The organism is Frigoribacterium sp. CFBP 8751, from assembly GCF_014841545.1.
Taxonomy (GTDB): Bacteria; Actinomycetota; Actinomycetes; order Actinomycetales; family Microbacteriaceae; genus Frigoribacterium.
In genome coordinates this window covers 280221-393718 of sequence record NZ_JACYUB010000001.1, presented here as the reverse complement: position 1 = coordinate 393718, position 113498 = coordinate 280221, and the positions used below count along the sequence as shown (strand labels likewise).

Here is a 113498-nt window from a genome sequence, read left to right as displayed (position 1 = left end):
CTGACGGCGTCGAGGCCGAGCTCGTCGGTGCGGAAGGCGTTGCCGGCGATGGACGCCGTGACGTCGGTGTAGAACAGCACGCCGTGGCGGGCGCAGACCTCGCCGAGCCCCTCGAGCGGCTGGGCGACGGTCGTCGAGGTGTCGCCGTGCACGACCGCGAGCAGTTTCGGCTGGACGCGCTCGATGGCCTCGACGACGGTCTCGAGGGCGAACACCTGCCCCCAGGGCACCTCGATGACGTGGACCTCGGCCCCGCAGCGCTCGGCGATCTCGCGCAGCAGGTGCCCGAAGCGGCCGAAGACGGGCACGAGCACCTTGTCACCCGGCTCGATCAGCGAGACGAGCGAGGCCTCGATGCCGGCGCGCGAGGTGCCGTCGACGAGCAGGGTCTGCTCGTTCGAGGTCTGGAACACCTCGCGGTAGAGCGCCTGGGTCTCGTCCATGTAGGCGGTCATGGCCGGGTCGTACTGCCCCACGAGCTGCGCCGACATCGCGCGGAGCACCCGGGGATCGGCGTTGATCGGGCCGGGGCCCATCAAGAGGCGGGCGGGCGGGTCGATCGGCTGGAAGACGCGTTTCACCCGACCCACCCTACGCAACCCGTGTTTCAGCCAGGTGAACTCGTCGGTCACCGACCGAGGCGGGCATCAGGTCGCCCAGGTCGCCGCGAGATCGAGCAAGAACAGGTCCGCCCCGCGGGGGCCCACGAGGCACAGCCCGACGGGCGCGCTCCGCCCGGAGGCGAGGGGCACCTCGAGGACCGGTGCCGACACCGCCGGTGCGCCCAGCACGCCGGCGACGCAGGTCAACCCGAGCGTCGCCGAGCGCACCGCGTCCACCTCGGCGGGGGTCGCGCCCAGCGGGGGCGCGGCCGAGGATGCACTCGGCAGGAGCAGCACCCGCCCGTCGAGGAGGGACTCGAGGCGGCGACGTTCGTGACCGAGGGCGACCCGCGCCTCCTCGGCCCGTCGGGGGGAGATCGTCGCGCCGAACGCGAACCGGGATGCCACGTCGGGTGCGAGTTCGCCGGGATGCGAGGTGATCCAGCCGCCGTCGGACTGCCAGGCCTCGAAGGCCTGCAGCACGCGGAACAGCTCGAACAGCCGTGCGACGTCGCCCAGCACGACCTGCTCGGGGCGCCGCATGCGCCCCGCCGCGGTCGCCTCGTCGACGGCCCGCCCGAACTCGGCCCGCACCTCGGGCGTGACCGGCGAGAGCAGGGCCGGATCGACGACGTACGACGACTCGACCGACACCTGGTCGGCCGGGGGCAACGACGCCTCGGCCGCGCGTCGCAGGGTGTCGACGTCTCGGGTCAACCAGCCGACCGTGTCGAAGCTCGGCGCGAGAGGGAGCAGCCCGGCGCGGTCGACGGCCCCGTGCGTCGTGCGGAGGCCCCAGAGCCCCTGGTACGACGCGGGCACCCGGAGCGATCCGCCCGTGTCGGTGCCGAGGCCGATGCTCGCCTGCCCGAGGGCCACGGCCGCCGCCGGGCCGCTGGTCGAACCACCCGAGATCGCCCCCGGCACGGCGGGGTTCGGCGGGGTGCCGTAGGCGGAGTTGCGTCCGGCGATGCTGTACGCGAACTCGTCGGTCTGGGCGATGCCCCGCAGGTCGGCTCCGGCGTCGAGCAGGTGCTGCACCGCGGCCGCGTGCCGGCTCTCGGGCGTCGCACCGGCGAGCCGCGCGGGCACCCCGGCGCCGATCGCGTGACCTGCGACCGCGAACACGTCCTTCACGGCGACCGTCTCGCCCGAGAGGGCAGGAGGCGCAGTGCCGGTCGCGTCGCCCGCTCGGCTTCCCGGGACCAACGGCTCGCCCACGACCCGCCAGACCCGGCGGTCGATCGCCGGGGGCGGGGCCTGCACCTGCGCCGACGCGATCCGCCACGGTCGTGCACCCCGCGACCCCGCACCCGACTCGCGGCGCCAGAGCTGCGTGACGACACCGCGCCCGCCGGAGGCCGCGGCGTTGACCGACACGACCAGGGCGGTGTCGGCGTCGAGGACCCGCACGTGGCACTCGACCACACGCCGGACCGGGCCCGACCCGCGCCTCCCCCGGAAGGCCGTGATGGCGTCGTGCCCCACCAGCAGGCCTCCAGCGTCGGCGCGCATCACGGTGGCGGTCGATTCGAAGGCGGCGGCGAGCGCGGCCTGGTCGTCGGCGGCGAGTGCGCGCTCGTAGGCGTCGAACGCCTCGAGCAGGCCGTCGGGCAGGTCACCCTCGACGGTCGTGGGGACGGTGCCCGAGCCGACCCGCCCCTCCTCGGGGACGAGCCGTGCGGCGGGCGTCGCGTCAGCCACCGAAGTCCGCCTTGCGGATGCGGGCGTGGACGCCCTTGACCAGGTCGACGACCTGCGAGATGTCGAAGTCCGTCGCAGCCGAGAGGTAGGCGTAGGCGAGGCTGCGGTCCATGCCGTGGCGAGCCTCGAGCAGGTCGATCGCCGCCCGGACGCAGGCGCGGACCGCCTCGTCGAGGTCTTCGTCGAGGCCGGTCGGCACGAGCAGTTCGGCGGTCTCGGCCAGCGGCCCGGCGATCTCGCCGAACAGCGCCACGGCCTCGGCACGCGGCACGAGGTCGAAGCGGACCGTGACGCGCAGGCTGGCCTCCATCGCGGTGAGCGCGACCTCGCCGTCGCCCTGGGCGAAGTGGGGGTCGCCGACGTACGCGAGGGCCCCGGGCACCTGGACGGGCAGGTGCAGGGAGGCGCCCTCGGTCAGCAGGGCGATGTCGACGTTGCCCCCGTGTGTGCCCGGTGGCACCGAGTGCGGTCGCTCGTCGCCCGCGACGGCGACCCCCATGATGCCCAGGAACGGGTGCAGGGGGAACCGCACGGTGTGCTCGGCGCCGGGCACGAGCGGCAGGGTGCCGACGAGTGAGCCGTCGGGCTCGTGGTCGACGGCCGCGAAGACGCTGACCGGGCCGGCCCCGAGCGGGAACTCGCCGGCCAGGGCGCCGCGACCGTGACGATTCGAGATGACGCCGTAGGGCACCCGTGGTGTCGCGTCGAGCAGGGTCATCGTGACGACGTCGCCGGGCTGGGCGCCGCGGATCGCGATGGGGCCCGTCACGACGTGCGGGCCGTCGGCACCCGGATCGCGACCGTGCTGGTCGTCGCTCGCGGCGGCCAGGGCGACCGCGTCGTCGAGCACGTGCTCGGGGGGCACCCCGTGGCGGGCGAAGAAGGCCCGAGGATCACGGCCCTGGTCGTCGAGCACGCCCTCGTGGCTGAGGGTGTCGATGAGGACGGCCGTACCCGGGTCGATCGTGAGCACGGGCTCGTCGGAGGCGCAGGGCAAGCGCCCCCACAGGGTCGTGGCGAGTGTCGCGGGCACGTAGGGGACGACCCCGTCACGGTCGCCCGACGACAGCGGTTGCAGGATCGGAGTCGCGGGAACGGGGCCCGACGGGGGTGCTGGGGTCGCCTCGGAGTTCGCCATGCCCAGCACAGTAGCGAGTGGACGCCTCGTCCCGATGAGCCCCCTGAAACGAGTTGTTCACAAATCGTCGATCGTGAAACAAGTCGTTCACACGGTTGTGTGATCATCGCCGCATGGCGATCATCCTCGGCGACAACCAGTACGGCAAGGCGGAGTCGCGACTCGTGCGCTTCTACCGCGACGGACCCCGACACGAGATCCGCGACGTCAACGTCACGACCGCGCTGCGCGGCCCCTTCGACGCGGCGTACCTCCGCGGCGACCAGAGCGCGGTCCTGCCGACCGACACCCAGAAGAACACCGCGTTCGCCTTCGCGAAGTCGAAAGGCGTCGAGGCCGTCGAGCGCTTCGGGCTCGAGCTCGCCCGCCACTTCGTCCACGACGTCGAGCCCGTGACGGGTGCCCGCATCGAGATCGAGCAGTACGACTGGCAGCGGGCCGTGGTCGACGGCACCGAGCACGACCACACCTGGCTGCGCTCGGGGCAAGAGGTCCGGACCGCCGCCGTCACGGTCGACGACACCGGCGAGTACGTCGTGGGCGGCCTGAAGGACCTGGTCCTGCTCAAGTCCACCGGCTCCGAGTTCGCCGGGTTCCTGACCGACGAGTTCACGACCCTGCCCGAGACGCACGACCGCGTCATGGCGACGGCCCTCGACGCGAAGTGGCGCTTCGGCACGACCGACGTCGACTGGGAGGCCACGTACGCCGAGGTCAAGCGCTTGATGGTCCGCGAGTTCGCCACCCTCCAGTCGCTCGCCCTCCAGCAGACCCTGTGGCACATGGGCACCGCCGTCCTCGAGGCGATCCCGTCGATCGTCGAGGTGCGACTCAAGGCGCCGAACAAGCACCACTTCGCCTACGACCTGTCGCCCTTCGGGCTCGAGAACCCGGGCGAGGTCTTCTGGGCCGCCGATCGCCCGTACGGTCTCATCGAGGCCACCGTGCTGCGTGACGACGCGCCGCCGGCCCACGACGCGTGGCGCGCCTCCGCGGGTCTCGCGTGAGCCTCGTCGAGTCCATCGAACCCCCACCCGCTGCATCAGCCGTCCCAGCCCCACCCCGAGGAGACACCGTGACCGACGCCGACGACGCCCGCTGGCTGGCCCGCACCATCGAACTGGCCGTCGAGAACGTCGCGAACGGGGGCGGGCCGTTCGGGGCCGTCATCGTCCGGGGCGACGAGCTCGTGGCCGAGGGGCGGAACCGGGTGACGGCCGACCTCGACCCCACCGCGCACGCCGAGGTGACCGCGATCCGCGCGGCCTGCCGGGTGGTCGGCGACTTCTCCCTCGTCGGCACGACCCTCTACACCTCGTGCGAACCGTGCCCGCTGTGCCTCTCGGCGTCGCTCTGGGCGAGGGTCGACCGGGTCGTGTACGCCGCCGACCGGCACGACGCCGCACGCGGCGGTTTCGACGACCTCGAGTTCTACGAACTGTTCGCGCGCGACCGGTCCACCTGGGACCTCCCCGTCGACGAGGTGCGCCCGACGAACGCGCCGGCACCGTTCGAGGCGTGGCTGACCCACGACCACCGCACCGACTACTGAGCCGTCGTGCGAGGGGGGTCAGCTGCCGCGATAGGTCGAGTAGGCGAACGGGCTGAGCAGCACGGGCACGTGGTAGTGGCTCGACTCGTCGGCGAGGGTGAAGTCGATCGTCACACGCGGGTAGAACGTGTCACGCCCGGTCGCCGCGAAGTAGGCGGCGGTCTCGAAGACGAGTCGGTAGTCGGCGGCGGGCAGGGCGTCCGGGCCGAGCTCGGGCACGCGCCCGTCGGCGTTCGTGACGCCGGTGGCGAGTTCGGTGCCCCGTGCGTCGTGGAGCGCGACGGGGACGTCGGCGGCCGGGCGGCCCAGTGCGGCGTCGAGGACGTGCGTCGTGACGTGGCTCATGCTCGGGCCTCGTCGTGGCCGGTGGACGATGGCGCGGCGGGCGCCGGCTCGGCGGGCGCGGGCTCGGCGAAGGTCGACTGCAACCGCAGCAGGGCGATGTCGCGCAGCTCCGCCCCGACGATCCGCCGTTCGGTGTCGTCGTCGAGCCCGAGTCGCCGGTGCAGCTCGCCCACGATCTCGGCACGGCTCCGACCGGCGGCACGGATCAGGAACACCCGGTCGAAGCGCTGCTCGTACGCCGCGTTGCCCTCGACCAGCAGCTGCGCGAGGGTCTCGTCGTCGGCGTCGGCCGCCGAACCCTGCTCGCGTCGGCTGAACTCCTGGGCGGCCCCGTCGCCGACCGGCTTCTCGCCGATCCGCGGGTGGTGTGCCATCGCCTCGTCGATCTCGGCGGCGCTGAGCGGCGTCGCCGCGGCGGCCGCGACCGTGATCAGGGCGTCGACGTCGGCGAACGGCGACTGCGCGGCGACGTCGTCGGCCCACCGCTCGACGTTCAGGGCGGCCAGCAGGTGCGAACGCAGGGTGGCGTCGTCGAGCTCGATCATGACGCACACCCTAGCGACGGTGCCCCGACGCGACGGACGTGGCTGGCCGACCCGCGCCTCCCGGACGTCGGGCCACCGGCAGCGCGCGGGCACGGGTCCTTCGACGCCGAGCGAGCCGACACATGCTCGAAACCCCGGTCGTGCAGAGTGGGGTCTCCCATGGACCTGACCACCGTTCGCGAGATCCGCACCCCCTCACGCCGCGACGAGATCGTCTTCGCGCCCGGCGAACGTCCCCTCGGCGGCGGCACGTGGCTGTTCTCCGAGCGGCAGCCCGGGCTGACCGGCCTGGTCGACCTGACATCGCTCGGGTGGACGCCGGTCGAGCGCGGCATCGCCGCCGACGGCCGCGACGTCGTCAGCGTCGCCGCCACCTGCACCATCGCCGAGCTGCTGCGGCTGCCCGCCGACGCCGACTGGGTCGCCCACCCGCTGATCGACCGGTGCGCGAACTCGCTGCTCGCCTCGTTCAAGATCTGGAACGTCGCGACGGTCGGCGGCAACGTCGCCCTCGGGCTGCCCGCCGGGGCCATGACGTCGCTCATGGCCACGCTCGACGCCACGGCCCTCGTCTGGACCACCGACGGCGGCGAACGCCGCCAGCCCGTCTCCACCTTCGTCACCGGGGTGGTGCAGAACGCCCTCGAGCCGGGCGAGGTGTTGCGCGCCCTCGAGGTGCCGGTCGACTCGTTGCGCTCGCGCACCGGGTTCCGCCGCATCTCGCTCAGCCCCCTGGGCCGCTCGGGCACGCTCGTCACGGCCCGGCTCGGCCTCGACGGCGAGTTCGTCGTCACCGTCACGGCGGGGACGACGCGTCCGGTCCAGCTGCGCTTCGACGAGGTGCCCGGCGAGCGGGCCCTGGCGGACGCCCTCGCCCGGGTCGACTGCTGGTACTCCGACCCCCACGGCGACCCCGACTGGCGCCGCGCGATGAGCATCCGCTTCGCCGACGAGCTGCGCGTCGAGCTCGGACGGCCCGCCACCGGCGCACCGGGGCGACCCGTGCGCGAGACGACCCACGACCCGCGCAGCGCGGCCGCCCGCGCGAGGCGGACGCCACCCACCACCACGACCCCCGGAGGCGCGCGATGACCCCGAGACACGTCACGTTCGAGGTCGACGGCCTGCCCCTCGACGCCGACGTCGCTCCCGGCCAGGTGCTGCGGACGGTGCTGCGCGAGAACGGCGTCCACTCGGTCAAGAAGGGGTGTGACGCGGGCGACTGCGGCGCCTGCTCGGTGCTGGTCGACGGCGAGCCCGTGCACTCGTGCATCTATCCCGCGCACCGGCTCGAGGGACGGGCCGTGACGACGGCGGCCGGCCTCGGCACCCCCGAGCACCCCCACCCCGTACAGCAGGCGTTCGCGGACGCGGCCGGGTTCCAGTGCGGCTTCTGCACGGCCGGCATGGTGGTGACGGCCTCGACGTTCACCGAGGCCGACGCGGACGACCTGCCGCGCCTCCTGAAGGGAAACCTCTGCCGATGCACGGGGTACCGGGCGATCGGCGACGCGATCTGCGGCGTCTCGAACACGGTGTCCCCGGCCGACGGCGAGGCGGCCGGACGATCGGTGAGGGCTCCGGCGGCGATGCGCGTGGTGTCGGGCGGCGAGCCGTACACGCTCGACTTCCGCAGCACGACGAAGCTGCTGCACCTCGCCGTGCTCGGCAGCCCGCACGCCCACGCCCGCATCACGTCGATCGACACGAGCGCCGCCGAGGCGCTGCCCGGGGTGCACCTGGTGTTGACGCACCGCGACTCCCCCGCGACCCTGTTCTCGACCGGTCGCCACGAGGACCGCGAGGACGACCCCGACGACGGGCTCGTCCTCGACCCCGTGCTGCGGTTCCGCGGGCAGCGCGTGGCCGCGGTCGTCGCCGACGACGTGCGCACGGCGACGAACGCCCTGGCCGCGATCGTGGTCGAGTACGAGCCCCTGCCCGCCGTGTTCGACCCCGAGACGGCGCGCGCGCCCGGGGCCCCGCTGCTGCACGGCGAGAAGACCAGCGAGGTGTCGCGCATCGCGTTCCCCGAGCGCAACACCGTGGCCGCGATGCACGACGAGACCGGCGACGTCGAGGCCGGCCTGGCCGCGGCGGACGCGGTGGTCGAGGGCACCTGGCGCACGCAGCGCGTCTCGCACGGAGCCCTCGAGACGCATGCCTCGCGCGGCTGGCTCGACGACGACGGACGCCTCGTGATCCGCACGGCGAGCCAGGTGCCGTTCCTCGTGCGGGACGAGCTGGCTCACGTCTTCGGGCTGCCGCAGGAGCAGGTCAGGGTCTTCGCCGCCCGCGTGGGCGGCGGTTTCGGGGGCAAGCAAGAGCTGATCACCGAAGACCTGGTCGCCCTCGCCGTGCTGCGCACCGGTCAGCCCGTGCAGTACGAGTTCACCCGCGAGGACGAGTTCACGATCGCCCCGACCCGGCACCCGATGCGGGTCCGCGTGCGGGTCGGTGCGACGAGCGACGGGGTGCTGACCGCGCTGCACGTCGACCAGCTGATGGACACGGGCGCCTACGGCAACCACGGCGTCGGCGTCATGTACCACTCCGTGCACGAGTCGACCAGCGTCTATCGCTGCCCGAACAAGCGCGTCGACGCCGAGTCGGTCTACACGAACAACCTGCCCTCGGGGGCGTTCCGCGGGTACGGGCTCGGGCAGGTCGTCTTCGCCGTCGAGTCCGCGATGGACGAACTGGCCCGCGAGCTCGGCATCGATCCGTTCGAGCTGCGCCGCCGCAACGTGATCGTCCCCGGCGACCCGATGGTGGTCACCGACCCCGACGAAGAGAGCGACCTGCTGATCGGCAGTTACGGACTCGACCAGTGCCTCGACCTGGTCGAGCAGGCGCTGGAGTCTCCTGCTCCCGAGGGCGCGCCTCCTGCCCCCGTCGGCCCGACCTGGTCGACCGGACGTGGCATGGCCCTCGCCATGATCGCGACGATCCCGCCGCGCGGTCACTTCGCCGACACCTCGATCGAGTTGCTGCCCGACGGCCGCTACGACATCGGCGTCGGCACGGCCGAGTTCGGCAACGGCACGACGACCGTGCACACCCAGCTCGTCGCCTCGGCGCTCGGCACCACGCCCGACCGGGTCGTCGTCCGGCAGTCCGACACCGACGTGGCCCGCTACGACACCGGGGCCTACGGTTCGGCCGGCGTCGTGGTCGCGGGCAAGGCCCTGCTCGCCGCGGCCCACAAGCTGCGTGCGGCCATGGTCGACCGCGCCCTGGCGATCGCAGGAGGCGCGGGTCACGCCGTCGACACCGGCACGGCCCCCGAGGTGGTCGCGGGCGGCGTCGTGGTGCGGGTCGGCCCCGGTGCCGATGCGACCGTCCTCGTGTCCGGCGAGCGGCTGCTGGCCGACGGTCCGCTCACCGCCGACGGTTCCCATGACGGCACCCCACGCTCGGTGGCGTTCAACGTGCACGGCTTCGAGGTCGCCGTCGACCGGGCGAGTGGCGAGGTGCGCCTGCTGCGCTCGGTGCAGGCGGCGGACGCCGGGGTCGTGCTGAACCCCGAGCAGCTGCGCGGCCAGGTCGAGGGCGGCACGGCGCAGGCGATCGGCACCGCGCTCTACGAAGAGATGATGCTCGACGACGAGGGGCGCGTGCTGACGACGGCGTTCCGCAACTACCGGATGCCGAAATACGGCGACGTGCCCGAGACCGAGGTGCACTTCGCGACCACGCACGACGACCTCGGCCCGCTCGGCGCCAAGTCGATGAGCGAGGCGCCGTACAACCCGGTGGCCCCGGCCCTGGCGAACGCGATCCGCGATGCCCTCGGGGTGCGGCCGTACGAGCTGCCGATGTCGCGCGACCGACTCTGGCGCCTCGCCGGCGGTCGCTGAGCCGAGCCAGGCCAGGTCGGGCCGAGTCGAGCCGGGCCAGGTCGGGCCAGGCCGGGCCAGGTCGGGCCGATCCGTTCTCCCTCCGAGCCTGATCCGGTCCGTACCGGATCACGAGTCGCACCACGAACCGAACGTCGCACCGCCGAGGTGCGCGGTGCGACGTTCGGTCGACGGTGCGACGCGGGAGCGGACGGACCCGGGCCCGGGCCCCGGCTCAGACCTCGCGCTCGGTCACCCCGGCCGGTGCCGCGGGCCCGCGCACGGCGTCGTGCGCCGACACGTCGCGGTCCGCGCCCTCGTCGCGCGCCTGCACCCGCGGCGAGTTGAGCAGCAGGTTGAGCAGCACGGCGACGATCGCCCCGGCGCTGATGCCCGAGTCGAACACGATCGTGAACCAGGTCGGGAACTGCGCGTAGATCTCGGGGCTGACCGTGGGCAGCAGGCTGATGCCCAGGGCGACCGCCACGATCAGGATGTTGCTGTTGGTGAACCGCACCTTCGACAGCGTCCGGATGCCGCTCGCCGCGACCATGCCGAACAGCGCGACGCCCGCCCCTCCGAGCACCGCCACCGGCACGCCCTCGACGACGGCCCCGAGCGCGGGCACCAAGCCGAGCACCACGAGGATGCCCCCCGCCAGCGTCGCCACGTACCTCGACTTCACGCCGGTGATGCTGACCAGGCCGACGTTCTGCGCGAACGCGGTGTACGGGAACGTGTTGAAGACTCCGCCGATGACGGTCGACAGGCCGTCGGCCCGCAGCCCGTCGGCCAGGCGTCGCGGCGTCACCGGCCGGTCGACGATCTCGCCCACCGCGATGATGTCCCCGGTGGTCTCGGTCATGATCACCAGGCCGACGATGCACATCGACACGATCGCGCTCACCGGGAAGGTCGGCAGTCCGAAGTGGAACGGCAGGGCGAGGCCGAACCAGGCGCTCTCGCCCACTCCGCTCCAGTCGGTCAGCCCGAACGGCCAGGCGACGAGGGTGCCGACGACGAGCCCCAGCAGGATCGACAGACGGCGGAGCGCAGGAGGCGCGAACCGCTCGATCAGGATGATCAGCAGCAGGGTGCCCGCGGCGAAGGCGATGTCGAGGGGACGTCCGAAGTCGTCGGAACCCGCGCCTCCTCCGACCCAGCCGGCGGCGACGTCCATCAGCGAGACGCCGATGATCAGGATCACCGTGCCGGTGACGATCGGCGGGAAGAACCGGACCAGCTTCGAGAAGAACGGGGCGAGCAGCATCATGAAGACACCGCTCGCGATGACCGAGCCGTAGATCGCCGTGATGCCGTACTCGCCGCCGATCACGATCATCGGGCCGACGGCGGCGAAGGTGCAGCCCTGCATCAGCGGCAGCCGCACCCCGAAGCGCCAGAACCCCACGGACTGCACGATCGTCGCGATGCCGGCCACGAACAGGTCGGCGCTGATCAGGTACGCGATGTCGCCGGGCTCGAGCTGGCCCATGCCGACCAGCGCTCCGCCGACGATCAGCGGGACGGCGACCGCCCCGGCGTACATCGCGAGCACGTGCTGCAGGCCGAGCGGGAAGAGCCTCCGCAGCGGCGGGACGCGGTCGACGGGGTGCTTCTCGACGGTGTCGACGGACGCGCCGCCGGCGGCAGCCGGTACGGACGAGGGCTGGGACATCGGGACTCCTGATCGTGGGGAAGCCGGGTGGTCGTCGTCAGCGTACGAAACGCGGGTTTCGTCGCGACGGCACGCGTGTTTCAGGCTCGTGACGTCGGCCCAGCAGGTGCCGATGCACCCGGTTCCGAACGATGCACCCGGTTCCGAACGATGCACCCACGAGGAATCGGGTGCATCGTTCGATGCCGGGTGCATCGAGGGGAGGCGCGGGCCGGCTGTCGAGGACGGCACGCGGCATCACCGCCAGGCGGCGCGAGGCGGCGCGCGGCGCTGCGCGACGCGGCGCGCGGCTCGGCGCGCTGCGCGGCCAGCCGCTCAGCGCGCGGTGATCGCCCGGATGAGGTGCATCGTGACGTCCGCCGAGCGCCCCGCCGTCAGGGCGAGGTTCTCGTCGTGCACGTCGTGGGCGTCCGGACCGGCGAGGTCGCTGATGCCGCGCACCGAGACGAACGGCACGTGGTGGACGTGACAGGTCTGGGCGATCGCCATCGACTCCATGTCGACGGCGTCCACGTCGACGACGTCGGCGAAGGCACTCCGCACGCCGATCACACGCTCGGCGGTCATGAACGCGTCACTCGAGGCGATCAACCCGGGCCGTACGGCCCAGCGGCCTCCCGCGGCGCTCGATGCGCTCGACGTGTTCGACGCGACACCGTCGCCCGAGGCGTCACCCGCGTCCGCCGGGTCGTCCCCGGACGGTGCACCGGACGAGACCGACGTGTCGTAGGCGACCGCCGCCTCCATCAGGGCCTCGTCGGCGTGGAAGCTGGCCGGCATGCCGGGCACCTGGCCGAGCCGGTAGCCGAAGACGCGCGCGTCGGCGTCGAGGTTGACGTACTCCGAGCCCGCCACGACGTCGCCGATCTCGATGCCCACCCCCATGCCCGCGGCGGTGCCGGCGCTGATCACGGTCGGCACGACGCCCTCGAGCGAGCCCGTCCGCACGATGGCCGAGGTGGCCGCACCGGCCGCGTTGACGAACCCGATGCCGCTCTGCACGAGCAGCAGCTCGACCCCGTCGATCTCGACGACGCGCTGCAGCGACCCGCCGACGGCGATCGGCTCGTCGACGCGCGACGCCCGGGACACGAACGGCTCGGCCTCGTCGGCCATCGCCACGATCACGATGATCGGCGGTGCGGCGAGCGCCGCGACCCCGTCGGCAGGAGGCGCGGCGTGCGTCCCGGTCATCGGGTGACGGTCGACCACTCGTCGCGGGCAGCGAGGAAGTCGCGGGCGACGCCTTGCGCACCCTCGAGCGTGTGGTTGGCGCCCCAACCGCACTGGACCTCGTTGGCCGCGGGGACCTCGGTGGCGGTGGTGATGTCGGTGAGGGTGCCCTCGATGAGCGACAGGACGTCGTCCATCGCGGGGTCGCCCTGCAGGATCAGGTAGAACCCGGTCTGGCAGCCCATCGGCGAGAAGTCGATGACGTCGCCCGAGCGGTTGCGGGAGTGCTCGGCGAACAGGTGCTCGAGCGAGTGGACCGAGGCCATGTCGAGGTGTGCCTCGTTCGGCTGCGTGAACCGGACGTCGAACTTCGTGATGACGTCGCCGTGCGGCAGCGTCTTCTGGTCCGCGACGCGCACGTAGGGCGCGGCGACGGTGCGGTGGTCGAGGTTGAACGACTCGACGTTCATCTTGGGCTGGGTCACGATGGTCCCTTCGGGGTGCGGGCGGGGCGTGGGAGGCGCCTCGGCCTCTGCACCGATCTGTGCGTCCCAACGCCCTGTCGACCCTAGGACATTCCCTCCGCGCCGGTCGGTGTGTGACCCCGCACCCGGCCCGCCACCCGGCCGCTCGGCCCGCTCGGCCCGCCAGGCCCGCTCGGCCCGCCATCCCGCCGTCCCGCCATCCCGCCAGCCCGCCAGCCCGCCAGCCCGCCATCCCGCCATCCCGCCATCCCGCCACGGAGTGAACAATCCGCCACGCAAAAAGATGGCGGCGTGTTCATTTCGTGGCGGCGAGCGGCGAGCGGCAAGCGGGGAGCGGCGAGCGGGGGAGGGACGGGGGGCGGACCGACGGGCGCCGCACTGCGCCGCGCAGTGCCGCACGGGGCCGCGCCACGCAGCCCGGCTCGCCATCCCGCCGCGCGGGGCCGCGCCACGCAGCCCGGCTCGCCATCCCGCCACGAGGTGGTCAACCCGCCACGAAAAAGGATGGCGGGGTGACCACTTCGTGGCCGTGTGTCCAGTTCGCGGTGCAGCGCAGTCCAGCGCCGCGCCGCACTGCGCAGCGCCGCACTGCGCCGCACTGCGCAGCGCCGCGCAGCGCCGCTCGCTACGGCAGCGTGTGGCCGGCCGCCGTGAAGAGGCGGTACCACTCGGGCCGGGTCAGCGGCACGTCCGACCCCGCGGCGCTGTCGCGGAGGTGCGCGACGCTCGTCGTGCCGAGCACGACCTGCATCTCGGCCGGGTGCCGGGTGATCCAGGCGACCGGGATCGCCGACGTCGGCACGTCGTACTTCGCGGCGAGCTCGTCGATGACGTCGTTGAGCTCGGGGTAGCCGTCGCGGTCGCCGAGGAACACTCCGTCGAAGAAGCCCTTCTGGAACGGCGACCAGGCCTGCAGGGTCATGTCGTTGAGGCGGCTGTAGTCGAGGATGCCGTTGTCGCGGTCGACGGACTGGTCGAGCCCCGCCATGTTGGCCGCGACGCCCGCGGCGATCAGTGGAGCGTGGGTGATGCTGAGCTGCACCTGGTTGACGATCAGCGGCTGCGTCACGCTGCGCTTCAGCAGCTCGACCTGGCCGGGCGTGTGGTTCGAGACGCCGAAGTGGCGCACCTTGCCGGAGGCGTGCAGCCGGTCGAAGGCGGCGGCCACCTCGTCGGGCTCGACGAGGGCGTCGGGCCGGTGCAGCAGCAGCACGTCGAGGCGGTCGGTGTGCAGGGCGGCGAGCGAGGCGTCGACCGACTCGAGGATGTGCTCGGTCGAGAAGTCCCAGAAGCCGTCACGGATGCCGACCTTGCTCTGCAGCTGGATCGCGTCGCGCTCGGACGAGGTCATGGTGACGGCGTCGCCGAAGCGCTGCTCGCAGTGGTGGGGGTGGTCGCCGTACACGTCGGCGTGGTCGAAGAAGTCGATGCCGAGGTCTCGGGCCTCGGCCACGAGTTCACGGATTGCGTCGTCGGTCATGCCCGAGATGCGCATGAGCCCGAGGACGATGGTCGAGGCGGGGCGGTCGGTGGTGGGTAACGTCGTCGTCTTCACGCGGCCAGTCTGCTCTCGTCCGGCGTCCCCGGGAGCCGACCCGCGCCTCCTCGGGGGACGGTCGGGAGGCGCGGGGCGCCTGGGGAGGACCCGTCCTGTCGATCGCGCCCTCCGTTCCGAATGCCCGGCATGACCGTCATCGCGAGCGCGAGCACCGCGCGCGTCGCCGCCGCTCCGCTCGACCGGGCGTGGAGCATCGCGACGCCGCTGACCCCCGTCGGGTTCTATCCGCGGGCGGGGGTGATCCCGGCCGTCGTGGCCGTCCACGACCAGTCCGGCCCGTGGGACGGTGCCGGACAGACGCGCCGACTCGAGCTGTCGGACGGCAGCAGCGTGGTCGAGAGCCTGGTACGCGTGGAGCCCGACGGGGTCTTCGTCTACGAGCTGAGCGAGTTCACCGGGCTGCTCGGGCGACTGGTGACCGGCGGCCGTGCCGACTGGAGCTACCGCGCGACCCCGAACGGGCGCACGCGGGTCGACTGGACCTACTCGTTCTTCGCCCGACCGGGGCGTGGGGCGATCGTCCGCGGCATCGTGCGCTTCGCCTGGGCGCCGTACATGCGGCGCGTGCTCGTCGGCATCACCCGCGAGATCGAGCGCACCGCCTAGTCGGCCCCGCCCACACCCCAGGAACGCACCCACACCCCAGGAACCCGCCGACACCCCCGTGCGCGCCGAAGGGTCTCGGCGACTTCGTGGGGTCTCGTGCATCCGACGCCCCGGCGGGGCACGAGGCACCGCTACCCTCGGGGCATGAAGGACGCCACGATCTACGACGTGGCGAAGCGCGCGGGCGTCTCGCACCAGACCGTCAGCAGGTTCCTGCGCGGCTTCGAGGGCATCCGTCCCGCCACCCGCGAGAAGGTCGAGCAGGCACTCGCCGAGCTCGAGTACCGCCCCAACTCGGCGGCCCGCTACCTGCGCCTGCAGCGGACGAACCGCATCGGGCTGCTCGCCGACAACATGCAGCAGTCGGGCCCCGCCCGCACCATCGCCGGGGCCACCGAGGCCGCACGTTCGCTCGGCTACGTCACCGACATCGTGTCGATGGACGGCGTCGACGAACGCTCGGTCGACGACGCCCTCGACCTGATGCTCGGGCAGCAGATCGCCGGCATCGTCGTCACGGCGCAGACGGCCGTCGCCCGGTCGGCACTCGAACGCCGCGCGATCTCCGTGCCCGTGGCGCGCGACTTCGGGCTGATGGTCGAGGGCACCACCGAGTCGATCAACGAGCACGCGGGCCGGGTCGCGGCCGAGCACCTCGCGAGCCTCGGCCACCGCCGCGTGGCCTACGTCGCCGGGCCGGACCAGTGGCTGGCCGCCCGCGAGCGCGCCGACGGGTTCCACCAGGCCACGACCGCGTCCGGAGGCGCGGTGACGGTCACCGACGTCGGCGACTGGTCCGCGGCGGCCGGTTACGACATCGGACTGCGGCTCGCCGCCCGCACCGACGACTTCACCGGCGTCGCCGTCGCCAACGACGCCATGGCGATGGGACTGCTCGCCGCCCTCGCCGCCGAGGGGGTCTCGGTGCCGCACGAGGTCAGCGTGGTCGGCAACGACGACACTCCCGAGGCGCGGTTCATGGTGCCGTCGCTGTCCACCGTGGCTCTCGACTTCGGCTTCGAGGGGGCGCACGTGATGACGTCGCTGATCGCCCGCATCGAGGGGCGGAGCCCCGACACGGCCAGCCGCCTGCCGGTGCCGTCCCTCGTGGCGCGCGCCTCGACCGCACCCGCGCGCGGCTGACGCCCCGGGGCGCGGGCCGGCCCGCGCCTCCTCGCCGCCCGGCCGCCTGGCCCGCCGCCGCGCGCTCGACCCGACCCGCGCCTCCTCGCCGCCTGGCCGCCTGGCCGCCGCCGCGCGCTCGACCCGGCCCGCGCCTCCTCGTCGCCCGTCCGCCGCCGCAGGCGTCCCGACGTGCCGAACCCGACCGGCGGTGACCGGCCGGGCGAGCACATCCCGACAACTCGAGCCCGACACGCCGCTCGTGTGCGCGCAGAGGCCTGATCGAGGGCGCAGTTGTCGCGATTTGCACACCGACGGTGGCGCGGGGCGGGGCAGGAGGCACGGCGCGGCCGGCGCGCGGAGCAGGTCGGAAGTGGGGTCTTGCGCAGGCGGCGCGGCGTGGGTTACGTTCTCCGCAGACGCCGATGTTATCGACAACATCCACTCGACGTCCCGAGCACACGCGGGACGACGTCGGCGGTCGCCACCGCAGCCGACACACACGAACGGGTCAACGATGACTTCTGCTCCACGCCACTCCGGGGTTCTCTTCGGAGCCGCCTACTACGCCGAGTACCAGCAGGCGGGCACCCTCGACCGCGACCTCGACCTGATGGTCGAGGCGGGCTTCACGGTGATCCGGGTGGGCGAGTCGGTCTGGTCGACGTGGGAGCCACGTGAGGGCGAGTTCGACCTCGACTGGCTGCAGCCCGTGCTCGACGGCGCCCACGCCCGCGGCATCGCGGTGGTGCTCGGCACCCCCACCTACGCGGTGCCGCCGTGGCTGCAGGTGCGCCACCCCGAGATCGCCGCCGAGCGGACGACCGGCGTCCGCGCCGGCTGGGGCGCCCGGCAGGAGATGGACCAGAGCCACCCCGCCTACCGCTTCTACGCCGAGCGCGTCGTGCGCAAGGTCGTCGAGCGCTACGCGCAGCACCCCGCCGTGATCGGTTGGCAGGTCGACAACGAGCCCGGCAACGAGCGCCCCCGCAACGACCAGGTCTTCGACCGCTTCGTGGCCTGGCTGCAGCGCAGGTACGGCACGGTCGAGCGCCTCAACGAGGAGTGGGGCCTGGTCTACTGGTCGCACCGGCTGACCGAGTGGTCGCAGCTCTGGCGTCCCGACGGCAACGTGCAGCCGCAGTACGACCTCGAGTGGCGGCGCTTCCAGGGCGAGCTGGCCGACGAGCTGATCGCCTGGCAGGCCGACGTCGTCCGCGAGTACGCCCGCGACGACCAGTTCGTCACCACCTGCATCTCGTACTCGCGCCCTCAGGTCGCCGACGAGCGACTCGTCGAGAGCCTCGACGTCACCGCCGGCAACCCGTACTACAAGATGCAGGACGGCCTGACGCTCGGCGTCGAGGTGCCCCGCGAGGCCGGCTGGTGGCACACCGGCGTCTGGGCCCTGCAGCAGTGGGGCGACCGGGCGTTCTCGTCGGCGCAGGCCTCCTTCCTCGTCACCGAGACCAACGCGCAGTCGATCGGCGGCCCCTGGCAGAACCACCCGCCGTTCGACGGGCAGATCAAGCAGGCCGCGCTCGCGCTCGTCTCGCGCGGCGCCCGCATGGTCGAGTACTGGCACTGGCACACGCTGCACTTCGGCGTCGAGACCTACTGGGGCGGCGTGCTGCCGCACAGCCAGCGTCCCGGTCGCATCCACCGCGAGGTCGCGGCCCTGGGCGCCACGCTCAAGGCGGTCGGCGGCGCGGTCGACGGCCTCGAACCCGACGCCGACGTGCTGATGCTCTGGTCGACCGAGACCAAGTGGTCGTTCGAGACCTACCCGCCGCTCGCCCTGCCCGACGGCGGCCCCGACCCCGAGTCGTACCTCCACCTGTTCGACGCGCACTACCGCGGGCTCGCCGAGGCGGGCGTGCAGGTGCGCATCCAGCACGTCGCGCAGTTCCTCGCCGCCGACCCGGCCGAGTCGGCCGCGACGCACCCCGTGCTCGTCGTGCCGGCGCTCTACGTGGTCGACGACGCGACCCTCGCCGCGCTCACCGCCTACGCCGAGGCCGGCGGCCACCTCGTGATCGGCATCCGCACGGCCTACGGCGACGAGCTCGCCCGGGCACGCCGCGACCCGGCGCCCGCCCGCCTCTCGGGCCCCGCGGGCGTCTGGTACGAGGAGTACACGAACCTCGACGCCCCCCTCGCCGTCCACGTCGCGGACGCCGGCGCCGCCGAGCGCACCGACGACACGACCGCCGGAGGCGCGGGCGCGGTCCCCGACGCCGCCACCGACCCGGCCGACGCACCCTTCGTCCTCGAGCCGGGCTCGGCCGGCACCCGCTGGGCCGACGTCCTGCACGTCGAGGACGCCACCGTCGTGCTGCGGGCCGCGCCGACCGAGATCGGGGCCGACGCGATGCTGACGACCCGCGCCTCCGGAGCCGGACGCGTCAGCTACGTCGCGACCGTGCCCAACCCCGAGCTCTCGCGCTCGATCGCCCGGTGGCTCGTGCCGGCCACGGCGGCGAGCGCGTGGGCGGCGACCGAGACGGTCACCGTCACCACCGGTTCACGGGCCGGAGCCCCCGGGCTCGCCTTCGTGTCGAACTGGTCGGCCCACGAGGGAACGGTCACCACGCCCTCCGCGGTGCGCGACCTCGAGACCCGGGAGGTCGTCGCCGCCGGCACCACCCTGACCCTCGCCCCGCGCGCGGCCCACGTCTACGAGCTCGTCGACGCCGACGCCTCGTAGGCGCCCCGACCCGTCCGACCCGACCCGCACGACGTCCCCCGCCGCACCCGACCCACCCCACCGACCCGCACCACGTCCCCCGCACCACCCGATCCCCCGCACCACTCCCCCACCCCCTCGAGGAAGAACCACCATGAAGAGAAAGACCACAGCAAAGGCGCTCGTGTCACTCGCCGTCGTGTCGGCGTTCGTGCTGACCGGCTGCGCCCCGTCCGGCGGAGGCGCGGGTGGCGGTGGCGACACCGCGCCCGTCTCGCAGGCCGACATCGACAAGGCCATGGACACCGACACGACCCTCACCTTCTGGACCTGGGTGCCCGACGTCCAGAAGGAGGTCGACCTGTTCGAGGCGAAGTACCCGAAGATCAAGGTCGACGTCGTCAACGTGGGCACCGGCACCGCGCAGTACCCGAAGCTGCGGACGGCCCTCAAGGCCGGCAAGGGCGCACCCGACGTCGCCCAGATCGAGTACCAGTACATCCCGTCGTTCCGCCAGACCGGCAGCCTCGTCGACCTGACCCCCTACGGAGGCGCGGACCTCGAGTCGAAGTACGTCCCGTGGGTCTGGAACCAGGTCGCGGACGACACCGGCGTCTGGTCGGTGCCGCAGGACTCGGGCCCGCTCGGCAACCTCTACCGCTCGGACATCTACGAGCAGGCGGGGCTGACGAAGGCCCCCGAGACCTGGGCCGACTTCGCGACCGACGCCCAGACCATCAAGGACAAGACCGACTCGTACATCTCGAACCTGCCCGGCAACGACCCCGGCCAGATCGTCGGGCTGTTCTGGCAGGCCGGCGCCAAGCCGTTCTCGTACGACGGTGACAAGACCGTCGGCATCGACCTCGACTCGACCGAGACGCAGAAGGTCGTCACGTTCTGGCAGGACCTGATCGACAAGGACCTCGTCTCGACCGACGCCGACTTCAACGACGCCTGGTACCAGGGCTTCTCGTCGGGCAAGTACGCCAGCTGGCAGACCGCCGCCTGGGGACCCGTCTTCCTGCAGGGCACGGCCGCGAACACGAGCGGCAAGTGGACCGCCGCGAAGATCCCGCAGTGGAAGGCCGGCGAGGACGTCTCGGGCAACTGGGGCGGATCGAGCGACGCCGTCATCACGGGCACGCAGAACCCGATCGCCGCGGCCGAGTTCAGCAAGTTCCTGAACAGCGACCCCGAGTCGACCCTCGCCTTCGCCAACGAACAGTTCCTGTTCCCGACGACGACCGACACCCTGTCGAGCAGCGACTTCACCGACACCGCCTCGGACTTCTACGGCGGCCAGAAGGTCAACGAGCTCTTCGCCGGCGTCTCGGACACGGTCAGCACCGACTTCCAGTGGCTGCCGTTCATGGACTACGTCTACTCGAGCTTCAACGACACGCTCGGCAAGGCGATCGCCGACCACTCCGACCTCTCCGCCGCCCTCACGGCGTGGCAGGACGACGTCACCGCCTACGCGAAGCAGCAGGGCTTCACCGTCAAGTAGCGCTCACGGGGTGCCGCCCGCCCTCGGGCGGCACCCCCTCGGCCCGGCAAGGAGCCCCATGTCCACCTCCGTCACCCCTCGTCGAGACGCGACCCGCGCCTCCTCGTCCCGTCAGCCCGCCACCCCGCGGCGCACGAGCTCGCTGCACCGGCCGCAGCTCGTCGCGGCCTGGGCCCTGGCGATCCCGTTCCTGGTCGTCTTCGCGGCGATGTTCCTCGTGCCGCTCGGCTACGCGGGCTACCTGAGCACCTTCACCTCGCAGCTCGTCGGCGGGCAGGTCTTCTCGGGCCTCGCCAACTACAGCCGCGCGCTGAACGACCCGAGCTTCTGGGCCGGCCTCGGCCGGGTCGCCCTGTTCCTCTTCGTGCAGGTGCCGATCATGCTCGTGATCGCCCTGTTCGTCGCGCTCGCGCTCGACACCGGCCGGGTGGCCGGCAGCAAGTTCGTCCGCCTCGCGATCTTCGTGCCCTACGCCGTGCCCGGCGTCGTGGCGACGCTGATGTGGGGCTACCTCTACGGGCGCGAGTCCGGCCTGATCGCCCAGGTGATCAGCGGTGTCGGCCTCACCCCGCCCGATCTGCTGTCGCCGCAGAACGTGCTCGGCAGCACGATGAACATCGTCAGCTGGGAGTTCATCGGCTACAACATGATCGTGCTGTACGCCGCGCTGCGCAGCGTGCCGACCGAGATGTACGAGGCCGCCGAGATCGACGGCGCCGGGCCGTGGCGGGTGGCGTGGAGCATCAAGATCCCGGCGATCCGCTCGGCGATCCTGCTGACCGTGATCTTCTCGGTGATCGGGTCGTTCCAGCTCTTCAACGAGCCCAACCTGCTCTACAGCATCGCGCCCAACGCCATCGGCTCGGACTTCACCCCGAACCTCTACGCGTACAACGTCGCGTTCAAGAACCAGGACGTCAACTACGCCGCGGCCATCGCGTTCCTGCTCGGGTTCCTCATCATGATCATCAGCTACGTGGTGCAGCTCGCCACCTCACGCAAGGAGCGACTGTCGTGACGATCGCACCCGCACCCGTCGACACCGCCGGGGCCACGTCGGTCGACCGCCCCGTCCGCCGCCTCGAGAGCTCAGGAGGCGCGGGTCGGCGCCGCCCGCGACGTCGCGTCGAGCGCTCGAAGCGCAAGACGCCGATCCTCACCGTGATCCTCTGGATCACGCTGGCGTACTTCCTGCTGCCGCTCATCTGGCTGGCGATCCAGGCGACCAAGACCAACGGCGACATCTTCTCGACGTTCGGCCTGGCCTTCGGCCGCACCTTCGCCCTGGGCGACAACCTGGCGCAGCTGTTCACGTTCCAGGACGGCATCTTCGTGCAGTGGATGGGCAACACGGTGCTCTACGCCGTGGTCAGCTCGGTCGGTGCCGCGGTGCTCGCCACGATGTGCGGCTACTCGCTGGCCAAGTACGTCTTCAAGGGCAAGTCGTTCGTCTTCGGCCTGATCCTCGGGGCGGTGATGGTGCCGCTGACGGCGCTGGCGATCCCGACCTACCTGCTGTTCAGCGCGGCCAACCTCGTCGACACCCCGTGGGCGATCATCCTGCCGTCGCTGGTCAGCCCGTTCGGCGTCTACCTGATGCGCGTCTACGCGAGCGAGGCGGTCGACGACAGCCTGCTCGAGGCGGCCCGCATCGACGGGGCCGGCGAGCTGCGGATCTTCCTGACGATCGCGTCGCGGCTGCTCGCGCCGGGCATCGTCACGGTGCTGCTGTTCGCCCTGGTCTCGACCTGGAACAACTACTTCCTGCCGCTGATCATGCTGAACGACCCGTCGCTCTTCCCGGCGACGGTCGGCCTGGCGCAGTGGCAGCAGGCGGCCACCGGCGGCGGCGGCGCCCAGGTGCTGTTCTCGACCGTGCTGACCGGGTCGTTCGTGTCGATCCTGCCGCTGGTCGTGGCGTTCCTGTTCCTCCAGCGCTTCTGGCAGTCCGGCCTGAGCGCGGGCGGCGTCAAGGGGTAGGCGGTCGACTCCCGCCCCGACCCCCGGTTCACGGTGGGGGTCGGCGCGGGTGGGCCGTGGCCGTGGCAGCGGCGGCCCGGGAGGCGGTGGTGACGTTGAGAGGTCACCCCCCCCTCCGTTCGTGCGTGAGACCCCGGGAAGTCGCCGAGACCCCTCGGCGCGCGCCGGGGTCTCGGCGACTTCGTGGGGTCTCGGCGTCAGAGGCGCGCGTGCAGGTCGGCGACGCGGGCCCGGATGTCGTCGCGGACGAGGCGCATGCGCTCCATGCCCTCGATGCCGCGCTCGGACGGTTCGTCGGTGACCCAGGTCTCGAACCGGGTGCCGGGGACCTCGTCGACCCGCGCCTCCTGCCCGAGGACGACGACCACGTCGGCGTCGCGCACCATCTGCTCGGTGAGGGCCTTGGGGTGCTCGTCGCCGAGGTCGATGCCGAGCTCGGCGAGCGACTCGACCGACTGCGCGTTCAGGTCGGTGCCGGGCGTCGTGCCGGCCGACACGACCGTCACCTCGTCGCCGGCGAGGTCGCGCATCAGCCCCGCGGCCATCTGCGACTTGCCCCCGTTCTTCTGGCAGACGAACAGGACGGAGGCGCGGGTCGGGGTCATGCGCACACCGTACCGGCCCCGGGTGGCCGGGCCCCGTGCCGTCGAGACGGGGCGCCCGCCGATCCGTCGGAGGTCCCGTGTCAGGTTCGCCGGTTCCGCGACACTCCTCTAGTGAAGGGGGTGGACGTGGATCACGACACGGAAGGCGACGACGAACTCGTCAGACGCACGGTCGGGGGTGACCAACGGGCGCTGTCGGCCTTGTTCGACCGGCACGCCACGACGGTGACCCGCTACGCGTGGGCGCTGGCCGGCACCCGGATGGACGTCGAGGAGATCGTGCAGGACACGTTCGTCACCCTCTGGAAGAAGGTCGACCAGATCGACCTGCCCGAGGACTCGCTGCTGCCCTGGCTGTTGGTCGTCTGCCGCAACCACGCTGCGAACCTGCGCCGCAAGCAGGCCCGCGCCGCCACCGACGAGCTGCCCGACGACCTCGTCGCCCCGGACCACGGCGAGGAGGCGCGTGACCGGCTGCGGTGGGTCCGCGACGAGATCGACGCCCTCGGCCCGGTCGACCGGCAGATCGTCGAGCTCTGCCTGATCGAGGGGCGCCCCTACGGCGAGGCCGCCGCCCAGGTCGGCCTGAGCATCGGCGCCGTCACCCAACGCGTGTCGCGCACCCGATCGCGACTGAAGAAGAAGGCGGTGATGAACGATGAACTCTGAGCCCCCCACCGGAGACGAGCTGAACAGCATGCTCGTCACGATGAAGCAGAACGTCCTCGAACGCACCACGGCGTCCCCGCGCCGCAAGCGCAACCGCACCCTCGGCCTCGGCCTGGGGCTGGCCGCCCTGCTGGCGATCGGCGGTGGCTCGGGAGCCCTGGCGCTCGGCATGCTGCCCTCGCCGTTCCAGGCCGCGGCACCGGCCACCCCGACGAGCACGCCCACTCCGACGCCGACCGTCACGCGGACGGCGACGCCGCGGCCGACGCCGACGGTGGCGCCGGTGGTCGCGCCGGTGCCGTCGGCGCCGATCGACTGCGCGACGCTGGCGAGCGGCGTGCGGATGGAGTTGTTCATCCCGTCGCCGCTCCAGGGCCGGGTCGACCTGCTGATGCCGACGGACGCGAGCCTGTCCGAGTACGGCGTGCTGGGCTGCGAGTGGGGATCGACCGAGCAGCCGTACTCCCGCGTGGACCTCTCGGTGGCGAGTGGACGCGAGGCCGGACTCACCGCCGTCGACGGCCTCGTGGCCGGTGGTGCCCAGCGGACCGGAGCCGGTGACGCCTCGGCCATGACCTGCACCGAGCAGGGTTGCCAGGCGACCGTCGTGTCGGGCACCTGGTGGGTCGAGTTCAGGACGTCGGACGTCGACGCGACGTCCGGGACCGTGTCGGTCGAGACGCGTGCCGCGAACACCACCGCCGCTCTGACGAGCCTGGTGTCGCGCCTCGACGGTCTCTCGCCGGCCCCCTCGTGGACCCGACCGGACTCGTCGTGGGCGCAGGTCGACGACTGTGCGGCGCTGACACCGGCCGTACCCCTGGGCGAGATCGTGGGCGCCCCTCGACTCGAGGGCCCGCGAGAGCTGCAGAACGAGTACCCGAGCGGCATCGTCCTCGCCGCCGACCGCACGCTGCAGTGCTACTGGGCCTCGCCCTCCGTCGAGGGCGCGTCGATCTCGGAGATCGGCGACGTCACCGCGACGCTCTCGGCCGGCAGCGGTTGGGCCGTCGACGCGGTGGACTCGATGTCGCAGCTCGAGCGGTCGCCGGTCACCGTGGCGGGTGCCGAGAAGGCGGAGTACGTCTGCATCCACGACGAAGGCAGCAGCTGCTTCGTCAACGTGCTGACCGACGGCTCGTGGCTGCAGGTCAGGGCGGGCAACACCTACGAGGCCGACCTGCAGGGCAAGCTCGTCGCGGCCGCGGAGGCGATCGTCGCGACGCGTCCCGCGAGCTGACCCGCGCCTCCTGCGCTGCCGTGACCGAGGCACGCGACCGCAGGAGGCGCGGGTCGGCCGACGCAGGACCCGCCGAGACCCCGGGAAGTCGCCGAGACACCGGCGCGCGCCCGGGGGTCTCGGCGGGTCCCTGGGGTCGCGGCGGGGGCCGACCCGTCAGGCGTCGACGCGGTCGCGGGCCCGGCCGCGCACGGCGAGGATCGTGCCGCCGATCAGGGCCGAGACGAGCGAGCCGACGAGGACGCCGACCTTGACCACGTCGTCCTGCTCGCTGCCGGTGCCGTAGGCGAGCTCGCCGACGAGCAGCGACACGGTGAACCCGATGCCGGCCACGAACGACAGCCCGAGCACGTCGCCCCAGCGCAGGCTCGGGTCGAGCCGGATGCCCGGCAGGCGGGTCACGAGCAGCGACGCCCCGGTGATGCCGATCGACTTGCCGAGGACGAGTGCCACGACGATGCCGATCGCGACGCTGTCGCTCAGCGACTCGACCAGCCCGCCGAACCCGCCGACGGTGACACCGGCCGAGAAGAAGGCGAAGATCGGCACGGCGACGCCCGACGAGACCGGGCTCCAGCGCTCGGCGAAGTGGTGGGTCAGGGGGTGGCGCACCTCGTGGCCGTCCGGACCGACGTGCGTGACGCCGGCCCGGGCCGTCGCCACCGCGGGCACGAGCAGGCCGAGCAGCACCCCGGCGATCGTGGCGTGCACCCCCGACGCGTGCACCAGCGCCCAGGCGACGACGCCCAGCGGGATCAGCAGCCACCACGCCCGCACGCCACGCCGGACGAGCACGGCGAACGCGGCGAGCGGCAGCAGCGCCAGCAGCAGGGGGACGAAGGCGATGCCCGCCGTGTAGAACACCGCGATGATCGTGATCGCGATCAGGTCGTCGACCACGGCGAGGGTCAACAGGAAGGTGCGCAGGGCCGGGGGCAGCCGCTTGCCGACGACGGCGATCACGGCGACGGCGAACGCGATGTCGGTCGCGGCGGGGATCGCCCAGCCCTGGAGCGCGTCGGGCCCGGCGCCGAGGTTGACCAGCGTGAAGAGCAGCGCCGGCAGCGCGACCCCGCCGACCGCCGCGGCGATGGGCAGCACGGCCACGCGGGGGTCGCGCAACGAGCCGGCGACGAACTCCTGCTTGAGCTCGAGCCCGACCACGAAGAAGAAGATCGCGAGCAGGCCGTCCGCCGCCCAGGTGCCGACGCTCAGGTGCAGGTGCAGGGCCTCGGGACCGAACGACACGTCGCGCACGGCCGAGTAGAACGAGCCGGCCGGGCTGTTCGCCAGGACGAGCGCGAGCACGGTCGCGGCGAGCAGCAGCAGGCCGCCGGTCGTGTCGCGGCTGAGGAAGCGCGAGAGGCGTGCGGCCCGGCCGTCGGCGTGGGGCGCGTGGGCGGGGGCGGGCGGAGCGGCCGTCGGGTCGGTGGCGGGAGCGGAGGCGGCCGGAGTGGGGGCGGCCGGAGTGGGATCGGCGGGCGTGCGGTCGGTCAAGGTCGTCGTCCTTCGGGAGCGTCGGTGAGCAGGGCGGGGCGTCCGCTCGACCCGTCGACGACGAGGAGCGGTGCTAGGCCACGGGCGGCGGACACCCGGCGATCTCGCCGTGGGCGTTGCTGCCCCACAGGCTCATCCAGCCGTTCGTGCCGCAGGTGCGCTTCGTCAGCACGAGCCGCTTCGGGAACGCCTGCTGCGCCATGCGCGCCCGGCGCGGGGCGCGGGGCAGGCAGGCGGGTGACGACATGCCCACCAGGGTACCGCCGGGGTCCGTGAGCGGGCCGACCCGCGCCTCCTGCGCTCCGGCGGTCCGGCCGTCCGGCCGTCGCCACGTCCGCCGAGTGGAGGTCGCACCACGCCGGCGTCGTCGAACCACGCACGAGGGTGGTTCGACGACGCCACGATGGTGCGTCCCGGTTCTCGCCGGGTCAGGAGGCGCGGCGACGGTCAGGAGGCGCGGCGCACGTTCTCGACGAAGCCCGCGGCCCGCACGCGCAGGCTCACGATGCGCTCGAGCCGGGCCGCCTCGACGTCGAACCCGAGGTAGGCCTCGGGCGGTGCGACGTGCACGTTGTCCGAGCACTCGAACCCACCGCAGACGAGCGTGCCCACGCTGTCGCCGTTGCGGCCGGCCGCGCCGGCACGCTTGGCGGCGTAGAACAGCACGTCGGCCGGCAGCCTGACGTCCTGGCACCACGTGCACTGGGCGCGGTGACGGGGCGACGCCTCGGCCTGGCGCAGCACGACGCCGGCGACCGCGGGGCCCGGCTCTCCGTCCGCGTCGAGGGTCGGCACGACGACGTAGGCCCGGCGGGCGAGCTTGGGGTCACGCCAGCCGAGGTACTCGAGGTCGGTCCAGTCGAGGTCGGCGAAGCCCGAGGGCAGGGTGAGGTCGGTGGCTTCCTTGCGGCTCGCGTTGACGAACGAGGCGCGGACGGTCTTCTCGGTCAGGGGGATCATGTGGTTCTCCGGTCGTCGGGCCCGGGGCGGCGGCAGCGTCGGCGGGCACGAGCGGTCGGCGACCGCCCGGCTGCCCGCCGTCGACGCGTCGGCCGACCCGGGTGTTCTCGTGGGACCGTGCCGGGGCTCCAGCCCACGCGGCACGGCGGTGCACGGACCGACCCGGACGGACGATCCGCTGCGGAGACGCGACTACCTGCAGCCGGCGCACGCGGCGCCGACGACCCCCTCACGCCCGGTGGGCGTCGCAGGTGCGGACGGGATGATCACCGGGCCACCCTACGACGGTGAGCCGTCCTCAGCAACGGGGCCGCGCCTCCTGCGATCGGGGTCGAACCACCGGTGCGCCGTCGAACCATGCACATGCGCGGTTCGACGGCGCACCGGTGGTTCGACCCGAAGCGCTTCGCCGGTTCCGGAGGCGCGGGTCGCGTCCTCGAGGCCGGCGCCGGCCCCGAGGCACCACGAACTGGACGTCGCACCGCCGAAATCGGCGGTGCGACGTCCAGTCGGCGGTGCGACGTACGGGGTCAGCCCGCGTGACGCCCGTGGTGGTCGGGGTCGCTGCCGTCGGGGACGGCGTCCACGGGGGCGGTCGGGTCGACGTGCGAGACGTGCCCGTCACCCGAGCCGGTGCCCGAGCCCGAGCCCGAGCCCGCGGCGTCGTCGGCCGAGGCGTGCGGCCGCGACCGCTCGAGGGAGGCGCCCTCGACGTCGACGTCGGGCAGGATGCGGTCGAGCCACTTCGGCAGCCACCACGCGGCGTCGCCGAGCAGGTGCATCACGGCCGGGATCAGCAGCAGGCGCACGACGAACGCGTCGACGAGCACGCCCAGGGCGAGGCCCAGGCCGATCGACTGGATCATCACCGAGTTCGAGAACACGAAGCCCGAGAAGACCGCCGTCATGATCAGCGCCGCGGCCGTGACCACCGTGCGACCGGCGTGGACGCCGCGCTGCACCGCCAGGCGGGCCGACGAGCCGTGGGCGTAGGCCTCACGCATGCCGCTGACCAGGAACAGCTGGTAGTCCATCGCGAGCCCGAACAGCACGCCGACCATCAGGATCGGCAGGAAGCTCAGGATCGGCCCCGGGTCGTGCACCCCGAAGACCGGGCCGAGCCAGCCCCACTGGAACACCGCGGTGACGCCGCCGAACGCGGCGAACAGCGACAGCACGAACCCGATGGTGGCGGTGATCGGCACGAGGATCGACCGGAACACGAAGATCAGGATGATCAACGACAGCCCGACGACGACGAGCAGGTAGAGCGGCAGGGCTCCGGCCAGCTTCTCGCTGACGTCGATGTTGCCCGAGGCGTTGCCGGCCACGCCGAGCGACGACACGTCGTCGATGTCGAGGCCGCGCAGGTCGCGCACGAGCTGCTCGGTCGACTCGGCGGTCGGACCGCCCTTCGGCACGACCTGGAACGCCAGCAGGGTGTCGTCGTCCGAGGCGCCGATGGGGGCGACCGCGGCGACGTCGTCCTGGTCCTTGAGGATCGTGCCGATGCGCACCTGCTCGGAGACCAGGTCGTCGTCCGAGATCGCGGTCGGCAGGTCGGCGACGACGACCAGGGGGCCGTTGACGCCGGCGCCGAACTTCTCGTCGATCAGCTTGTACGCCTTGTAGGCGCTCGAGTCGACCGGCTCGGACGATCCGGCGGGCAGACCGAGGCGCATCGAGAGCGCGGGGATCGCGACGATCAGCAGCACGGCGACGCCGGCCACGAGGGTCAGCACGGCACGCGTGGTGCTCATCGGCTTGGTCGGCACCCGGACGGCCCCGGTGTTGCCGACGGCCTTCCGAGCCTTCTTGGTGAGGATGCGCAGGCCGACGAGGCGGAGCAGCGCCGGGGTGAGGGTGATGGCGATCAGGATCGCCACGAACACGCAGACCGCGCCGACGGTGCCCATCAGGCCGAGGAACGGGATGCCGGTCAGGTTGAGCGCGAGCAGGGCGATCAGCACGGTCGAGCCGGCGAAGACGACCGCGTTGCCCGAGGTGCCGTTGGCCAGGCCGATCGACTCGTGCAGCGGCACCCCTTCTTTCAGCTGGGTGCGGTGCCGGTTGAGGATGAACAGCGAGTAGTCGATGCCGACCGCGAGGCCGAGCATCACACCCAGCACGGGCGTGACCGACAGCATCTCGACGGCGCCCGAGAGCGACAGCGAGGCGAGCACGCCGACGCCGACGCCGATCAGGGCGTTGATCAGGGGCAGGCCGGCACCGATCAGGGTGCCGAGCATGACGAACAGCACGATGGCGGCGATGACGACGCCGGCCACCTCGCCCGGGCCGAGGATCTCGGGGATGCTGGCCGCGATGTCGTTCGACACCTCGACCTCGACGCCGTCGATGTCGGCGTCGTTCATCGCCTCGACGACGGCCTCTTTGTTCTCGCTGGTGACGAGGTTGAGGGCCTTGTCGAACTGGATGCTGGCCACGGCCGTGGTGCCGTCGGTCGACACCTGGCGGATGCCGTCGGTCAGTTCGAGCAGCGAGGCACCCTGCTCGAGGGTCGCGCTCTGGGTCTCGAGCTCGGTCTTGCTCGCGTCGAGGGTGGACTGCTGCGTGGCGATCTGCTGCGTGCCCGCGTCGAGCTGGGCCTGCTGGGCCTCGAGCTGCGGCGTGGCGGCGGCGAGGGCGGCCCCACCGGCGGCCTGCGCCTGCGCCTTGGCGGCGTCGAGCTGCTGCTGACCGGCGGTGATCTGGGCCTTCGCGGCGTCGATCTGGGCCTGACCCGAGGTGATCTGGGCCTCGCCCGCGGTGATCTGCGAGCGGCCGTCCGTGATCTTCTGGGCCTGGTCGTCGATCTGCTGCTGCGTCGCGAAGGGGTCGGTGGTGCCCTTGACGTCGTCCAGGTCCTTCGCGTCGGTCAGCAGGGCCGCGATGTCGGACTTCTGCTGGTCGGTGAAGGCCGAGTCGTCGGTGGTCGTGAAGACCACCGTGCCGGTGCCGCCGCTCGCCTGGGGGAACTTCTCGGCGAGTTCGTCGCTGACCTTCTGGGTCGCCGTGCCGGGGATGCTGACGGCGGTGGTCAGCGTGCCGCCGAACAGCGCGAAGGCGCCGCCGGCGAGGCCGAGCACGACCAGCCAGGCCACGATGACGAGCCAGGCCCGCCGGGCCGAGAACCGGCCGAGTCGATAGAGCAGGGATGCCATGGGTGTCTGTTCCTCCAGGGATGGTGCGGGGTGATGCGGGTTGCGGGGGGTGGGCCTCACGTCGCGTCGTCGAGAAGGAGGTGCGGGTCGGCCGGGGACGCCGGCCGACGGGTCAGGGTGTGGTCGCGTCGGGCGCCGTCGAGGCGGCGGCGGCAGGGGTGGCCACCGGCGGCGGCCCGTAGCCGGTGCGGACGCTCGTCGTCATCCGGTCGAGCAGGTCGGCCCAGACGTCGCGGCTGTCGGCGTCGACGACCGCACCGGTCCGCGTGATCCAGTGCCGGGCGACGACGGCGATGCCGTTCATCAGCGAACTGACCAGCACCTCGGCCTCGAGCGGGTCGGTCGCGGGGCTGCGCTCGGCCATCTCGATCGAGAGCTGCTCGGTGACGCGGGTGAAGACGTCCTGGATCAGGCTGTGCGACCGCGGGTCGCTGCCGTCGTCGCCGAGGACGCCCCAGAGGTACGAGACGACGGCCGGCAGGTCGATGCCCTGCATGGCTTGGATGATCTCGGCGAACAAGGAGGCACGACTGCCGTCACCGACGGGCGTCGCGGCGGTCGCGGCCCGGAATTCGTCGACGGCGCCGGTGAGCACTCGGGCGCAGGCCGTCATGACGACGTCGTCGAGCGACGAGAAGTGGTTGAAGACCGTGCGACGCGAGACGTCGGCGCGCTCGGCGAGCTCGTCGACGCTGAACCGCGGCGCCCCGCGCTCGGCGATGAGCGCGTCGGCGGCGTCGACGATGGCCTGACGGTGCTTCGCCTTGAGGGCGGCACGGCGATCGGGCACCAGGGTCTTGACGGTCACATGCCTACACTAAGTGCAGCGACGCACTCGGTGCACCCTGAGCGTCTGGGGAGTCGCTGGGACTTGCGCGGCCGGGACGCGGCCTCCGTACCCCTCCGCGCCGTGCCTCCTCGTCCTGCCGGCCGAACGCGGAGGGGGCGCCCCGGCGCGCAGCCGCGGGACGCCCCCGAACCCGGACGCCTAGCCCGCGGCGATCTCGCGGAGGGTGGCGAGGTGCTCGGCCCAGGCCTCGCGCCCGGCCGGGGTCAGCTTCAGGCTCGTCCGGGGGCGCTTGCCGACGAACCCCTTCGTCACGGCGACGTAGCCCGCGGCCTCGAGGGCGCTGATCTGCTTGCTCAACGTCGAGTCGGTCACCTGCACGGCATCGCGCAGGTCGCGGAAGTCGAGCCCCTCGGCCGCGGCGAGCGCCGCCATCATCGAGAAGCGGACGGGCTGGTGCAGCAACTCGGACAGCCGGAGGCGCGGGTGCGGTCGCGCGGTCATCGTCGCGCCTCGCGCACCTCGACGGCCGCGCAGGCGACCGACACCGCGAGGAGGACCGCCGCCATGACGGCACTGCCGACGACGTCCTGGCCCTGGGAGAAGCCGACGACGAGCATGGCTCCGACGTAGCAGGCGAAGAACGCGGCCAGGTAGGCCGTCCAGCGCCGGCCGAAGCCGACGCGGGCCGACCTCCTCAGCAGGACGAACGCCACGACCAGGACGGCGATCCAGACGAGCAGGCCGCCCATCGCGACGAAGTAGGCGGTGCCCGTCGTGAGCCCCATGGCGAGGGTGCCCATCGACGCGGCGGCACCGAGGCCGAGCAGGAAGGCGACGGCGGGCCAGCTCGCCGCCGACGTCGCGCTGCGCCCCACGGCGTCCGCCCGGTCGAGCAGGCGCCGAGCTTCGGCGGAGTCCGGGGTGCCGGTGATGTCAGTGGTCATGGTGGTCGTCCTCTCGTAGACTCCCACTCTAGAAAGTACTTTCTCGTTGCGCAAGTACTTTCTCACCGAACTCGATCGAGTGGGCAGAAGGTGCCCGCCCCAGGGGGCGGAAGGACGTCTTCTGCCCACTCGACGGTCCGCCGAGGCCGGGCGCCCAGGCCAGGCCAGGCCCGGCCAGGCCGGGCCCAGGAACCGGGCCGGGTCAGATCGTCTCGTCGAGGTCGAGCAGGCGGGCGCTCTCCTCCCAGAGGCGGCGGGCGAGGTCGGCATCGGCCGCCTGACGGGCCACGCGGCCGGGTGCCTTCAGGCGGTCGAAGTAGTTGCCGCTCGGTGCCGGCACGGTCGTGGCACCCGCGAGGCGGATCAGCGGCTCGGCGCCGTCCTCCGTCGAGACCGCGAGGCGCTTGGCCGCGGTCATGAAGGCGCCGTCGCCGCCGAAGCCCGACGCGACGAACCCGGGGTGGAACGCGAACGCGTCGACCCCGCCGCCGGCGCGGGGCAGGCGGCGGGCGAGCTCACGGGTGAACAGCACGTTGAGCAGCTTCGAGGTGCCGTAGGCGCGGAAGCCGCCGGCCCACGCACCCCGTGCGTTGTCGAGGTCGTCCAGGTCGACCTTGCCGAAGAGGTTGCCGGCACTCGAGGTCTGGACGATGCGGACCGACCCGGCCGGCGCCTCCTTCGCCGTCTCGAGGAGGCGCGGCGTCAGCAACGCGGTCAACAGGAAGGGGGCGAGGTGGTTGCCCTGGAACGTGGTCTCGTGTCCGTCGACCGTGAGCGCGCGCTCGGGGATCGTGGCGCCGGCGTTGTTGGCGAGCACGTGGATGCGGGGGTTCTCGGCGAGCAGCTGGTCGGCCAGCTCGCGGACGGTCGACAGGTCGGAGAAGTCGGCGAGGTAGGCGGTGCCGCCGATCTCGTGGGCGACCGTGCGGGTGCGGTCGGGGTTGCGACCGACCACGGCGACGGTGGCACCACGGCGGGCGAGCTCGCGGGCGGCGGCGCGGCCGATGCCCGAGCTGGCTCCGGTGACGACCACGGTCCGGTCGTCGAGGCGGGCGGCGGGAGGCAGGGTGACGGTCATGCATCGGACGCTAGGCGGGATGCGGCGGGGGTGGGTCGGCGGTCGGCGTTCTCTCGGCAGGCGCTCAGCCACGCGGGCCTCCGCCCGCGGTACCGTCGCAATGCGAGACAATCTGTTTCGAATCAGGGTGCCGCTCCCGCGCCCGACCCGACCCGCCCCTCCTCAGAGAAGAGACGACATGTCCGACGCCACCGTTCCCCTGACCGGCTCCAGCACCATCGGCACCTGGCTCGACCACCCCGAGGGCGGGCCCGCGATCCATGCCGCTCTCGGGCAGGGAGGCGCGTTCGACGAGAGCGCGCTCGCCCCGGTCCGCGGTCTGCCGCTGCAGCAGCTGGTCGCGATGAGCCAGGGACAGGTGCCACAGGAGCTGGTCGACGCTCTCGTGCTGCAGGTGAACGACGGCGTCGTGCCCGACGAGACGGCCGACGCCGACGGCCCGTGGCGCGAGACGGTGACCCCCGGCCGCTTCGCCGGCAAGACGGTGATCGTCACGGGTGCGGCGTCCGGCATCGGCCGCGCGACCGCGTCCCGCGTGGCCCGCGAGGGCGGCCGCGTCGTCGCCGTCGACCTCTTCGCCGACAAGCTGGAGGCGCTGGTCGCCTCGCTGCCCGACGCCGACGTGGTCACCGTGGCCGGCGACATCACGAAGCAGGACGACATCGATGCGATCGTCGCGGCCGCCGGCGACCGCATCGACGCCCTGGCGAACATCGCGGGCATCAACGACGACTTCTCGCCCCTCCACGAGACGAGCGACGCGATGTGGGACCGGGTCATCGGCATCAACCTGACCGGCGGGTTCAAGCTGTCGCGCGCCGTGATCCCCGTGATGCTCGGGGCCGGGCGCGGCTCGGTCGTCAACGTGGCCTCGGAGGCAGGCCTGCGCGGCAACGCGTCGGGCAACGCCTACACGGTGTCGAAGCACGGCGTCGTCGGCCTCACCAAGTCGGCGGCCTTCATGTACGCGAAGCAGGGCATCCGGGTGAACGCGGTGGCGCCGGGCGGCGTCGCGACGGGCATCCCCTTCCCCGCGAACGTGTCCGAGGCGGGATCGGCGCGGCTGCGTCCGTTCCAGGCGGCGATCCCGACGATCGCGACGGCCGAGGAGCTCGCGGCGTCGATCACCTTCCTGCTGAGCGACGACGCGGTGAACGTGAACGGCGCGATCCTGGCGAGCGACGGCGGCTGGTCGGTCCAGTAGGGCCGGAGCCACGAGCGCCCGGCGAGACGGGCGAGGGAGGGCGGGACGTGCACGAGGATGGACCGGTGACCACCGCACGCACCGCCCGCCCCGGCCGCGCCCGCAGCGAGGCGGCCCGCCTAGCGATCCTCGACGCGACCCGCGACGAGCTGGCCGAGCGCGGCTACGACAAGCTCTCGCTCGACCGCATCGCGGCGGCGGCGGGGGTCGGCAAGGCGACGATCTACCGCTGGTACCCGGCGAAGGCGGCGCTGGTGGCCGATGGCATGCTCACGGGACATCTGCTGCCCCACCTCGAGGTGGCCGACACGGGCGACGTGCGTCGGGACGTGCTCGACTGGCTCCGCGCCTCCTTCTCGACCTTCGCCTCGCCCGCGGCGGGTGGGCTGATCCGCGCGTCGATCGCGGCGACGGCCGAGGACGCCGCCGTCGCCGAGCACTACGAGGAGCGCGTCACCTCGGTCACGCGGGCGGCGCTGCTCGCCCGCCTCGAGTCCGGGAGGCGCGCGCGGCAGATCCGGGACGGCGCCCCTCTCGAGGCCCTCGTCGAGTCGCTGATCGGCACCGTGCTGCTGCACGTCGTGACGCGCCGCGACCCCGGGCCGGCCGCGCTCGAGGCCACCGTCGAGCTGCTGTTCGACGGCGTCGCGGTGCGCCCGGCCTGACACGTCGCCGACCGCCCGTCGCCTCCTCCACGGACACGCACCGAGCGGGCCGCGGAGCGGCGGCCTGTGGAGAGACGGCTCCGCCGCGTCGAGTCGCGAAAGCGTCGTCGCATGATCGATGCGACTGGCACCGAAAGCCGGAGACATATAAACTCGGAGGCTCGAGCATATGGAGGTCACCATGGCGATGACGAGCGTGGACGTGGACACCGAGCTGTTGGCAGCCGCGAAGGGCATCCTCGGCGTGAGGACGACGAAGGACGCAATCAACCAGGCACTCGGCGACATCGTGAAGCGGCAGGTGCAGCTCGAGGCCTTGGCCGCGTTGAGCGGGATCGAGGTCGACGTCGATCCGCAGCCAGCAGGCCCGGGGACGATCGACGCGTGAGCACCGGCCGTCCGGGGCTCCACCTCGCCGAGCCCGACGAGCACGAGGTGGAGGTGCGGCGGCCCCGCGTCATCATCGACAACTCGGCGTGGCAGCGGGTCGCCACCGAGCCGGCGGTTCGTGCAGCGATCGAGGCGATCATCTGGACGACCGCGCCGGACGACATCCTCATCTGCCCGCCTGTCGCGGCCGAATACGGCTTCAGCGCCCGAAGCCTCGAGGACCACTCCGCGATCGTCCTGACGCTGGCTGGTGCCTTCTCGGACTGCCGGGTGCATCCGGAGGTGCGAGACGTGGCGGCCATCCGATCCGCTCTCTTCGCCGCTCACATGGGCCGGGCAGCGGGTGCCGTCGACGTCCTCATCGCCGCCTACGCAGTCGTGAACCAGGCCACCGTCGTGCACTACGACCGGGATTTCACCCACATCGCCCGCGCCTACCCCGGTCTCCGGCAGCAGTGGGTGGTGGCCCAGGGCAGCCTCTGAGCAGTTCACGCGTACCTGTTGAGCTGGAGCAGACTGACCGCATGGAGAACATGCCAGCGGGGTGGCTGCCTGATCATCGCGACGAATGGGTAGAGCGGTACTGGGACGGCCAGAAGTGGACGGGCCAGACCCGCGTCACCCCGTTTGCAAAGCCTGAGGCGCAGCGCGCAAAAGCGGCGCCCCACGCACCGGCGCCGGCCGTGAGGCGGGCACCCAGGGAGAAAAGTCTGTTCCGGGGCTTCATCCCGGTCTTCGTGGGGACGGCAGTGATACTCCTGGGCACCTCCCTGGGCCTGGCCTATCTCGATGGTCGCGACAATGTGCCGTCTGAGACCAGCGCAGTAGCCGCGCCGGGGTCGGCGTGCGTGTCAGCGTTCGAGGCCGCCGCGGCCGTTCCGCTTGACGAGGTCAATGACATCGAATTCGACCGCACCGTCCGCGACTGCGTGGGCGTCGACGAGTGGGCATCAGGCCTCAAGCGCTACCCCGACGCGCTCAGGCAGTACACCGTGACCGACTCCGACGTACCATCGGCTATTCGAACCGTTTGCTTCGACGACGAAAGCACGCCCGTATGCCTAGACGCGACCGCGCAGGGCATGCTGCCCTGAAGAGAGCAGCACTGTCCGCGACCGGCCTGACCTAGGCCTCCTCGATCGCGCAAGATGATCGGACGAGTTGTGCCCCGAGGAAGGGTCGAGCGCACTCACCTCGTTCTCTGACGTGGTGCCCGGATCGGCTCCCTCGTCGCGGGGGTCGGCGATGCGACTGTCCTGGACCCATCCGGGCGTCGATCACGTTCTGCGAAGCGGCGCCAGGTTAAGCGCAAAACCCTGGGCCTCGCCGTGCGAGATCTCCCAGGGTTCACTTTCGCAGCTACCGCGATAGCCCGACGGCTCGAGTTTGACACACGCACTCGATCGCGCACCAGTGAGAGCACGGGCCGACCGCGGCCCGTCGCAGTCCGCCCGGCGCGGCCTCGTCGACTTCATCCGTCGCGGCGCGCCAGGGCCTCCTCGATCGCGGTCGAGAGACTGTCGAGCGAGGTCAGCTCGACCAGCTCGCCGTCGACGAAGAACGTGGGCGTGCCGGCGGTCAGGACAGCCAGGCGAGATGAGCCCCCGAGGAAGAGTCGAGCGCACTGACCACGTTCTCCGACGTGGTGCCCGGATCGACTCCCTCGTCGCGGGCGGGCGGCGAGCGTCAGCAGCAGTCGCAGGCCTCGACGTCGCGCTCGCCCGTGAGCGCCGAGACGGGCACGGCGCAGGCGTCGCCGCGCCAGGCCTCGAGTCCCTCGCGCACGGCGAACACGACGATCACGAGCCCGGCGACCGGGTCGGCCCAGGCCCAGCCGAAGGCGAGGTTGAGGACGAGACCGAGCAGCACGGCGGCCGACAGGTAGCTGCAGATCAACGTCTGCTTCGAGTCGGCGACGGCCGAGGCCGAACCGAGTTCTCGGCCCGTGCGGCGTTCGAGCAGGCTGAGGAGCGGCATGATCGCGAGGCTCACGGCGGCCAACACGATGCCGACGCCGCTGTGCTCGGGCTCGCGCAGGCCGGTCAGGGCGAGCACGGCGTCGACCCCGACGTAGGCGGCGAGCGCGAAGAAGGCGACGGCGATGACGCGCAGGGCCGTGCGCTCCCGCTTCTCGGGGTCGGGGGCCGAGAACTGCCAGGCGACCGCGACGGCCGAGAGCACCTCGACGATCGAGTCGAGGCCGAACCCGATCAGGGCCGTCGACGACGCGACGGTGCCCGCGGCGAGCGCGACGACCGCCTCGACGACGTTGTAGGCGATGGTGGCGGCGACGATCCAGCGGATGCGTCGTTGCAGGACGAGGCGGCGGGCGGCGGTGAGGGCGGACGCTCCGGGGACGCGCCCCGCGACGACGTCGGGCCCGATCGGCAGGCTCATGCGCCGGGCCCGCAGCAGAGCGGCACGTCGCAGGCCTCGTCGGTGCAGCCGACCCCGTCGTCGACGGCGAGCACGACGTCGACCAGGGCGCGCAGGGCCGCCGTCAGGTGCGGGTCGGCGATCTCGTACCGCGTGCGACGGCCCTCGGAGGTGGCGACGACGATGCCGCAGCCGCGCAGGCAGGCGAGGTGGTTCGACACGTTCGACCGGGTCAGGTCGAGCGTCTCGGCCAACCGGGCCGGGTACCCCGGCGCGTCGAGCAGTTCGAGCAGGAGGCGCGAGCGGGTCGGGTCGCTCAACGCGCGCCCCAGCCGGCTCATCGCGTCGAGGCGCGGGGCGATGGTCAGCATGCGCTGAACTGTACAGCGCATGCTGACCTGTCGTCGAGGCCTACGGTCGGCGCGCGGCCCGACGTCGACGGAGGACGACCAGGCCGACGCCCGCGGCGAGCAACCCCAGTGCCGCGGCGACGATGCCGACCACGTGGTCGGAGCCGGTGTAGGCCAGGTCGGCGCGAGCAGCCGCGTCACGGGCGGCGGCGTCACGGGTCGCCGCGTCGGCCGCGGTGATCGTGCCGGGCGCGTGCTGCTGCACCGCGCCTCCGGCGACGGGCTGTGCCGGCACGACGGGCACCGTCGCGCCCGGGCCGGAGGGTGCCGGGTCGACGGGTGCGGGGTCGACCGGTGCGGGGTCGACCGGTGCGGCGGCGAGCGACACCGTGCCGTCCGCCGCGACGGTGATCGGCACCGACATGGCGGCTGCGAGGTCGAGGCGCTGCCAGCTGCCGGCGGTGCCCTCGTCGAGCGGACGGCCCGAGTCGATGGCGGTGAGGGCGAGGACCTGGCGACGCTGGTCGTCGGTCAGGGTCGGGCGGCTCGAGATCAGCAACGACTCGGCGCCGGCGGGGACGGTCATGGCCTGCCCGGCCGTGCCGACGAGGGGGAAGTCGTAACTCATGCGGTCCTGGTAGACGGCCAGCGCCTCCTGGTCCGAGAGGTAGGGGGTGTCGGCGGCGATGCAGACGTCCAAGGAGCCGCCGCATCCGGTCTCGAGGACGTAGCGCAGCTCGGCGCCCGCCTCCTCGAACAGCACGCGGAACTCGGGGTCGGCCCAGCGGCGCTCGACGATCTCCTGGCCCATCATGCGACCACTCATGACGTCGAGCGGATAGTGCGCGGCCATGACGACGCGGTTGTCGCCGGCCTCGGAGGTGCGGGCCAGGATCTGCGGGGCGAGCTCGGGCAGCATCGTGGCGAGCGAGGCGCCCTGCCAGTAGGCCTGCGAGGTGTGGCCGCTCGGGTACGCGCCCGAGGTCGAGGCCCAGGCGTCGCCACCCGGCTTGTCGCGGTAGGTGAGTCGCTCGGGGAACCGGATGTACGGGCGGTCGTAGTCGAAGTGCTCCTTGGCGGGGTTCGACGACGAGTAGTAGCCGACCAGCCCGCCGTCCTTCGCGAGCAGTGCGGAGGTCTTCGGCAGTTCGCCGGCGGCGCGGGCGGTGCGGTAGATCTCGCCGAGCCGGGTGCCGAGGCCGTCCGACATCGAGACGGACATGTCGGCGTACTGGTCGACGATCGCCCGGTCGACCCGGGCAGGGGTGGCGCCCTGGTTGATCGCGACGGTCTTCTCGTCGTTCAGCGCGATGATGTCGGGGCGCTCGGCCCGCAGCGTCGTGAACTGGTCGATGATCGGCACGTAGTCGTAGGTCGCGTTCGACGTGTACGGGTAGCTCAGCCGGTCGGGCTCGAAGGGGGTCGCCGCCGAGGCCGAGAGGGCTCCGAAGCCCGAGAGCAGCACGCCCAGGCCCGTGCTCGCGGCGAGCACCGAAGCGCGGCGGACGGGTCGGCGGTCGGCCGAGCGTCGGGGGCGGCGGGGGGTCGTGGTCGTGATGATCGTGCCTCTCGTGGGTGCGTGCACCGACCTGCGTCGGCGGCCCGGTGGGGCCACGCCGAACGGTAGGGAAGCGGAGTGGCACACGTCTGGACGACAGGTGACGCGCAGGTGACCTGGGCCGTCGTCGGCGTCGTACACCGGTGACGCGCCGCCCGGACCCATCGTTGGTCACCCGACCAACGTCGACGGCGAACGCGTGCATCGCGCCGCCGTCGGCCACAGGATCGTTCTCGCAAGGCAGTTCCACTCGACAACACGAAGCACCGCAACTCGAACTCCTACGACAACGAAAGAGGACGAACCATGAGCAAGCTGAAGTCGAAGACCGCCACGATCATCGCCGCCGTCGCCGTGAGCGGCGTCGCCGTCACGGGGCTGAGCGGATTCGCCGCCGCCCCGGCACAGGCGACGACCACCGCCCCCGCCTCGCCGGAGTCCAGCACCGGCAGCCCGATCACGGGCAGCGTCACCCTCGACCCGCTGGCGATCGTCAGCGCGATCAGCGCCGCCGTCAACGACCAGGGCGACCGGTCGGGCGCCGTGCTGGCCGCCCTGGACGTCGGCTACTACAACGCCGGCAACCCCGACCGGCTCACGGTCGCGGTCGTGAACAAGAACCAGGACATCGCCGTCGAGGGCTCGATCGTCGACGCCCAGCCGATCGACATCAAGGGCGGCAGCTACGTCATCTACTGGTTCGACGGCCCCGGCAAGGTCACCAACAACGGTGACGGCGGCTACCTGAACTGGGGCGTGCTCGGCAACAACGTCAAGACCGACAACGTCATCAGCATCAACGGCGGCTGACCCCGCCGCGGCACCACGGAACCGCCCCGACGTCCTCACCGGACGCCGGGGCGGTTCCGCGTGCGCCGTCAGGCCGGCGGCAGGGCAGGAGGCGCGGGTCGGTTCGGCGCCTCGACCGCCGCCTGGCCGTCCCGACGGCGCCCCCGCCGCACGATGCGCGACCGGATGACGCCCTTGACGAACGCGACCGAGACGAGCGCCGTCCGGTTCGGGGCACTCCACGTCCGCATGAGACGGGCCAGGTGCCAGGCCACGGCCTGGCGGCTGTAGGCCGTCTCGCGGGCGATCTCGGCGTTCGAGAGGCCGTAGGCGGTGAGCGTGAGCATCTGCCGCTCGACGTCGTCGAGGTCGGGGGCGTCGGCCACGAGGTCGAGCACGACGTCGGGCCCCGGGGCCGCGAGGGGTGGCCGGGTGTCGCCCGCGCCTCCTGGTCCCGCGCCGGGCGGGGCGGCGACGAGACGGGGTCGGTGCCGCGCCCACTCCTCGGCCCAGCAGGTGCCGAGTTCGTGGGCGACCTGCGAGGCGCGCGCCATCGCGAGGACGAGCGCCCCGGCCTGCCCGCCCGACGCCGAGTGCATGACGAGCGAGAAGATGCGCAGCGCGGGCAGGGCGCCCCGCAGGACGACGGCCAGGTCGACGTCGGGGCAGGCCGCGCTGCGGCGGGCGACGGCACGCAGCTCGTCGAGGCACGAGGCCGACACCGGACGACCGTGCTCGACCGCGGCGAGGGCCGGACCGAGCACGATCGGCACGATCTCGGCGTACCGGTCGCGCAACCACGACCGGCCGGTCGCGCCGACGTCCTCGAGCGAGCAGTCGAGCAGCAGGTCGCTGAACTCGTCGTGCCGGGCGTCGAGCCTCAGCCCGAGGGGCTGACCCGGACGCATGATCGTCGTCGGGCGCTCCGTCGTCGTCGGGCGCTCCGTCGGCGTCGGGCGGTCCGCGGGGACGCCACCCTGCTCGATCAACGTCTCACCCCCGGTCGTGGAGCCGGCCTCCCGGGCCGGTCGGCCCGGCCTGACGGGCCCACCACCGAGCCTAGGAGCGCCCGATCCGCCGCACAGTCGGCTGGCTGGCCGACCCCGGTGTCCCCCGGAGGTGCCGAGCGGACGCGGTCGCCTCGTCGGCCCGCGTGGTCAGGGGACGACCGCGGGCGCGGCGAACACCACGCGCACGGCGAGCCCGCCCGAAGGAGGCGCGTCGAGCGTCAGCGTCGCCCCGTGCGTCTCGGCGACGGCCGCGACCAGGGCCAGGCCGAGGCCGTGGGAGCCGGCGATCCGGCCCGCCGCCCGGTAGAAGGGCTCGGTCAGGCGCGTGACCTCGGCCGGGTCGATGACCTCGCCGCCGTTGGCCACGTGCAGGGTCGCCGCCCCCGAGGCGTCGTTGCCGACCGTCACGTCGAGCCGGCCGCCGGGGACGTTGTGACCGATGCCGTTGCGGACGAGGTTGCCGACGAGCACGGAGAGCAGGGCCCGGTCTCCGGTGACCTGCGTGGGACGGGCGGTTCGGCGCATCTCGACGCGCGCCTCCTCGGCAGCGGACGCCGTGGCGGCGAGGACCTCGTCGACCACGGCGACGAGGTCGACCCGGTCGGCGGCCACGCCGTCGCCGGACTGCGCGTCGGACAGGGCGAGCAGTGCCTCGACCGTCGCGATGCTGCGGGTGTTCATCTCGCGCAGGCGTCGGATCGTCACCGCCGGCGGTGAGCCGACCGCGTCGCCGACGCCTGTCGGGTCGAGCGCGAGGGCCGCGTCGAGCATCGCCTGCGTCGTCGCGAGGGGCGTGCGGAGCTCGTGCGACGCGTTGGCGGCGAAGCGGCGTTGGGCCTCGTACGAACGGTCGAGCCGGTCGAGCATGTCGTCGAACGTCGACGCGAGGCGTCCGAACTCGTCGTCGGGGCGCCCGGGGGCCGTCGTGGCGAGCCGTCGCCGGAACGACCCCGCAGCGCCGTGCTCGGCCTCGCGCGCCGCGGTCGCGAGGTGCTCGATCGGCCGGAGGAGGCGCCCGGCGACCACCCAGCTCAGCCAGACGCCGACGACCAGCGCGACGACGAACACGATCGACGACGTCGTCAGGAGCACGCGCAGGAGGTCGCTCTCGCCCGAGATGGTGACCGCCGGGCGCAACTCGGCGGTCTCGGGGACGGGCAGCGTCTCGGGGACGGGCAGCGCCTCGGCGGCGGGCGGTGTCCCACCGGTGACCACGCCGGCGTCGACCGAGGGCGCCCACGAGGCCGTCGGCGACGCGAGGTCGCCCGGCTCGGCGCTCGACGTGCGCAGGGCGGTGATGCGGTAGTCGGGCACGAAGCGCATCACGAGGAGGACCGAGGCCACGATCGACAGGCCCACGACCGTCAGCACCGCACTGAAGGTGACGGTGAGCCGCAGACGCGCGCTGCCTCGGTGACGCAGCCCGCGCCTCCTGGGCCTGGTGGGCGCCGGGTCGACGCCGCCGGTCACGAGCCGGCCTCGGCGGCGATGCGGTAGCCGCTGCCGGGGACGGTGTGGATCAGCCAGGGCTCGCCCAGGCGTCGCCGGAGGTTCGAGATCGTGACCCGCACCGAGTTCGTGAACGGGTCGGCGTTCTCGTCCCAGGCCTTCTCGAGCAGCCGCTCGGCGCTGACCACGCCGCCGTCGGCCGCGAGCAGCACGCCGAGCACCGCGAACTCTTTTCGCGTCAGCTTCACGTAGCGGCCGTCGCGGTACACCTCGCGACGGAACGGGTCGTAGCGCAGGTCGCCGCGGACCGTGACCGGCGGACGGGCCTGACGCGGGCGCCGGGCGAGGGAGCGCAGCCGGGCGATCAGTTCGGGGAACTCGAACGGCTTGACGAGGTAGTCGTCGGCACCGAGCTCGAAGCCGTCGACCTTGTCGCGGGTGCGACCGGCCGCAGTGAGCATCAGGACGCCCGGGCCGTCACCGGCGGCGGTCACCGAGGCGCAGACGTCGTCGCCGTGCGTGCCGGGCAGGTCGCGGTCGAGCAGGACGACGTCGTAGTCGTTCACCGCGATCGCCCGGAGGGCGGCGTCACCGTCGTGCACGACGTCGACGGCCATCGCGTGACGCTCGAGCACGCTCTGGACGGCTTCGGCGAGGTAGACCTCGTCCTCGGCGATGAGTACGCGCACGCTGGCTCCTGTTCGGGTCGAGGGGGACGGGATGCGAAAACCCCTCACCAGTGTGACATGTCGGATGTCACCAAATTGTAAAGATCGCCGTTTACGGGCTGGCAACGAGCCGTGCGGTGGTCTGGACCCCGTCGCCCGACGAGGGCGACGCCGTGACCGTCGGTCGCGGCCCGTGACCGTGAAAGACCAGGAGTCCTCTCATGCCCAGAACCCGTGGCACCCTCTTCGCCGCCCTTCCCCTGCTCGTCGTCGCCCTCGCCGGCTGCTCGACGGCCGCCGACGACCCCGCCGGGTCCGAGTCGCAGATCGCCGCCGACGCCCAGGCGTGGGATCTCGCGAACGCGAGCTGCCTCCGCGAGGCGGGCGTCGACATCGGCGACCCCTCGGGTGACGGTGGCGGCGTGGCGATCTCCCGGGGCGACGGTCTCGACATGGACGCCCTGCTGGCCGCCTCGGAGACGTGCCGGGAGTCGACGACCGACGAACTCGGCGAGCGCCCCGTGACCGCGTCCGAGAAGGAGAGCCAGGACGAGTTCGACGCGATTCTGCGCGAATCGGCCGAATGCGTGCGTGACGCGGGGTACGACGTGACCGACCAGCTCGACGGAGCCGGCGGCACGGACACGATGGACGACGTCCCCGAGGGCGTGCTCGAGGAGTGCGGCGCGTTCGGCAGCATGCCCACGACGGTGACCCGGTGAGCCCGTCGCGCCGAGCCGTCGCCTGGTCGTCCGTCGCCGGCATGGCCGTGGTCGGGGCCGCCGTCACCGCCGTGTTCATGGTCGGACCGCCAGGGGCGTCCCGTGCCGCCGACGCGGAGGTCGCCGCGGACACGACGACGAGGCCCACCACGGCCGTGGTCGAACAGGGCACGCTGACCGGCACGACGACCAGGGCGGGCAGACTCAGCCGCCTCGACGGGCCCACGATCGCCGGGTCCGCACCCGGCACCATCACCTCGCTGCCGAAGGTCGGCGACGCCCTCTCGGCACGCAGCGAGCTCTTCCGGGTCGACGACGAACCGGTCACCGCGTTCGAGGGCGCCCTGCCGCAGTGGCGGGCGTTCGAGCAGGGCATGGCGAAGGGCCCGGACGTGCGACAGCTCGAGGACAACCTGAAGACCTGGGGGTACTTCCCGGGCACCCCGGACGACACGTTCGACCGGCGCACCGCGAACGCCGTCTCGGCCTGGCAGAAGGACACCGGCCAGGAGCGCACCGGGTCGATCGCCCGGGGTGCCCTGCAGTTCGTCACGGGGTCGTTCACGGTCAGCACCCTCACGGCGGCCGTCGGCGACGCCTCGGGCGGCGACCTGTACGACACGGCCCGCGACGACAAGGTCGTCTCGGTCGACCTGCCCGTCGGGTCGCCGCTGGCCGCCGTCGACGGGGTCGTCTCGGTCGCGCTGCCCGGTCACGGCACCGTTCCCGGGCGGGTGTCCGACGTGGGGGCGGCCGTGGCCGACGAGACCGCGGGCAAGACGACGGTCCCCGTCACGGTGTCGCTCGACGATCCGGCGACGGCCGGCGACCTGACCGACGCGTCGGTGCAGGTCGACTTCGTCTCGGAGGTGAAGGAGGACGTGCTGCACGTGCCGGTCCTCGCCCTGGGCGCGGCCGTCGACGACGGCTTCGTCGTCGAGGTGCTCCAGCCGGACGGCACGACGACGGCCGTGCCGGTCGAGGCCGGCCTGTTCGCCGGCGACCGGGTCGAGGTGACCGGCGACGTCCGGGCCGGCGCCGAGGTCGTGGTGCCCGCATGAGCGCCGTCATCGAGCTGCACCACGTCACGCGCGAGTACGGCCGGCCCCCGACGACCGCGTTGTCGTCGGTGTCGCTGCGGATCGACCGCGGCGAGCTCGTCGCGATCGTCGGCCCGTCGGGATCGGGCAAGTCGACCCTGCTGAACGTCCTCGGCACGCTCGACCGCCCCACCTCGGGCACCGTGCTCGTCGACGGCGTCGACGTGGCCGAGCAGAACGACCGTGAGCTGTCGGCCCTGCGGGCGCACCGCATCGGGTTCGTCTTCCAGCAGTTCCACCTCAGCGAGGGCGTCAGCGCGACCGACAACGTCGCGAACGGCCTGCTCTACGCGGGCGTGCCGCTCCGGCAGCGCCGAGCACGAGCGCGGGAGGCCCTCGAGCGGGTCGGACTGGGGCACCGCCTGACCCACCGGCCGAACCAGCTCTCGGGCGGTGAACGGCAACGCGTCGCCATCGCGCGGGCCGTCGTGCACCGCCCGTCACTGCTGCTGGCCGACGAACCCACCGGCAACCTCGACACGAAGGCCGGCGAGGGCATCGTGTCGCTGCTCGGCGAGCTGCACGCCGAGGGCACCACGATCGTCGTCATCACCCACGACGTCGAGCTCGCCGAGCGGTTGCCCCGGCGGGTGACGATCCGCGACGGGCACCTGGTGCACGACAGCGCGACCCTCGCGGGGGTGACCGCATGAGCGCCTCCGAGACGCCCTCGCGCCTCCTCGGGTCGGACGTCGTGCGACTGGGGGTGTCCGGGCTGGCGTCCCGACCCACCAGGGCCGTGCTGTCGGCGCTCGGCATCGCGATCGGCATCGCCGCCATGATCGCCGTGGTCGGCATCTCGACGTCGAGCCAGGCGAAGCTCGCGGCGACCCTCGACGAACTCGGCACGAACCTGCTCTCGGCCTCCCAGGGGAAGGACTTCTTCGGCGAGGCCGTCGACCTGCCCCTGACGGCGGGGGTGTCGGCCGGGCACACCGAGGGGGTGCGATCGGCCGCGACGACCGGCACGGTGGCAGACGTCGGCGTGTACCGCAACAGCGCGGTGCCCGCGGGCAACACGAACGGGATCACGGTGCGGTCGGCGTCACCCACGCTGCTGGACGTGCTCGAGGCCCGCGTGGCGAAGGGCGTCTGGCTGACCGACGGCATGGCGCGGTACCCCGTGGTCGTGCTCGGCGCCGAGGCGGCGAACCGGTTAGGCGTCACCGAACCGGGACGGCACGTGATCGTCGGCAGCACCGAGTACGTGGTGGCGGGCATCCTCGAACCGGTGCCGCTGGCGCCCGAGATCGACTCGTCGGCGCTGATCGGCGAACGAGCCGCGGAGGCGCTGGCCGGCTCGCCCGTCCCCCCGACCGCGGTCTACGTGCGGGCCGACCCCGCCCGGGTGCCACAGGTGCGCGACGTGCTCGCCCGGTCCATCCAGCCGCGGAGCCCGTCCGACGTGGAGGTGACGCGGCCGTCCGACGCACTGGCGGCGCAGCAGGCCGCGGACCAGGCGTTCACCGGGCTGCTGGTCGGACTCGGAGGGGTGGCGCTGCTGGTCGGCGGCATCGGCGTGGCGAACACGATGGTGATCTCGGTGCTCGAACGGAGGCGCGAGATCGGGCTGCGGCGGGCGCTCGGGGCGACGCGATCGCACGTCCGGCAGCAGTTCTTGGCCGAGGCCCTGTTCCTGTCGCTGCTCGGCGGGGTGGCCGGGGTGCTGCTCGGCGTGGCGGTGACCGCGGTGTTCGCCGCTCTGCGGGGGTGGCCACCGTCGATCCCGCCGGTGGTGCTCGTCGCCGGACTCGTCGCGACGCTCGTGATCGGGGCGCTGGCCGGGCTGTGGCCCGCGGTGCGAGCGGCACGCACCCCGCCGACGGAGGCGCTGCAGTCGTGAGGCGGGCGCCTCACCACCAGAACGGTGCCTGCGGCCGGTAGGGCTCCTCGAGTCGGCGGACGTCGTCGTCGGTCAGCTCGACGTCCAGGGCGGCGACGGCGTCGGCGAGGTGGTGCGGCTTCGTCGCACCGACGATCGGGGCCGAGACGACGGGGTTCCGCAGCACCCAGGCCACGGCGACCTGGGCCATCGACACCCCGTGCTCGGCGGCGACCTGCTCGACGGCGTCGATGATCGGGCCGTCCTCGTCGACGTCGAAGGCCTTCGCGACCTCGTCGACGGCGGACCGCTCGGTGGTCGCCCCGCGCGGTCGGGTGAGCCGACCCTTGCCCTGCGGCGAGTACGGCACGAGCCCGACGCCGAGGTCGGCGCAGAGCGGGATCATCTCGCGTTCCTCCTCGCGCTTCAGCAGGTTGTACTGGTCCTGCATGGTCGAGAATGGCGTCCAGCCGTTGACCACGGCGGCGGTCTGCATCTTCGCGAACTGCCAGGCGAACATGCTCGAGGCGCCCGTGTACCGGACCTTGCCGGCCCTGACCAGGTCGTGGAGCGCCTCCATCGTCTCCTCCACGGGGTCTCGGGGTCTAAGCGGTGGATCTGGTACAGGTCGACGTGGTCCGTGCCGAGTCGCGTGAGCGAGGCGTCGACCTGCTCGAGGATCGCCTTGCGCGACAGGCCCGAGCCGCCGGGGCCGTCGTGCATGCGACCACTGACCTTGGTCGCCAGCACGACGTCCTCGCGGCGGGAGTACTCGCGCATCGCGCGGCCGACGAACTCCTCACCGGTGCCCTGCTGGTAGACGTTCGCGGTGTCCCAGAAGGTGACCCCGAGCTCGACGGCCTGGCGGAAGAACGGTGCCGAGGCCGCCTCGTCGAGCGTCCACGAGTGCAGGCCGCGAGTGGGGTCGCCGTAGCTCATGCAGCCGAGGCCGATGCGGCTGACCTGCAGGCCTGTGGTTCCCAGACGGGTGTACTTCACGGTCGTGCCTCCTCGGCGTTCGGGGGTGATGTGGTCTCGATGGCGGGGTGCGCGGCATCGGTCGCGCCGGGCGCGCGTCGGTGGAAGAGCGCGGCGATCGCCCAGGGGCCCGGCTCGAGACGCACCGCCATCTCGTCCAGCACCCGCGCCTCCTGCTCTCGGTCGCGCGTGAGGTCGGAGATCTCGCAGGAGGCGCGCCACCACGTCGCGAGACGGCTCACGATCCGGCCGCCTCGCGCGGTCCGCTCGCGACGTCGGGTCGGTCCGGCGCGTCGGCGCGGACGACCGCCGGGTCGGCCTGCGGTGCCGCCCAGCTGGCGAGGAGGCGGAGGCGCTCCTCGGTGGGCGATCCGGGCTCGGCGCTGTAGACGAGGAAGTTCAGGCCCGGGCGACCCATCGGCTCCATGGCCTCGTAGACCATGTCGAGCTGACCGACGACCGGGTGGTGGAAGCGCTTCTGGCCCGACGTGTGGTGGCGCACCTCGTGGGCGCCCCAGCGCACCCGGAACTCGTCGCTGCGGGTGGACAGTTCGCCGATGAGGTCGTGCAGGGCGCGGTCGTGCGGATCGCGGCCGGCCTCGGTGCGCAGGATCGCGACGTTGATGTCGGCGGCGACCGACCACGACGGGTAGAAGGCCTCGGCGAGCTCGCGGTGCAGGAAGACGAAGCGGGCGAGGTTCACGGGCCGCTCGTCGAGGGCGTAGAGGTCGGAGTAGAGCGCACGGAAGAGCGCGTTCTCGGCCAGGACGTCCATGCGGCCGTTGCGGACGAACGCGGGCCCGGCCGTCACGGCGTCCAGCACGAGCTGCATGCTGCGCGAGACGGTCTCGGGCGGACGACGTCGCCGCCGGGCGCGCACGGGCGACTCGTTCGCGGCGCGGGCGAGGTCGGCCAGGTGCTCGCGTTCGGCGTCGTCGAGCAGCAGGGCGGTGGCGAGCGAGTCGAGCACGACCTCGGACACCCCGCCGAGGCGCCCGCGTTCGAGCCGCGTGTAGTACTCGACGCTGACGCCCGCGAGCAGTGCCACCTCGCTCCGCCGCAGTCCGGGCACGCGGCGTCCGGGCCCGCCCGGCAGCTCGACCTGCTCGGGCCGCACCCGCGCCCGTCGGCTGGTCAGGAAGTCGCGGATCTCGCTCTCGGTGTCCATGCCCACGACGCTACGACAGGGGCGGGTCGCGGTGGGATGCCCTGGTGGGGCCTCCCTCGGTGATGACCACCACAGCATCCGACAAGCGCCGTACCGACCACGGTGCTGGTCATCACGCAGGGCGACACGGAGCATCGCACGAAGACCGCCCCTGGCCGACCACACCCCTCGGTAAGATCCGCACGTGCCTTCGACCCTCTACGAGCAGATCGCCGACGACCTGCGGCGGCGCATCCTGAGCGGCGACCTCGCGGTCGGCGACGACGTGCCGAGCGAGGGCGAGCTGGCCGAGCAGTGGCGCACCTCACGGGGGCCGATCCGCAACGCCCTCGCCGCGCTGCGCTCCGAGGGCCTGGTCGAGACCCGGCGCGGCCGCCCGGCGCGCGTCGTCGCGCGCAAGGCGCACCACCCGGTCGACGTGTCGATCCCCTTCACCAAGTGGGTGCGCGACGTCGGCGGCGAGCCCGGTGCCCGCACACAAGAGGTGTCGCTGCGCCGTGCCGACGACGACAAGGCCCGGTCGCTCGGCATCGAGCCGGGTGCCCTCGTGGTCGACGTCGTCCGGCTGCGACTCGTCGACGGCCGCCCGACCATGCTCGAGCGCCTGACCTTCATCGAGGAGGTCGGTCGCGTGCTGTTCGACGTCGATCTCGACACGGTGTCGATCACCGAGTACCTCGACTCGCGGGGCTTCGGCTACGCCGACATCGACCACGAGATCGACGCGGTCGCCGCCGACGAGCTCGACGCCGAGCTGCTCGGGGTCGAGCCCGGCACGCCGATCCTGCGGCTGCACCGCATCACGCGCGGCCCCGACGGCCGCACCTTCGAGGCCTCGGACGACCGGTACCGCAGCGACATCGTCCGCTTCACCGTCTCGGCGTCGGGCCGGGCCCGCGAGGGCGACCACTTCATCCGCGCGATCGGCCCCTGAGCGACGCCCACCCGCGTCCGCGTCCGCGTCCGAGGACGCAGGAGGCGCGGCGCGGCCCCCGCAGGCCGCCACCGCGCCCGGTCACTCGGGTCGGACGCCCACCCGCACCGACCCGCCCGCGGCAGCCGCCGCGATCCCGGCGTCGAGGTCACGCAGGGCCACCGTCTCGCCCACGAGCGCGTCGAGCGGCCAGGCCGCGTGCCGCTCCTCGACGAAGCGGACGGCGTCGACGAGGTGCCGCGGGGCGTAGTTGTGCACGCCGCGGACGGTCACGAGTCGTCGGACGACGCTCTCGGCGTCGAACGGTACCGCCGGGGCGGGGAAGACGCTGCCGACCAGCACGGCCACGCCGCCGACGCCGAGCTCGGCGAGCGCCGAGGCCACCGCGTGCGGCGACCCCGAGGCCTCCACGGCGACGAGCGGGGCACCGCCCGCGACGGAGAACGCGGTGCTGAGGCCGTCGTCCGCGTCGGGGGCAGCCGACGGGTCGGCCGTCGCGACCGCGCCGAAGCGGACGGCGAGTCGACGGCGGGCGGGATCGGGGTCGACGACGACCACCCGGGCCGCGGCGTCGGTGGCCAGCGCGGTCGCCGTGAGGCCGATCAGCCCGGCCCCCGTGACGAGCACCACGGCGCCGTCGAGGGGCACGATCGCCGCGGCGGCGTCGAGGGCCGCCACGGCCGTCGCCGTGCCGCACGACACCGGGGCCCACAGCTCGGCAGGCAGGTCGGGCTCGACCGGGACGATCGCCGTGCCCGACCGCACGTGCACGTGCGTGGCGAAGCCGCCGCTCAGTTCCCACCCCGTGACGAGCCGCTCGTGACCGTACTTCCGCACCGACCCGCACTTCTGCGGCAGGTCGCGTCGGCAGGTCGCGCAGCCACCGCACGACACGGTCAACGACCAGACGACGCGCTGCCCGACGGCGAGCGGCGTCCCGTCCACGGCGACCGCCCCCGGCCCGAGGGCGACCACGCGACCGACCTGCTCGTGCCCGAGGACGAGCGGGGCGGGCGCGCTCCGGTCGCCCCGAGTGGTGTGCACGTCCGAGCCGCAGATCGTCGCCAGCTCGACCTCGACGAGGGCGTCGCCGGGCTCGAGGACGACCGAGGGCACCGCGACGGCCTCGTGCGGACGGCCGGGTTCGAGCCACACCATGGCGGTCGGGGCCGGGTCGAGGGGCAGCGCGGCCGGGGAGGTGGGGTCCGTCACGGACGCGACCCGCGCCTCCTGGTCCGTCGTCCGCGGCGGCACCCCCGTCCGCGGCAGGGCGGTGGTCACGCGACCGCGGTCGTCGACGCGCCGGCGGCCGCGACCCCGGCGAAGGCCGACAGCCCGACGAGGTCGCGGACGCTCTCGAGCACGACGTCGGCCCCCGCGGCGAGCAGCTGCTCGCGGGTGTGCGCGCCGGTCGTCACGCCGACGACGAGGCCCGCACCGGCGGAGCGCCCCGAGAGGACGTCGCTGACGGTGTCGCCGACGACCGCGACGGCGGCGACCGACGAGGCACGGGTGCGCAGCAGCGCGGTCAGCACGAGGTCGGGTGCGGGGCGGCCGCGGCCGGCGTCGACGGGCGAGAGGGCGGCGTCGACCGTCCAGCCGAGCGCGTCGAGCAGGCGGTCGCGCGTGACGGGCGAGAAGCCCGTGGTCAGGACGACCGAGACCCCGGAGGCGCGGAATGCGTCGACGAGATCGCCCGCGCCCTCGATCGGCTCGACTCCCGACTCGTCGACGAGCTCGCCGTAGGCCACCTCGAACTCGTCGTTCGCGCGCTGCGCGAGCGCCTCGTCGCCCCCGGTGAGGTGCCGGAAGACCTCGATCTTCGAGCGGCCCATCGTGTCGCGGACGTACTGCAGGGCCTCGTCGCGGCTCAGCGTCGGGCCGAGGTCGACCCGGTCGGCGACGCGGGCGAAGGCCTGCTCGACCACGCCGTCGTCGACGACGGTCGTGCCGGCCATGTCGAGCACGACGAGCTCGATCGGGGTCGCGGCCTCGGCGGCGGGGGTGCCGGACCAGGCGGGGGTGGTGGCGGTCGTGGTGCTCATGCGGTGAGGCTCTCTGTGAGGGGCGAGGGGACGGGCGAGGTGACAGGCGAGTGGACGGTCGAGGTCGGGGCGGGGCGGTCGAGCGCCCGGTCGCGCCCGCCGTCGAGGTGCGCCCCGACGACGTGCTCGGTGAGCCCGAGCCCGGTGGTCATGCCGATGCCGGTCGAGACGACCGTGACGAGCACGCCGGGCGTGACCTCGTCGACGACGAACTCGTCGCGGCCCGAGGCGTAGACGCCCTGCCACCGCTCGGTGACGACCGGCTCGGCGCCGAACAGCACGCGGAACTCGTCGAGGAAGGCGTCGGCGATCCGCTCGTCCTGGAACGGCGCGATCGCGGCGCCCTTCCGGTGGCTGTCGCCGACGATCACCGACCCGTCGGGCAGCTGCGTGTACATCTGGTTGAGGTCCATCGCGGCGAGGTCCGGGCGCTCGGCGTGCAGTCGGGACCGCACCGCCTCGGCCGCGCCCGTGCCGGCGAAGGCGCTGTAGCGGATCAGCGACCAGCCGGTCAGCAGCGGGGCGACGAGCGGTCGGACGAGGTCGGCCCGCACCCGCAGCATGTCGAGGCCGCACCGCTCGAGGGCGTGCCGGTCGGCGAGGTCGGGCAGCAGCTGGTCGAGGTCGTGATTGGTCGCGACGACGACCGTCCCGGCGTCGATCGGGCCGCGGCTCGTCTCGACGCGTCCCGACGAGACCGACCCCACGGAGGTGCGGGTCAGGAAGCGCACCCCTCGCGTCTCGAGGTGCCGGCGGATCGCGTCGGCCGCCTCCCTCGGGTCGACCTGCAGGTCGTACGGGAGCAGGGCGCCGCCGACGACCGCACCGGGAGCGACCGGGGCCAATGACGACAGCTCGGCCGCGTCGAGCCGCTCGATCTCGGGCCGGTCTCCCAGCACGCGGTCGGTGCGGGCGAGGGCCAGCTCGTCGAGCAGGTCGAGCTCGTCGACGTGTCGGGCGGCGACCAGCGTGCCGCGCCGGGACAGCCAGAAGCCGGCGTCGCGGGCCAGCCGCAGCCAGAGCTCGCGGGCGGCGAGGGCATGCCGGCGGGCCTCGCCGCTCTGCGGGGTGAGGCAGAGGTGGCCGAAGTTGCGCACCGTCGAGCCGCCGATCACCGCCGAGCGGTCGACGACCAGCACCGAGAGCCCCCGGTCGACGGCGGCGAGGGCGGCACCGAGGCCGACGATGCCCGAGCCGACGACGACCACGTCGTGCGGTGCCGCCGCGTGCCCCGCGGCCGGGGCCTGGGCCGGGGCCGGGGCGTGACGGGCCGCGCCGGGGGCCGTGTGGTGTGTCGCGGTCATCGGAAGACCCTCCGCATCCAGACGGCGAGCCCCTCGACGGCCAGGACCGTGACGAGGATCATCAGCACGATCGCCGTGACCGTCCCGTAGTTCGAGCCCTGGCTGGCGTTCAGCAGGTAGTAGCCGACTCCCCCGGCACCGACGATGCCGAGCAGCGTCGCGGCCCGCAGGTTGGTGTCGAGCATGTAGAAGGTGTGGCCGATCAGGGCGCGGGTGCCCTGCGGCAGGGTCGCTCCGGCGTACACCTGCACGCGACTCGCGCCGGTGGCCGAGAGGGCGCGCTCGGGGCCGGGCGAGACCTCCTCGAACGAGTCGGCGAGCAGCTTGCCGAGCAGCCCGACGCCGCCGAGCGCCAGGGCGAGGGTGCCGGCCTGCGTGCCGAGCCCGGTGACGACGATCAGCACGATGGCGAGGATCACCTCGGGCACCCCGCGGATGCCGACGAGCAGCAGGCGCATGCCGCTGCGCACCCCTCGGCTCGGGGCGACGTTGCGGGCCGCGAGCGACCCGACCACGACCGAGGCGACGAGTGTCAGCACGGTCGCGGCCAGCGCGATGGCGATCGTCTCGCCCATGGCGGCGACCATCGTCGAGGCCTCGTAGCTGCCGAACGACGGCGGCCAGAACCGGGTCGCCACGGCGGGCACCTTCGCCCAGACGGTGACGAGGTCGGACCAGGCGATGTCGCAGACGGCGATGCTCGCAACGACCACGGCGACGGCGAGCCACCCCCACGAGACGTCGCGCCGACGGGCGCGGTCCCACGGGCGGCGGAGCGCGGACTCGACGGTGGTGATCGCGGGACGCGACGGGGCCGGGTGACCGGCACCGCGCCTCCTGGTGGCCCGTCGGACGACGCGGTCGCCGAGACCGCGGCCGGTCGGCGCGATGCCGAGCATGGCGGCGCGGACGCTGCTCGAGACGATCTCCATCACGACGCAGAGCACGAAGATGACGAGGGCGTAGCCGAGGCCGAGCCCGTAGTCGAGCGACTTGAAGGCGAACGACATCTCCATGCCGAGGCCGACGACCCCGACGTAGCCGAGGATCACGCTGCCGCGGAGGTTGATGTCGTTGCGGTGCAGCACGGTCGCCACCCACGACGGCAGCACCTGGGGCAGCACGCCGGCGGTGAACTGCTGCAGGCGGCTGCCCCCGGCGGCGCGGATCGCGGTGCGCGGACCCTCGTCGATCTGCTCGATCGCGTCGGCGAACAGCTTCGAGATCATGCCGACCGAGTGCAGGCCGATGGCGAGGATGCCGGGCAGGGTGCCGAGCGAGAAGAGCAGCACGAACACCATGGCGAGCACGACGTCGGGCACGGCCCGGGCGAGCACCGTGACGAAGCGGGCGGCCGCGCGCCAGCCGGGGCCGGGGGTCGTGTTCGAGGCCGCGAGCACGGCGACCGGCACCGACAGGACGGCGGCGAGCAGGGTGCCGCAGATCACGAGGCCGAGGGTGAGCGCGGTGAGCTGCAGCAGCTCGCCGAGCGGGGGGAACTCGATCGCCCCGACCCGGCCGAAGAACCGCTCGGCGTTGGCCCAGCTCTGCAGCATCCGCGCCGGGTCGATGTCGACGCTGCGCAGCGCCACGAGGCTCGCGACCAGCAGGGCGACGAGGGTGAGGCCGGCCGCGACGCGCTCGGGCGAGACCCGGCGACGAGGAGGCGCGGTGACGGGGGCGGGGGCCGCCCCGGTCGTGCGCGGGCGCTCGGTGACGGCGGTCATCGGACGGCGTCCCCGGCGAGCTCGAGCTCGATGGCTGCCATCTGGTCGGTGCTCGTGGCGACGCGGCCGTAGATCTCCATCACCTGGGCCTTCGACAGGCCCTCGGTCTCGGTGTCGAGCACGACCCGGCCGTGCCGCAGGCCGACGATGCGGTCGGCCCACGACAGGGCGAGGTCGACCTGGTGCAGGCTGCAGATCACGGTGAGCCCCTCGTCGGCGGCGATCTCGCGGATCAGCGCCATCACCTGGTCGCTCGACTCGGGGTCGAGCGAGGCGACCGGCTCGTCGGCGAGCAGCACCTGGGGACGCTGCATCAGGGCGCGGGCGATGGCGACGCGCTGCTGCTGGCCGCCCGAGAGGGTGTCGGCGCGCTGGTAGGCCCGGTCGAGCAGGCCGACGCGCTCGAGCCGGGCGAGCGCCTCGGCCTTCGCGGCCCGGCCGTACGACCAGAGCCCGAGGCGGGGCCCGCGCACGGTGGCAAGCGAGCCGGTCAGCACGTTCTCGAGCACGGTCAGCGACGGCACGAGTTCGAACTGCTGGAAGATGAAGCCGACCTCGCTGCGCAGCCGCCGCAGCGCCCGCCCGGTGAGCTCGGTGACCTCGCGACCGAGCACCGTGACGCGGCCGTCGGTCGGCCGTTCGAGGCCGTCGACGTGGCGCAACAGGGTGGACTTGCCCGAGCCCGAGAGGCCCAGCAGCACGACGACCTCGCCGCGTCGGACGCTGATCGAGGCGTCGTCGAGCGCGAGGGTCTCACCGAAGCGCTTGGTGATGCCCTCGAGCCGGACGACGGTCTCGGCGGGGGCGGTGTGCGGGGTCATGTTCGTCTCCGGTTCGTTCTGCTCGGACCCCGGGAAGTCGCCGAGACACTCGTGCGCGCGCGAGGGTCTCGGCGACTTCCTGGGGTGTGAGAGGTGCTAGGTCGTGCGGGTCAGGCCTTGCACTGCGACGCGTTCGTCTTCTCGCAGATGTCGCGGATCTGGTCGTAGTACGCGTCGTCGACCGGGGTGGTCTGGAAGAACACGGCACGGAAGCCCTCGCTGTCGGCACCGTCGATGCCCGCGGCGACCATGTCGTCGGCGGTGACGTTCGAGAGGATGTCCTTCAGCTGGGCCTTGACGTCGTCGGGCAGCGAGTTCGACTCCACGATCGGCGCCCCGGGCACCATCTGCTGGTCGATGACCTCGACGGCGTCGCTCTTGGCGACCTCGCTGTCCTCGGCGAAGCCGGCGTCGCACTCGGTGCCCTCGCCGACCTTCTGCACGCTGACGTCGTGCTTGCCGGCGAAGACCGGGGTGATGTCCTTCTCGGGGTCGATGCCGGCCTCGAGCAGCGCGTAGCTCGGGAACAGGTAGCCCGAGGTCGACGACGGGTCGACGAAGCAGATCTTCTTGCCCTTCATGTCGGCGATCGACTCGATGTCGCTGCCCTTCGGCACGATGGCCTGCGAGTAGTAGCCGGGCTCCTGGCCCTCGGCCGTGGTGATCGACGAGATCGGGGTCAGCTCGGCACCGTTGTTCGTGGCCGTGACGTAGGTGAAGCCCGAGAACGACGCGACGTCGATCTGGCCGGCGATCGAGGCCTCGATCAGGGCCGCGTAGTCGGTCGACTCGTGGTACTCGACCGTCTTGCCGGTCTCCTTCGCGATGTAGTCCATCAGCGGCTGGTAGTTCGTCTCGGTGTCGACCGAGTCGGGCACGACGCCGAAGACGAGGGTGCTGTCGTCGACCGCGTAGCCACCCGCCGCGTCGGACGAGCCGGTGGCCGAGGAGGCGGGGGTCGAGCAGGCGGACAGCGTGACGGCGAGCAGGGCGGCGCCGACGAGGGCGGTCGCGGCGCGGGGACGGCGGAGGGTCATGACGGCCTTTCGGGTGGGAGCAGGACGTGACGATGGTGGCACGCGCTCGACCGACATAGGAACCTACCTTAGGCCTCGTTCAACGAGAGTTCACCTCTTGTCTGCCTAACCCGGGCGGGGTGGCCGCCGGGCCGAGATGGAGTGGGTGGCCACCGGGCCGAGACGGAGTGCCGTCGCGGCCATGACGGGTCCAGGTGCGGCGGTCTACCCTCGGACGACCACCCCGCCCTGCTCCCGCGACGAAGGCCTCCGCATGCGACACGACGACGGCACCCCCGACGACCCGGCCCTTCCGCCCGACGCGCCCCGCGTCCCCGATGCTCCGGGCGCGTCCGGCGCTCCGGGCACCCCCGGTGCTCCGGGCACCCCCGACGCCTCGGACGACGACCTCGAAGCCTGGTCGGACGAGGCGCACCGTGAACTCGAGCTGCTCGTCGCCCGTGACCGCGAGGCCGAACTGGCCCGCCGGCACGAGGCCGAGCGCGTCGCCCGGGTCGAGCGTGCCGAACGCGCCGCCCGCCTCGAGCAGGAGCGCCGTCGCCGTGAGGCAGAGCTCCCGCTCGAACTGCGTGACGCCGACGACGAGCCGTACGACGGTGGGCCGAGGCGCCGACTCGTCATGGGGTCGTCGAAGGTGCTGGCCGCGGTGGCGCTGCTGGCGGCGGTCGCCGTCGCGGTGACCGGGTTCCTGTAGGCCGACCCGCGCCTCCTGGGCTCGTGCGTCCGTGAACCCGCTTTCGAACGATGCACCCGGAAGCTTCTGGGTTCATGGTTCGAAACCGGGTTCACGGGTGGGCGGCGGCCCGGGCGAGGCCCGTCAGAGGGCGAGCAGGGCGATGCCGCCGAGCACGACCCCCGACGCCGCCAGCCGCTTCACCAGTGAGCCCTCACGCAGCACGAGGGCGCCGAACACGGCCACCATCACGACGCTCGTCTCGCGCGCCGGGGCGACGAGGGCGACCGGAGCCGTCCGGATCGCCGTCAGCACGAGGATGTACGACAGCGGCGACAGCACCCCGAAGGCCAGCACGCGCGGCCAGTGGGCGCGCGCGACGGCGACGAGCTCGCCCCGACGCCGACCGAGCGACGCGCTGTAGAAGACGACCTCGACGAGGGTCACGCCGACCATGAACGACACGGGCGAGAGGTCCCAGGTGCGCAGGGCGTGGGCGTCCCAGATCGTGTAGCTCGCGATGGCGAGGCCGGTGAGCAGGCCCCAGGCGATGCCGGGGTCGAGGCGGCGCCGGCGGCCCGGGGCGGACGGCGACGACGCCGTCGACGACCCGTGCAGGAGGCGCGGTGCCGGAGAGCCCGTCGGCCGCCGGTCGATCAGTCCGGTCGCCACGACCCCCGCGACCACCACGGCGATGCCGACGACGGCCGTCACCGAGAGCTGCTCGCCGAGCAGCAGGACGGCGAGGCCGGCGCTGACGGCGGGGCCGCTGCCGCGTGCCGTCGCGTAGACGGTCGACAGGGTGCCGACCGCGTAGCCGCGCTGCAGCACCGTCATGTAGACGACGTGCAGCGCGGCCGAGACGCCTGCCCCGACCGCGAGCCCGCCGACGCTCGCACCGAGGCCGCCCGTGAACGGGACGACCGGCAGCCAGAGCACGGTGCTGGCGACGGCTCCCCACCAGAGGAAGGGCGTGCCGAGGCGGCTCACCCCGTGGGCGACGACGTTCCAGCCGGCGTGGCAGACGGCGGCGGCGAGGACGAGCAGGAGGGCGGTGGTGGACATGCGAGGACCCATCGGCTCGGCGCGGGGCGCACCGAACGGGTCCTCCAGGCTTTTGTCCGTTCAGATGACGGCCGGGCGATGGCGCCCGACCGTGGCGCCGCTCGGACCAGTCGGATCGTGGGACCCCGGAACCCTAGGCGCTGTCGTGGCGAGCGTAGGGGCGGCGGGTGTCCGGTGGGTGAACTCGTGTCGCGATGAACCCCGTTTCGAACGATGAACCCGGAAGCTTCGGGGTTCATGGTTCGGAACCGGGTGCGAGGGCGGCTCGCGCGGAGCGGACCGGAGCGGAGGCGGCAGCGGGGCGGAGGCGGCAGCGGGTCGGCTTAGCCTTGCCGCACCGACCACGCGACGTCGAGGCTCGTCGCCTGGCCCGGCGCGAGGGTGACGAGCGGCCCCAGCACCTCGAGCTCGACGAGGTGCGCCGAGGGGTGCAGGTCGCCGAGCTCGCCGATCGGCGACGCCGTGGGGCGCTGCAGCCAGATCTCGACCTTCGACCCGCCGTCGGGCCAGGTGCCCCCGGCCGCGGGTTCGGTGGCGAGCGTGAGTGTGGTGCCGTCGGGGTCGCGGTAGGCCGCGGAGCCCGACGCCTCGGGGTAGCCGCGCTTGGCCACGCCGGTCCCGACCGGCAGCAGCACGTCGTCCCCGTGGCGTGACGACGGGACGTCGCCCTCCCAGCCGCCGAGGTCGAGTTCGAGGGGAGGCGCGGCGTGGGCGACGACGACCGCGGCGTCCTCGAGGGGGCGACCCGCGCCTCCTCGGGTGTCGACCTGGCAGACCTCCCAGATCGACCAGGTGCGCGGGACGTCCGAGACGTTGGTGAAGGTCGCCGTCTGGCGGAACGCGGCACCGACGGCGGGCACCGTGAAGCGGCGTTCGACTCGGAGGCCCGAGCGGACGTCGTCGGCGCTGGTCAGCACCACGGTCACGGCTCCGTCGTCGAGGTGCCACCCGACCGCCCACGGCCCCGAGTCGAGCACGGGGTCGGGCGGGCCGGCCCACTCGTCGGGTCCCGACCAGCCCTGCGGCGCCGGCCAGGTCTTCGAGCCGCCGACGTTGGCCCAGGTCGACATGTCGCCGTCGCCCGCCGGCCACTCGGCCACGGGGACGACCGGTGCGAGGTCGGCGTCGATCAGCGCCGGGTCGCGCCAGAGCCGCTCGCGGCCGTGGGCGACCAGCGACAGCAAGCGACCGCCCCGGGTGGGTGCGAAGACGAGCTCGAGGTCGGGCGTCGTCACCCGCAGCAGCGGCAGCTCGGGCGTGCCCGCCTCGACGACGACCGGACGGGACGTCACGCGCGCGGAGCCGGTTCGCGCGAGCCGACCTCCTCGCGCACGGGCGCACCCGCCGGGATCAGCACGACCTTGCCGGTCGCCCCGGCCGCGGCGATGCGGTAGGCCTCGTCGGCGTCGGTCAACGGGAGCCGGTGCGAGACGACGATCTCGGGGCTGAGGCCGTCCGCGGCGATCATGCGCGCGACGTCCTCCATGCCCTGCACCGAGGTGACCCACGACGCCGTGAGGGTGAGCTGCTTGTGCAGCAGGGTGTCCGAGACCTCGGTCTCGAGGCGCCCGCCCTCGCCGAGCAGGCCGACGCGACCCCACTCGGCCGCGGCCTCGACCGCGGTCAGACGGCCGGGCGTGCTGCCCGAGCAGTCGACCGTGACCTGGCAGCCGACGCCGTCGGTCAGGGCCAGCACGTTCGCGACCGCGTCGCCGTCGGCGAGGACGACGTCGTCGACCAGGCCGGTCGCCCGGACGAACTCGATGCGCTCGGGCGACCGCTCGACGCCGATCACCCGGCGGGCGCCGAGCATGCGGCCGAGCATGGCCGCGGCGAGGCCGACCGGCCCGAGGCCGACGACGAGCAGGTCCTCCCCGCCGTGCACGCCGGTGCGGCGCAGGCCCTCGTAGGCGGTGCCGAATCCGCAGGCGATCAGGGCGCCGTCGACGAACGACAGCCCGTCGGGCAGGGGCACGCAGGTCGACTCGTCGACCAGCACGTACTCGGCGTGGCCGCCGTCGCGCTGCCAGCCGTACGACGCCTTGTTCGGCTGGTCGGTGCAGCTGATGAAGTAGCCCGAGCGGCAGTTGCGGCAGCGTCCGCAGCCCTGGATGTGGTAGACGATGACGTCGTCGCCGACGCCGAAGCGCGTGACCCCGGGGCCCGTCGAGACGATGCGGCCGCTCGGCTCGTGGCCGGCGACGACGCCCTGGTAGGCGGGGGCGCCGTCGAGACCCTTGTGGGTCTTGTAGCCGTGGTAGATGAAGCCGATGTCGCTGCCGCAGATGCCGCTCGCGCCGACCTGCACGAGCACCTGCCCGGGGCCGGGCGTCGGCACGTCGTGCGTCCGCAGCTCGGCGGTGCCGTCGCCGGGCAGGAACACGCCCTGCATGGTGCCGGAGGGGGACGAGGAGGCGCGGGTCGCGTCCCCGGCGGAGGACGCGGTGGCGGAGGGTGCGGTGGTGGTCATGGTCTAGCTCTCTTCGATCGACCCGCGCTTGCGGGACAGGGTGACGTTGAGCAGCACGGCGAGCACGATGATGACACCGCGGACGACGCTCTGCAGGAAGGAGTCGACGCCGAGCAGCACGAGCCCGTTGCCGATGAGGGTGATGAAGATCACGCCGAGGAAGGTGCCGATCAGGCTGCCCCGGCCGCCCGACATCGCGGTGCCGCCGATGACGACCGCGGCGATGACGTCGAACTCGAGGCCGTTGGCGGCGCCGGCGTTGCCCGAGCCGAGGCGGGCCGCGAGCAGCACGCCGCTGAGGGCGCCGAGCATGCCCATGATCGCGAACAGCACGATCCGCACCCGGGCGACCTTGATGCCGGCCAGCCGGGCGGCCGCCGCGTTGCCGCCGATCGCGAAGACCGAGCGGCCGAACGCGGTCTTGCGGGCGACGAAGGCGAAGACGAGGAAGGCCAGGATCATCACGACGGCGGGCGTCGGGACGCCGAACACCGTGCCGGTGAGGAACGGCATGACCGGGTCGTCGAGCGGCAGCGGCACGGGCAGGGCGTCGGTGCCGAACTGGCCGAGGCCCCGCAGCACGCTCCAGAGACCGAGGGTGGCGATGAACGACGGCACGAGGAACCTCGCGCGCAGCACGCCGGCGAGGGCACCCCAGCCGGCTCCGACCACGAGCGTGATGACGATCGCCAGCAGGGCGGGCAGCCCCCACTGGGTCATGGCGACGGCGACGATCACCGACGAGAGCGCGACGGCGGGGCCGGTGCTCACGTCGATCTCGCCGGCGATGATCACCAGGGTCATGCCGGTGGCGGCGATGCCGATCAGCGCGGCGTCGCGCAGTAGGCCGCTCTGGTTCGCCACGGTGAAGAAGCCGACCGCGTTGAACATCAGGTAGAGGTACAGCAGCACGATCGCGACCAGCAGGCCGACGATGTTGACGAGCGTGGTGTTGCGACGGAAGGCGTCGCGGACGCGACCGAGCGCGGAGTCGCGAGGCGCGCCTCCTGGTCCGCCGGTCGGGGTGGTCGTGGGGTCGAGTGTGGTGGTCATCGGGTCGTCCTTCTTCAGCTCGAGACCATGGAGGCCTGGAGCAGCACGGGCAGGGAGATGTCGGGGGCGCGGAACTCCTCGCGGAGGCCGCCGTCGCGCAGCACGAGCACGCGGTCGCAGGCGAGGGGCAGCTCTTCGACCTCGCTCGAGACGAAGACGACGAGCTTGCCGGTGTCGGCGACGGCGCGCATGATCTCGTAGATCTGCGCCTTCGCCTCGACGTCGACGCCTCGCGTCGGCTCGTCGAGCAGGAGCACGCGACTGTCGGCGTGCAGCCACCGCGCGATGACCGCCTTCTGCTGGTTGCCGCCGCTGAGCGTGCCGATCGGCCGGCCCAGGTCGTGTGCCTTGATGTTCAGACGCTCGGCGAGCGCCTTCGTGGCCGCCGCGATCGCACCCGACGACAGCGCGCCTCCCCGGGTCACCCGGCCGAAGTCGCTCATGACGATGTTCTCGTCGATGCCGAGGCCGGGGATCACGCCGCGGCCCTTGCGGTCCTCGGGCGTCATGCCGACCCCGAGCGAGAGCATGCGGGAGGCGCTGGGCCGGTCGACGACGGAGCCCGCGATCGCGATGGTGCCCCCGGTCGCCGGACGGAAGCCCGCGATCGCCTGGAGCAGCTCGGTGCGTCCCGAGCCCAGCAGGCCGGCGATGCCGAGCACCTCGCCGGCCCGACCCTCGAAGGTGACGCCCGAGAGCTTCGGGGCGACCTCGAGGTCGGTGACGGCGAGCAACACCTCGCCGCTCGTGACGGGGCGTGTGACGACGCCGCGCTCCTCGGGGTCGGCACCGATCATCAGCTCGATGATGTGGGCGGTGTCGCTGCCGGCGATCGACACCGTCTCGACGACCTTCCCGTTGCGCATCACCGTGGCCGTGTCGGCGATCTGCCGGATCTCGTCCATGCGGTGGCTGACGTAGAGCACGGCGACGCCCTGCGCCGCGAGACGCTTGACCGTGTCGAGCACGAGGTCGACCTCGGCGGCGGCGAGCGCGCTGGTGGGCTCGTCGAGGATCAGGAGGCGCGGGTCGTCCTGCAACGCCCGTCCGATCTCGACGATCTGCTGTTGCGCGAGGGTCAGCCCGGCGACCTCGGCGTGCACGTCGATGTCGGCGCCGAGGCGCTCGAAGGTGGCACGGGCCCGCTCGACCATGGCCCGGGTGTCGATGCCGAAACGACCGCGCGGCCATCGGCCCATGGCCAGGTTCTCGGCCACGGTCACGCCGGGCACGAGGCTGAGCTCTTGGTAGCACGTGGCGACGCCGGCTGCGGCGGCCGCGGTCACGCCGCCGGCGCCGAGCGGCACGCCACCGAGCAGGACCTCGCCGGTCGTGGGGGTCTCGACCCCGCTCAGCAGCCGGATCAGCGTGGACTTGCCGGCACCGTTCTGGCCGAGCAGCGCCCGCACCTCGCCGGCGTGCACGGCGAAGTCGACTCCGTCGAGCGCGGTGACGCCGGGGTAGACCTGGCTGACGCCGCGGGCCTCGGCGATGGGGGCGCCGCGGTCACGGGCGGGATCGAGCGGCGCGTCCGGGATGGGAGCTGTCGACTCTGACAAGGAGATCCTCCTGGGATCGAGGGGACGGGGTGAGGGGCGGCGGGGGCCCGGCGTCGTGCCGGGGCCCCCGGCGCCGATCAGGGGAGGCCGTCGGGGTGGGTCTCGGTCCACCCGGCGGCGTCGGCCGGCAGGTACAGGTCGATCGGTGCGGCCACGACCTTCTCGGCGGGCGTCGTGCCGTCGATGGCGTCCTGGGCCGCGGCGAAGGCGAGCTTGCCCGCCTCGATGCCGCTGATGTCGACGACGGCCTTGAGCACCGAACCGTCGGCGAGCTCGGCGGCGATGTCGCTCGTCATGTCCGAACCGAAGACGGCGACCTGACCGACGAGCCCTCGGGTCTGCACGGCCTTGTAGGCGCCGACGGTCGCGCCGCCCGCCTCACCGTAGAGACCGTCGAGGTCGGGGTTCGCGCTGAGCATCTGCTCGGCGGTCGAGACGGCGGTGTCGACCTCGGCGCCCTCCTGGTTGGCGACGAACACGGTGCCGGGCAGGGCCGCGGTCAGCGCCTCGGAGAAGCCCTTGTAGCGCTGCTGGCAGACCTCGTACTGCTCGCAGTTGATGACGCCCATCCTGGGCGCCGTGATGCCGGCCTCGGTGAAGTAGGCCGCGGCCTGCTTCCCGAGGTCGCCGCCGAACTTGAGCGGGTCGCCGAGCACCCACGCCGTGACGTACTGGTCGACGGCGTCGTCGCTGACGCAGGTGTTGTAGCAGATGACCGGGATGCCGGCCTCGCTGGCCTGCCGGACCGCGGGGACGCTGCCGTCGGTCGAGACCGCGGACAGGATGATGGCGCTGACGGCGGACGAGGTGAGCGTGTTCATGAACGAGCTCTCCTTCGACACGTCGCCCGCCGAGGTGGACTCGAGGAAGTCGACGTTCTTCGAGTCGGCGTCCGCGGCGTCCTGGACGCCCTTCTTGACGCCGCCGTAGAAGCCCTGGGAGTCGAGGTACAGGGCGCCGATGCGCTCGGTGCCGCCGTCGCCTCCGTCGGCGCTGGGGATGGAGCAGCCCGCGAGCGCGACCGACGCGGCGAGCGCGGCGGCCACGGCGAGGACGCGCCGTCGGGTCCTGGTGATGGGTGACATGGGTCGGGGTTCCTTTCTAGGGGCGCACGGCGTCGTCGCCGGGCGTGACCACGGGTGCGGTCGGGTCGGAGGAGGCGCGGGTCGGGTCGGTCGTGACCCCGAGCTCGGCCGAGAGGGCGGCGACGACGCGGCGCAGGGTCGCCACCTCGGCGTCGCGCACGTCCTGCGGGTCGTCGTGGAAGAGCAGCATCGACGGTAGCGAGGTGGCGAAGTAGTCGACCTCGCCCGGTGTGCGCGACAGCTCGTCCACGTACGAGTCGAAGTCCCCCAGCAGGTCGGCCGCCCACTCGGCCTCGCCCAGACGGGAGAGGGCACGGACGGTGGCCGCGCTGCGCTCGGTGAAGGCCTGCGTGGCCATGCCCGCGAAGTCGCCGGTCGACCGGGAGGCCTCGGACCAGGCGGCCCGGGCGGCGTCGGCGTCACCCGCCGCGGCGAGCGCGTCGCCGAGGGCCAGGTGCAGCTCGGCCGTGGTGGCGAGCGGGTGCCGCGCCTCGCCGAGGGTGGCGGGTGGGGCGAGGGCGGCCTCGACGGCGGATCGCGCCCGCTCGGCGTCGCCCTCGGCCAGCGCCCGACGGGACACGGCGAGGCAGGCGTCGTCCCAGGCGCCGAGCACCTGGCCCTCGCCACCCTCCCAGGGCTGGAAGCTGCGCGAGGTGAGCACGGCGAGCGCGTCGTCCGGGCGTCCCACCTCGGTGAGCAGTCGGGCGCGCACCACGCAGAGGTCGTCCCGCTCGGCGACGAGGTCGATCCGTGACTCGAGCTCGGCCAGCCGGTCGTCGGCGGACGCCCCCAGCCGCCCGGCCAGCTCGTCGGACTCGAAGAGCAGCCGGGAGTCGTCGGGACGGACGCGCAGCGCGTCGTCGTAGTGACGAGCCGCGAGGTCGGGGTCGGCCAGCACGTTGTAGGCGGCCACGCCGAGGTTCCGCTGCACGACGGCGGCCTGCGCGTCGTCCAGGTCGGTCGCGGCGGCCCGTCGCCAGGCGTCGACGGCGTCCTGCCCGCGGCCCCGGTCGTACCACCAGCTGCCCAGCAGCGACCAGGCGAGGCCGTCGGCCGGCTCGAGGGCGACGGCGTCGAGCAGGGCCGCGACGTCGTCGAGGCGCGAGGGCAGGCAGTTGGTCGCGTCGAGGGCGTGGACCGCGGCGAGTGCCCGACGCGCCTCGTCCACGCGGCCGGTCCTCGCCAACGAGGAGGCGCGGTGGTAGGCGAGCAGCGGACCGACCGCCACCTGCCCGAGCGCGGTGGACGCGACGGCCCCCTGGGCGAGGTCGAGGACGCGGAGCGCCTCGTCGACGTGCCCGGACGAGCCGTACTCGAGCGCGACGTCGAGCAGCGTCGGGGCGTCGTCCGTGAGGCGTCGGCCCGCGAGGTGTCGCGCCCACTGGTCGAGCGGGTCGAGCTCGAGGGTCTCGGCGAGCAGCCTGTCCGCCTCGTCGTGCCGGCCGAGGCCGCGCAGGGTCAGCGCGAGCAGGTCGCGCACCTGCAGGTTGTCGGTGCCGTGCGACAGGGCCGTGCGCAAGAGGGCCTCGGCCCGGACGGGGTCGGCCGGACCGGCGAGCCGGGCCAGGGCCAGCGACGCGGGAGCCACCCAGGCGGCGTTCCAGGCGGACTTCTCCAGCGCCTCCTTCGCCTCGTCGGTGCGCCCGAGGCGCACGAGCGTGAGGCCGAGACGGTAGAGGGCCTCGCCGTCGGCCGGGTTCGGCGCCCACGCCGACTGACGGCCGACCGCGACACGGAGGAGCGCGAGGGCTTCGTCGTAGCGGGCCGCGGCGTGGAGGAGGGTCGCCTGGGCGACGTTGCTCCGCACGTCGCCCGGGTCGCGGCGGAGCGCCTCACGCCAGTAGGGCTCGGGCGAGCGGGTCGCGTGACGGTACTGCCGCAGGTACTGGCCGATGAGGAAGAGCTCCTCGACGGTCTCGACGTCGGCGGGGGCGGGCGGGGCGACGGCGGCCTCGGGGGCGGCAATCTCGGGGGCGGCCTCGGGGGTGCCGTCCACGGGGGTGCCGGCCTCCGGGGTGCCGGCCGCGGCCACCGCGTCGAGGCTCGCCTGGACCGTGGAGCCGAGCACCGTGACGAGCGTGCGTCCGGCGGAGCGCGCCTCCACGACGACCTCGGAGAGGAGGACGTCCGCCGGCAGGGACCGGTCGAGCACCGACGGCAGGCCGGGTTCGACGTCGACCGTGACCGAGTCGAGGACGGTGCCGTCGACCGTGCGGACGACGATCTCGGCCCGCGGGTGGACGGCCGTGACGGCGAGACCGATGCGCAGGGCGCTCCCGGCCCCGGCGGGGTCGTCGAGCTGCTCGACGCGCAGGGCCGCGTCACGGGTCGCCTGGTGGGCGGGGCCGATCTCGGTGATCGGGTACCAGTACTGGCTGAAGGTCTTCGTCTCGCCCGGGGTGAGGAACGAGAAGTCGGGCTGGTTGTCGGTGTAGACGCCGGCCATGAGCTCGACGTAGGGGCCGTCGGAGTCGGTGAGGTTCGCGTCCCAGGCGTGGCCGAAGGGGGCGTCACCCCAGGTCCACTGCTTCTTGCCGGGCGAGATGGCCCGGTCGGCCCAGTGCACGAAGCCCGCGCGCCGCCCGTGGTCGTAGCCGCCGAAGAAGTCGTCGTCGGTGTGGGTCACCATGTACGAGGTCGGCACGGGGATGTTGCGGTACCAGTCGAGGCGGTCGGCGTCGGGGTGCTCGTCGTCGACGCGGGCCGGGTAGTCGACGCCGTAGTAGTCGCCCTCGACCCGGGGGAAGGTCACGACGGCCCGTTTGGCGTGGTCGGCCACGTGCCGCACGTCGGTCGGGAAGAACGACTGGTAGTCGTCGCCCACGGCGGCGGCGACGTTGGCCCACCAGAGGAAGGTCTGCGTCTCGTCGCTGCGGTTGAAGAGGCGCACCCTGGCCTCGATGAGCGACGAGTCGGGGCGCAGCCGGATGCCGTGCATGCCCTTCATCCGGGCGAAGGGGTCGTGGTCGGAGCACCACACCGTCACCGACCCGTCGGCCTCTCGCTCGATCGACACGTCGGTCGGCAGGAAGGTCGCGGGGCGGTGGTGCTGGGGCCAGTTGAACTCGACGCCGCCCGAGATCCACGGACCGGCCAGGCCGACCAGGGCCGGCTTGATGACGTTGTTGCGGTAGAAGACGTCGTAGTCGGCGGTCTTGTCGTACGCGACGTGCAGCCGTCCGCCGAGCTGGGGCAGGATCACCAGGCGCAGCCAGCGGTTCTCGAGGTGGACGGCCTGCCACTCGTGCGGCCGCTTCTCGGCGGAGATGCGCTCGTGGAACGGCAGCGGGAAGACCCGCCCGGACGATCCCTGGTAGACGCGGGCGTCGAGGAAGGCGGGGTACCGGTCGGGCTCGCCCGGCAGGTAGGTGTCGAGGACGAGGGGTTCCGACCAGACGGCGACTCCGGCGTCGGCCTGATCAGTGGGCACGGGGGGAAGAGCCATCTTCGACTCGGCGGTGAGCATGGTCCGAGCGTACGGAGGCTCCGAGCCCGTCGGAACGACCGATCCTGCCGACTGCCTGGACGAAACCACTGCGGCGGACCAGACTCGTCCACATGCTCCTCGAGGACGGCTTCCCCGGTCAACGCCTGCTCGTCATGCCCCGACCCCGGGTGCGGGCCGCCCTCTCGCGGCCGGGCACGTCCCACCTCGTCGTCACCGATGCGGGCTACTTCCCCCGGGCCCGGGCGCACGGCATGACCCGGCCCGACGGCGTCGACCAGTGCGTGGTGCTGGTCTGCACCCGGGGCTCGGGCTGGTGCGAGGTCGCCGGGGTGCGGCACCCCGTACGGTCGGGGCAGGTCGTGATCGTGCCTCCGGGCGTCGCGCACGCCTACGGTGCCGACGACGCCACCCCCTGGACCCTCTGGTGGCTGCACGTGGCCGGGCACGACCTCGCCGAGTTCCTCCGCGTCGCGGGGGTGCGGGCCGGCGCCCCGGTGCGCGAGCTGTCGGACGTCTACCGCATCGTGGCCCTGGTCGAGGAGGTCGTCCAGGCCATGGAGCGCGACCAGACCTTCGCCAGCGCCCTGGCCGCCTCGGGAGCCGCGTGGCACCTCATGGCGCTCGTGTCGTCCGAGCGGACGGCCGGGGCACCACGGGTGTCCGCGGTAGGTCAGGCCCAGGAGTACCTGCGTCAGCACGTCACCGAGCGCGTCTCGGTCGACGAGCTCGCCGCGATGGCCCGGCTGAGCCCCTCGCACTTCGCCACCCGCTTCCGCCGCGAGACCGGCGTGACGCCGCTGCGGTACCAGACCCAGTTGCGCATGGCGCGGGCCCGCGAGCTGCTGGACACGACCGACTCGCCGGTCGGCCTCGTGTCCGAGCGCGTCGGCTACGTCGACCCCTTCTACTTCGCCCGCCAGTTCAAGGCCGTCCACGGGGTCTCGCCGACGGCGTACCGGGCACAGCGCAAGGGCTGAGCCGCCGACGCCCGCCTCGAGACACCCGGTTTCGAACGATGCACCCAGAAGCTTCCGGGTGCATCGTTCGAAAGCGGGTTCATCGGCGAAGGAAGTCACGCATGGCGCGTCGAGCGATGCGGTCCGGCGAACCGCAACCCGGCAAGAGCGGCCCCCGGGGACGACGAACGCCCCCGCACACACGGTGCGGGGGCGTCCGGCGGGACGGGGTCGGATCAGGCGAAGGTCGCCGCGTCGATCACGAAGCGGTAGCGCACGTCGGACTTCAGGACGCGGTCGTAGGCCTCGTTGATCTGGTCGGCGTCGATCAGCTCGGTCTCGGGCACGATGCCGTGCTCGGCGCAGAAGTCGAGCATCTCCTGGGTCTCGCGGATGCCGCCGATGGCCGAACCGGCCCAGCTGCGACGGGCGGGGATCAGCGCGAACGCGGGCACCTCGAGCGGCTCGGACGGGGCGCCGACGTTGACGAGCGTGCCGTCGACGGCCAGCAGGCCGAGGTAGGCGCCCATGTCGACCTTCGCCGACACGGTGTTGATGATCAGGTCGAACGAGTTGGCCAGGTCGGTGAAGGTCTGCTCGTCGCTGGTCGCGTAGTGCGCCTTGGCGCCGAAACGCAGCGAGTCCTCTTTCTTCGAGGTGGTCTGCGACAGCACGGTGACGTCGGCACCGAGTGCGGCGGCGATCTTCACGCCCATGTGGCCGAGGCCGCCCATGCCGACGATGGCGACCTTGGTGCCCTCGGTGACGCCCCAGTGGTGCAGCGGCGAGTACAGCGTGATGCCGGCGCAGAGCAGCGGTGCGACCTTGTCGTAGTCGAGCGACTCGGGCACGCGCAGCACGAAGTCCTCGGTGACGACGACGGCCTGCGAGTAACCGCCCTGGGTGACGGTGCCGTCGGCCGGGTCGACGCTCGTGTAGGTGCCGACGTTGCCCTTGGCGCAGTACTGCTCGTCGCCGCGCTTGCAGTACTCGCACTCACCGCACGAGTTGACCATGCAGCCGACGCCGACGCGGTCGCCGACCTCGTACTTGGTGACCTCGGAGCCGACCTCCGAGACGGTGCCGACGATCTCGTGACCCACGACCTGCGGGTACTGGATCTCGCCCCACTCGCCGCGGACGGTGTGGATGTCGCTGTGGCAGATGCCGGCGTAGGCGATGTCGATCATGACGTCCTTCGGGCCGACGTCGCGGCGCTCGATGGTCGTCTTGACGAGGGGCTCGGTGGCGGACGGTGCCGCGTAGGCGTTGACGGTGCGCATGGGTCTCCTGGGGGTGGATTCGGTACGGGGACGAGGGGCGGGTCGGAACGCGGTGCTCGACGACGGGCTCCTCGTCCTCGACGCTACGCCCCCGCGCCGATCGTGGGAGGCCCTGACAGGGCCCCCGACGCGACGGCCCGCAGGAGGCGCGGTGCGCGTCCGTCCGGCACCGCGCCTCCTGCGGGTGGCCCGGCAGGGCGACGGCACCCGTGAGACACGCCTCCGGGTGGGAAAGTGCCCTGACTCGCGGCTCGGCTCGCACGGTGCGCGGCGTAGCAAGGAGCGAGACGCAGCACCGGGTGGTCCGGTGCCGGACGAAGGAGTCGACATGGCAAGCGGAGTGGCAACAGTGTGGGTGCCCGTGACCGACATGGGGCGGGCGACGGCGTTCTACCGTGACGCGCTCGGCCTCACGGTGACGAGCGAGAGCGACGACTGGACCGAGATCGACGCGAACGGCCTGATGATCGGCCTCAACGGTCGCGAAGAGGCCGCGGCCTCGAGCGAGGGTGGGGCGGTCATCACGTTCCAGCCCGACGGCAGCCTCGAGGACGCCCTGGCCGACCTGCAGTCGCGCAGCGCCGACGTCACGGGCACGATCAGCGAGCACCCGTGGGGCCGCATCCTGCCCTTCAAGGACACCGAGGGCAACGACCTGCAGTTCTACACGCCCCCGACCGACTGACGTCGGGGCCTGCAGGAGGCGCGGTGTCGGTCGAACCGGCACCGCGCCTCCTGCGTCCGGTCACGTCGCGGTAGGGCCGGCCGTGCCGCGGTCGCGTCGACCCGGCCGCGACCCCCCATGATGTGGGGATGGTCACCGAGATCCTCATCCTGAGCAACCTGCTCGCCGGCCCGCAGCACGGGTACGACATCAAGCGGAACGTGCGGCGCCCGGGCCTCGGCGTGGTCAACAACAACGCCGTCTACACGACGCTGAAGCGCCTGCACGACCGGGGCGCGCTCGACCGTCGCACCGTGGAGACCACGGGTCGCCCGAACCGCCAGGTGTTCTCGCTCACCGACGCGGGCCGCGACCTGCTGATCGCGCGGGTCGCCGACTTCCCCCTCTCCCGCGCCGGCGACGACGAGGAGTTCTACGTCCGGTTCGCGCTGCTGGACCTGGTCGACGAAGCGACGCGGGCGACGATCTTCGCCACGCGCCTCCAGGCCCTCGACGAGCGCATGGCGACGGCCCAGGCCTACCTCGACGCCAGCGACGACGACGCGACGCGCTTCCCCGTCCAGTCGGTCGCCATGTTCCGGCACCTGCTCGACCAGCTGCGCCGCGAGCGGGCCTGGGTCGAGGACTACTCGCGTGACGGCGAGATCGGTGCACCCAGGGCCCCGTAGAGCGGGGCACCTTTTTTTCGTCCCGTCCATTGATGACTAGTACCAACTGGACTAGCGTGACCTCGAAGCCACGCGTCAGCCGATCGCGTCACCTCGTCGCCGGCAGCCGACGTCACCGGCGTGGGCCGGCCCGGGCGACGAGGCGCCGTCGGGTCGTCGTGGCAGGGGCGTCACCGGTCGGGCCGGTGTGACCGCGGGGGGTCGCGGGCACTCCGGAGGTGACGGCCTGCAGGAGGCGCGGGGTCGTCTGAACCGACACCGCACCTCCTGCAGGTGAGGCGACCGGCTCAGGCGTCGAAGTCGGTGGCGCGGCTGCGCTCCGCCCACGCGTCGACGTCGCGGCGGAGGTCGTCGAGTGCGCCCGTGACGATCTCGACGGCGTCCGAGCCGAGCAGCAGCAGGTACGGAGCCTCGCCCGAGTCGACCGCGTCGACGAGCAGGCGGGCACCGGCGGCGGGGTCGCCGGGTTGGGTGCCGTCCGAGGTGTCGGCCTCGATGCGGCGACGTCCGGCGGTCTCGGCGTAGTCGGCGATGGGCGTGGCGGACTGCGTGAGCGAGCGCCCCGAGAAGTCGGTGCGGAACGAGCCCGGTTCGACGACCGTCGCCGTGATGCCGAGCGGGGCGAGTTCGGTGCGCAGGGCCATGGTCATCTGCTCGATCGCGGCCTTGACGGCGCCGTAGTAGCCCGAGCCGGGGCCCGTGCGGCGGGCACCGATCGACGACAGGTTGACGATCGTGCCGCTGCGGCGGGCGCGCATGCCGGGCAGGACGGCCTTGACGGTGCGGACGCTGCCGTGGAAGTGCGTGTCGAACAGGCGCGCCACGTGGGCGTCGTCACCCTCCTCGACGGCGGAGCGGTAGCCGTAGCCGGCGTTGTTGACGAGGACGTCGACGCCGCCGAACCGCTCGGTGGCGAGGCGGACGGCCGCGGTCACCTGGTCGGGGTCGGTGACGTCCAGGGCTGTGGCGACGGCGTGGTCGGGGTGGGCGTCGGCGATGTCCTGCACGGCCGAGGCGTCGCGCGCAGTGACGACGACGTCGTGTCCGCGGGCCAGCGCCTCCTCGGCGAAGGCTCGCCCCAACCCCGTGGAGCAGCCGGTGATCAACCAGGTCGACATGTGGTCTCTTCTCTCTCGTGCGTCGCGGTCGCTGACGCGCCGCACCCCAGACAACCAAGGAGGCGCGGTGCCCGTCGGGTCCCGCCGCCCCCGGTACCAGCAGTACCCCCCTCGCGTCGCTGCCCCGCGTCGCTGCCCCGCGTCGCACCGCCCACTGAACGTCGCACCGCCCACGTGCGCGGTGCGACGTCCAGTCGGCGGTGCGACGTCGGCGCCCGGCTCCCGCCGGGGCGGGGCGTGGCGGGGCTGAGGGACCCTGGCGGGGCCTCCCTGCCCCGCCCGCGCCGGCCTAGCGTCGAGAGCGACCCGGCCGGGCAGGCACCCCGCCGCCCCGAGCCGGCGTCCGGCACCGGACGTCCCGGCCCGACACCCACCCCAGGAGCAGACCCATGTCAGATCAGCCCGTCCAGGTCGGCGGAGGGCGCACCCTCTTCGGCGACTTTGCCCCCAAGCTCGCCGAACTCACCGACGACGTCCTCTTCGCCGACGTCTGGAACCGCCCCGAACTGTCCGCGCGCGACCGCAGCCTCGTCACCGTCGCGGTGCTCACCGCCGGCGGCAACACCGAGCAGCTGCGGTTCCACCTCGGCCGCGCCGTCGAGAACGGCGTCACCCGGGACGAGCTCGTCGAGGCGATCACCCACGTGACGCTCTACGCGGGCTGGCCCCGCGGGATGGCCGCCATGGGCGTCGCCCAGGAGCTCTTCACCGACGACGCAGACGACGACACCGACGAGAAGTGAGGAACCCGTGAAGATCCTGCCCCCGCAGCCCACGACCCTGAACCCCGACGAGCAGTTCCCGGGCCAGGTGTGGCTCGACCCCATCGTCACCCCGCAGACCGACGACCAGCGCACCACCGTCGCGAAGGTCCGCTTCGCGCCCGGCGCGCGGACCGCCTGGCACCACCACGCGCGGGGCCAGTTCCTGTACGTCACCGAGGGCGTCGCCCGGTTCGGCACCCGTGACGGGAAGGTCGTCGACGTCCACCCCGGGCAGACCATCTTCGTGGCGCCGGGCGAGGAGCACTTCCACGCCGCCGCCGAGGGCAGCTTCATGGAGCACGTCGCCATCCTCGAGGCGGCCGACGATCCGGCCACCACCACGACCTGGCTCGAGCGCATCACCGACGCCGACTACGCCGGCTCGGACGCCGGCTGAGGCGCCGAGACCCCAGGAAGTCGCCGAGACCCCCACTCGCGAGCAGGGGTCTCGGCAATTTCCTGGGGTCTGAGCACCGCACCCCACCGAGGAGGCGCGGTGCGATTCGATCCGGCACCGCGCCTCCTCGGGGCGCTCCGCCGCGCGGGCGAGCCGTTCGCGGCCGCGGGCTCGTAGGGTCGAGGGATGACGACGACGACGTGGACGACCCTGCAGCTCATCCTCTCCGCCGGAGTGGTGGTGTGCGGCGCGCTGCTGACGAGGGGTGGCAATGACCTCGTGGGATTGCTGATGATCATCAGTGGTGCGTTCTCGATCGTGGTCGGGCTGCGGTCGATGGCCGTGGCCCGCCGTGTCGAGAGGCAGCACGCCGCCCTCGAGGCCGGCGACCCGCCGACGCACGAGCGCTGACGCCGGCACCGACGCCACCCCCGACGACCATCGAGCACGAGGACGCCATGACCGACATCGCCTGGGCCACCGGCACCTGGACCACCGAACCGACCGCGGTCGACGTCGCCGACGACGGCCTGCGCGTCACGGCGGCCGAGGGCAGCGACGCCTGGCGCCTCACGTCGTACGGGTTCGTGCACGACACCGAGCACGCCCTGGTCGCGCCGTTCGAGCAGGGCACCGCGATGGAGGTGTCGTTCGTGCTCGACTTCACGGCCCAGTTCGACCAGGCCGGCATCTTCGTCTCGGTCGACCCCGAGACCTGGGTCAAGGCCGGGGTCGAACTCAGCGACGGCGAGCAGAGCCTCGGTGCCGTCGTGACGCGGGGCGAGTCCGACTGGTCGCTCTCCCCGGTCGAGTGGACCGGCCGCACCGTGACCATCCGAGCCAGCCGCTCGGGAGACGCGCTCACCGTGCGGGCCCGCGTCGACGCCGAGCCGTGGCGCCTGGTCCGGGTGGCCCCGCTCGCCCCCGACGCCGCCGCGAGCGCCGGCCCCTTCTGCTGCGCCCCCTCGCGCGCCGACCTCACCGTGCACTTCACCTCGTGGACGACGTCCGCCGCCGACGAGAGCCTCCACCCCGAGGACTGAGCACCCCGGCCGGGGCACCCCGCGGGCCGCGCCCGACGCCTCGGCCTGGGCACGGCCCCGTGGGCTGGGGACGGCGGAGCCGAGGAGGCGCGGCGACGGTCGGCGACGGGTCGGCCACCGTCGAGGTCCGCGCTTGACAACTTTGCTGAGTGCACTCAGAATTGAGCACACTCGGATGCTCGAGCCGGGACCCCTCGGACCGAGGACGTCACGGGCCGCGCCGGCGAGCCCTCCACCCGCAGCCTCAGCCCCAGCCCCAGCCCCCCAGGAGCACCCCATGCGAGCCTTCGCGTTCGACGCCTACGAGAAGCCCCTGCACGAAGTCGACGTGCCCGAGCCCACCATCGGCGACCACGACGTCCTGATCGCGGTCGCCGCTGCAGGCCTCAACCACCTCGACTCCAAGATCCGCGAGGGCACGTTCAAGCTGATCCTCCCGTACCGGACGCCCCTCGTCCTCGGCCACGACGTCGCCGGCACCGTCGTCGAGGTCGGCGGCTCGGTCCGCAGCCTGAAGCCCGGCGACGAGGTCTTCGCCCGCCCCCGCGACCACCGGATCGGCACCTTCGCCGAGCGCATCGCCGTCGACGAGGCCGACGTCGCCCTCGCTCCGACCTCGATCAGCACCATCGAGGCCGCGTCGCTCCCCCTCGTGGCCCTCACCGCCTGGCAGGCCCTCGTCGAACGCGGCAACGTGCAGCCCGGTCAGAAGGTGCTCGTCCATGCGGGCGCCGGCGGGGTCGGTTCGATCGCGATCCAGCTCGCGAAGCACCTCGGCGCGCACGTCGCGACCACCGCCTCCTCGTCGAACGCTGACTTCGTGCGCGAGCTCGGTGCCGACGTCGTCATCGACCACCGCACCCAGGACTTCGAGCAGGAGCTGTCCGGCTACGACCTCGTCCTGGACAGCCTGGGCGCCGAGAACCTGGCGAAGTCGCTCCGGGTGCTCCGCCCCGGCGGCATCGCCGTCGGCATCCAGGGCCCGCCCACCCCCTCCTTCGCGAAGGCCGCAGGGCTGAACCCGGTCGTCCGCCTCGCCGTCGCGGCCCTCAGCCGTGGGGTCCGAGTCCGGGCGAGGACGCTCGGCGTCCGGTACGAGTTCCTCTGGATGCACGCCGACGGTGCCCAGCTGCGCGAGATCGCGGCCCTCGTCGACGCCGGGGCCGTCCGCCCGGTCGTCGGCGCGACCCACCCGTTCGCCGAGACGGCGACCGCGCTCGACGGCCTCGGCAAGGTCCGCATCCGCGGCAAGGCGGTCGTCACCCTCCCGTGACGGCCGGCACCACGGCCGACGAACCCGCCGGCGCCCGTCAACGCCCGCCAGCGCCCGTCAGCGCGGCAGGATCACCTCGAGCTGACGTCGCACCCCCGCCACGATCTCGTCGTCCGGCACCGACTCGTCGACCGCCGACGACATCGCGAGCATCATGACGGCCGACACGACGTGCGCGAACGCGGCCGCGTCGGAGGGCGTCGCCGAGGTGAGGCGCGTGACGATCCCGGCCACCGCCTCCTCGGTCCGGGCGACGATCGCGAGCGCCTCGGCGTGGTGCGGCTCGGCGGCGTCGCCGAACGCCATCTCGCGCAGGTAGGTGCGGCCGTTCTCGACCTGCGCCCGGTTGCAGTGCACGATCGGCTCGAGCACCGCGACGACCGCGTCCAATGCGGTCGAGGCGGACGAGGAGGCGCGGATCCCCTCGTCGAGGGAGCGCGCGTACGCCGCGTTCTGCGCGAGCAGCAGCAGCTCGCCCTTGGTCTTCGCGTACAGGAAGAGCGTGCCGGCGCCGACGTCGGCCGCCTCGGCGATCTGCTGCGTCGTGACCTCGTCGACCCCGTGACGGCTGAACAGGTCGGACGCGGCCTGCGTGATGCGCTCGAGCTTCTCCTGCTTGTTGCGCTCTCGGCGGCCGAGCGACGACATGGGTTCTCCTGGGGTGACGGTGGACGGAAGGACGACGGTCGAACAGACGGAGGCCGGCGGTCGGAATAGAAACTGACTGAACTCAATTATGACAGGAGTCAGCAACGGGGCGACTCGATCACGGGTCGCCTCATCTTCGCACCACCCACGGAAGGAACACCCATGACCGACATCACCGGCTCCGTCGTCCTCGTCACCGGAGCGAACGGGGGCATCGGCACCCGTTTCGTCGAGGCCGCCCTCGCCCGCGGCGCCGCGAAGGTCTACGCCACGGCCCGCACCCCGCGCACCTGGGACGACGAGCGCGTCGTGCCCCTCACCCTCGACGTGACCGACCCGGCCTCGATCGCCGCCGTCGTCGAGGCGGCGCCCGACGTGACCGTGCTGATCAACAACGCCGGCGCGAACACCCCCACGCCCGGCATCCTCAGCCACACCGACGACGAGATCCGCGCCAACGTCGAGACCAACTTCTTCGGGCCGCTCTTCCTCGCCCGCGCCTACGCGCCGCTCCTCTCGGCGCACGGCGGCGGCACGGCCATCGTCGACATCCACTCGGCGCTGTCGTGGTTCGCCGTCGCGGGCATCTACTCGGCGACGAAGGCCGCGCTGTGGTCGGCCACGAACTCGCTGCGCCTCGAGCTGCAGCCCGCGGGCGTGCAGGTCGTCGGCGTGCACGTCGGCTACGTCGACACCGCGATGGCCGCGGGCGTCACGGACGCGAAGACCGACCCGGCGACCCTGGTCGCCGACGTGCTCGACGCCCTCGAGGCCGGCGAGCACGAGGTCCTCGCCGACGAGACCTCGCGCCAGGTGAAGGCGGGCCTGTCGGCACCGCTCGAGGCGCTCTACCCGCAGCTCGCCGCGCGCTGACCGGTGGGATTCAGGAGGCGCGGTGCCGGCCCGACCGGCACCGCGCCTCCTGCGCTCGGTCGCGTCAGCTGTAGCAGGCGCGGTTGATCGCCACGAGGAACGGTCCGTCGACGGTGCCGCCGGCCTCGACGTAGCCGCCGATGGCGTCCATCGCGAGGTCGCGACGCTGCGGGACGCGCTCCTTCTCGGCGGCGGCGAGCCACCCGGGCATCTCGGCGCGCGTGCGGTCGGTGCAGTAGACGGGCGAGCCGGGCTGCTGGCGCCAGGACTCGGCGAGGACGCCGGCGTCGACGGCGTCGAACCCGGTCTGCTCGACGAGCTGCATGGCCACGGCGCGGTCGGCGTCGCGGTCGGCGGCCACGGGGATGGCGACGCGGGCGGGGTCGCCGGGCTCGGTGGCCTTCGCGTCGAACGACTGCGAGATGATCGCGTTCCACGCCTTGGCGATCGGGCGTCCGAACAGCTCGGACAGCCAGACGCTCTCGGGGACGCCCTGCTCGAAGTCGTGCACCGAGCCGTCGCGCATCGGGTAGTGGTTCGACGTGTCGACGACGACCGCGCCCTCGGGGGCCGAGCGGACGTGCTCGGCGATGTCGGCGTTGCGGTTCATCGGCACCGAGACGATCAGGACGTCGACGCCCCGGGCGACCTCGGCGGCGTCCACGGCGCGGGCGCCGGTACGGAGGGCGGCCTCGTCGATCGTCTCGGGGCCGCGCGAGTTGGCGATGGCGACGTCGTGCCCGTGGCGGGCGAGGCGGCGGGCGATGGTCGAGCCGATGGAGCCGGCCCCGATGATCCCGATCGTCAGGTGTGCTCGTTCTTCTTCTCGTACGTCAGACATGCCTCCAGTGTGAACGTTGCCACTAGTGTGAAGGTCAAGTCGGAGGAGGACGCATGCGCATCGGTGAGCTGTCGACGAGGACGGGCGTCCCGTCGCGGATGCTCCGCTACTACGAGGAGCAGGGCCTGATCACCCCGACCCGGCTGGCGAACGGCTACCGCGACTACGACGAGTACCTCGTCGACCGCGTGGGCAAGATCCGCGGCCTGATCGACGCGGGCATCCCCACCCGGATCGTGACGGACATCCTGCCCTGCCTCGGCCAGCCGCAGACGATCGTCGTCGAGAACGCCGAACCGGGGCTCGTCGAACTGCTCGAGACCGAGCGCGACCGGATGACCGAGAAGATCGACTTCCTCACCCACAACCGCGACGCGCTCACGAGCTACCTCGGCGCCCTCGAGGACGCCGGCGTCGAGCGTCCGGAGACCCGGGCCGGGTGACCCGGGCCCTCGCGGCCGTGCCGGGGTCAGCTGGTCGCAGGCCGGGGTCGGCCGGTGGCAGGGCGGGGTCAGCTGGTCGCAGGCGGGGTCAGCCGGCGGCGGGGCGGGCCAGGATCAGGTTCGTCATGACCTGCGTCATCACGGCCCGGTCGTGCTGGTCGAGGAGTTCGATGCGGGTGCGGACCACTCCCCGGTCGGGACGCGACACCGACGGGCGGGCGTCGACGACGGTGAACCGGGCGCGGAGCACGTCGTCGGGGTGGACGGGAGCCGACCACCGCAGCTCGTCGACGCCGGGCGACGCGACGCTGGCGGCCTGGTTGAGGTAGGACTCCACCATCAGGCGCATCATCACGGCGGTGGTGTGCCAGCCGCTGGCCACGAGTCCGCCGAGGGGCGTCGCCTCGGCCCGTTCGGCGTCGACGTGCATGTCGTGCGGATCGAACCGGCGGCCGAAGTCGACGATCTCGTCCGCCGTGACGCGGTACGAGCCGTGCTCCAGCGTGAGGCCGGGCACGTAGTCGTCGAGGAATCGATCGGCGAGCCGATGCGCGAAGGGCGAGGTGTCGTCGGCCGCCGCTGCGGTCGCGTCCGGTTCGTAGGGCACGCCTTCACCCTAGGTCGGCCGAGACCCCAGGAAGTCGCCGAGACCCCCACGCGCGAGCAGGGGTCTCGGCGACTTCCTGGGGTCTGAGCCGAGGAGGCGCGGTGCCGGTCGACCGGCCCGCGTACGATTCCGGCATGAGCCGCTTGGACGACATGCCGTTCGCCAGGGTCTACCCCCTGTACGTGGCCAAGGTCGAGCGGAAGGGCCACACGAAGGCCGAGGTCGACCGGGTTGTGACCTGGCTGACCGGTTACGACCAGGGCGAGATCGACCAGCACGTCGCCGACGGCACCACGTTCCGCGACTTCTTCGCGGCCGCCGACCTCAACCCCCGGGCCTCGCTCGTGACGGGCGTCATCTGCGGCGTCCGCATCGAGGCCCTCGACGACGAGCTGACCGCGAACATCCGCCGCCTCGACAAGCTCGTGGACGAGGTCGCGCGCGGCCGCCCGATGGCGAAGGTGCTGCGGGAGCAGTGAGGCGTCGGCGGTGACGCCGAGACCCCAGGAAGTCGCCGAGACCCGCACTCGCGAGCAGGGGTCTCGGCGACTTCTTGGGGTCTGAACGCCGAGGAGGCGCGGTGCGGGTCGACCGCTCGGGCGAAGCTCACCGCTGATCATGAGCGTCGTGCGGCGGCTCCGAGGTCGGCGAGACGCCGCAGCCCCTCCTGCGAGGGCGACCCGGGTTCCGCCGTCCAGACGATGGCCGTGTGGCCGCCTCCGGCATCGAGGGCTCCCCAGTCGAGCGTCAGCTCCCCCACGACGGGATGCCGCAACACCTTGGTGCCCGTGCCGCGCGTCGCCACCTCGTGCGCCGTCCAGAGCCCCGCGAACTCGGTGCCGAGGGCGACGAGCTCGGCGATCAGGGCCTGGAGCCGCGGGTCCTCCGGGTCCCGAGCGCTGTCCATCCGCAGCTGCGCGAGGGCGAGGTCGACCACCCCGAGCCAGTCCGAGTACAGGGTGCGGAGGGCGGGGTCGGTGAACAACAGGCGGATGAAGTACCGCTCGCCCTCGGGGACCGCCGAGAAGTCGGTGATGAGGGACGCCGCCATGGTGTTCCACGCGACGACCTCGGTCCGGGGGCCCATGACGAAGACGGGCGTGGCGCCGAGGTCCTCGATCATCCTCAGGACGAAGGGGGCGACGCCCACCGACACAGGAGGCGCGTCGTCGGGCAGGACCTTCCCGGCCAGTCCGGCCAGGTAAGCCCGCTCATCCGGGCCGAGTCGGAGGACCCGAGCGAGATCGTCGAGCACGGGCGCCGACGCCGGGAGTCGTCCCTGCTCGAGACGCGTGTAGTAATCCGTGCTGATGGAGGCGGCCCGGGCGACCTCCTCGCGGCGCAGTCCGGGGACGCGTCGGGGGTGCTCGTCGTCCGTCAGACCGAGGTCGTGGGGCTGCAGCTCCGCTCGCCGGGCACGGAGGAAGTCGCCGAGCTCTCGCCATTTCGGTTCCGCTGCCATGCGCCGATCCTGCCAGACCTCCGGAGTGACGGCGGGAGCGTCGGTCCTGCCGCGAGCGACGAGCTGGGGGGTCATTTTCCTTCCCCTGTGGAGCGCCGGATGCGAGTGGCAACGTGATCTCACGACACCGGAAGATCCCCTTTCGGTGGCGACAGGAGGACACCATGAAGGCCATCGGCCTCACCGCATTCGGAGGACCGAGCGTCCTCCACCCCGTGGACGTCCCCGAGCCCCACGCAGGGCCCGGAGAGGTCCGCATCCGCGTCCGCGCCGCGGCCGTGAACCCGGTCGACACGATCATCCGCTCCGGCGGCTTCGCCGGCAACGACGGCGCCGTCGTCGAACCGGTCGTCCCCGGAACGGACGTCACCGGCGTCGTCGACGAGCTCGGCGACGACCTCGCCACCGACGAGGGCTTGCAGCTCGGTGACGCGGTCATCGGGTTCGTGGTCCCCGAGGGCAGCCACGGTGGCTACAGCGAACACGTCGTCCTCCCGGCGGAATCGGTCACCCGGCTGCCCGGCGACCTCACGTTCGTCGAGGGTGCGTCGTTCCTCTCCAACGCCCTGACCGCCGAGATCACGCTCGAGCACCTCGCTCTCGACCCCGGAGCGACCCTCGCCGTGACCGGTGCCACCGGAGCCGTGGGCGGCTACCTCGTCGAGCTCGCCGTCCGCCGAGGCATCACCGTCATCGCCTCGGCATCCGAGGCGGAAGCGGAACTCGTCCGGGGCTTCGGGGCGACCCACGTCATCGACCGCGGCGAGGACTTCGCCGCCGGAGTCCTGGCCCTGACCGGGGGCCGTGGCGCCGACACCCTCGCCGACCCGGCGATCGTCGGCGAATCCGTCTTCGGTGCCGTCCGCGACGGAGGACAGGCGGCGTTCTACCTCCCCACCGACAGCACACCCGGTCGCGACGTCCAGGTCTTCTCGTCGTACGTGATGCGGTCCCACCGTCGCCACGACGTCATCAGCGCACTCGCGCAGCTGGCCGACCGAGGTGAGATCGCGACCCGTGTCGCCGGCACGCTCCCCGCGGCCGACGCCTCGACCGCCCACTCCCGGCTCGAGCAGGGCGGCCTCCGCGGCCGTCTGATCCTCGAGTTCTGACCCAACCGATCCCCACTCCCCGACCCACCAGCACCACCACCAGCACCAAAGAAGGACATCCCATGGACATCGCCGCACCCCTCCCCAGCGTCGGACAGACCTGGCTCGCCGACCTCGGCCCCGACACGCCCCTCGGCCACTTCACCGTCGAGATCACCTTCGACACCGAGACCCAGGTCTCGTTCCTGGTCACGGGCGGTGCCATCGAGGGCCGTCACGAGACGATGGAGTACACCACCACGAAGGTCCGCGACGGTCTGCACGTCGTCCGCTGGACCGAGCCCGACTCGGGCGACCACGTCACCCACATCGAGGACTACACGAACGGCGCCTGCATGGCGAGCTCCGTCATCGGTGGCGAGTTCGTCCAGCTGCACGGCACCTGGACCCGCGTCCGCTGACCCCGGCCGGCCCCGGCACCGGTTCCGATGCCTCCGCCGACCACGGGTGCCGAGGCAGGGAGGCCCTGAGCGGGCCTCCCTGCCTCGTGGCGCCCCGCCTACCGTCGACCCCGACTCGACACCCCTGAGAGGAACACCATGAAGGCAACAGTCATGTACGGCGCCGGCGACGTCCGCGTCGAAGACGTCCCCGACCCCGTCGTCCAGAAGCCCACCGAGGCCCTGATCCGTGTCACCTACGCCTGCGTCTGCGGCTCGGACCTGCACCCGTACCACGACCTCGGCGACACCCCCGAGGGCCGCCGCATGGGCCACGAGGCCATCGGCGTCGTCGAAGAGATCGGTGACGACGTCCGCACCCTCTCCGTCGGTGACACCGTCATCGTGCCCTTCGCCTGGTCGGACGGCACCTGCCCGTTCTGCCGTGACGGCATCACCACCTCGTGCGTGCACGGCGGCTTCTTCGACGGTGCGCCCTCGGCGACCCAGGCCGAGAAGCTCATCGTCCCCGAGGCCGACGGTACCGCCGTCAAGGTCCCTGCCGGCACGGACGAGGCACTCATGCCGAGCCTGTTGACCCTGTCCGACGTCTACCTCACGGGCTACCACGCCGCGGTGCAGGGGCAGGTCGGCCCGGGCAAGACGGTCACCGTGATCGGCGACGGCGCCGTCGGTCTCTCGGCCGTCCTCGCCTCGAAGCAGCTCGGTGCCGAGACGATCATCCTGATGGGCCGCCACACCGCCCGCACCGACCTCGGCCGCGAGTTCGGCGCCACCCACGTCGTCGCCGAACGCGGTGACGAGGGCGTCGCGAAGGTCATGGAGATCACCGGCGGCGAGGGCTCGCACGTCGTCCTCGAGGCCGTCGGTCACATGCCCGCCTACGAGCAGGCCTACGGCATCGTGCGCCCCGGCGGCACCATCAGCCGCGTCGGCGTGCCCCAATACGAGGAGGCGCCGGTCGGCTTCACCTCGCTGTTCGGCAAGAACGCGACCCTGACCGGTGGCCCTGCCACGGTGCGCGCCTACCTCGAGGCCGCCATCCCGCAGGTGCTCGACGGCACCATCGACCCGGGCCGGGTGTTCGACCGCGAGCTGCCCCTGTCGGAGATCGCCGAGGGCTACCGCCTGATGGACTCCCGCGAGGCACTCAAGGTGCTCATCCGCCCGTGACGACCGGGGAGGTGCCTGTCCAGCGAGCGGGCGCCTCCTCCTCCCCGCGGACGACCGGTCCCGCACCTCCCCCGCCCCCCTCCCCTCGAACTCAGAAGGAGTCTCACGATGCCCACCTTCGACCCAGGCACCCTGGCCGCCATCGGCGGCACCGACGACTTGCACGTCTCTCCTCTGCGGGACGACGGCGTCACCCACGGCACCCCCACCTGGATCTGGTCCGTGGTCGTCGACGACGCGCTCTTCGTCCGCGCCTACAACGGGACCTCGTCCCGGTGGTACCGAGCCTCGATGAAGCAGGGCGCAGGACGCATCCGCGCCGCGGGCGACGAACACGACGTCACCTTCGAGGCCGCTGCGGGTGTCGCCGACGACCTGGTCGACGCCGCGTACGAGGCGAAGTACCACGGCAGCCCGTACCTGCCTCCCATGCTCACCGCGAAGACCGTCGCGGCGACGGTGAAGATCAGTCCGCGCTGAGCGTCGCTACGACACCGGTTCGACGAAGGGGCTCCGCACGATCTGCGGAGCCCCTTCGCCGTCGTCGGTGGTCACGTCGGCACGACGCGCGCCCGTTCAACAGAGCAGGGCGTCGCGTCGCATGCCGTGCCGCAGACAGGAGAGACCGCCATCCGGGCACGGATGGCGGTCTCCCCGGTCGCATCTGCGGGTTAGCTGGTCCTCGCCGCATTCTTGTGAAGCGAACTCCGAAGGGCGAACCACACCAGTGGCCCGACAACGGGGGCCACGACGACCACGATGAGCCAGATGGTCATCATCTGTGCCGACATCGCCTTGTCGCGAACGATGGAGACGATGGCACTGACGAGGAGAACCAAGCCAGCCAAGAGGACTACGGACCAGAAAAGGTCGAGTGGTGCGAGTCCGAACATGAAGTTCTCCTTCTTCCTAACTTACGTTCTATTTTAGGCGCGGGCGACGGATGCCCCACCGGTGGTCGTCCGCAGGTCGAGCCAGAACGGGGTGTTGCCCCATCCCCCGGCAGACAGGTTGAACTGGTGACGGATGTCGCGGCCGTTGTTTCGTGAGAACGCGATCTCATTCGAGACGGCCAGCACGGTGACGACCTTGTTGGAATTCGCGATGAGCTGCGACTTGGACGACGTCGGGGTGATCTGGTAATTCGCGTTGAAACTGTTACTCCACGTGACACCGTGGTAGTAGACGTGGCAGCTCTGCGCGTAGCGAACGCCTCCATTGTTACCGAAGACACAGTTGCTGACGCCCTGGGCTTGAGTGGAGACTCCACCCGTCTTGGGTGGCAGCACGACATTGCTCTTGGCGGTTCCGTCCAAGAACGGCTTCGCCTGAGCGATCATGGCCTGCAGTTCGGCGGGACTAGCTTGGCGCCCCTGCTCAATGCCCATCTCGGTGTAGGAACCGTCTGCGTAGACGTCCTTCGTCACCTTGTAGTCGCCCTGCTGCTTCGTGGTCGACGACACCGCAGCCTTGCCAGACGCGGCGTCCCACAGCTCGCCGTCTGTGACTTTCTGCAACAACTCGGCCTGCTGCGCCGGAGCGATGTCGGAAGCTGCGAGAGACGACTTCGTCTTCTCGAGTTCGACCTGGCTCACACCCGCCGGGGCGGCGATCGCCGGCGCTCCCATCAACGTGGTCCCCAAAACGCAAACTGCTGCCGCAACACTGAGGCCTACCATCTGCTTCTTCATGCAATTCCCCCTTGAACTGTGCGTTGAAGCCCCAAACATACAAAGGGGTCTGCTTTTTTTTCAACCCCCCTCGAGATGTTGCATCTGCTGCACTTTCTTCCCCTTGCCGTTGAGGAGGTGAGCATCGATGATGCCCAGTGCCGAACCGGTCAGAGCGCCCCAGGGAACGCGGAGCGCCGCCCGTGCACCGTCAGCGCGAACGCCACGACCCCGAACCCGATCATCAGTACCGGCAGCACCAGCCCGTCCGCCACGGTCAGCAGGGCGGCCCCGACGATCCCGGCGAAGAAGATCGCGACGTTGAACGCCACCGGCAGGAAGGCGTTCGCGACGTCGGCGTTGTCGCCACCTGCCGTGGTGAGCGCCGCTTGCAGCTGGGCCGAGGCCCCGCCGAACGTGACGCCCCACAGCACCGCGGCGACGACCACCGCCGGCACCGAGGCGTGCCCGACGAGCAGGATCACACCCGCGACGACGAACAGCGCGACGCTGCCGTGCAGCAGCGCCCGCGGGTGCCGGTCGAGCAGCGCCCCGGTGACGACGATCCCGCCGATGGAGGCGATGCCGTAGATCAGCAGCGTGACGTCGACGCCCAGCCCCGACCCACCGGCCCGCAGGTACGGCGAGACGTAGGTGTAGATCGTGTTGTGGGCGAGCATCCACGCGGCGATGACGGCGAGGATGACGGCGATCCCCGGGATGCGGAACACCCGCCCGAGCGACAGCCGTGCCCCCGCCGGTGCCGGTGCCGCGTCGGGGACGATGCTCGCCACGAGCGTGAAGACGACGACCCCGAGCAGGGTCAGCCCACCGAACGACCACCGCCAGTCGAAGGCCGTCCCGAGCCACGAGCCCAGCGGCGTCCCGAACGCGAAGCCGACGGGCGCACCCGCCGAGACGATCGCGAGCGACAGGCCGGCACGGTCGGGCGGGCTGATCCGCCGACCGTAGGCCGCGAGCATGCCCCAGATGACGCCCGAGAACGCGCCGGCCACGAACCGCGACACGAGGGCGAGGGCGATGACGGGCGAGAGCGCCGTCACCGTGTTCGCGACGACCAGGCCCGTGATCGCGATCAGGAGGAGCGGCTTGCGACGCATCCCCCGGGTGAGCGTGATGGCCGGCACGGTCGCGACCACGGTGCCGAGTGCGTAGGCGCTGATCAGCAGTCCCACGGCCCCCTCGCTCGTGTCGAGACCGTTCGCGATGACGGGCAGCAGGCCCGCCGGCATCGTCTCCATCGCGACGAGGATGAACCCCATCGTCGCCAGGACGACGAGCGAGAACACCGGCAGCCGTTCGACGGGCCCTTCGGCGACGGAGGCGCGGGGCACGTGGGTGGGGACGGGGGCTGTCGACATGGTGAGGTCCTTTCGGGCGCGGGGATGCGCCTCCTGGGGGTGGGCCCAGTGGTGCGGGAGGAAGAAGGAGGCGCGGGTCAGGTGACGGGGTCGGCGGACCGGGCGCGTTCGACGACGTTCTCGGTCGCCGCCCACGAGGCGAGGAGGCGCAGCCCCTCGTCGGACGCGGAGCCCGGGGCGGCCGTGTAGACGGTGAGCGAGTGCCCGGGGGTGTCCTGGAGTTCCATCACCTGGAAGTCCAGCTCGAGCAGGCCGACGGATGGGTGCCGGAACTCCTTGGCGCCGGTGTAGTGGCGGCGGACGTCGTGGGCGGCCCAGCGGGCGCGGAACTCGTCGCTGCGGATGGACAGCTCGCCGACGAGGGCGGCGATGCCGGCGTCGTGCGGGTTGCGTCCGGCGTCGCGTCGCAGGATGGCGACGTTGACGGCGGCTGCGCGCTCCCAGTCGGGGTAGAAGTCGTGGGCGCCGGGGTCGAGGAAGATGTAGCGCGAGTGGTTGGCGGGGCGCAGGGTGCTGCGGTACATGTCGGAGTAGAGGGCGAAGCCGAGGGCGTTGGCGGCGACGAGGTCCATGCGGGTGTTGGTGACCATCGCGACGGCGCCGGTCATGGCGTCGAGCATGTGTTGCACCGGGGACTGGGCGATCTTCTGTTCGCTGGTGACCGTGGGCTTGCGGCGGGAGGGGACGGAGGCGCGGGCGAGGTCGTAGAGGTGGTCGGTCTCGGCCTGGTCCAGGCCGAGGGCGCGGGCGATGGCGTCGAGGACGCTGTCGGAGACGCCGCCGAGGTTGCCGCGTTCGAGTCGTGTGTAGTAGTCGACGCTGACGCCGGCGAGGCGGGCGACTTCGTCGCGGCGGAGCCCGGGGACGCGTCGCTGGCCGCCCGCGCTGACGACGCCGGCCTGTTCGGGCGAGAGGCGTGCGCGGCGGGTGGCGAGGAAGTCGCGGACCTCGGCTCGGTTGTCCATGGCTCCGACCCTACGGTCGGCGGTTCGGAGCAACCAGGCCCTGTCGGGGCCAGGTTCGGGGGGGGGGGGGGGGCACGGCGTGGAGAGGTGGGCGTGGTCGAGTCAGGACGCGGAGGTCGCGGTAGTGGGCGGACGAGATCCTCTGCGTCACGAGTTGCCCGATCGCGGCCCTGCCGCCGCTCCTGACAGGTGAGGCGCTCTGGCCTCGGGATGCCTCCCGGGGGTGGCCACCTGGACCGTTACCGTGAGGCCATGAGCCACAGAGCACGCGAGCGCGCCATCCTCTTGACGTCGGTTCTGCTGGGACTCGGCGTGAACGTCGGCCTGGACATCGCCACCGACGCGCCTCTGCTCGTCAGGTGGGGGGCGGCGGCCGCCGTCGGTCTGCTCGTGTTCACGATTGGCAGACGCGTCATGCGGGATCGGGCCGACGACTAGCTCTGCTCCGGCCACGAAGGCACCCGCACCCAGGTGGCTCCCCGACTCGACCAGTCGATCGCCCGACGCCGACGACCGCCCTCGCCAGCAGGCGAGGACGATCGACGGGAGGCGCGTCCGGGCCCAGCGCCGGCCACGGCGTGCCAGGTCAGGCAGTCGGACCCAGCTCAGCGAGTTCGCCGCCCGCGATGCGGAGACGACGTTGTGCCCGACGGGCCACGGCCGAGTCGTGCGTGACGATGACGAGGGTGAGCCCTCGATCACGCCAGACGCCCTCGAGCAGGTCCATGATCTCGTCGCGGGTGGCCTCGTCGAGAGAACCCGTGGGCTCGTCCGCGAGCAACACGCTCGGTTCCTTGACGAGCGCCCGGGCGATGGCGACGCGCTGCTGCTGCCCTCCGGAGAGTTCGCTCGGCAGGTGGTCGGCTCGTTCGGCGAGACCCACGGACGCCAGTGCCGCCTTGGCCTTGTCCCGGCGCTCCGCCCGGGGCGTCGTCCCGTCTGCGAAGGCCGTCTCGACGTTCTCGGCGGCCGTCAGGGTGGGGATCAGGTTGAAGCCCTGGAACACGAAACCGATCTCGCGTGCCCGTGCCGCCGCCAGGGCGTGGTCGCCCGCCGCCGAGAGCTCGGAGTCACCGAGTCGGACCGTGCCGCTCGTGGGCCGGTCGAGCGCGCCAAGCATCTGGAGCAGGGTGGACTTGCCACCGCCGGTCGGTCCCTGGATCGCGACCATCTGCCCTGCGGGGATCACGAGATCGATCCCGTCGAGGGCTTTCACGGTGCGCTTCTTCTGCTGGTAGGTCTTCGTGACGGCGGTGAGCGTGTACATGGGGCCGGTGCCTCCAGAGGCGGTGATCGGTCGGGTCGTTCCGGCCGGAGCCGGGAGAGAGGTCGAGGTCGGGCGGGACTCGGTCACGCGACGCTCCTCAGGGCCTCGGCGGGACACAGGCGGGAGGCGCGCCATCCGCCGACGGCCCCGGCGAGCAGACCGCCGACGACGGCGAGGCCGACGGCGAGCAGCACGACCGGGACGGTGACGGGAACGTTCAGAGCGACGTCGGTGGTCGCCTGGGCGACCTGCTGCCCGAAGCCGCCTCCGCCCGCAGCGGCGCCAGGGCCGCCGGCGCCGGGGCCTGCCGCGTCGGTCGTGGCTGCCGCGGACAACGTCGGCGCCACGATGTTCACGACGAGCACTCCGATCAGGCCGACCGCGACGCCGACGACGCCGCCGAGCAGACCCGTGACGAGCGACTCGCCCGCCACCTGGCGGGTGATGCGGGAGTTGCTCCAGCCGATGGCCTTGAGCGTCCCGAACTCACGCGTCCGGCGGCTCACTCCCGAGACGGTGAAGAGGATCGCGATGAGGAACGCCGCCGCGAGGACGACCACCGAGAGCCACGTCCCGAGCTTCCCGATCAGGTCGGACGCAGTGGACAGCGAACCCGACACGCTCGACGCGAGGTCGGCCTGGGTGTTCACGGTGGCGTCCGGCAGTGCCGCCTGCAGATCGGTCTTGAGGGCGTCGACGCCGCTGGCGCTCGACGCCGTGACGTAGACGTTGCTGATCTGGTCCGTCAGCCCGCTGAGCGCCTGAGCGGTGTCGAGGGGCACGTACGTGTCGGAGGCGGTGGCGGCGTCCGACGACGTGGACGCCACGATCCCGACGACCGTGAAGTCGGTGCCGCCGATTGCGAGCGTGTCGCCGACGGCGAGCTCGGCGCTCGTGGCGTACGTCTGGTCGAGCACGACGACGTCGGTCCCCGCGTCGGCGGCGGTGAAGCCGCGGCCGTCGACGAGCGAGGCGCTGCTGAGCGGTCCGACCGCGTCCGTGGCGGGGTCGAGGCCGGTGACCGAGAACTGGTCGACGTCGAACGCGCTGCCGCCCGCGCCGTCGGCCCCGCCGGTGGGAGACGCGGCCTGCGCGCCCGCATCGGTGCCGTCACCGGTCGCACCGTCGGCACCCGCGCCTCCTGCGCCGCCCTGGGAGAAGTCGGGCAGTGTGCCCGAGAAGCTGGAGTTCTGCAGGCTCAGGGTCGCGGTCGCGGCGGAGACGCCGTCCACGCCCTCGACGGTGGTCAGGGCCGACGAGTCGAAGGTGGCGGTGCCGCGCGCGGCGGAGAGGGTGCTCTGGGCGACGTCGGTGCTGCCGTCGTCGGTGGCGGTGCCGTCACCGGAGCCGAAGGCGAACCGCTGGCCGGGCCCGTCGGTGCCCGGCTCGGCGGTCTGGGTGATGGTGACGTCGGTTCCGACGCCGTAGACCGACTCGAGGACGGAGGACTGGGCGTTCCTCACGCCGGCCGCCACCCCGCTCACGACGATCACGAGGGCGATGGCCAGGGCCAGCCCCGCTGCGACGATCACGGTCTGTTTGCGTCTGTTGCTCAGCTCTCTGAGCAGGTAGGTCAGGAACACGGTTCTCCTCGGTGCGGGGATCAGGACGAGGAACACGCTAGGAAGCGACACCCTCAGGACCCCATGACCCACCCATGCGCTTCCTATGGCTCGTGGGACCGACCTGCTCGAACGAGTCCGAGGTGAGGACGTCGGCGGAGCCGCGCCCGGGCAGTGACGAAGAGAGCCCCCGAGCCCCTTTCATCAAGGGGCTCGGGGCGCTTTCCTGGCGGGCTGCTCGCGACTCGTCCTCCCGCAGAGGCACGGGCTCGAGTGCGGAAGTGTCGGCGCGCATTCCCGACTGAAAGCCCGCACCGCCTGACACTCCGCGATGCGTCTCGTGAAGGGCTGCTTGACGCAGAATGAACGATACGTTCACCAAGAGGCACGTGGGAAAAGCGAAAACCCCTGCTTCAGCAGGGGTTTTCTGTGGCGGCTAGTTAGCTACAGCCTCGAGCGCCAGTACCTATCTAGCCTCGAGCCCACAGGCATTAGGACAAGGCACATCGCAAGCCATGTCTTTGGCACATCGCGAAGCTGGCTGATGTGCATGTCGGGTCTCGTTCATCAACTAACTGACGCTGCCGCGCGACGAGTTCAAACCCGAAGGCTGCTCCTTATGGACTGACAATGGTCGAACGCAATCGCATTCGCCCGCAGTAGTTCTCGGCCCTTTAGGCACCGGAGAACTAGTTGCGGATGAGATAGAAATCGAAGCGCTTCAGCCCGCATAGCCTTCCCCACGACCGAGCCGGGCCAGAAGGTCGACTTGGTCGACGGACACGACTCCACGCTCCAACTCGTTCAAAACACGAGCCGCTTCGCCTAGTTGGGCGAGTGGGTCAGGCAGCTCGAAAGCTTGTGCCGCCCTGCGGCCGAGGCGGATCAGGCTCAGTCCTCTTGATTCCCGACTATCAAGACTCCAGCTCAGAAGCATGACGATGGCAATGCTCTCGGCGCCACCCGAGGACGATCCAAATTTTACATAGGCCGCACCTTCGCATGCACTTGCCTCCCACGTCCCCAGCGCCTCGGCGTCGTCTCGCAGCACTTGGGTGAAGATCCATCGAATGCTCTGAAGAGCGTCAACAGCGCCAAGCCACCAGTCAGGTCGAGCAACGACGTAGGAAAGCTCCATCGTCCAACCGTTCTTGCGGGCCAGCATCTCGAGATCCTGGTCCGGGACGGGGGTGCCGACGGCTCCAATCGAGACGAGGTGCATCTGGGCAGCTTGCAGCTCAATCGCCCGTTCCGGCAGGGCCGCCGGATCACTGAGCACGTCGCGAATAGCGACTGCCTCAAGAAGCGCGTTGGAGCCGAAAGTCTGAACGCCGGCGCTGCGCGCGAACGCGCGCTGTGCTTCATCGTCAGACCACAAGGGAAGATCGTGGCCATGAGCGTATGCGACTGACTCGATCCAGGAGTCGTGAGCGAGCGACCTGCGCTCATGGCCGTCCCAGTCATCGTCGTCGTCGTCGTCGCCAAAAATGTCGACTGGCAGAGGCCTGCGCTCAACGGCTACATGATCGTGAAGCTCTCTTAGGGTTGCCGCTTTGCGCGAGTACTCCTTCGCCTGGGCTTGGTCCATCTCCGACATGGTTGGACGAACCTCTGCTGCATCCCAGCCCATAGAGCCGGATGATCGTGCCATCCGGTCATACTCGGCCGACCCCTCAAGCAGATCGCGCGAAGTTCCTGGGGTTACACGCACCGATGTGAACTCAGACGCAAGCTCCTCCCGCCTTCCGGCCGCTTCCGCGAAGAGAACCGCGGAGGCGTCGGCCAGAACTTCTGATTCAAGGGCCCGAGCCGCTGCGTCCACCTCCAGGGCATGCAATTCATCGTCGCTAGATGCCACCCGGATGTACCCAAGGGGTCGTTCAAGGCAAACCAGACTGTACGGCTTTCTCGTCAGGGATGCGAGGCTCCCCACAGGCATGCTTCCGCGCATCGCTACGAGAAGTGATCGGACCGTCTCAGCGCGGCTGGCCAAAGTCTTCTTCAGCAACTCGACGAGTGCGTCAATGTCTCCGGTGACAATGCGAAGCACCGCATGCTCGTCCTCAGACGCGAAGAGAGCGACAAGGCGCTGCAAGCGCTCAAGCCATCCCGGACCACTTGATACGCCTTCGACTTCGACAAAAGAGTCGGCAAAAACGCTGTGCCTGTCGAGTGCGTGGAGCGTGAGCACGGGCCCCAGGTCGGACTCGGCGTACGTTTCCGCTAAATGAATTGACGTTGTCCAGTCGTTTAGGGCCCAAGGGGATGCTGAGGCTGCCGTGATCCAGATGCGGGCCTGAAATTCAGATGTAGGTTGCAGATCGAAGTCGTGGATTCGCTTCCAAGCTCCCCGAGGACGCCCCACATTCACTTGAGCGGCAGCCCACGACCAGACGTCGCTCGGGCGGGGCGAAGTGCCCAGGGCGCACAGATCGGCGAAGAAACGTTCGGAAGCTTCCCACCGCCGCTCGTCATTTGCCAGTTCCCCCAGAGTGCGGAGCATGTGCTGGCGACCGTCGTCGGCGAGTTCTGGTGCGGCGAGAGCGTGCAGGGCGACCCTCTCCATCTCTGCCCGCTGACCAAGCTTTCGCAGAGCGTCAACCTCGTATGTCGCGAACTCAGGCGTAGAAAAGCGATCGGCCCCAGAGCGAGCTGCATCTATGGCATCTCTGAACCGCTCCTGCCTCAAGAGGGCCACAAGCAACACATGTACGGCGTCAAGGCTGGTTGCGGACAAACGACGCAGGCTGGTCAACCCGCCCACACTTCCGGACATGGCTAAGGCCTGGGCCCGCACCAGATCCAAGACTGCACCCTGAGACTCGTGATCAGACAGGGCCTTCATCTTGTCGCTGTCATCGACGCCCTCCCAGGCAAGGCTCTGCAACGCCTGGAGCGCAAGGGGCAAGTCATCTGCGTCCACGGCCTCGTCGAGCTGTCTGGTCCAGTACGCGACTGGCCCGTCCGACAGAGGGGTTGCGATGTCAAACATGACCTCTAGTCGCTGCCGGGCTTCGAGATCTTCGACGCTTGCCAGGATCGAGTCGCATAGGTCCCTGCTACCCATGCTGATCGCGGCCGCCAGCGACATTCGGGCGACTTCGTGACGGCCGGCCTCTTCGCGAGTGGCCTTCCCCAGGGGCGCCGCCGCACACCACTCCAGTATCGCGGCGTGGTGACCAAGCATGCCTTTCACCTGACCGAGCAGCTCGAGAAAGCCCTTTGTGTTCCCCCTCCATCGGCGGCGCTGGTCAACGGCAGCCTCCAGGGTGGTTTCCGCTAAGACCAGATCCGCCGAACGCCGGTCCTGACCCCTGGACCTGAGAAGGAGGCTTTGGGCAAGGAGAAGCATTGCCCCGCTGTCACGTTCATCGAGATCAAGAAGACGCTGCGAGGCCGCAACCGCGTCTTCATGGCCAAGCCCCACCGCCTGTTTGGCCAGTAGCTCTTGAATGTGCAAATCCTGCCGTGCAGACTCCGAAGACAATTCGTTTTCACCTACAAGGACTTCGGTAGCACCCTCCCGATTCACAATGCGTTGTAGAAGGTGGGGCCACGCCCCCGCCAGGGCGGTTGGGCTCATCAGCCGAAGCAGTGCTTGAGCCTTCATCGGGGATTCTTCCTTGAGCAGCGTTGCGGCGGCGAGTGCGGCAACGTCCCGAGGTGCTCCACTGCTTCTCGTAGCGAGCGAGGAATACAGGTCGGCGGCTTGCTCACGGAGACCATGCTGTTCAGCAAAGCAGGCGACGACACTCCAGGCGCCCCCTCCCAACCAGTACGGCGGATCAGAGCAAATTCCGTCGAGGACTACCTCTGGACTGGCACTTTCCCCAATCAGCAAAGATCCGAGGCGGTTCGCCGTTCGGAGATCCTCATTGGCAAGGTCGATGATGTTGTCAGCAACACGTGGCGGGAGCGCCGCGACCTGCTGGGCGAAAACGGTCGCGGATGGCTCAGTGAGGGCCAGCGTCACCAAGTCAGGCCAAAATGAGGAAAGAGACTGGGCTGCGGGCACGTAAAGCTTGTACGAGTTTCCGGATGGCACCATCAGAGACGGACTCGCCTCTTGAACGTACGCCACACGAGTCTCGACGTCGACAAGGACGACGACTACAGGCAGCGAATAGAGTGCCCAGTAATCTCGATGTCGCTTCTTGACCGGGTGACTCCAGCCGCCTCGCCCTCGATTCTTGAAGTAGCTCCGGCCAGCCTTCACCTGCACTCCGACGAGACGACCGGAAGCACGACCGTTTACCTTGATCTCAATGTGTCCATCGATACCGTGGTCGTGGAGAACTTGAGGTCGGAAAATTGCTCCCTCGCCCAAAACGAGCTGCTCGACGATATTGACGCCCTGCTGGGCCAAGATGCCCGTATCGCTCACTAAGTGGCCCGCTTTCAGGAGAGCAATTCTGCGTCTCGGACTTACGACACTATCCGAGGCAGTCGTCACCACATGAGATTGCTCTAGACGCTCTGATTGGCTACTGGCTCCTACAAGTGACCAGCATCTAGAGGCGCCGACGGCGCACTGCTACAAAGCCGCTCATCGCCCGGGCCCACTGCCCCCGGGTATCCTTCAGACCCGCTCGTCACGACGCGTTCTGATGCGGTTCCCCGCTCGATGGAATGAAGATTTCCGTGGTGGTCACAGGCGCCTCAGATGACCCTCGCCGCCCACTCTGGGTGTACTCCTGCGGACCATACAGCTCGACGAGCTTCTGCTTTAAGGCTTCCTGGGGGTATGGCTGGTTCGGGATCGATAGTGCTTGCACTGCGCCGTCCTCCTCAAAATGGAGGAGGTAGTCGCCACCGTCCTCCTGCGAGTACCAGGCACTTACGCGAGTGCCGGCGTCTTCCCCAGCGAAGGCCTGGGCGTCCTGGCGCAGTAAGTGCAGTTCGCGACCGGGCAGCGCCGACTCTGCTGCCCCTTCCCGCAAACACGGGTCGACGACACGGATATAGGCGCCCGGCCGCATAGTACTGCTGAGAAAAGTTCGGGTGGGAAGGTCACTCGCGGGAAAGGAGTAACCGATGATGTCAACTTGGTCAGCGGCCCTCAGCGCTTCGGCTGCTAGTCGCCATTGGGTCACGAGACCAGACCGCCCGTAGTAGCCGTTCTTGATGCTGGTCGGCGGGACGAGAAACGGCTGCAGATCGGCGAACAGCGGTTCAGACCGTTCCTGTGTGCTGGGGTGGGGGTGATAGACCATCTGCTCAGTGAGCGGCGCGTTACTGCCTCCGTGCCACCAGTTCACGGAACCATGCAGCTTCAAGACGGTCGGCACCCTCTTCCGGGGCGGGGACGCGGAGAGCATCCTCGAGGAGCCGACCGGGTAACGCTCCGTAAGAGGTGCGGAGTAGAAGGCGGACGCCGACCGGGCCCATCCAACTCGCTGAAAGGCTGTTTCGAGCAAGGTGTCGTAGTTGAAGGTGAGGACAGTCACGTTTTCGTGAGACCACTGCCAGGCCATGCGGTCAAGCCAGCTTGGCTCAACTTTCTCGGCCTGCTCTTGCGCGTTGATAATGACGTCGTAGAGGACGTCAATCGACTTGGAGAAAAGCGCCCGGTTACCAAAGTTCTCGCTGTCCCCTAGCCACGGCTGATCACTCGCGAGGTAGGCGAGCCAAGCCTCGACGTCTCCCCCAAATGCATCAAAAGTGGTGTGGTTCAGGCCCAGCCTGTCCTCGAACTGGGCTCTTAGGTTGACCATAAGCGGCATGTGGTGGCTAATGGCTCGAGAGAATCCGGCGCCCAAAACAATTACTTTCTTCACGGGCTCATCTTGGCCGCCGATGCCATGCCGGACGCTCGACGCGCAGGGCCTAGGAGGGCAAACTTCGCCCACACATAGAAGGGGCGCCTCTCGGCCCTCCTCTCCGCTGAGAGGACAACGCGCCGGCCCCATGGGTATGGTCTTCTCTTCTTTGTCGGCGACTCCTACCCTGACAATCATGTACGAAGCGCGCTCGACCACGGCCGGCCGGGTGTTCTCGGCGGAACAATTTGAAACGCTTGACCCGACACTTCGCTCGTACCACCGAGGATCGCTGACCTGCACGGGATGCGGCGCTCCTGCATATTTCATCCGGGCCGCCCGGAACGGACGGGCGGCATGCTTTGGCGCTCGTCCCCACGGGGACGACTGTGAGATGGCGAGCACCGACGGAGAAAGTCCAGCGCCAGGATCACTCGAGGAAGCCGATGCAGTCGTTGCGGCGGACTCGGTGTTCGTCCTTCAGCCGTCTCGACCAAGGGCGATCACGCACGTCGTCGAAGGCGACGATGATCCAAGCCGTTCTCACCGGTCTGGGCGCCGTCATACAGGGCTGGCAGTGGAACGTACGACCCGAAAGAGTCTGGCACTGAACAAACTGCTTCGCCGCCTGGTCCGAGAACCGATGTTCCGTCGGAGCAAAGCGACCCTAGTGATGCCAGACAACAGCTCCACCACCATCCGTAAATTCTGCCGTCCCGCCTCCACCATTGACGCCTCGAAGGCTCGCCCCCGCCGGCTGTACTGGGACATAGTCAGCTACGTCCGCGAAGACAAAGAACGAGGCGGTGCGTGGCTGAACCTGAGCACCAAGGGCTCCCCCGGTATCCGACTGAACGAGACCATGCTGAACTCCGTCAAAGCTGTGAAGAACATAACGGACACCAGCGATCTCGTCGGCTGCTCCTTCCTCTACTACGGCGCTTTGACCAGGAAGGCAGCAACAGGCAAGTACTACTTCGCACCCCAAGACCCGGAATGGTTCATAGTCCGATTGAAGGAGCAGGACGCCAACGTTTAGCCCTCCATCGACTCGCACACATCTACCCGGCGTCAATGACTCGCGCGACGCGGTCGCAAGGCGAAGCTTTCGGCTATCCCTTCCTGCGGGCAGTGCAGCTCCATGGCCATGGGTGCCCCGGGCGGTCGTGAGCATCCGAAGGCCTCGGACTCCTCTCATCAGGGCGCCCCAGACGGCCAAAGCGTCGCAGCTTGATGCGCTGACAGGAGCGACTAGGTGACCTAGCGGCATGACTTTGGAGGCGCTAGACCGAGGGGCCTAATCTTTCGATTCGCAAGGCCTGGAGGTCTCCCGCCTGACGCCTAGAGCGGAGACCCCTTTGTCCGGGAGGGGAGGTACCTGAACTGGCGCTGCTGCGACCAGGGCGGGCAGGCTTACGACGAGCTTATGGACGTAAGCCTCGACCCCCGGCAAGAGGGCCTTGGACATAAGGACTCGATCAAGGGCACGGCGCGCTTGGGACACGGCGTCCACTTCCGCCACAACCATGAGGTAGGCGAGGGCGCCGGCACCGTCGCCTTGGACGCACCCGAGTTTGCCCGCGTGAGAGGCAAGCAACTCTGCGAGGCGCTTTTCATCGAGTTCGAAGCCACCACGAAAGGCATCGCGAAGTGCGTCTGCCGCTATGGAAGCATCGCCCTCGTCGATCAAGAGGTCGACAATAGTTCGTTCGCGGGACGTTATGGGCAGGCCGTCGACTATCTCGACGTCAGCGGGGTCGAGAGGGCGCCAGGAATAAGCAATTGCGCCGGTCGCACTCTGGCGTCGGCTCGGAACGATCAGCCGATATGGGGCCGGGTAGACATCACCGAGGCCGTGGACCATCGCCGCGGCAGCGGAAGCGACGACTGCGTCAAGCTGCGGGGCCTGAGTTCGGTCTTGCGCCAGCGCCCCCCAATTTGTCGACAGCCATGCCGCACGAAGGTCATCGAGAGGACTCGACGCAGCTGCTGTGAGGCGATAAACCCCGTAATGGTCGGTCCTCTCCAACTCGCCCGTGCGGACGCGATGAGCGAGATTCGCCCGGGCAACGCCATGCACCCGCGCCTGCGCCGTGGTGATCATGCCCCATTGGCCGGCCGCGATGTCGGCGAGGCGGCGACCAACAGAAGGGGCTTGCATGCTTGAAGAGTATCAGGAAGCTATACGCTCAAAGCAACGCTTAGTGGGCGCGATGGGCATCTGATGCAGGCCGTACCCACCAAAAGCGGGCATCGTCCGATAGACCACGTCCGGGTCAGCGCCGTCGTCATGAGACACGGCCCTGCTCTTTTAAACGGAGGGCTCAAGTGACGCCCATGAGCCCCACGGCCAGAGACGCGTCGGGGATCGTTATATCGGCCCATCCTTGGTGCGCGAGCAGCTTCATTATCGAAGGCCGAAAGGCAAGGGGCACTAGTCGAGCCAGGACCAGCTGAGGTCGCGGAGGTCAAGAATGCCGATGTTCCCTGGCGAGTTGTTCGCGGCCAGGGAGTAGACGGCTCGCGAGTCCGGCATGTGCCCCTCGGCTCGTATGTGCATGTGCCCGTGGAATAGCCTGGCGGGCTCAAGTTCAGTCCAGACACCTGTTACAAGGGCACGGCTTCTCCGAGAGGCGATCAAGCCCTGCTCGTCAAAGAGGCGACGGTTGGGTCGAGAAATGACAATGTCGACGAGCCGAGTGCCTAGGTCGACGGCCTCATGCGTCAGCATCACATCCACACTGCCTCCGGCCAGCGCGCGGGCGGCGTCCGCCTTCGTTGGCTCTTCGTTTCGCCACCAGTCCCGTCCTTCCATTCGCTTCCCCTGATCCGGCGAGGCAGCGCCACCGAAGGACAGAAAGGTCCTGCCACCGATCTCGAAGCGATAACCCCTCGGTAGGAACGCAACCGTCTGCGTCTGGGGCAGAAAGTACGGCTCCTCCGGATGCAATTTGAAACGCGGCCCGAGCTGGCTCCAATCATCATGGTTTCCGGGAGTCACCAGAATGCGGTCGATGCCGTTCGTCTCCATAGCTTCGACGACACTTCGACGATATGCAGTCCAGGGAGTGCTCGAGGTGAGGTTGAAGTCCCCGAGGTGCAACACCGTTTCGACGTCCGGTGCTTGGTCGTGCAGCATCTTGAGAGCGCGACGCGCCCAGTAGCCGCTGGAATGCCAGTCGCCGGCGATGGCAACGCGGGTCACAGTGTGATGAGGCATGACATCCGTCTCTCGGCCTTTGGTGCTCTTAATACCCGGCCGCGGTAGACCCGCCCCGAGCGTGCGGCGACATTATTTCCGAACCTGTCGCCCGAGCACCTAGGCCGCCTGGGGACAATGGGGGGAGCCCCGCTATGACGCGTCGCATGGCGGAACACCGGGCACGACACGGGCTGCCCGTGGGAAGCCAGGCCTCGCGGCATCGTACGGTGCCCGCGCACCAGCCGAAGAGGTCCTCGTCATCCCCGGTATGCGCAGGATGCTTCGTCTGCCTGCAGGGTTCGCTCAGCTGACCTTGCAGTCGTCGAACGAAGGGGCGGGAGTCTCGACGATCGCCCGTACAGCGGCTACAAGGCGGTCAGCATTTTCCACATTTCGCTCGAAGGAATGCTCCTTAATTGCTGCAGCCAGCTCGTTAGCGAGTTTGAGTGATGTCATTTTCATACCCTGGCATGATACGCGCCAGGAAGACTAGGGCGCCTTTAGGGCTAGACAAGTTCGAGCCTGTGAACATGCCCGCGGAACAGCCGAGCAGGCCCAGCTTGGGCGTGCAGAGAGTTACTGCATTTTCGTGGCCAGGATGCGGGAGTTGTCCTGCGCGGACTCGGGTCGATGGTGACCGGCAGGGTGTGGCCATCAGGGCAGACATAAGAATCGTCACCGGGGCGTTCGGCGATGCAGGACTCTCCTCGAGAGGGACTTCGCTGACTCGCCCCGAGGCCTGAGTTCATGGCTGGCAAACGGTCGAACGCTGCGGAGGCTTGTTCCGCTTCATGTATGCCGCAACCGCGCCTCGTCGCCCTTCCGTCTTGCCTTCCTGTCCGAGACGAGGATGACTTTTGCCGGATGGTTCTGGGCCAGCGACCAAGAGGGGCCGCCGAGATCATTCGCTGGTCACAATTCTTGCGCTGCGCCACAAGAAGGTGCAGCCCAGCCCGGCGAATAAGGGCTCTCAGACGCGTAGCCAGTAATTGGGGAGGGGCCCAACGCTGTCACCGGTGAGACGTTGGTGCAGCAAGGATGCCTGCTGATCGGTGAGGGTGCACATGAAGTCGACGGTAGCGCGGGCGAGTTTGCGTTCCGGCCCGCCGTACACGTCAAATTCTCGCAACCTGAGGCTCTCCATCAGGTAGTGCTGAAACCTCTCTGGGAGGGGCCGCCGGCGTTTGCCGGTACCAGAGGAGTAGTGCTTTTTCCCAATAGTCCACAGTTCGGTAAATAGTTCGCGGACGACACGGGTTTGCCCGACTTGCATGAGTTCGACGGAGGAATCGCCGAGGACGTACCACTGGGTGATGCTCTTGAGGAACGCCGCCCGGGCACGCCCTTCGACGGTGATGTGAAGATACGGTTTGCCGCTGCCGTCTCGAAGCTGCACGCTACAGTCTGATGAAAGTTGGCGGATCAGTTCGCTAGATAGCTCTCGGAGCGCTTCCTGGGCGCGAGCGGATCCGTCGAACTTTCGAACGGACAGGACCACTCGAAGCTCGTCGACGAGCGTATCGAGGGCCTCATCGTCGAGTTCGGCTTTCCTGATTGCATTCCGCACGGACGTGATGCCGGCCCTCTTGATGTCGTCCCAGTCTTCGGATTCGTTGAACGTCCCGAGGAGGTTCAGCGGGATCATCCCGGTTCGGTAGAAGTCATCCAGGTCGTGAACGGCGTATGCGATGTCATCGGCCCAGTCCATGATTTGGGCTTCCAGTGACTGCAGGATGTCATCGTCATCACCGTGCGGACGAATGTAGCCGAAGTGCGCCAGGTGGGATTCGTAGGCCGCTTCAGTGTTGTAGAAGCCCCACTTCGGTTTGTCACCTCGAGTGGTCCGCTCGTTGCCGTGCTGCCACGGGTACTTGCTGATGGCGGCAAGAGTGCGCCACGAAAGATTCAGCCCTGGCTCATCTTCCTTCCGGAAGCTGAGCTTGCTAACGATACGGAACGTCTGGGCGTTGCCTTCGAACGAGTCATTCAACAGTTCGCCGTTATGGGGGTCCTCGCCCAGTTTTTTCTTCAGTATGTCTTGCAGGGCCGTTTCGGCGGCATGACCGAACGGCGGGTGGCCGAGGTCGTGGGCGAGCGCCGCGGTGTAGCAGACATCGCCATCGAGGAGGAGATTGGCCTCGTCAAAGCCAGAATTCTCTTTGAGGAAGTTGGAACGAAGCTGTTCCGCCAGGCGCCGTGCGACCTGAGCAACTTTCAGCGAGTGGGTGAGCCGGTCATGGAAGACGAAGTCTGCCTGCGGGGAGATAACCTGCGTCACTCCGGCGAGGCGGCGAAATTCCGGAGCGTACAAGACTCGATCCGAATCGCGTTGCCCGAACGTTCGCGCGTCCTCTCCTTCTTCGGCCTTGGTGCCGACAGGACGCACATCGCCCCAGTTCGGCGTGTCTCCGGCGTCCCCCAGGTCGCTCACGCGCTAGTTCGACGGTGTAGGGCGACAGACGCCGACGCCGAACGTGTACAGCGCTTCATGACGGGCGCGGAGAACACTGAGGGCTCGCTTGGCGGTTAGAGAGTCGACGTTCGCGCGCTCCATGACGCCTCGGAGGTACATTTCGAGCGGCAGATTGTCGCCAACGGCGGGAAGAGCGCCGCGGGCGGCGTCGACGACGGTGCGCCATTCGGCGCGCTCGCGGACGTCGGCGGCGCGTTCCTGGACTTCCGCGGCAGCTAGTCCTGTCAGTAGAGCTGTCATTGTTCCTCCTACGACATTTTGGGTGACACCGGAGAGAGCACTCTAGTCGTTTCGGCAGTGAGCGTTTGTTGGTCCGGCGGGGGTTCGGCGCGTGGGGCTTACGCCGAGATGTTCGATGCGGGCGGGCACCGTTCGTGGTCAATTCGATTCTACGAGAATCGGGCGACGCTTGCACTACGAGGTCGCAGCGCCGTTCAAGTCTTCATCCGTCAAGTCGTTGGCTGCGTGTTTACTCGAATGCGCGCGCTCCGGATGAGTTCTTTGCTGGCGATAGTGGCGGCGTTGAATGCCTGCACGCCGGGTGCGTAGATGTTTACATTTGCGTCCAGTGACCGGAAGGTCACGATGACGTACACGCGTTGCTGTCCGGAGATTTCCCCGGAGACGCGTTCGACCATTTCCAACCGCAAGGCCCAGTCTCCGCCTTGGACACCTTGCGGATGGATGGCTCGTTGCGTTTTCACCGGCGACCACTTGCCGTCGGCTTTCCTCGCTGCCTCCCAGTTCAATCTGGACGCACCGCCGTGGGTGATGGACGTGAACTTCTCGATGCCGTTGTGGTCGGTGCGGAACGCGCCGAATCCGCCGGTGACGTCGTACCGAATAGCTTCCGCGCCGAAGGACACGTCGATAGGCGGGGCATAAGAAATTGTGAGGGTGACTTCGCCGGAAAATTTTCCGTCAGCGCTCAGAAGGGGCGGCGGAACCGGAAGTGGTTTGTACCAATTAACGCCGGGTGTCATGACGACTTCGTGAACGGTGGTCAACGTGTGTGGTTCATCGGCGAGGATATAGCTGCTGGCGGATGGGGTGCCCCACCCGTAGAACTGGCGGTAGGTGCCGGCGGCGTCGATAGTCGGGTCATCGGCGGAGTTCCGGTATGCGGAGTGCACCAGGAGACCCTTGATGAGTTCTGGGGTAGGTGTTGTGGCTCCGGAGTCGAGAAGCTCGTCCCACAGGTTCGCGGCGATGGCGCTAACAGCGGGCGTGGCGAAGGAGGTCCCCAGCGATTCGGCAATGAAGTCGTCTGAGACGACGGAGAGGATGCCGAAGCTACCGATGTCGCCGTCCGGATCGTGGTCGCCGCCAGCGTGGGAGACATCGGGTTTAGTGAGGTCGGCAAAGTTGGGGCCGCGCCGCGAGTAGGAGGCGGGTGCCCATTTGGCGACGCGGCCCCCGAGGTGCGCCCTCGCACCGACCGTGATGGAGCGGAGCGCTTCCGCCGGGCTGGCGAGACCGTCGTGCAGTACAGGCGTCTTCGTCGGTGGCCAGGATCGTGATGCGCCGGCGAGGTTGCCTGCTGCTTGGACGAAGAGAACTCCAGCCTCGTCGGAGAGGTCGTCGAGTGCGACGGCGAAAGTGCCGTATTCGCGGGCGGATTCATCTCGGCTAGCAAACGAGCAGTTCCACACTTTGATGTCCGGCGCGCCGATGACCGCGTCGCGCACTCGTTCGAACAGCTCCCCTTCGGCAACGGCGTCCTTTGGAACGACGTGGGCGTCGTGGACGCGCGCGACGTCGTCTGGGTACCCGTCGTTGAGTTGCCCTCCGGCCATGATCAGCCCCGCGACGAACGTTCCATGCCATCGGTCGGTGTCGGAGTCGGCGACGGAGGTTTGCCGGCCGGTGACGGCGGATTCTAGGTGAATGCTTTCTACTCCGGAGTCGAGAACACCCACGATTGGGTCCGAGCCGGTAGGCAAGGTGAGCATGTTCGAGGTAATGCTCGCCACGGACGCATATGGGGCCTTCGCCGAACCGATGTCGTAGGAGGAGAACTCGGGTGCCAACGCCACGGTCCGGATGCCATGCACCCCTTCGAGGGTGAGAAGGTCCGGAAGGGCGTCGGGGCGAAGGTAAGCGACGGGACGTCCGCGGAGAAGTCGGGGCGCGACAACGTCGAGGCCAAACTCGGACGCGAACAGTTCAACGAGCGCGGTGCTACTGCCGGTGGTCAAAGCCGACGTTGCGGTGCCGTGCAACTGAGCACCAAGGATGTCGGATACCCAGGGGAAGAACGTGACGCGCAGGCTGCGCTGCAGGTCTGCGCTTTCTTCGAGAACCGCCTCCGCGTCTTCTCGACGGGCGACTCCGAACACGTCCCGGATGGTGTCCCAAGGGGCGATGGATTCGAGGGTGGATATGTGAAACTGGCTGAGTTTCGAGGTGCCGCGAGCGATTTGCTCGGCCAAACTCCGCAGCCGTCCGGGCGTCCCGGGCAGCAAAAGCTCACCGGGGACCGTCGCCCCCATCGGGGTAAGACCGACGTCGGCGAGCAGCCCGTAGGGGCGTTTCGATTTCGCGAGAGCCTTGGGGCGCAAGCGGAGTTTCACGGCAGCCGGTGCCGCTTCAGTTGCACCTGCTCGCACGGCGAATGTGACAGCGCTGCGGATCGATGCTTGCAGCTCCTGCCGGAGCATGTCAGTTACGGGCACGAGTGGCTCAGGTGTGCGGCTGGTCACCTGCCGCGGCCGCATCTCACTTCTCGAGTACGGCATCAATAGTGCCGGTTTCAACTCTGGCATCGTCCCCCCTCAGGTGCTTCGCCACCTGGCGGGTGCTGATGTGAAACACGTCACCGAGGCTGCGATGGGTGAACACAGTGGGCGCAACGCGCCGCAGCAGACGAATTTCGTCACCGAGGGTGTCCTCGGGGTTCCCCCAGTCTCGCAAGCGTGCCAGCCGCAGTAGAGCATGCGGAAGCCTCACTTCTGGGGCCAACGCTAGTACTTCGCCGCGGGCAATTTCCAAGCCTGCGGTGCGAATCGCTGCACCGGACATACCGTCGGAGTGCTCGGTGAGCACATCGAGAGTGGTGTCGTCTATCGGAAGCATGGAGATGGTGTGCGCCCACATGGTGCGCCGCTCCCGCGACCCGGGGAGCACGGTTTCGACGGTGGTTGCGAAACGGCGCCAGACGGCCGGGTCTAGAAGTTGCGGATGGTTCGTCGCCGCGATCAGGACGCTGCCGGTGTCGAACGCATCCAGGTTCTCTAGGAGGGCGATGACGACACGTTGGAGTTCGCCGACCTCGCGGGCGTCGGCGCGATTCTTTGCCAGCGCGTCGAATTCGTCGAGAAAAAGCACGCACGGCTGTCGAGACGCGTAGTCGAAGACGTCGCGAATGTTCCGCGCGGTTTGTCCGAGGAAGGACGACACGAGCGCGTCTGAGCGTGTGGTGACGAGAGGGAGTTCGAGGCTGGCTGCAATTTCTCGCGCAAGCGATGTTTTTCCTGTCCCGGGCGGTCCGTGGAGCAGCAGTCGTGCAGGGATATCGATGCCGTACTTGGCTAAACGATCCCGTTCCCGAATGGTGGAGACGAAGCCCGCGATCGCTTCGTCCGCGCTTCGGTTCAACACCATAGGGCGCTGCTTAGCCCCGTCCGGCCACTCAATGGTGACGGTTGACAGGTTGGTGTCTTTGTCTGCCGGTGCTGCCGCTGACGCGGAGTGAATGGCGCGAGCGGAGGACTTGTTGAGTACCTTTCGGATCACTCGCGCTTGATGTGATTCGCCGGCAGCCTCGAGCTTTGTCACGAGAAGGTTCGCGTAGTTAATGGCCTGTGCCGGATCGTGCCGAACTGCACCGTCAAGGATTTTTGCAACCTCCGACACATGTTCCATGCCTGGTTATCCTTTCGCATCGGCGCCAATAGCCGGGTCTTGGAACGCCTTGGGAAACTTCCGTCACGGATAGTCGGCGATCTGAATCGCAAGACTAGTCTGCCCTGAACCACTGACACCGGCCCGAAGGACAACCCTGGGAGTGTCAAATCGACTTCGCGTGCAGTTCACGTGTTGGACTGGGCGCGCTAGCAGTCGAAGCCTTGGCCAGACTGGAGCCGTTCTGGGCGTCACCAAATACGGCAGGAGAGCCACAAACACCCGCCTCCCGGGCCCCGTGGCAGGTTCTTACTCCGCCTCCACAGGACATTGCCCAAGTCGACGGCGAGGGTGCCGTCCGAGACAGCCGCCAGCAGCGGACCCGGTTTAAGATTCACTCGATCGACCGGCCTCCTAGACCGGCCCCGGGCACCCGACCGCGTGACCATCACCTGATGACAAGGTGCTGAAAATCATCACAGCCTCGATCAGGGCTGCAGCCAATCCAGCGACGTCTTGCCGCGCGACCGGCCGACGAACCGCACGCAGTCGGCGCGAGCATCGGCGGTCCCCATCTAGGGGCGATCTCGCACTCGACCGCCGCCCGAGGTCGTGACATGTTTGGCAGGGGACGGCAGCATCCTTTGTCCCGCACGCACCGAGTCCGGGAGCGACGGTCAGCCATGAGATCTCATTCAGCCCTTTACGTCGATGCGGGGTACCTGCTGTCGAGCGCGGCGACCCGCCTCACCGGCTCGTCCCTCCGTCGGGGCATCGAGGTGAACTACACGGCCTTGATCTCCGCCCTTATCGAGGCCGTGCAGCGAGACTCCGAACTTCCACTGCTCCGGGTCTACTGGTACGACGCTGCCCGCGACGGCAAGGCGAACCCTGCGCAGGAGAGCATCGCGCTGCTGCCGAACGTCAAGCTCCGCCTCGGCCGAATCGGTGTTGACGGGGAGCAGAAGGGGGTCGACCTCCGCATCGGTCTAGACCTGGTCGGGCATTCCCGCGCGGGCAGGATTGATGTGATGTAGCTGCTTTCAGGGGACGATGACCTGTCCGAGGCCGTTGAAGAGGCCCAGGCGCAAGGGGTGCAGGTGACCGTCCTGGCCGTTCCCTCCTCCTCCATGAGGCCACATGGCGTGAGCCGACACCTTCTCTACTCCGCAGATGGCCTCGATCTCATCGATCCAGCAGTTCTGGACAGGACTGTGACGCCCACCCCGGCCCCAGCCACCGACCCACCCGTCAAGACCACGGCCGGCGAACCGTCAATCGGCTCTGCCCCGATCGACGAGGTCGCCTCCCCGCGTCCGAGCCCTGCCGGGGTGGCCCGACTGATACCGCCACTGACGAGCAGGCCCCCCGTCCCGCACGAGAGCGCAACCCAGGTGCAGCCGGCGAATCGCAGCCCGATGGAGCTTGCAGAGAGCATGACCTCCGTCGCGAGGAAGACCTACTCGGCTTGGGCGGCGACGGCCTCCGCTGAGCAGGTCAATGAACTCAGGGCGGGACGACCGGCCATTCCCCGCGATCTGGACCGAGCGCTCCTGGTTGACCTGTCGGGGGCTCTAGGCGAGTTTGACTTGAGCGACTCCATGCGCTTCGGCGTGCGTGCCAAATTTTTGGGAAACAGTGAACGGCGCCTAAGGAGGACTTACCGGCATCGCGTAGGGGCGATGTTCCGCGTGCTTCTGAAGACTGAATTGGGTTATTCGCCTAGCCGACGAGCGGGTACCCGGGCAAGCTGTGGTGATGACTCAGAATGTGACGGACCATGCCCAAAGCAGGGAACTCGACACAAGGTTCGGCATCACCGGCGATCCTGGGGCTTACTTTTCCCAGGCCGCCCTCGAAGGCAACGGACGCAAATATAGTCCCTGGTACGCCCACCTGCTCAGCACTCTCGTCGTCGCCGCTGCGGGCGAAAAGATTGTCTTTGCGCGAGGCAAATTCGTGGACGACGCGCGCGACATTGTCGAGGTGCACGTCGTTACGTCGGCGAGAGTGATCTTCTCCCGGATAGACCTTGTCCGCGAAGCCAAGACCCTGCCGCAGGCTCATGTGATCCCAAGATCCAATCTGCAAGCACTTTGTGTGTCCGTTGGGGCCCGCATTGATGAGGACAGCTCCCTTGGCACCGGATGGCCCGGCAAGATTTCTTTCGAAGCAACCTTCCGGGGTCTCGACGCGCCCCTCGTAGCCGAGGGAGACGCCTATACCCACCCCGGGACGCAAGTGCCTAGCTCCACCTACGAACTGTTGCAGGGCCTTCAGGCAGACCTGACCAAGGAGTGACCAGGCTTACCCCCTAGCGTCTCGCTCCGAGGATCTCCCGGCACCTGTGTGATGGCACGGGCACTCATCAAGCACCCAGCTGGGGCCGCACGGGGACGGTTGCAGTGACAGTCTGGACGACGACGGTGGCGTGCTCGACGAGGCCGATGGCGTGCGAAGACCCTCTGAGCCGACTACGCCGGAGGCGCGCAGATGGCGACGACCTGCGAAGGAAACGAGAACACGCGGCCGCCTCAAGGCCTCGACCCTGTCAGACCCGGAGGTATGCACGGGAACTGAGACCGTCACCTGGGGCTCGCCCGAAACGCTCCACGCATGCGGTAGGCAACTCGGCGCGACACCCCCAACGCCGAAGGTTAGGCCGCCGCGCCCTACCTCAGCCAGGGCGGCAGGGAGCCCTGAGACCGCAGCGCGCGGCTCATCCCGGACGCTCGACGAACATCCTTGACGACCAGGGAGGACTGCGGTAGGTACTTACGGCCGGAGGAAATGCGTGTTAATCTGATTACGCGTGGGTGGCCGTCAGCAGCTGTCAAGTTGCACCCGCATCGCGGCATCGCCGGTCGACACGCTCACAGGGTCGCTATCCATGGATAAGCGGCCTTCGTGGTTTGGGTCCAAGGGTGCATCTTCAGACCGTATTTCTCGACAGCGCCGCTGCCATTGCCGCGGTAGATCCGGCCACTCAGGTGCCTCAGGTAGGACTGCTCGGTATTGCCGTACCGATCTGGGTTGAATGCGGCTGCGGTGGCTGACGTCACTAAATCCGCGAGCTGCAGAGGCTGAAGCCGTTGCGGCTGATCAATTCGGCCACCGCGTGCGTCAATGAAGTGCCAGTCAATACTCGTGTCTAAGGACTGAAGCTTGTGCTCGTATTCGCGCAGATCCTCCAGTTTGAAACGGCGGATATGGGCCAGAGTGTAGGTCAGCTGCTCACCCTGCGACTTGGCCAGCCACGACAGCCGCTCGAGCAAGAACCGCAACTGGTAGAGGTACATCTGGCTCTCGTTCATCCCTGACGGATCGAGGTGCCGTTTGCAAGCGACTACGGAGACTGTCCGCAGCCACCGCAAACCCCCGAGGGACTTGGCTATGTGGGTTCGGTCGGCGTGAGAGCGGAAGTTCTTCCAGCTGAGGTAGTCCCCCTCGTTGCGCTTCAGGTCCTTGCGCAGGTGGTCAAGGCGTAGGGGAACGGCAGCAAGGTTTGTATCACGGACGACGGCGGCCGACATCAAGAAATGCGGAGACGACTTTTCGCCGTGTCCGCGCTGACCAGACTCGTCGATGTATGCGTGGAGCATCTAACGATCATCACACAGGCAGGCAGTCATAGGACGAAGTGCGACCCGAGCACCCTCCTGGAAACACCGCGTGAGTCGGCTCCTTTACACCTTGCACGCGACGGGAAGGGCGCGCCGCCTAGTCGTGGACACCAGGGCTAGGGCGGTGAACGTCTCCGCCCGTAGGCGCATCGGAAAGGATTGGTCAGCGCAGGGCACCCGCAAATTCCAGCCAGCCGCACTAGAAATGCATTCTTGTGGGCCACCTTGAGCTACTTGTCGGCCCGTTCTGAACGCATGCCCTGCTCGGCGACAAACCGCCGAGGAGGGCTCGATGGGAGTATTTACATGGCTATACCGCCCGGGGCTCCCTCTAGCTCCTCTCTAGGGCTCCCCGCGCCGACGGTTGCGCGCGTCCTGAATGCCGGGACCTGGGAGCTTCGACACTTGCTTGGAATCATCCGACTTCACGTTGCCCTAGCGGGTGGTGCAGCCCTGTTCATCACGGCACTCTGGGCCACTAATAGGTTGGGCCACCTGCACCCGTGGGCCGTGCTCGCAGCCTTCCTGCTGACCTACGCGCTCCTCTGGATTGTCTTCGGCGCCGCCGTATTGGCATCCTGGATAGCGCGTCTAGAGAGCAGCCGCTGGGCTCTGTACTTCAGCTCCACCGACGACGCAGTTCTAGTTCTACGGACCGACGAGCGCGCGTGGACATTCACCCGCCATCTTGTACGCCGTCGCCACGCGGGCGCTGGCGGCAGACTTCGAGCGCACGTGGCGCCCGGACTTTCTTCGGCGGCGCTGGGTGAAGCGACTGTCCATATTCCGATTCCCTTCGGACGCCTCCGAAGCACCCTTCTGCGACAGTTCCCAGGCCTTCGGCAGGGAGAAAATGGTCTCACTCTGGGGCCGCACCTATGGGGCGATCAGGACCAGCTTGGACGGGCAGGACTCACCCAAAATCTGCACCTCCAGATTCGTCGACGCATCACCGACAGGCCCCATGTAAGTGGACTAATTGCGCTAGTCGGTCCGTGGGGATCTGGGAAGTCGTTTGTTCTCGACCGCGCAGCTCAAGCACTTGAGTTTCCGGAGGAGGGTGAAGCTTTCGTGCGAGTCGTCCGGTTCAACCCTTGGTTGTTCTCGGATGAAGACTCCCTCTACGCCGGATTCGCGCAACTGCTACTGGAACAGCTCCGCCAAAAGCACGGCCGGCGGCGTCTGGTCAAGCTGCTCGAAATTGCTGGCCCGTCATCAAAATTTGGCTCCGTGGATATTTCCGGGACACTGAGCAACATTGCTTCGCGCATTGACCCGGGGCGTTCCAGCGGCTCCATTGAGGAGACGCTAACGAGCGCGATGGTGGCTTCTGGTCCCGTCTGTGTGCTGGTGGACGACGTGGATCGACTGACCAGCGAGGAGCTGCTCATGCTGTTCAAGCTCGTTCGGCTTCTTGGCAATGTCCCCAACTTGCACTATGTGCTCGCGTTCGATGAAGACACGGTATTGGCCTTGCTCGCTGACACCACGGTGGGCGCACGGGACCCCGTACGTGCACGCATGTACCTAGAAAAGATGATCGAACAGCGGATAAACGTGCCGCCCATGACTGACGGCCAAATCGCCGAACGAGTCATCGAGCCGCTGCTCGGCTACCCAGCCCAAGCCGGATTCGCCGTGCCCAAGACTGCTCTCGAGCGGCTCGAAACAGTTCTCACCTACTCATTGGTTGAGCATTTGACTACCGTCAGGCTCGCCGACCGGTTTGTTCAAGCCGTCAAGCGTCTACCCGCCACGCTCCAGGAGGAACTGGACTACGCGGATTGGGTTTTTTCGATCTGGATAAAGACGGTCGCCCCCTCCGCGTGGACGTACGTCATGACCCATCGCGACGCACTTTTGGCGCATGGCGTGAAGCATCTTTGGCGTGAGCCCTCAGAAGCCACTGTCGACCTCCAGGGCGAGGTATCCGCTCTCGGTTTCAAAGGAAGGCTCGGTGAGGCCGTCGCCGATCTTCTCTCCGCTCTCTTCCCGGCCGCGACCACATCTGGCCGATCGGTGTTGGGGTCGACCTCGATCCAAGAAAGCTCTCAACGCCAGGGCATCGGCGTCATGCCGTACTTCGACCGCTACGTCTGGGCGGACCTGCCACCGGGCCAGGTCCCCGACATGCGCGTCATCCGCGAAGCACGTTCTCTTCGACTTGGACCAGACATGGCATCACGCACGGACACTCTACGAGGCCTGCTGGAGGAGGACTCCCCGGCCGTTCTTAGGCTTCTTCTGCGTGCCGTCGATGACTCAGAGATGCACTGGCCTGCAATCTTGGAATTTCTCCGACTCGTCCTTTGGGATGGCGCGCAATCACCGGACGACGCCCCCGAGAGGTCCCAGGTTCGCTTGATGGCTTCGCGCGCAACCTATGCCATGAGCACAGAGGATCACGATCAACTTTTCATCCTGACCGATCAGCATCCCGACCAGTGGCACAACATTCTTCGGGAAATCCGACGAGATGAACTGCCGCCAGAACTCCGGATGCGAATTACACCACAGCTGCGAGAACTGGCTGCAAAGGCGTTCGACGCCATCCGTTCTGATTTCCGCGACGTCCCAGCCCCCTCAGTCGATCAGCCGGCTCAGATGAAACGGGTCTGGGAGATGTTCCGCATCGACCTCCCCCGTTTCCAAGAATTTCTTCGACATCAGGTCGCCAGCGGCGCGTGGAAGCTCGATGAAGCCGCAGCCCTCCTTGTCCCTATTTATGGAACATGGCCCTCTTGGCAGCACCGCGGGGCCCCGATCTCGAGCCTCGTGGACGCCTTCGGGGAAGAGCCACTTCTGGCCTTCGCGTCAGGCCTCGACGGGCCCGAGCTATCAGGAGAAAACTTCCTATTTGTCGACCTCCCAGATAACTCGTCGCCCGCAACAGGAGAAGAAATCCTACGTACCGTCCGCGGAGCCCTAAAGCAGTGGGCGATGGAAAAGGCCGACAACGAGGGACTGGCCAGGGAACGCAGCATCGGCGACGCGTGAGCGGGGTCACCCACCCAGGCGCCCCTCGCGCTCGCGATCGGGCCACTAGGATTGGCCTGGATGGCTCT

General features: G+C 70.5%; 105 protein-coding genes and 1 pseudogene (1 of these 106 only partly in view). 44 read left to right on the top strand and 62 right to left on the bottom strand.

Features of this window, described 5'->3' with window-relative positions; translation table 11 throughout:
- From IFT88_RS01960 to IFT88_RS01950, 3 genes are all read right to left on the bottom strand, one after another.
- Positions 1-536, bottom strand: the 5' portion of a protein-coding gene (locus IFT88_RS01960) for a pyridoxal-phosphate-dependent aminotransferase family protein (RefSeq protein WP_043596259.1). Its footprint begins 667 nt before the window's first position; 536 of the gene's 1203 nt are visible here — the first part of the coding sequence; its start codon is at positions 534-536; the stop codon falls past the left edge of the window.
- A gap of 111 nt (positions 537-647) precedes the next feature.
- Positions 648-2306, bottom strand: coding sequence for an AtzH-like domain-containing protein (locus tag IFT88_RS01955; RefSeq protein WP_342212046.1), 1659 nt, complete (start codon positions 2304-2306; stop codon positions 648-650).
- Positions 2299-3444 (bottom strand): acetamidase/formamidase family protein, encoded by a 1146-nt coding sequence (locus tag IFT88_RS01950; protein WP_192118625.1) that lies wholly within the window; start codon positions 3442-3444, stop codon positions 2299-2301. Before IFT88_RS01950 ends, IFT88_RS01955 begins: the two co-directional genes overlap by 8 nt.
- A 113-nt stretch (positions 3445-3557) precedes the next feature.
- Here IFT88_RS01950 and pucL point away from each other — a divergent pair, with 113 nt between their 5' ends.
- The gene (pucL, locus tag IFT88_RS01945) at positions 3558-4451 is read left to right on the top strand and encodes a factor-independent urate hydroxylase (RefSeq protein WP_043596242.1); all 894 of its coding nucleotides are present in this window, start codon (positions 3558-3560) and stop codon (positions 4449-4451) included.
- 68 nt (positions 4452-4519) lie between these two features.
- Positions 4520-4996: a nucleoside deaminase gene (locus IFT88_RS01940; RefSeq protein ID WP_043596243.1), complete on the top strand. Its 477-nt coding sequence runs from the start codon at positions 4520-4522 to the stop codon at positions 4994-4996.
- An 18-nt stretch (positions 4997-5014) separates the two neighbouring features.
- Here the strand turns inward: IFT88_RS01940 and uraH are convergent, their stop codons facing one another.
- Positions 5015-5341 (bottom strand): hydroxyisourate hydrolase, encoded by a 327-nt coding sequence (gene uraH, locus IFT88_RS01935; RefSeq protein WP_043596245.1) that lies wholly within the window; start codon positions 5339-5341, stop codon positions 5015-5017.
- On the bottom strand, positions 5338-5886 hold the full coding sequence (uraD, locus tag IFT88_RS01930) for a 2-oxo-4-hydroxy-4-carboxy-5-ureidoimidazoline decarboxylase (RefSeq protein ID WP_192118623.1): 549 nt from the start codon (positions 5884-5886) through the stop codon (positions 5338-5340). The genes uraH and uraD overlap by 4 nt, the downstream gene beginning before the upstream one ends.
- Positions 5887-6045: 159 nt before the next feature.
- On the opposite strand from uraD, the gene IFT88_RS01925 reads away from it, so the two are divergent.
- Together IFT88_RS01925 and IFT88_RS01920 are read left to right on the top strand one after the other, a co-directional pair.
- Positions 6046-6978, top strand: coding sequence for an FAD binding domain-containing protein (locus IFT88_RS01925; RefSeq protein WP_192118621.1), 933 nt, complete (start codon positions 6046-6048; stop codon positions 6976-6978).
- On the top strand, positions 6975-9746 hold the full coding sequence (locus IFT88_RS01920) for a molybdopterin-dependent oxidoreductase (RefSeq protein WP_192118619.1): 2772 nt from the start codon (positions 6975-6977) through the stop codon (positions 9744-9746). The genes IFT88_RS01925 and IFT88_RS01920 overlap by 4 nt, the downstream gene beginning before the upstream one ends.
- A 214-nt stretch (positions 9747-9960) precedes the next feature.
- On the opposite strand, the gene IFT88_RS01915 is transcribed toward IFT88_RS01920, so the two are convergent.
- From IFT88_RS01915 to IFT88_RS01900, 4 genes are all read right to left on the bottom strand, one after another.
- Positions 9961-11403, bottom strand: coding sequence for a nucleobase:cation symporter-2 family protein (locus IFT88_RS01915; protein WP_192118617.1), 1443 nt, complete (start codon positions 11401-11403; stop codon positions 9961-9963).
- 315 nt (positions 11404-11718) lie between these two features.
- On the bottom strand, positions 11719-12597 hold the full coding sequence (locus IFT88_RS01910; RefSeq protein WP_192118615.1) for a 5'-methylthioadenosine/S-adenosylhomocysteine nucleosidase: 879 nt from the start codon (positions 12595-12597) through the stop codon (positions 11719-11721).
- Positions 12594-13046 (bottom strand): S-ribosylhomocysteine lyase, encoded by a 453-nt coding sequence (locus IFT88_RS01905; RefSeq protein ID WP_043597358.1) that lies wholly within the window; start codon positions 13044-13046, stop codon positions 12594-12596. The genes IFT88_RS01910 and IFT88_RS01905 overlap by 4 nt, the downstream gene beginning before the upstream one ends.
- Before the next feature lie 640 nt (positions 13047-13686).
- Positions 13687-14616: an aldo/keto reductase gene (locus IFT88_RS01900; protein WP_192118613.1), complete on the bottom strand. Its 930-nt coding sequence runs from the start codon at positions 14614-14616 to the stop codon at positions 13687-13689.
- 129 nt (positions 14617-14745) lie between these two features.
- Between IFT88_RS01900 and IFT88_RS01895 the strand changes: the two genes are divergently transcribed.
- The 6 genes from IFT88_RS01895 (at position 14746) to IFT88_RS01870 (ending at position 22523) form a co-directional block, all read left to right on the top strand.
- Positions 14746-15225: an SRPBCC family protein gene (locus IFT88_RS01895; RefSeq protein WP_162235876.1), complete on the top strand. Its 480-nt coding sequence runs from the start codon at positions 14746-14748 to the stop codon at positions 15223-15225.
- 144 nt (positions 15226-15369) lie between these two features.
- On the top strand, positions 15370-16368 hold the full coding sequence (locus IFT88_RS01890) for a LacI family DNA-binding transcriptional regulator (RefSeq protein WP_192118611.1): 999 nt from the start codon (positions 15370-15372) through the stop codon (positions 16366-16368).
- Between the two features lie 496 nt (positions 16369-16864).
- The gene (locus IFT88_RS01885; protein WP_192118609.1) at positions 16865-19054 is read left to right on the top strand and encodes a beta-galactosidase; all 2190 of its coding nucleotides are present in this window, start codon (positions 16865-16867) and stop codon (positions 19052-19054) included.
- 133 nt (positions 19055-19187) lie between these two features.
- On the top strand, positions 19188-20543 hold the full coding sequence (locus tag IFT88_RS01880) for an ABC transporter substrate-binding protein (RefSeq protein WP_056228318.1): 1356 nt from the start codon (positions 19188-19190) through the stop codon (positions 20541-20543).
- A 58-nt stretch (positions 20544-20601) separates the two neighbouring features.
- Positions 20602-21561: a carbohydrate ABC transporter permease gene (locus tag IFT88_RS01875; RefSeq protein ID WP_056228315.1), complete on the top strand. Its 960-nt coding sequence runs from the start codon at positions 20602-20604 to the stop codon at positions 21559-21561.
- A 2-nt stretch (positions 21562-21563) separates the two neighbouring features.
- Positions 21564-22523 carry a carbohydrate ABC transporter permease gene (locus IFT88_RS01870; protein WP_056229510.1) on the top strand — a complete coding sequence of 320 codons (960 nt, stop codon included), beginning with the start codon at positions 21564-21566 and terminating at the stop codon, positions 22521-22523.
- 197 nt (positions 22524-22720) lie between these two features.
- Here IFT88_RS01870 and IFT88_RS01865 read toward each other — a convergent pair whose 3' ends face one another.
- Entirely contained in the window at positions 22721-23128 is a 408-nt protein-coding gene (locus tag IFT88_RS01865) for an arsenate-mycothiol transferase ArsC (protein ID WP_192118607.1), read from the bottom strand.
- Between the two features lie 126 nt (positions 23129-23254).
- Here IFT88_RS01865 and IFT88_RS01860 point away from each other — a divergent pair, with 126 nt between their 5' ends.
- Both IFT88_RS01860 and IFT88_RS01855 read left to right on the top strand, forming a co-directional pair.
- Positions 23255-23797 (top strand): RNA polymerase sigma factor, encoded by a 543-nt coding sequence (locus tag IFT88_RS01860; RefSeq protein WP_082059790.1) that lies wholly within the window; start codon positions 23255-23257, stop codon positions 23795-23797.
- Complete coding sequence (locus IFT88_RS01855) at positions 23787-25037, top strand: hypothetical protein (protein ID WP_192118605.1); 1251 nt, start codon at positions 23787-23789, stop codon at positions 25035-25037. Before IFT88_RS01860 ends, IFT88_RS01855 begins: the two co-directional genes overlap by 11 nt.
- A gap of 156 nt (positions 25038-25193) precedes the next feature.
- On the opposite strand, the gene nhaA is transcribed toward IFT88_RS01855, so the two are convergent.
- From nhaA to IFT88_RS01815, 8 genes are all read right to left on the bottom strand, one after another.
- Positions 25194-26534 (bottom strand): Na+/H+ antiporter NhaA, encoded by a 1341-nt coding sequence (gene nhaA / locus IFT88_RS01850; RefSeq protein ID WP_192118604.1) that lies wholly within the window; start codon positions 26532-26534, stop codon positions 25194-25196.
- Positions 26535-26607: 73 nt separating this feature from the next.
- Entirely contained in the window at positions 26608-26781 is a 174-nt protein-coding gene (locus tag IFT88_RS01845) for a hypothetical protein (protein ID WP_192118602.1), read from the bottom strand.
- A gap of 200 nt (positions 26782-26981) precedes the next feature.
- On the bottom strand, positions 26982-27494 hold the full coding sequence (locus tag IFT88_RS01840) for an FBP domain-containing protein (protein ID WP_192118600.1): 513 nt from the start codon (positions 27492-27494) through the stop codon (positions 26982-26984).
- Between the two features lie 530 nt (positions 27495-28024).
- The gene (locus tag IFT88_RS01835) at positions 28025-30658 is read right to left on the bottom strand and encodes an MMPL family transporter (protein WP_192118598.1); all 2634 of its coding nucleotides are present in this window, start codon (positions 30656-30658) and stop codon (positions 28025-28027) included.
- A gap of 112 nt (positions 30659-30770) precedes the next feature.
- On the bottom strand, positions 30771-31466 hold the full coding sequence (locus IFT88_RS01830) for a TetR family transcriptional regulator (protein WP_192118597.1): 696 nt from the start codon (positions 31464-31466) through the stop codon (positions 30771-30773).
- A 180-nt stretch (positions 31467-31646) separates the two neighbouring features.
- Entirely contained in the window at positions 31647-31949 is a 303-nt protein-coding gene (locus IFT88_RS01825) for a winged helix-turn-helix domain-containing protein (protein WP_192118595.1), read from the bottom strand.
- Positions 31946-32392 carry a chemotaxis protein CheY gene (locus IFT88_RS01820; protein ID WP_192118593.1) on the bottom strand — a complete coding sequence of 149 codons (447 nt, stop codon included), beginning with the start codon at positions 32390-32392 and terminating at the stop codon, positions 31946-31948. The genes IFT88_RS01825 and IFT88_RS01820 overlap by 4 nt, the downstream gene beginning before the upstream one ends.
- A gap of 202 nt (positions 32393-32594) precedes the next feature.
- On the bottom strand, positions 32595-33470 hold the full coding sequence (locus tag IFT88_RS01815) for an SDR family NAD(P)-dependent oxidoreductase (protein WP_043594672.1): 876 nt from the start codon (positions 33468-33470) through the stop codon (positions 32595-32597).
- Positions 33471-33648: 178 nt separating this feature from the next.
- On the opposite strand from IFT88_RS01815, the gene IFT88_RS01810 reads away from it, so the two are divergent.
- The 5 genes from IFT88_RS01810 to IFT88_RS01790 all read left to right on the top strand — a co-directional run bounded on the left by IFT88_RS01810 (position 33649) and on the right by IFT88_RS01790 (position 36823).
- A complete protein-coding gene (locus tag IFT88_RS01810) occupies positions 33649-34674 on the top strand; it encodes an SDR family NAD(P)-dependent oxidoreductase (RefSeq protein WP_192118591.1) in 1026 nt (341 codons plus the stop codon).
- A 65-nt stretch (positions 34675-34739) separates the two neighbouring features.
- The gene (locus IFT88_RS01805) at positions 34740-35339 is read left to right on the top strand and encodes a TetR/AcrR family transcriptional regulator C-terminal ligand-binding domain-containing protein (RefSeq protein WP_192118589.1); all 600 of its coding nucleotides are present in this window, start codon (positions 34740-34742) and stop codon (positions 35337-35339) included.
- Between the two features lie 202 nt (positions 35340-35541).
- A complete protein-coding gene (locus tag IFT88_RS17540) occupies positions 35542-35727 on the top strand; it encodes a hypothetical protein (protein ID WP_192118586.1) in 186 nt (61 codons plus the stop codon).
- Positions 35724-36212 (top strand): PIN domain-containing protein, encoded by a 489-nt coding sequence (locus IFT88_RS17535; RefSeq protein WP_137847542.1) that lies wholly within the window; start codon positions 35724-35726, stop codon positions 36210-36212. The genes IFT88_RS17540 and IFT88_RS17535 overlap by 4 nt, the downstream gene beginning before the upstream one ends.
- Before the next feature lie 41 nt (positions 36213-36253).
- Complete coding sequence (locus tag IFT88_RS01790; RefSeq protein ID WP_192118584.1) at positions 36254-36823, top strand: DUF2510 domain-containing protein; 570 nt, start codon at positions 36254-36256, stop codon at positions 36821-36823.
- 592 nt (positions 36824-37415) lie between these two features.
- On the opposite strand, the gene IFT88_RS01785 is transcribed toward IFT88_RS01790, so the two are convergent.
- From IFT88_RS01785 to IFT88_RS01775, 3 genes are read right to left on the bottom strand one after another with little or no spacing between them, the layout of a single operon-like run.
- The gene (locus IFT88_RS01785) at positions 37416-38126 is read right to left on the bottom strand and encodes a cation diffusion facilitator family transporter (protein ID WP_192118582.1); all 711 of its coding nucleotides are present in this window, start codon (positions 38124-38126) and stop codon (positions 37416-37418) included.
- Positions 38123-38476 carry a Cd(II)/Pb(II)-sensing metalloregulatory transcriptional regulator CmtR gene (cmtR, locus tag IFT88_RS01780; RefSeq protein ID WP_043594664.1) on the bottom strand — a complete coding sequence of 118 codons (354 nt, stop codon included), beginning with the start codon at positions 38474-38476 and terminating at the stop codon, positions 38123-38125. Before cmtR ends, IFT88_RS01785 begins: the two co-directional genes overlap by 4 nt.
- Positions 38477-38516: 40 nt before the next feature.
- Positions 38517-40040: an acid phosphatase gene (locus IFT88_RS01775; RefSeq protein WP_192118580.1), complete on the bottom strand. Its 1524-nt coding sequence runs from the start codon at positions 40038-40040 to the stop codon at positions 38517-38519.
- A 279-nt stretch (positions 40041-40319) separates the two neighbouring features.
- Here IFT88_RS01775 and IFT88_RS01770 point away from each other — a divergent pair, with 279 nt between their 5' ends.
- Positions 40320-40823 (top strand): hypothetical protein, encoded by a 504-nt coding sequence (locus tag IFT88_RS01770; RefSeq protein WP_137847547.1) that lies wholly within the window; start codon positions 40320-40322, stop codon positions 40821-40823.
- 68 nt (positions 40824-40891) lie between these two features.
- On the opposite strand, the gene IFT88_RS01765 is transcribed toward IFT88_RS01770, so the two are convergent.
- The 3 genes from IFT88_RS01765 to IFT88_RS01755 all read right to left on the bottom strand — a co-directional run bounded on the left by IFT88_RS01765 (position 40892) and on the right by IFT88_RS01755 (position 43950).
- Entirely contained in the window at positions 40892-41791 is a 900-nt protein-coding gene (locus tag IFT88_RS01765) for a helix-turn-helix transcriptional regulator (RefSeq protein ID WP_056228284.1), read from the bottom strand.
- A 168-nt stretch (positions 41792-41959) separates the two neighbouring features.
- Entirely contained in the window at positions 41960-43282 is a 1323-nt protein-coding gene (locus IFT88_RS01760; RefSeq protein WP_192118579.1) for an ATP-binding protein, read from the bottom strand.
- A complete protein-coding gene (locus tag IFT88_RS01755; RefSeq protein ID WP_043594661.1) occupies positions 43279-43950 on the bottom strand; it encodes a response regulator transcription factor in 672 nt (223 codons plus the stop codon). The genes IFT88_RS01760 and IFT88_RS01755 overlap by 4 nt, the downstream gene beginning before the upstream one ends.
- A gap of 200 nt (positions 43951-44150) precedes the next feature.
- On the opposite strand from IFT88_RS01755, the gene IFT88_RS01750 reads away from it, so the two are divergent.
- The 4 genes from IFT88_RS01750 to IFT88_RS01735 are packed head-to-tail and all read left to right on the top strand — an operon-like array spanning position 44151 to position 47594.
- Positions 44151-44651, top strand: a complete 501-nt coding sequence (locus IFT88_RS01750) for a hypothetical protein (protein WP_192118577.1) — start codon at positions 44151-44153, stop codon at positions 44649-44651.
- A complete protein-coding gene (locus tag IFT88_RS17530; protein WP_192118575.1) occupies positions 44648-45712 on the top strand; it encodes a peptidoglycan-binding protein in 1065 nt (354 codons plus the stop codon). Before IFT88_RS01750 ends, IFT88_RS17530 begins: the two co-directional genes overlap by 4 nt.
- Positions 45709-46404 carry an ABC transporter ATP-binding protein gene (locus tag IFT88_RS01740; protein WP_192118567.1) on the top strand — a complete coding sequence of 232 codons (696 nt, stop codon included), beginning with the start codon at positions 45709-45711 and terminating at the stop codon, positions 46402-46404. Before IFT88_RS17530 ends, IFT88_RS01740 begins: the two co-directional genes overlap by 4 nt.
- Positions 46401-47594 (top strand): ABC transporter permease, encoded by a 1194-nt coding sequence (locus tag IFT88_RS01735; RefSeq protein ID WP_192118565.1) that lies wholly within the window; start codon positions 46401-46403, stop codon positions 47592-47594. The genes IFT88_RS01740 and IFT88_RS01735 overlap by 4 nt, the downstream gene beginning before the upstream one ends.
- 10 nt (positions 47595-47604) lie before the next feature.
- On the opposite strand, the pseudogene IFT88_RS01730 reads toward IFT88_RS01735, so the two are convergent.
- The 3 genes and pseudogenes from IFT88_RS01730 to IFT88_RS01720 form a co-directional block, all read right to left on the bottom strand.
- A pseudogene (locus IFT88_RS01730) lies at positions 47605-48572 on the bottom strand (aldo/keto reductase).
- Positions 48569-48793, bottom strand: a complete 225-nt coding sequence (locus IFT88_RS01725; protein WP_192118563.1) for a hypothetical protein — start codon at positions 48791-48793, stop codon at positions 48569-48571. Before IFT88_RS01725 ends, IFT88_RS01730 begins: the two are co-directional and overlap by 4 nt.
- On the bottom strand, positions 48790-49719 hold the full coding sequence (locus IFT88_RS01720; protein ID WP_137847553.1) for a helix-turn-helix transcriptional regulator: 930 nt from the start codon (positions 49717-49719) through the stop codon (positions 48790-48792). The genes IFT88_RS01725 and IFT88_RS01720 overlap by 4 nt, the downstream gene beginning before the upstream one ends.
- Before the next feature lie 184 nt (positions 49720-49903).
- On the opposite strand from IFT88_RS01720, the gene IFT88_RS01715 reads away from it, so the two are divergent.
- The gene (locus IFT88_RS01715; RefSeq protein ID WP_043594651.1) at positions 49904-50653 is read left to right on the top strand and encodes a GntR family transcriptional regulator; all 750 of its coding nucleotides are present in this window, start codon (positions 49904-49906) and stop codon (positions 50651-50653) included.
- Between the two features lie 81 nt (positions 50654-50734).
- Here IFT88_RS01715 and IFT88_RS01710 read toward each other — a convergent pair whose 3' ends face one another.
- The 6 genes from IFT88_RS01710 to IFT88_RS01685 form a co-directional block, all read right to left on the bottom strand.
- Entirely contained in the window at positions 50735-51934 is a 1200-nt protein-coding gene (locus tag IFT88_RS01710) for an alcohol dehydrogenase catalytic domain-containing protein (protein WP_342212045.1), read from the bottom strand.
- Positions 51931-52698 (bottom strand): HAD family hydrolase, encoded by a 768-nt coding sequence (locus IFT88_RS01705; protein ID WP_192118561.1) that lies wholly within the window; start codon positions 52696-52698, stop codon positions 51931-51933. Before IFT88_RS01705 ends, IFT88_RS01710 begins: the two co-directional genes overlap by 4 nt.
- Positions 52695-54002 (bottom strand): TIGR03364 family FAD-dependent oxidoreductase, encoded by a 1308-nt coding sequence (locus IFT88_RS01700; RefSeq protein ID WP_192118559.1) that lies wholly within the window; start codon positions 54000-54002, stop codon positions 52695-52697. Before IFT88_RS01700 ends, IFT88_RS01705 begins: the two co-directional genes overlap by 4 nt.
- On the bottom strand, positions 53999-55729 hold the full coding sequence (gene phnE / locus IFT88_RS01695) for a phosphonate ABC transporter, permease protein PhnE (RefSeq protein WP_192118557.1): 1731 nt from the start codon (positions 55727-55729) through the stop codon (positions 53999-54001). The genes IFT88_RS01700 and phnE overlap by 4 nt, the downstream gene beginning before the upstream one ends.
- Complete coding sequence (gene phnC, locus IFT88_RS01690; protein WP_192118555.1) at positions 55726-56550, bottom strand: phosphonate ABC transporter ATP-binding protein; 825 nt, start codon at positions 56548-56550, stop codon at positions 55726-55728. Before phnC ends, phnE begins: the two co-directional genes overlap by 4 nt.
- 110 nt (positions 56551-56660) lie before the next feature.
- Entirely contained in the window at positions 56661-57587 is a 927-nt protein-coding gene (locus IFT88_RS01685) for a phosphate/phosphite/phosphonate ABC transporter substrate-binding protein (protein WP_192118553.1), read from the bottom strand.
- Positions 57588-57840: 253 nt separating this feature from the next.
- Between IFT88_RS01685 and IFT88_RS01680 the strand changes: the two genes are divergently transcribed.
- A complete protein-coding gene (locus IFT88_RS01680; RefSeq protein WP_192119490.1) occupies positions 57841-58281 on the top strand; it encodes a hypothetical protein in 441 nt (146 codons plus the stop codon).
- A gap of 123 nt (positions 58282-58404) precedes the next feature.
- On the opposite strand, the gene IFT88_RS01675 is transcribed toward IFT88_RS01680, so the two are convergent.
- The 7 genes from IFT88_RS01675 to IFT88_RS01645 form a co-directional block, all read right to left on the bottom strand.
- A complete protein-coding gene (locus IFT88_RS01675; RefSeq protein ID WP_192118551.1) occupies positions 58405-59325 on the bottom strand; it encodes an EamA family transporter in 921 nt (306 codons plus the stop codon).
- Between the two features lie 323 nt (positions 59326-59648).
- Positions 59649-60617: a hypothetical protein gene (locus IFT88_RS01670; protein WP_052505204.1), complete on the bottom strand. Its 969-nt coding sequence runs from the start codon at positions 60615-60617 to the stop codon at positions 59649-59651.
- Positions 60614-61795 (bottom strand): zinc-dependent alcohol dehydrogenase family protein, encoded by a 1182-nt coding sequence (locus IFT88_RS01665; protein WP_043594642.1) that lies wholly within the window; start codon positions 61793-61795, stop codon positions 60614-60616. Before IFT88_RS01665 ends, IFT88_RS01670 begins: the two co-directional genes overlap by 4 nt.
- Before the next feature lie 3 nt (positions 61796-61798).
- Positions 61799-62848 (bottom strand): ABC transporter permease, encoded by a 1050-nt coding sequence (locus IFT88_RS01660; RefSeq protein ID WP_199858857.1) that lies wholly within the window; start codon positions 62846-62848, stop codon positions 61799-61801.
- Between the two features lie 14 nt (positions 62849-62862).
- Complete coding sequence (locus IFT88_RS01655) at positions 62863-64407, bottom strand: sugar ABC transporter ATP-binding protein (protein ID WP_199858856.1); 1545 nt, start codon at positions 64405-64407, stop codon at positions 62863-62865.
- A gap of 77 nt (positions 64408-64484) precedes the next feature.
- Complete coding sequence (locus IFT88_RS01650) at positions 64485-65492, bottom strand: substrate-binding domain-containing protein (protein ID WP_192118549.1); 1008 nt, start codon at positions 65490-65492, stop codon at positions 64485-64487.
- 16 nt (positions 65493-65508) lie between these two features.
- Positions 65509-68958, bottom strand: coding sequence for a DUF5107 domain-containing protein (locus tag IFT88_RS01645; RefSeq protein ID WP_192118548.1), 3450 nt, complete (start codon positions 68956-68958; stop codon positions 65509-65511).
- A gap of 92 nt (positions 68959-69050) precedes the next feature.
- Between IFT88_RS01645 and IFT88_RS01640 the strand changes: the two genes are divergently transcribed.
- Complete coding sequence (locus IFT88_RS01640; RefSeq protein WP_043594638.1) at positions 69051-69917, top strand: AraC family transcriptional regulator; 867 nt, start codon at positions 69051-69053, stop codon at positions 69915-69917.
- Positions 69918-70132: 215 nt separating this feature from the next.
- On the opposite strand, the gene IFT88_RS01635 is transcribed toward IFT88_RS01640, so the two are convergent.
- A complete protein-coding gene (locus IFT88_RS01635; RefSeq protein ID WP_192118546.1) occupies positions 70133-71179 on the bottom strand; it encodes an NAD(P)-dependent alcohol dehydrogenase in 1047 nt (348 codons plus the stop codon).
- Between the two features lie 328 nt (positions 71180-71507).
- On the opposite strand from IFT88_RS01635, the gene IFT88_RS01630 reads away from it, so the two are divergent.
- Together IFT88_RS01630 and IFT88_RS01625 are read left to right on the top strand one after the other, a co-directional pair.
- On the top strand, positions 71508-71864 hold the full coding sequence (locus tag IFT88_RS01630; protein ID WP_192118544.1) for a VOC family protein: 357 nt from the start codon (positions 71508-71510) through the stop codon (positions 71862-71864).
- A 128-nt stretch (positions 71865-71992) separates the two neighbouring features.
- Complete coding sequence (locus IFT88_RS01625; RefSeq protein WP_192118542.1) at positions 71993-72532, top strand: PadR family transcriptional regulator; 540 nt, start codon at positions 71993-71995, stop codon at positions 72530-72532.
- Positions 72533-72819: 287 nt separating this feature from the next.
- On the opposite strand, the gene IFT88_RS01620 is transcribed toward IFT88_RS01625, so the two are convergent.
- Positions 72820-73650 carry an oxidoreductase gene (locus IFT88_RS01620; protein WP_192118539.1) on the bottom strand — a complete coding sequence of 277 codons (831 nt, stop codon included), beginning with the start codon at positions 73648-73650 and terminating at the stop codon, positions 72820-72822.
- 389 nt (positions 73651-74039) lie between these two features.
- Here IFT88_RS01620 and IFT88_RS01615 point away from each other — a divergent pair, with 389 nt between their 5' ends.
- From IFT88_RS01615 to IFT88_RS01595, 5 genes are all read left to right on the top strand, one after another.
- Positions 74040-74393 carry a carboxymuconolactone decarboxylase family protein gene (locus IFT88_RS01615; RefSeq protein WP_173153786.1) on the top strand — a complete coding sequence of 118 codons (354 nt, stop codon included), beginning with the start codon at positions 74040-74042 and terminating at the stop codon, positions 74391-74393.
- Positions 74394-74400: 7 nt separating this feature from the next.
- Positions 74401-74811: a (R)-mandelonitrile lyase gene (locus IFT88_RS01610; protein WP_056228223.1), complete on the top strand. Its 411-nt coding sequence runs from the start codon at positions 74401-74403 to the stop codon at positions 74809-74811.
- Positions 74812-74997: 186 nt separating this feature from the next.
- The gene (locus IFT88_RS01605; RefSeq protein WP_192118537.1) at positions 74998-75222 is read left to right on the top strand and encodes a hypothetical protein; all 225 of its coding nucleotides are present in this window, start codon (positions 74998-75000) and stop codon (positions 75220-75222) included.
- 47 nt (positions 75223-75269) lie between these two features.
- Complete coding sequence (locus IFT88_RS01600) at positions 75270-75854, top strand: DUF1349 domain-containing protein (protein WP_192118535.1); 585 nt, start codon at positions 75270-75272, stop codon at positions 75852-75854.
- Between the two features lie 277 nt (positions 75855-76131).
- Complete coding sequence (locus tag IFT88_RS01595) at positions 76132-77127, top strand: NADP-dependent oxidoreductase (protein WP_192118533.1); 996 nt, start codon at positions 76132-76134, stop codon at positions 77125-77127.
- Between the two features lie 57 nt (positions 77128-77184).
- Here IFT88_RS01595 and IFT88_RS01590 read toward each other — a convergent pair whose 3' ends face one another.
- On the bottom strand, positions 77185-77775 hold the full coding sequence (locus IFT88_RS01590) for a TetR/AcrR family transcriptional regulator (protein WP_192118531.1): 591 nt from the start codon (positions 77773-77775) through the stop codon (positions 77185-77187).
- A gap of 162 nt (positions 77776-77937) precedes the next feature.
- Between IFT88_RS01590 and IFT88_RS01585 the strand changes: the two genes are divergently transcribed.
- Positions 77938-78648 (top strand): SDR family oxidoreductase, encoded by a 711-nt coding sequence (locus IFT88_RS01585; protein WP_192118529.1) that lies wholly within the window; start codon positions 77938-77940, stop codon positions 78646-78648.
- A 64-nt stretch (positions 78649-78712) separates the two neighbouring features.
- Here the strand turns inward: IFT88_RS01585 and IFT88_RS01580 are convergent, their stop codons facing one another.
- Positions 78713-79489 (bottom strand): NADPH-dependent F420 reductase, encoded by a 777-nt coding sequence (locus IFT88_RS01580; protein ID WP_192118527.1) that lies wholly within the window; start codon positions 79487-79489, stop codon positions 78713-78715.
- A gap of 53 nt (positions 79490-79542) precedes the next feature.
- Between IFT88_RS01580 and IFT88_RS01575 the strand changes: the two genes are divergently transcribed.
- Positions 79543-79932: a MerR family transcriptional regulator gene (locus IFT88_RS01575; protein ID WP_192118526.1), complete on the top strand. Its 390-nt coding sequence runs from the start codon at positions 79543-79545 to the stop codon at positions 79930-79932.
- A gap of 88 nt (positions 79933-80020) precedes the next feature.
- Here the strand turns inward: IFT88_RS01575 and IFT88_RS01570 are convergent, their stop codons facing one another.
- Positions 80021-80539, bottom strand: a complete 519-nt coding sequence (locus tag IFT88_RS01570) for a MaoC/PaaZ C-terminal domain-containing protein (protein WP_192118524.1) — start codon at positions 80537-80539, stop codon at positions 80021-80023.
- Between the two features lie 134 nt (positions 80540-80673).
- Here IFT88_RS01570 and IFT88_RS01565 point away from each other — a divergent pair, with 134 nt between their 5' ends.
- Entirely contained in the window at positions 80674-81018 is a 345-nt protein-coding gene (locus tag IFT88_RS01565) for a DUF2200 domain-containing protein (protein ID WP_192118522.1), read from the top strand.
- 137 nt (positions 81019-81155) lie between these two features.
- Here IFT88_RS01565 and IFT88_RS01560 read toward each other — a convergent pair whose 3' ends face one another.
- Entirely contained in the window at positions 81156-82001 is an 846-nt protein-coding gene (locus IFT88_RS01560) for a helix-turn-helix transcriptional regulator (protein ID WP_192118520.1), read from the bottom strand.
- A gap of 164 nt (positions 82002-82165) precedes the next feature.
- Here IFT88_RS01560 and IFT88_RS01555 point away from each other — a divergent pair, with 164 nt between their 5' ends.
- The 4 genes from IFT88_RS01555 to IFT88_RS01540 all read left to right on the top strand — a co-directional run bounded on the left by IFT88_RS01555 (position 82166) and on the right by IFT88_RS01540 (position 85167).
- Complete coding sequence (locus IFT88_RS01555) at positions 82166-83113, top strand: quinone oxidoreductase family protein (protein WP_192118518.1); 948 nt, start codon at positions 82166-82168, stop codon at positions 83111-83113.
- 62 nt (positions 83114-83175) lie between these two features.
- Entirely contained in the window at positions 83176-83514 is a 339-nt protein-coding gene (locus IFT88_RS01550) for a MoaF-related domain-containing protein (RefSeq protein WP_056228196.1), read from the top strand.
- A 138-nt stretch (positions 83515-83652) separates the two neighbouring features.
- Positions 83653-84687 (top strand): zinc-binding dehydrogenase, encoded by a 1035-nt coding sequence (locus IFT88_RS01545; protein WP_123571421.1) that lies wholly within the window; start codon positions 83653-83655, stop codon positions 84685-84687.
- Positions 84688-84795: 108 nt separating this feature from the next.
- Positions 84796-85167, top strand: a complete 372-nt coding sequence (locus IFT88_RS01540; RefSeq protein ID WP_192118516.1) for a DUF2255 family protein — start codon at positions 84796-84798, stop codon at positions 85165-85167.
- A 191-nt stretch (positions 85168-85358) separates the two neighbouring features.
- Here the strand turns inward: IFT88_RS01540 and IFT88_RS01535 are convergent, their stop codons facing one another.
- The 4 genes from IFT88_RS01535 to IFT88_RS01520 form a co-directional block, all read right to left on the bottom strand.
- Positions 85359-85580 (bottom strand): PLDc N-terminal domain-containing protein, encoded by a 222-nt coding sequence (locus IFT88_RS01535; RefSeq protein WP_192118514.1) that lies wholly within the window; start codon positions 85578-85580, stop codon positions 85359-85361.
- A 33-nt stretch (positions 85581-85613) separates the two neighbouring features.
- Positions 85614-86378: a hypothetical protein gene (locus tag IFT88_RS01530; protein WP_157489809.1), complete on the bottom strand. Its 765-nt coding sequence runs from the start codon at positions 86376-86378 to the stop codon at positions 85614-85616.
- A 149-nt stretch (positions 86379-86527) separates the two neighbouring features.
- Complete coding sequence (locus tag IFT88_RS01525) at positions 86528-87739, bottom strand: MFS transporter (RefSeq protein ID WP_192118512.1); 1212 nt, start codon at positions 87737-87739, stop codon at positions 86528-86530.
- A 77-nt stretch (positions 87740-87816) separates the two neighbouring features.
- Positions 87817-88704, bottom strand: a complete 888-nt coding sequence (locus IFT88_RS01520) for a helix-turn-helix transcriptional regulator (protein WP_192118510.1) — start codon at positions 88702-88704, stop codon at positions 87817-87819.
- Positions 88705-88956: 252 nt separating this feature from the next.
- Here IFT88_RS01520 and IFT88_RS01515 point away from each other — a divergent pair, with 252 nt between their 5' ends.
- On the top strand, positions 88957-89142 hold the full coding sequence (locus IFT88_RS01515; RefSeq protein ID WP_192118508.1) for a hypothetical protein: 186 nt from the start codon (positions 88957-88959) through the stop codon (positions 89140-89142).
- Positions 89143-89290: 148 nt separating this feature from the next.
- Here the strand turns inward: IFT88_RS01515 and IFT88_RS01510 are convergent, their stop codons facing one another.
- From IFT88_RS01510 to IFT88_RS01495, 4 genes are all read right to left on the bottom strand, one after another.
- Positions 89291-89971: an ABC transporter ATP-binding protein gene (locus tag IFT88_RS01510; RefSeq protein WP_192118506.1), complete on the bottom strand. Its 681-nt coding sequence runs from the start codon at positions 89969-89971 to the stop codon at positions 89291-89293.
- Between the two features lie 83 nt (positions 89972-90054).
- Positions 90055-91554 carry an ABC transporter permease gene (locus tag IFT88_RS01505; RefSeq protein ID WP_192118504.1) on the bottom strand — a complete coding sequence of 500 codons (1500 nt, stop codon included), beginning with the start codon at positions 91552-91554 and terminating at the stop codon, positions 90055-90057.
- A gap of 700 nt (positions 91555-92254) precedes the next feature.
- Complete coding sequence (locus IFT88_RS01500) at positions 92255-95899, bottom strand: DUF4365 domain-containing protein (RefSeq protein ID WP_192118502.1); 3645 nt, start codon at positions 95897-95899, stop codon at positions 92255-92257.
- A 226-nt stretch (positions 95900-96125) separates the two neighbouring features.
- A complete protein-coding gene (locus tag IFT88_RS01495; protein WP_192118500.1) occupies positions 96126-97310 on the bottom strand; it encodes an SIR2 family protein in 1185 nt (394 codons plus the stop codon).
- A 178-nt stretch (positions 97311-97488) separates the two neighbouring features.
- Between IFT88_RS01495 and IFT88_RS01490 the strand changes: the two genes are divergently transcribed.
- Positions 97489-98331, top strand: a complete 843-nt coding sequence (locus IFT88_RS01490) for a hypothetical protein (RefSeq protein ID WP_192118498.1) — start codon at positions 97489-97491, stop codon at positions 98329-98331.
- A gap of 258 nt (positions 98332-98589) precedes the next feature.
- Here IFT88_RS01490 and IFT88_RS17750 read toward each other — a convergent pair whose 3' ends face one another.
- The 7 genes from IFT88_RS17750 to IFT88_RS01455 all read right to left on the bottom strand — a co-directional run bounded on the left by IFT88_RS17750 (position 98590) and on the right by IFT88_RS01455 (position 106831).
- Positions 98590-99396: a hypothetical protein gene (locus IFT88_RS17750; protein ID WP_446718819.1), complete on the bottom strand. Its 807-nt coding sequence runs from the start codon at positions 99394-99396 to the stop codon at positions 98590-98592.
- A 330-nt stretch (positions 99397-99726) separates the two neighbouring features.
- Positions 99727-100512, bottom strand: a complete 786-nt coding sequence (locus IFT88_RS01480; RefSeq protein WP_192118494.1) for a metallophosphoesterase family protein — start codon at positions 100510-100512, stop codon at positions 99727-99729.
- A 285-nt stretch (positions 100513-100797) separates the two neighbouring features.
- Positions 100798-100950 (bottom strand): hypothetical protein, encoded by a 153-nt coding sequence (locus IFT88_RS01475; protein ID WP_192118492.1) that lies wholly within the window; start codon positions 100948-100950, stop codon positions 100798-100800.
- Between the two features lie 514 nt (positions 100951-101464).
- On the bottom strand, positions 101465-102925 hold the full coding sequence (locus tag IFT88_RS01470; protein WP_192118490.1) for a dGTP triphosphohydrolase: 1461 nt from the start codon (positions 102923-102925) through the stop codon (positions 101465-101467).
- Positions 102926-102928: 3 nt separating this feature from the next.
- Positions 102929-103207: a hypothetical protein gene (locus tag IFT88_RS01465; protein ID WP_192118488.1), complete on the bottom strand. Its 279-nt coding sequence runs from the start codon at positions 103205-103207 to the stop codon at positions 102929-102931.
- Between the two features lie 209 nt (positions 103208-103416).
- On the bottom strand, positions 103417-105642 hold the full coding sequence (locus IFT88_RS01460) for a S8 family serine peptidase (protein ID WP_192118486.1): 2226 nt from the start codon (positions 105640-105642) through the stop codon (positions 103417-103419).
- Between the two features lie 43 nt (positions 105643-105685).
- Entirely contained in the window at positions 105686-106831 is a 1146-nt protein-coding gene (locus tag IFT88_RS01455; RefSeq protein ID WP_192118483.1) for an AAA family ATPase, read from the bottom strand.
- A 662-nt stretch (positions 106832-107493) separates the two neighbouring features.
- Here IFT88_RS01455 and IFT88_RS01450 point away from each other — a divergent pair.
- Both IFT88_RS01450 and IFT88_RS01445 read left to right on the top strand, forming a co-directional pair.
- Positions 107494-107847: a hypothetical protein gene (locus IFT88_RS01450; RefSeq protein ID WP_192118481.1), complete on the top strand. Its 354-nt coding sequence runs from the start codon at positions 107494-107496 to the stop codon at positions 107845-107847.
- A 721-nt stretch (positions 107848-108568) separates the two neighbouring features.
- Entirely contained in the window at positions 108569-109111 is a 543-nt protein-coding gene (locus IFT88_RS01445; RefSeq protein ID WP_192118479.1) for a hypothetical protein, read from the top strand.
- 572 nt (positions 109112-109683) lie between these two features.
- On the opposite strand, the gene IFT88_RS01440 is transcribed toward IFT88_RS01445, so the two are convergent.
- Entirely contained in the window at positions 109684-110412 is a 729-nt protein-coding gene (locus tag IFT88_RS01440) for a DUF3800 domain-containing protein (protein WP_192118477.1), read from the bottom strand.
- Positions 110413-110943: 531 nt separating this feature from the next.
- Here IFT88_RS01440 and IFT88_RS01435 point away from each other — a divergent pair.
- Positions 110944-113430, top strand: a complete 2487-nt coding sequence (locus IFT88_RS01435; RefSeq protein WP_192118475.1) for a P-loop NTPase fold protein — start codon at positions 110944-110946, stop codon at positions 113428-113430.
- The last annotated feature ends 68 nt before the right edge of the window (positions 113431-113498 follow it).

Excerpts from the sequence above, each read along its gene's own strand:
- IFT88_RS01950 (WP_192118625.1), bottom strand. The coding sequence starts at position 3,444 with ATGGCGAACTCCGAGGCGACCCCAGCACCCCCGTCGGGCCCCGTTCCC.
- pucL (WP_043596242.1), top strand. The coding sequence starts at position 3,558 with ATGGCGATCATCCTCGGCGACAACCAGTACGGCAAGGCGGAGTCGCGA.
- uraH (WP_043596245.1), bottom strand. The coding sequence starts at position 5,341 with ATGAGCCACGTCACGACGCACGTCCTCGACGCCGCACTGGGCCGCCCG.
- uraD (WP_192118623.1), bottom strand. The coding sequence starts at position 5,886 with ATGATCGAGCTCGACGACGCCACCCTGCGTTCGCACCTGCTGGCCGCC.
- IFT88_RS01925 (WP_192118621.1), top strand. The coding sequence starts at position 6,046 with ATGGACCTGACCACCGTTCGCGAGATCCGCACCCCCTCACGCCGCGAC.
- IFT88_RS01920 (WP_192118619.1), top strand. The coding sequence starts at position 6,975 with ATGACCCCGAGACACGTCACGTTCGAGGTCGACGGCCTGCCCCTCGAC.
- IFT88_RS01915 (WP_192118617.1), bottom strand. The coding sequence starts at position 11,403 with ATGTCCCAGCCCTCGTCCGTACCGGCTGCCGCCGGCGGCGCGTCCGTC.
- IFT88_RS01910 (WP_192118615.1), bottom strand. The coding sequence starts at position 12,597 with ATGACCGGGACGCACGCCGCGCCTCCTGCCGACGGGGTCGCGGCGCTC.
- IFT88_RS01905 (WP_043597358.1), bottom strand. The coding sequence starts at position 13,046 with ATGAACGTCGAGTCGTTCAACCTCGACCACCGCACCGTCGCCGCGCCC.
- IFT88_RS01895 (WP_162235876.1), top strand. The coding sequence starts at position 14,746 with ATGACCGTCATCGCGAGCGCGAGCACCGCGCGCGTCGCCGCCGCTCCG.
- IFT88_RS01890 (WP_192118611.1), top strand. The coding sequence starts at position 15,370 with ATGAAGGACGCCACGATCTACGACGTGGCGAAGCGCGCGGGCGTCTCG.
- IFT88_RS01885 (WP_192118609.1), top strand. The coding sequence starts at position 16,865 with ATGACTTCTGCTCCACGCCACTCCGGGGTTCTCTTCGGAGCCGCCTAC.
- IFT88_RS01880 (WP_056228318.1), top strand. The coding sequence starts at position 19,188 with ATGAAGAGAAAGACCACAGCAAAGGCGCTCGTGTCACTCGCCGTCGTG.
- IFT88_RS01875 (WP_056228315.1), top strand. The coding sequence starts at position 20,602 with ATGTCCACCTCCGTCACCCCTCGTCGAGACGCGACCCGCGCCTCCTCG.
- IFT88_RS01865 (WP_192118607.1), bottom strand. The coding sequence starts at position 23,128 with ATGACCCCGACCCGCGCCTCCGTCCTGTTCGTCTGCCAGAAGAACGGG.
- IFT88_RS01855 (WP_192118605.1), top strand. The coding sequence starts at position 23,787 with ATGAACTCTGAGCCCCCCACCGGAGACGAGCTGAACAGCATGCTCGTC.
- IFT88_RS01845 (WP_192118602.1), bottom strand. The coding sequence starts at position 26,781 with ATGTCGTCACCCGCCTGCCTGCCCCGCGCCCCGCGCCGGGCGCGCATG.
- IFT88_RS01840 (WP_192118600.1), bottom strand. The coding sequence starts at position 27,494 with ATGATCCCCCTGACCGAGAAGACCGTCCGCGCCTCGTTCGTCAACGCG.
- IFT88_RS01835 (WP_192118598.1), bottom strand. The coding sequence starts at position 30,658 with ATGGCATCCCTGCTCTATCGACTCGGCCGGTTCTCGGCCCGGCGGGCC.
- IFT88_RS01825 (WP_192118595.1), bottom strand. The coding sequence starts at position 31,949 with ATGACCGCGCGACCGCACCCGCGCCTCCGGCTGTCCGAGTTGCTGCAC.
- IFT88_RS01820 (WP_192118593.1), bottom strand. The coding sequence starts at position 32,392 with ATGACCACTGACATCACCGGCACCCCGGACTCCGCCGAAGCTCGGCGC.
- IFT88_RS01815 (WP_043594672.1), bottom strand. The coding sequence starts at position 33,470 with ATGACCGTCACCCTGCCTCCCGCCGCCCGCCTCGACGACCGGACCGTG.
- IFT88_RS01810 (WP_192118591.1), top strand. The coding sequence starts at position 33,649 with ATGTCCGACGCCACCGTTCCCCTGACCGGCTCCAGCACCATCGGCACC.
- IFT88_RS01790 (WP_192118584.1), top strand. The coding sequence starts at position 36,254 with ATGGAGAACATGCCAGCGGGGTGGCTGCCTGATCATCGCGACGAATGG.
- IFT88_RS01785 (WP_192118582.1), bottom strand. The coding sequence starts at position 38,126 with ATGAGCCTGCCGATCGGGCCCGACGTCGTCGCGGGGCGCGTCCCCGGA.
- cmtR (WP_043594664.1), bottom strand. The coding sequence starts at position 38,476 with ATGCTGACCATCGCCCCGCGCCTCGACGCGATGAGCCGGCTGGGGCGC.
- IFT88_RS01770 (WP_137847547.1), top strand. The coding sequence starts at position 40,320 with ATGAGCAAGCTGAAGTCGAAGACCGCCACGATCATCGCCGCCGTCGCC.
- IFT88_RS01750 (WP_192118577.1), top strand. The coding sequence starts at position 44,151 with ATGCCCAGAACCCGTGGCACCCTCTTCGCCGCCCTTCCCCTGCTCGTC.
- IFT88_RS01740 (WP_192118567.1), top strand. The coding sequence starts at position 45,709 with ATGAGCGCCGTCATCGAGCTGCACCACGTCACGCGCGAGTACGGCCGG.
- IFT88_RS01735 (WP_192118565.1), top strand. The coding sequence starts at position 46,401 with ATGAGCGCCTCCGAGACGCCCTCGCGCCTCCTCGGGTCGGACGTCGTG.
- IFT88_RS01720 (WP_137847553.1), bottom strand. The coding sequence starts at position 49,719 with ATGGACACCGAGAGCGAGATCCGCGACTTCCTGACCAGCCGACGGGCG.
- IFT88_RS01705 (WP_192118561.1), bottom strand. The coding sequence starts at position 52,698 with ATGAGCACCACGACCGCCACCACCCCCGCCTGGTCCGGCACCCCCGCC.
- IFT88_RS01700 (WP_192118559.1), bottom strand. The coding sequence starts at position 54,002 with ATGACCGCGACACACCACACGGCCCCCGGCGCGGCCCGTCACGCCCCG.
- phnE (WP_192118557.1), bottom strand. The coding sequence starts at position 55,729 with ATGACCGCCGTCACCGAGCGCCCGCGCACGACCGGGGCGGCCCCCGCC.
- phnC (WP_192118555.1), bottom strand. The coding sequence starts at position 56,550 with ATGACCCCGCACACCGCCCCCGCCGAGACCGTCGTCCGGCTCGAGGGC.
- IFT88_RS01685 (WP_192118553.1), bottom strand. The coding sequence starts at position 57,587 with ATGACCCTCCGCCGTCCCCGCGCCGCGACCGCCCTCGTCGGCGCCGCC.
- IFT88_RS01680 (WP_192119490.1), top strand. The coding sequence starts at position 57,841 with ATGCGACACGACGACGGCACCCCCGACGACCCGGCCCTTCCGCCCGAC.
- IFT88_RS01675 (WP_192118551.1), bottom strand. The coding sequence starts at position 59,325 with ATGTCCACCACCGCCCTCCTGCTCGTCCTCGCCGCCGCCGTCTGCCAC.
- IFT88_RS01665 (WP_043594642.1), bottom strand. The coding sequence starts at position 61,795 with ATGACCACCACCGCACCCTCCGCCACCGCGTCCTCCGCCGGGGACGCG.
- IFT88_RS01660 (WP_199858857.1), bottom strand. The coding sequence starts at position 62,848 with ATGACCACCACACTCGACCCCACGACCACCCCGACCGGCGGACCAGGA.
- IFT88_RS01650 (WP_192118549.1), bottom strand. The coding sequence starts at position 65,492 with ATGTCACCCATCACCAGGACCCGACGGCGCGTCCTCGCCGTGGCCGCC.
- IFT88_RS01645 (WP_192118548.1), bottom strand. The coding sequence starts at position 68,958 with ATGCTCACCGCCGAGTCGAAGATGGCTCTTCCCCCCGTGCCCACTGAT.
- IFT88_RS01640 (WP_043594638.1), top strand. The coding sequence starts at position 69,051 with ATGCTCCTCGAGGACGGCTTCCCCGGTCAACGCCTGCTCGTCATGCCC.
- IFT88_RS01635 (WP_192118546.1), bottom strand. The coding sequence starts at position 71,179 with ATGCGCACCGTCAACGCCTACGCGGCACCGTCCGCCACCGAGCCCCTC.
- IFT88_RS01630 (WP_192118544.1), top strand. The coding sequence starts at position 71,508 with ATGGCAAGCGGAGTGGCAACAGTGTGGGTGCCCGTGACCGACATGGGG.
- IFT88_RS01625 (WP_192118542.1), top strand. The coding sequence starts at position 71,993 with ATGGTCACCGAGATCCTCATCCTGAGCAACCTGCTCGCCGGCCCGCAG.
- IFT88_RS01620 (WP_192118539.1), bottom strand. The coding sequence starts at position 73,650 with ATGTCGACCTGGTTGATCACCGGCTGCTCCACGGGGTTGGGGCGAGCC.
- IFT88_RS01615 (WP_173153786.1), top strand. The coding sequence starts at position 74,040 with ATGTCAGATCAGCCCGTCCAGGTCGGCGGAGGGCGCACCCTCTTCGGC.
- IFT88_RS01605 (WP_192118537.1), top strand. The coding sequence starts at position 74,998 with ATGACGACGACGACGTGGACGACCCTGCAGCTCATCCTCTCCGCCGGA.
- IFT88_RS01600 (WP_192118535.1), top strand. The coding sequence starts at position 75,270 with ATGACCGACATCGCCTGGGCCACCGGCACCTGGACCACCGAACCGACC.
- IFT88_RS01595 (WP_192118533.1), top strand. The coding sequence starts at position 76,132 with ATGCGAGCCTTCGCGTTCGACGCCTACGAGAAGCCCCTGCACGAAGTC.
- IFT88_RS01590 (WP_192118531.1), bottom strand. The coding sequence starts at position 77,775 with ATGTCGTCGCTCGGCCGCCGAGAGCGCAACAAGCAGGAGAAGCTCGAG.
- IFT88_RS01585 (WP_192118529.1), top strand. The coding sequence starts at position 77,938 with ATGACCGACATCACCGGCTCCGTCGTCCTCGTCACCGGAGCGAACGGG.
- IFT88_RS01580 (WP_192118527.1), bottom strand. The coding sequence starts at position 79,489 with ATGTCTGACGTACGAGAAGAAGAACGAGCACACCTGACGATCGGGATC.
- IFT88_RS01575 (WP_192118526.1), top strand. The coding sequence starts at position 79,543 with ATGCGCATCGGTGAGCTGTCGACGAGGACGGGCGTCCCGTCGCGGATG.
- IFT88_RS01565 (WP_192118522.1), top strand. The coding sequence starts at position 80,674 with ATGAGCCGCTTGGACGACATGCCGTTCGCCAGGGTCTACCCCCTGTAC.
- IFT88_RS01560 (WP_192118520.1), bottom strand. The coding sequence starts at position 82,001 with ATGGCAGCGGAACCGAAATGGCGAGAGCTCGGCGACTTCCTCCGTGCC.
- IFT88_RS01555 (WP_192118518.1), top strand. The coding sequence starts at position 82,166 with ATGAAGGCCATCGGCCTCACCGCATTCGGAGGACCGAGCGTCCTCCAC.
- IFT88_RS01550 (WP_056228196.1), top strand. The coding sequence starts at position 83,176 with ATGGACATCGCCGCACCCCTCCCCAGCGTCGGACAGACCTGGCTCGCC.
- IFT88_RS01545 (WP_123571421.1), top strand. The coding sequence starts at position 83,653 with ATGAAGGCAACAGTCATGTACGGCGCCGGCGACGTCCGCGTCGAAGAC.
- IFT88_RS01540 (WP_192118516.1), top strand. The coding sequence starts at position 84,796 with ATGCCCACCTTCGACCCAGGCACCCTGGCCGCCATCGGCGGCACCGAC.
- IFT88_RS01535 (WP_192118514.1), bottom strand. The coding sequence starts at position 85,580 with ATGTTCGGACTCGCACCACTCGACCTTTTCTGGTCCGTAGTCCTCTTG.
- IFT88_RS01530 (WP_157489809.1), bottom strand. The coding sequence starts at position 86,378 with ATGAAGAAGCAGATGGTAGGCCTCAGTGTTGCGGCAGCAGTTTGCGTT.
- IFT88_RS01525 (WP_192118512.1), bottom strand. The coding sequence starts at position 87,739 with ATGTCGACAGCCCCCGTCCCCACCCACGTGCCCCGCGCCTCCGTCGCC.
- IFT88_RS01520 (WP_192118510.1), bottom strand. The coding sequence starts at position 88,704 with ATGGACAACCGAGCCGAGGTCCGCGACTTCCTCGCCACCCGCCGCGCA.
- IFT88_RS01515 (WP_192118508.1), top strand. The coding sequence starts at position 88,957 with ATGAGCCACAGAGCACGCGAGCGCGCCATCCTCTTGACGTCGGTTCTG.
- IFT88_RS01510 (WP_192118506.1), bottom strand. The coding sequence starts at position 89,971 with ATGTACACGCTCACCGCCGTCACGAAGACCTACCAGCAGAAGAAGCGC.
- IFT88_RS01490 (WP_192118498.1), top strand. The coding sequence starts at position 97,489 with ATGTACGAAGCGCGCTCGACCACGGCCGGCCGGGTGTTCTCGGCGGAA.
- IFT88_RS17750 (WP_446718819.1), bottom strand. The coding sequence starts at position 99,396 with ATGATCACCACGGCGCAGGCGCGGGTGCATGGCGTTGCCCGGGCGAAT.
- IFT88_RS01480 (WP_192118494.1), bottom strand. The coding sequence starts at position 100,512 with ATGCCTCATCACACTGTGACCCGCGTTGCCATCGCCGGCGACTGGCAT.
- IFT88_RS01475 (WP_192118492.1), bottom strand. The coding sequence starts at position 100,950 with ATGACATCACTCAAACTCGCTAACGAGCTGGCTGCAGCAATTAAGGAG.
- IFT88_RS01465 (WP_192118488.1), bottom strand. The coding sequence starts at position 103,207 with ATGACAGCTCTACTGACAGGACTAGCTGCCGCGGAAGTCCAGGAACGC.
- IFT88_RS01455 (WP_192118483.1), bottom strand. The coding sequence starts at position 106,831 with ATGGAACATGTGTCGGAGGTTGCAAAAATCCTTGACGGTGCAGTTCGG.
- IFT88_RS01450 (WP_192118481.1), top strand. The coding sequence starts at position 107,494 with ATGAGATCTCATTCAGCCCTTTACGTCGATGCGGGGTACCTGCTGTCG.
- IFT88_RS01445 (WP_192118479.1), top strand. The coding sequence starts at position 108,569 with ATGACTCAGAATGTGACGGACCATGCCCAAAGCAGGGAACTCGACACA.
- IFT88_RS01440 (WP_192118477.1), bottom strand. The coding sequence starts at position 110,412 with ATGCTCCACGCATACATCGACGAGTCTGGTCAGCGCGGACACGGCGAA.